The following is a 115,343-nucleotide window of genomic DNA, read 5'->3' as shown; positions in this document are numbered from 1 at the left end:
ATTTTGCCCCGTTTCATGTCCACTTCGGTAAAGACGACATCGGAGGCTGTCGCCTCGCCCAGGCCGACTTTTCCCGCAGTCACGATGGAAGCGCTGACTGGTCCGGTGGTGCCCTGCAACATTGCGTAATGACCGGTGTAGGAAAGATCATAATCCCTGGCCGCCGCGCTCACGATCAGGGAGGTCATGGCACCGGAATCGACGATGATTGCGGCAGGTTTTCCGTTTATCGTAATCCGGACGATGGGCGAACGGGTCGGATTGAGAACGGTCAGCGGTCCGATCCGGCCTATTTCGCACTTTTCCGGTCCGTTCTCGCAGCCGCTGAGGGTGAAGAGCATCGCGCAGAGCATGGAGGTGAGACCGGCGTTTCTGACGCGGCTGGTCCGGGCTGTGGCGGCAGTCGGAATCAATGTGGCCGGCAAAGAATCCGTCAGTCGCACCGGGATCATCGTGGTGGCTCGTTTGCAGGTTGCGGGGAGACTCTGAACGCTGACGGATGTTCCGTCGCAAACGGATTTATCGTGCCTTTTTCAAGGTAAATCATCGATTGTCCGAAAGAGAGCCAGAACACCACGCCGCGCAGAAAGTCAGCGCCCAGTTCTGCGTCTGCGGTTTCCATCGGTGCGACGGTCAGCCAGGCGGGGCTGAAATTTTCCGTTCCGATTGTAAGCCGATCGAACCGCTCGCGATGGGCTGTGACGGACCTGCCGTTGACGCCACGAATGATCTCCGCATGATTTTCAGCGGACATATTGCTTGTAATACCAAAGGCGTCGAGCCGCTCCGGTGTGATGGTGGACGTTGAGGAGGCGCTGCTCAGCATGGCCCTGATTTTGTGACCGTTGAGTCTGATTTCGACATTCGGCCTTCCGCCCAGGCTTATCGAGACCGGAATCTGATCGATTGTGGAATCCCAGCCGACGTCCTTCAGGGTGCATTTGCGGGGGCGGGCCAGTGTAATCTGGCCTTCCGGCAAATCGAACCACACCTCATAACGCCGGAGGAAATCCATGCCGAGTTCTCCCACGACCGGGGCCCCGTTAATACGGGCCATGGGAACGGAACGACGGAGATCCGCCATTTCGAAAAAAGAAAAATCCGATGCGTCGGCGCGTCCGACAACGAGAGTATCCGATTGCACCAGAGGCAGGGACGCGGCGCCTGTCGTGCCATCGACCTGCACTGAGGTGCCGGTTTCAATGAGGCCAAATTCTTTCACGGCCGCTTCGGACACTGCGGATCTGTCGGCTCCCGTGCTGATGGCCATCAGGGCAGGCTTGCCATTCAGTGTAACCGGGACGACAGGCGCGCCGAAGAGAGTCAGCACGGGTAATGTCGCCATTCTTTTCATTGTGCATTCACCGGGTTTATCCGGCGTTTGCACGACAGGTTTTTCCAGGAGAGGCTGGTTTCCGCAGGCACTTAATATGAACAGGGCGGCGACGGGTGCATAAAACAGAGCGTTTCTGCCCTGTTTTATGCCGGAGATCGTGATGTCCGGCGGCACTGTTCCGGCAGGCTCAGGAGTATGTCTTCGACTCTTTACCGACCCCACCATTTTTACCCGTATTGTCTGACCGCATAATGTCTTACCGGCTTATTTTTCCGGATCGAAGACTATTTTTAGCGGTAATCACATCGGGCGAAGGTTTTTTCGGGCGTATTCCGCTCTGCCCCCTGCCCTTCCCTTTATTACGGGTCTGTTCTGGTCCTGAATTCCGCATTCAGCGCCGTGGTCTCCTGGTATCGGAAATTTTTTTATCCGCGTGGAGTTGCAACCCGCGAAAACCCGGTTATAAGACGCCCCAACGACGACGCGGGAACGCGGATCGCTTAAAAAGCGGGTGTAGCTCAGTTGGTTAGAGCGCCGGCCTGTCACGCCGGAGGTCGCGGGTTCGAGCCCCGTCACTCGCGCCACTTTTCGGAATTAGTCCTGAAAACAGGGGCGCCATAACAGGGCTGCCGAACTGTTTTACCGTGGAAACATCCGGCTCTTCGATATTTTATTTGTATGTAACCGCTACCTGAAGTCTGCTTTGCAGGCGGGGCAGCGCAACATTCATTATACTGATCTTACAGCCCCGGGCTCTCAGGAGCGCCTGTCGTGTGCGGGATTGAAACCATACGATCCCGCGAAACAAACGGACTTTGGAAGTGTTGTTTTAATTCAGGATTCGGGAAGCGTTATGCAGATTCGCTTCCCTGCGTCTGTATGACGTCGCTGAACTGGGTTTCGAAGCGTGCCCGATCGACCTCATGGAAGCGCACGGTGACATCAATGCGCATCTCCTTATCATCACGCTGAATCACTTCGCCATGTTCGTAGAGCCAGGCGACCGCGCCGCCGGCATGAGCGGGCAGGCTGTAATGCGCCACGACCATGCTGTCGGTCATGTGGGCATCGATGGCCGACATCAGGGCGGGCAGGCCTTCGCCCGTGATGGCTGAGATCGCGACCGCATCGTCGCGATGGGGGACTTCTTCGATCCCGCCCAGAAGGTCGGCTTTATTGAGCACTTCGATGACACGGGACGGCCATTCGGCATCGAGCATACCGTCCTTCTCCATGTCTCCGAGGACGGCGAGCACATCCGCTCTCTGTGCGGCGGTGTCGGGGTGCGCGATATCGCGCACATGAAGAATGATGTCCGCTTCCGCGACTTCCTCGAGCGTGGCTCGGAAGGCGGCGATCAGTTCCGTTGGCAGGTCGCTGATGAAACCGACTGTGTCCGAGAGAATAACCTTCCGGCCCGACGGGAGTTCGATAGCCCGCATGGTGGGGTCGAGCGTGGCGAACAACTGGTCCTGCGCATAGACGGACGCGCCGGTCAGAGCGTTGAACAGGGTGGATTTTCCGGCATTTGTATAGCCGACGAGAGCCACGACGGGAAACGGAACCCGTTTGCGGGAGGTTCTGTGCAGTCCGCGCGTCCGGCGGACCTGCTCCAGTTCGCGTTTCAGACGGACGATGCGGTCGCCGATCATCCGGCGATCCGCTTCGATCTGCGTTTCGCCGGGGCCGCCGAGGAAGCCGAAACCGCCGCGCTGACGTTCGAGATGGGTCCAGAGGCGGACGAGGCGTGACCGCTGGTATTCCAGATGGGCGAGTTCGACCTGGAGCGAGCCTTCACGGGTCGCGGCCCGGGCGCCGAAAATATCGAGAATAAGCCCGGTCCGGTCGATGACTTTGCAACCCAGGGCTTTTTCGAGATTGCGCTGCTGGCCGGGCGACAGGCGGGAATCGACAACGACGACAGAGATATGCTTGTCGGCGACGGCCTCGCGCAAGGAATCGACCTGGCCTGCTCCGAGCAGTGTTGCCGGGCGGCGGGCGCGAAGAAGCAGGATGGCATTGAGAACAACGACCAGACCGATCGAAGAGGTCAGGCCGATCGCTTCCTCAAGCCGCGCCTCGGCGGCGCGAACGTCATGATCGCGGTCAGGTCGCTCCCAGGGGAGAATGACTGCGGCCCGCGTGGCGGGCAGTGTGGTTTCAGTAGATGTCGTCGGCAAGTGACTCGTCGCTCTCCGCCTGCAGAACCGTGCCATGCGTTCCCGCCGTGCCCGAACCGGCCGTACCGGCCGGCGCTTCGAACACATTGACCGGAACGAGAGGCATGACCGTGCTGATTGCATGTTTATAGACGAGCTGCGTATGCCCGTCTCGCCGGAGAAGGACTGTATCATCGTCGAACCAGCTGATGACACCCTGTAATTTCACACCATTGACAAGAAAAATCGTGACGGCTGCCTTGCCGCGCCTGATGTGGCCAAGGAACACGTCCTGAACATTCTGTGCTGGTGATTTTGCCACGATGCTACCCTGTTTCTTCTTCGTTATTTTAGTTTCGCTGTTTAGTGCCGCCGAAACCCCGGGCCTTACAGCATCAATACGCCAGCGCGGCACCGGCGCAAAGCCACCCGACCGCCATTATAGCAATTTCATGGCACTCCCACGACATTTGCATCAATACTGCGGAGGGGCCCGACCGACCGGGTGATGGTCAGTTCCCGGTTTTGCGGGCCGCGAACATCTCCCGATCCCGTGCAGCGGAGATATTTACCCGGTTCTGTCTTCGGCCGTGACTCCGAGCTGTTTAAGTTTGCGATGCAACGCGCTTCTTTCCATGCCGACAAAACCTGCTGTCCGGCTGATATTACCGCCGAAACGAAGAAGCTGAGCCTGAAGGTACTGCGTTTCGAACAGATCCCTCGCCTCGCGAAGAGGAAGGCCCATGACATCCGCATTCGAATCGAATTTGAGGAGCGCCGGCGCGCCTTCGCTGATTTGTGACGGCAGCATGTCTGCACGGATCGGCTCGTTGCTGGAGCCGGGCATCATGATCAGCAGCCGCTCCATGAGATTTCTCAGCTCACGGGAGTTGCCGGGCCAGTCATAGGCCTGGAGGGCGGCCATGGCATCGACGCTCAGCTCACGCACGGGAAGGCCGGCTGTTTCCGCGGCGCGTCTGAGGAAAAGTCTGGCGAGTTCAGGGATGTCTTCGCGCCGCTCTCTCAGGCTTGGCAGGCGGAGCGGGACGACAGCGAGACGATAATAAAGGTCTTCCCGGAACCGCCCTACTCCGATCTCGGCGTGCAGGTCACGGTTCGTGGTCGAGATGACGCGGACATCGACTTTAACCCGGGTTGCGCCGCCGATACGTTCGAAGCTCTGGTCCTGAAGCGCCCTGACGATCTTGCCCTGTGTTTCCACGGGCATGTCCGCCACTTCATCAAGCAGCAGCGTGCCGCCGTGCGCCCTTTCGAGCACGCCGATGCGGCGCGGCACGCCCTCGCTGCCTTCGAGGCCGAACAGTTCTTCCTCAAACCGGCTCGGGGCCAGAGTCGCGCAGTTCAGCGCGATGAAGGGGCCTTCCGAGCGACGCGACCGCGCATGGATCATGCGCGCAGCCACCTCTTTGCCGGCTCCGGGGGCTCCTGTGATCATTACCCGCGAGCCGGTTGGCGCGACACGGTCGATCTGTCCGCGCACGGCGGCGATGGGGGCGCTTTCCCCGAACAGCGTCGTTTCAGGCCCGGCGCGCAGCCTGAGCTCGGCGTTTTCACGCTCGAGCCGGGCGGCCTCTAGGGCCCGCCGGACGACGACGAGAAGGCGGTCGGACTGGAATGGTTTTTCGATGAAGTCATAGGCACCGTGCTGAAGCGCAGCCACAGCTGTTTCGATCGTGCCGTGCCCGGAAATCATGATCACGGGGACGGAGGCGTCCTCCGCCTGCATGACCTTGAGCACGCCCAGACCGTCGAGTTTCGACCCCTGGAGCCAGATATCCTGAATCACCAGGGAGGGTCTGCGGGCACGGAAAGCCGCGAGAGCCGCGTCCGAATCTCCTGCGACACGGGTTTCGTATCCTTCGTCGTGGAGGATTCCCTCCATCAGCATCCGGATATCCGGCTCGTCGTCGACGATCAGGATTTCATACGCCATCGTTTTCTTTCTGCGTTCTGTCTTTGACCGGCAAAATCAGAATGGCCACGGTTCCTTCTTTTCCGGGGCGGTCTCTGAGCTGAACTGTCCCCTCATGGTCTTCCATGATTTTCTTGACGATGGCCAGCCCCAGCCCTGTGCCCTTGGGTTTGTGCGTAACGTATGGCTCGGTCAGCCGGTCACGTTCTTCCTGGGGCAGGCCGACGCCATCATCGGCAATGACGACCTCCGCGAGATCATCGTGAACCAGGACCTGGACGCTGATCGTGCCGATCCGTCCTTCCGCCCCGGGTTCGGCGGTATTGTCGGTATTTTCTTGGTCTGGCGAAGGTCTCCGCCCGGTCATGGCAATGGCGTCGGCGGCGTTTTGCAGAAGGTTCGTCAGGGCCTGTCCTATCTGGCGCCGGTCGCATGCAACCACAGGGCCGGAAGGCGGCAATGCGATGTCGTACACAATTTCAGGATGGGCGCCATATTGCAGGACGAGGGCCTCCCGCACAATACGGGAGAGATCCTCCGGAGCGATTTTCGGCTGAGGCATGCGGGCGAAAGCCGAAAATTCGTCAACCATGCGACCGATATCCCCGACCTGCCTCACGATCGTATCAGCGCACTGGCGGAACGTCTCGGGGTCTGAGGTTATTTCACGCAGGAATCGACGTTTCAGGCGCTCGGCGGCGAGCTGGATCGGGGTTAACGGGTTTTTGATCTCGTGCGCGATTCTGCGGGCCACATCGGCCCAGGCGGCCTTGCGCTGGGCGGACTGGAGAGCCGTGATATCATCGAAGGTGACGACATATCCCTCGGTGACCGCGCCGCGCATCTCCGCTGCGGCCCGGACGAGCAGAACCCGGCGATTGCCGGGCGTGCCAATCTGCACCTCTCTCGTGAAGGCTCTCTCCGCACCGCCTCTGAGGGCCTCGAGAACCGGTCCGAATTCCGGAATAACTTCGGCAAGGGGTTCGCCTACGGCCTGGGTCAGATCTTTCTCCAGGAGGTCGCAGGCGGCCCGGTTGGGGAGTTCGATCCGGGCCAGGGCATCAAGCCCGATCACGCCGGCGGACACACCGGAGAGAACGGCTTCCGTGAAGCGACGACGCTCGTTGATCTGGCTGTTGGCGATCATGAGCTCGGAGCGCTGGCTGGACAGTTCGTCAGTCATGAGATTGAAGGCGCGGGACAGACTTCTGATCTCGTCGTCACGCCCGCCTTCCGGGACCCGGACGGCAAGGTCGCCCTCGCTGATCCGGCGGGATGCATCCATGAGCAGACCGAGCGGGCGGGCGATCTGGTTGGCGAGCGCCAGGCCCATCAGGGCAGCGGCGGCGAGGACGAGCAGGGCCACGAGCGCGAAGATCATCACGAAGGTGACCTGAATTTTCTCGCGGTTCCGGTTCAGACGTTTGTAATCCGCGACGACCTGTTCCGTCTTGTGCATATGGCCGACGATTTCGGGGTCAACCGGGCGCGTGATGACAAGCATCATTTCCGGGGTTTCGCCCAGGGCGACGACTGCTCTGACGTTTTTCTCGTCCGGACTGTCATAGATCGCGACATCATTGGTGCGCGCCATCATGGTGGCGGCGGGTGGCGGCAGGGGCTCCTGGTATCCGGACCGGCTGAGGAGCCCTCCGGCCGCGATCATGCGGTTCGTGAGCGGATCGTAGACGACGGCTTCGGTTAGGCCCCGCACGGTGGCCTGACTGTCGAGAAGCTGGCCGAGCGAATCCGGGTCATGGAGCAGATCGGTGCCGTTGACCTGAAGTTCGTTCTCGGCACCCACGAGATAGTTGGCGAGCGAGAATGCTTCCGTCCGGATGTTTTCATTGTGCTCGGTCAGATAGCCGCGTGAAGCCTGGAGCGCCTCGTTCAGGGCGGTATTGACCCTGTCCGAGAACCATATCTGGATGCCGTAATCGAAAAACAGGGTTGCGAAGACGCCGACGAGGATCGTCGGGGCGACGGCGACAACGCCGAAGAGCACGACGAGGCGGACGTGAAGCCTGGCGCCGGCCGGGCCGCCCTGCCGTTCGTTCACCAGACGCCGGACGCGCACCGTTGTCATGATTCCGAGCAGGGCCAGCGCCAGTCCGCTGAGCACGAAGACGGCATTCTGGATCACGGGGTGATGGGCCAGCGCGCCGCCCCCCGAGAGCACGACGAACATGGCGAAGACGAGCACCAGGGCGAGGGCCACCAGCGTTACAGCCACGCCTCGCTGATCGAACGCGCGTTGCAACAGAGCGATTCCGCCGCGTCCGCGGGCTGCCTCCCGGTCTGATGTGTCGCGCGGCCTCCCCATGGATTTCAGACGGTCTCCCGGCCGGCCGGCCCCTTCATCACGGGAATATCGAGGTCACGAATTTTTTTCCGCAATGTATTTCTGTTCAGTCCGAGCATGGCGGCGGCTTTAATCTGATTACCGCGCGTTGCCGCCAGTGTCATGCGGATAAGCGGACGTTCAACCTCTGCGATAACTTTGTCATAAATGTCATGCAGGGGGCCGCCCCCGTTTTCGTCCGTTGCGAGATAATGCCGGAGGTGCCGGGCCACTGCGTCGGACAGGGTTTCGTCATTGCCGGGGCCCTCGCCGGTCGGAGCGATCTGCTTTTTGTCCCGTCCGGTATCGGCCAGTTCTGAATTGATCAGGCTGGCTGTGATGGTTTCCTGGGGATAAAGCGCTGTGATCCGGCGCATGAGGTTCTCAAGTTCCCGTACATTCCCTGGCCAGCGCCAGCCCTGGAGGCGAGCCGCGGCATCATCGGTGAGGACTTTCGGGGCGTGGCCGTCTTCCGCGCACTGATCGAGAAAATGCTGAGCCAGGAGTGGGATATCTTCCAGGCGCTCCCGCAACGGCGGAATGCGGATCGGCACCACGTTGAGCCGGTAGAAGAGGTCTTCACGAAATGTTCCGGCCCTGATGGCCTGATGCAGATCGCGATGGGTGGCGGCTATGATTCTGACGTTGGCTTTGACGGAATGTTTGCCACCGGCTGTCGTAAACTCGCCGTCCTGAAGAACCCGGAGCAGGCGGGTCTGGGCTTCCAGCGGCATATCGCCGATTTCATCAAGGAAGAGGGTGCCGCCGGCGGCCTGTTCGAAGCGTCCCGAATTGCGGGCGGTTGCGCCACTGAAGGCGCCCCGTTCGTGGCCAAAGAGTTCGGCTTCGATAAATTCCTGCGGAATTGCCGCGACATTGACCGCGATGAACGGGCCTGTGCGGCGGCGTCCGTAATCATGGAGGGCGCGGGCGACGAGTTCCTTGCCTGTGCCGCTTTCGCCGTTGATCATCACTGTGAGATCGGAAGTCGTGAGCCGGGCGATGATGCGGTAGATATCCTGCATGGCCATCGAACGGCCGATCAGCGGCATGCGCTCGCCCGGTTCCCGGGTTTGCAGGGCAGGTCCGGTTACGGGCGCGGGAGCCGCGAGGGCGCGTTCGACGACGGCAAGCAGTTCGGTGAGGTCGAACGGTTTTGGAAGGTATTCGAAGGCACCGCGCTGGGTGGCTTTCACCGCCGTGACCAGGGTCGACTGGGCGCTCATGACCAGCACGCGCAGATCGGGACGGGCCCGGCGGATACGGGGGATCAGGTCCAGTCCGTTCTCATCGGGCATGACGACATCGGTGATGACGAGATCGCCCTCCCCGTCCTCCACCCATTGCCACAAAGCGGCGGCGCTGGCGGTTGTGCGGACCTGGTAGCCTGCCCGTCCGAGGGCCTGGCTCAGAACAGTCCGGATTGAACGATCGTCATCTGCGATCAGGATGGTCGGCAATGTCATGGGAGGGTATGGAATCCGGAAAAGTCGTGACTGGCTAATGGAACGGGCGGGAGGCCGGTGCTGTTTGCGTTATGGAAACCGGGGCGCGATTTCAGGCGACATGTCCGGTATCCTCGCTGACCACGGGCAGGTGCAGACTGATCTCGGTACAGCCCGGTCTGCTTTCGACTTCGATGATACCACCGTGATCGTTAATGATTTTACCGGCGAGGGCGAGGCCGAGGCCGGAGCCGGATGCCTTTGTGGTAAGAAAGGGTTCGAACAGATGGGGTCTGATGGTTTCTGAAATACCGGGGCCGGTGTCGCGGATCGTCACCAGCAGCGGGAGATGTCTGCGCTGGCCGGAACCGGAGCCTGCCAGTCTTATGCCCTGGCGATAGGCTGTCGTCAGCGTGATCGTGCCGGGCTGCTCCGAACCTTTGATGGCTTCGGCGGCATTTTTTACGAGATTGAGAAGAACCTGGACCAGTTCATCGCGGTTGCCCCAGACAGGCGGCAGTGAGGGGTCGTAGTCTTCGATGATGGGGATGCCGGTGGCGACACCATTTGCGGCCAGAGTGCGCACGTGTTCGAGGACACGGTGAATGTTCACCGGACGCCGGCCTACGGGCTTCTCGCTGAACATTTCCATACGCTCGACGAGTGCACGGATGCGGTCTGCTTCGTCCCGGATGAGCACGGCGAGTTCACGGTCCGGCTCATTGACCGATCCTTCGAGCAGCTGTGCCGCGCCGCGAATCCCCGAGAGCGGGTTTTTCACTTCATGCGCGAGAATAGCCGCCATGCCCGAGACACTGCGGGCGGCTGAACGGAACGCCAGTTGCCGGTCGAGCACCCGCGCGGCTGATGCATCCTGGAAAGCTAGCAGCACCTGTCCCGGGTGATCGGGGACGTCGCTGCCCTGAACACAGATTCCCTCGTGATGGAAACGGGGCGTGCTGAGGATAAGGCCGTGCTCCGTGACGGTTCCTCCCGTCTCCCTCACCTGCCGCAGGAGCAGGAAGAGAGGGTGATCCGATGGCACGAGACCGGTGAGGGTATCGTGACGGAGCTGGACGCGGGATCTTGAGAAAAAATCTTCGGCAGCACTGTTTACAAAAAGGATGGCGTCGTGCGCACCGATCAGCATGACAGGTGCTGGCAGACAATCCAGCAGCAGGAGACTGTCGGGAATGGGTTCCTGATAGTCCTCCCGGCCATGTTTCGCGGACTGAAGCCTTAGATTCGTGCGGAATTCCGAATCGGATGGCCTGGTGTCACTGCGACGGGGCATGGCGATCATGCCGCGCGGAGCGCGCCGGACGCAGTATCGTCTGAGTGCTGTGACGTGGCCATCGCGTCCGCGACACGCGAGCGGCGCGGCTCCCGGACGCCGCCGGATTCAATCTGTTCATCGTAAAACGTGTTGATGGCAGCGATAACTTCGCCGGGATCTTCCATACGGTTTACGGCCGCGCGGAAACCGGCGGAATCGCGCAGACCGGCGGAGTACCAGGAGATATGCTTCCGCGCGAGGCGAAGGCCCGGTCGCTCGCCGAAATGCTTCAGCATCATGCCGTAATGTTCGAGAACGATGCCGCGTTCGGTTTCAAGGTCGGGGTCCGCTGGCGTGTGGCCGCTGCGCAGGGCTTCCGCGACCTGTGCCGGGAACCAGGGGCGACCGTAGCAGCCCCGGCCGATCATGACGCCGTCGGCCCCGGAGAGAGCCAGGGCATTGCGGGCGTCGTCAATGGTCAGGATGTCGCCGTTGGCAATGACCGGAATTCTCACAGCTTCCTTCACCCGGCGAATGAAAGCCCAGTCCGCGATGCCATTATAGAACTGCTGGCGGGTACGGCCATGCACCGTCACCATTCTGATGCCGGCCTCTTCCGCGATCCGCGCCAGCGACGGCGCGTTGAGATGGTCGTGGTCCCAGCCCGTTCGCATTTTCAGCGTTACAGGGACAGGCACGGCACGGGCTGTGGTTTCCAGCAGACGGGCGGCGGCGCGTTCGTCGCGCATAAGGGCGGAGCCGGCCATCTGTCCGACAGCGACTTTCTTGACCGGGCAGCCGAAATTGATATCGACGATATTGGCGCCCTTATCGACGGCGATCCGGGCGGCTTCGGCCATGGCTTCCGGATCGCATCCGGCGAGCTGGATTGAATTGGGGCCCTCGCTGTCGGCGACTTCCGCCATGCGGAGGGTGGCCTCGTTCTCGCGGACCATCGCCCAGGAGGCGATCATTTCCGATACGACGAGACCGGCGCCCAGGCGGCGGCAGAGGCGACGGAACGGCACATCCGTCACACCGGCCATCGGTGCCAGAATAACAGGCGTGTCCAGGACGACACTCCCGAGATCAATCGGCAGGAGGCCCGGCGCCCTTGCTGCTGTGGTGTCTGAGATGCCCATGATTTGAGCAACATACTGCCCTCATCAGGGCAGTGCAATCGCGGAATGTCGTTCTTCGCACTCCGGTGGGGGCTTACAGAAAGGGCGGAACGCTGAGAATTGCCTGTCGCACGAGGTCTTCGCGGCTCATCGGCTCGCGCAGCCTTGAAATCAACGGATCGAGACGTCCGTCTGTGGCCAGCACGGCAATGCCATGGACGAGCCCCCAGGCGGCGGTGTAGCGGGCGGCATCCTGGCTGTCGTAACCGTCTGTTTCCTTCTGTCCGTCATGATCGGACACCTCAGGCGAACCTGCCAGCATTGCGAACAGGGCTGACGCCGCGTTCCGGTAGCGCGGAGAGGTTCTGTCGATGAGGTCGCTCCGGAACATGAGTTCGAACATATGAGGGTGCCTCAGGGCATAGAAAACATAGGCTTCGGCGATCAGGCGCGGGGTGCCTGCTGCTGAGATTATGGCTGCGCGGAGTTCATCCAGCCCGGTTGCCGCCAGTTCCGACAGGAGCCCGGCCAGATCGCCAAAATGATGCGCGGCGGCGGTGTGAGAAACGCCGGCGGCGCGAGTGACGGGTCGCAGGCCGAGCGCGGACACGCCGTCACGATCAAGAATGAAGCGGGCTGCAGAAAGCAGTGCGCCGGAGAGGTCGCCATGATGATAGCGTGTGGTCTGGCCTGTGGAGCGATCATTTCCGGCACGGGAAGGCTCGCCTGCACGTTTTCCCGGCTTCTTCATGGTATGGCGTGCATGGCGAAAGGTGATCCCGGATGTCTTTCCAGTGGAAAGATTTGTTTGACGGCTGCATTCGGGTCATGACATCTTTCCACTGTCAAGAACGGATAAAGACAATGCCCCCAGTTCTGCCCTCCCCTGATCCGGCTTCGGCTCGCCGTTCGAAGCTTCTCAGTCTGATGAATGATTTTGGCGGGCTGGTCGCGCTGTGGGTGATGGACAGTCTGTTCGGGCATCGTGTTGCGAGTGAACTGACGCTGCTGTTTGTCGCTGCCGATCTTGTTCGTCATGTGGTCCTGCGGCGCCCGATCCCCGTGCTCTGGTGGCTGGTGAACGGATTGATGAGTCTTTCCATTCTGGCGGAACTCACGTTCGGTCTGTCTGCTATTGAGCCCTGGGAGGGCACGGCGACGAACGCCCTGTTCGCGCTTATGTTTTTCGCCGGTGCTTTTATGCGGCCGCCCGTTATTCAACGTCTTGCCGAGTACGCACAGAAGGCACCCTTCCCGGAACGGCGCGATATAACGCTGTTTTTCAGGTATCTGACCCTTCTGTGGTCAGGTTTGTTCTGGGTGGTAACGCTGCTGGATGTGTGTCTTTCGACCACTCATTTTGCCGGGAAATATGGCGGGATTGTTTCGACCGGCGCGCCCGTTCTGGCGGTGGGGATCGGGATCCTGGTCAGCCGGCGCTGGGGCCGCAGTCTTTTCCGGTTTCTGAGCGGGAAAGGTGCTTTCGGGCCGGTCTGACAGATATTTCAGGAAAAATGGCCTCTCTTCATTCGTGGGCGTTCGAAGTCACCGACAGGAGTTCCTGGGCGGCGCTTCCGGGGGGATTTTCTTCATCGAACTCCTGATGGGGAAGCAGGACGGCCTGCGGATCGTCCTGCTGATGTGACCTCAGAAGTTCTTCCAGATTTTTGGCGACAACCGGATAGTCTTCCAGCAACCGCTTGAAACGTGTTGCTGAAATCACCAGCATGTGGCCGAATTGCAGGGCCCTTACTGTGCCTGGCATGGGCCGGTGGTCGGTGACTTCGACGGCGCCGATGACATCTCCGGCGCCGAAGCGGACATCGCGTTCGGCCACGTGCATTTCGGCAAGACCGGCGCTGACGAAGAAAACGGAATGCACCTTGTGCCCGCGTCGGAGAATGGCTTCACCGGGAGACGGGAAGCGCAGCGAGGTCGTCATGGCGAGATCGTGCAGGGCCGCAGCGGGAAGCCCCCTGAACACGGCGGCATGCCGCAGGCGATCTTCAATATTGTTCTTGAGGTTGAACGTCATGGGCCGGTCGAGACGCTGGCGACGCCGGTCCACGTCCCGGTGCAGTTCACGATAAAGTTCGTCGCTGATCAGGGATTCAGTGTGGAGGGAATCAAACTCCTGATTTTCGAGCCGCAGCACGATCTGGCGGAAAATCCGGTTTTCCAGGGCTTCGGAATAGCCCGGGTAGTGCAGGCGCAGAGTGGCAAGCGCCTCATCGAGCATTTTGCGCTGACGCGAGAGCGTTTCGGACACGATCTCGCTGACACGGGTGCCGAGCGTGGGCTCCATACGGTCGCGCAGGAACCGGGTGAGTGACAGGGACACCAGATGCGTCACCATCAGCATTTCGAACCGCTCGGCCATACAGACCATCAGCGGACGATCGTAATGGAAACGGTTGTGAATCTCCTGAGCGAGGCGGAAGCGGAGAGACGGGCGCAGGCGGCGTCTGATGGCCCGCACATAACCGAAACGGCCCTGCAGACGGGCGCCGTCCACCATGGCGTCGGACGTTCGCAGCAGGTTTTCCATGACGCGGCGGGACAGGCCCTGAATGCGGAACAGGTCCAGCAGGATCGAGCGCTCCTGGTTTGCGATCGTGATCAGCGCCAGCGTCACGCGCTGACGGTCACCCAGGGCCGTGTCGAACGTGTTGGCCGATTTTTCTTCATCGCTGCGCTCATCCAGGCCGTCGATCACGGATCGTGTGGCATCCGGTGAGAAACCAAGTTCCTCGCCGGTTTCCTTCGCACGGGCCGCCACCTTTTCCAGTGCGATACCGACCACCTGGTGGCGCATGGCCTGATCCATTGGCGAGAGCTGATCGAGCTTGAGAAACAGCACGACCGACCGCAGGGTCGTGCCGTTCACCAGCAGGGTGATGAGCACGAACCCTGTCGCGATGATACCGATGAAGTGCGCGATCGGCGTGGAGATATGCTGGTTTTCCGTGACGGCGAGGGCGAGGGCGAGCGTGATGGCGCCGCGCAGCCCGCCCCAGACCATCGTCACCTTGAAGGGGCCGGGCACGGGCGGCGCGAGGCGTGTCATGGCGAGGATCGGCAGCAGGCCGAACACTACGGAGGCACGCGCCACCAGCCCCGCCGCGCTGGCGATCAGGATCAGCACGATGTCCCAGCGGGTCATGCCGACCATCAGGCGGGGCACGAGCATGGAGGCGAGGACGAACACCAGGGAACCGGCCCAGAAGACGAGCTGCTGCCAGAGTTCGTTGAGGAAGTGCCATGTCTGGGGACGGAAGGTTGAAGGGCCATAGACCGACATGGTCAGGCCCGCGACCGCCGTGGCCACGACGCCGGAGACGCCGAGAATATCGTCACAGACAATATAGACGATGTAGGGCAGTGCGACCGTCAGGGTCGTTTCAGCCGCCGGCGCGTTGCCGAGCACGGTGATCATGTACAGCATCGCGCGCGCGCCCACGATCCCGACCACGATGGCGCCCGCGAAGGAAAGAACGAATTCCAGCGCGGCGCTGCCAATCTCGATCGGGTGGTGCGAGGTTACGGCACTCAGGAGGACGGCGAAGATCGAGATGGCCGCGGCGTCGTTCAGCAGGGCTTCGCCTTCGACAAGACGGGTCAGGCGGGATGAGGCGCCGATATCCCGGAAGATACCAGCGACGGCGGACGGATCAGTTGTGGCAACGATTGACCCGAGAAGCAGGCAGACGATCAGGGGCATCTGCGCGAACGGCATCAGGGCAAGGCCGATTGTTGCCGTGGAGACGACGACGGCGACGACGGCGAGCAGCAGGACTGTGGCCGTTTCTTCGGCCAGTCGTCGCACGTCGATCGCCATAGCGCCCTGGAAGACCAGGACCGGCAGGAACACCAGCAGGAAGACCTCACTGCTGACGGGGAAATCGAGCAGTGTTTCGGCAACGCCGTTAATCGCGGTGCCGGCCACGCCGGAGAGCGAATCGGTATAGGTGCTTCGCAGCACGAGATCCGCGCCGCCGCCGATGATAATGCCGACGACGGCGAGCAGAACCGTTTCGGAGACTTCGAGGCGTCGCGCCACGGGTTGCACCGCGCTCACGATCACCAGCAGCAGCGCCGTTGCGAGCAGCACGGCTGCCAGGCCCGTCACCTCCATTCATATCCTCCATCCGGGTCCGCCGTTGCGAGCCCGATTCGTTTATTTTGCAGGATATGTCTGTGACGACAGCCCATATCCGCGGGTACGATGATAGCCCTGCTCAGGGTACGCACCATTTCGGGCGCTGGTATGGCATTGTGCCATCGTTAAATGAATCCTGTCATAACTGACCCGTCGGACATGCCTTCCTCATACGTTTTTCTCCCGAGACACGAACGTGCATCGGGAGCGCCCGGTATCAGGGTTCATTGTGCCCTTCGAACGTACCCTCCCATGCCAGAGTTGCCAGCGGCGCGCGATCCGACGGAGCTTCCCGCGGCCTCATGCCTTCGGGCAGGAGATCCGCAGGCCCCTGTTTTCCGATGGCGATGGCGGCGTGAATTTTAAAATCAGCCGGCGCGGCAAGTCCTTTATGAGCGGCTTCCACGTCGAATCCGCTCATGGCATGGGTTGCCCAGCCGAGATGAGCGGCCTGAAGCTGCAGCAGCATGGCGGCGGCGCCTGCATCGAATTCGTGTGTCGTGGCCGGAACGGTTTTTCCGGATGGGGACAGCATGACGGTCCGCGAGGCGACGTAGATAAGCGCGGAGGCATTTCCGGCCCAGGACTGGTTGAACGGAACGAGCCAGGACAGGAAGCTGTTCCAGTTCGGGGTGCCTTTTCTGGCGCACAGAAAACGCCATGGCTGTGAATTATAGGCTGACGGCGCCCATCGCGCGGCTTCCATGATGGATTGCAGTTCTCCGGTGCTCATCGGCGCGTCCAGGAACGCACGCGGCGACCAGCGATCAAGGAACAGGGGGTGCGTTGACGGCAGAGAGAGGGAAGCGCGATCGGGGGCAGATGTCATGGCAGAATCCTGTTTCGGAAGCGCATTACTGAGGAGCCGGAGGCCCGGAGAGGCCATGTATCAGACTTCTTCGTCCCACAAACCATGACAGTATTGCCATCGGAACCGGGGAACGCGGGGATCAGCAAAGCCGTCTCATGTAACAGTCATACGACGGGACCGGATATTCTGTCATGAAATACGCAGCCATAAGCCGGTCATTACCCGAAAAACGACGGGCTTCCGGGTGGAAGCGGCGGCATAAAATCATCGCGCAACTTATATTTGCAAGTCTGCCGGACGGGGCCGCGCGGTCACCCGAATCGTTATTCACACCAGCGCACCCGGAACAGACATGTGCTGGCTTTTTCTCTTTATGATGTGACGGGATACCGGCTCAGGCAGCGGGAAGATAATCGACCCTCCGCCTGCACGCAGATTGCCGAATCAGTGGCTGGATGCGCCCGTGGTGTTTGTTATGCCCTGCTGAGCCGCGTTTGCGCCGCGGCTTACGTTATGGCCTATGGAACTGACATCTTTTCCGGCACCGGATACCGTGTTGCATGCTGCGAGCGCGAGCAGGGTAACACTGGCGACAGCCATCCGGAGAGTACGGCGTGCCGCCGGATTTCCGTCCCGAATCTGCCGGTGCGTTTCAATCGTATTCATGAGCACTATGCTCCTCATTGTTGTGCTTATAATCAACGAAAACGGTCCGGGAAGGTTGCCATGTCGCACAGTCTGGCGCCGGGAAACGCGGGCAGAGTCTGGTCTGGTGGTCTGATCGCGGCTGCGATAACCTGACGGAGCCTCAAATCTGCAATTCAGCCGAGCTTCGCGATGTCCGTTCCCCATGAGCCCCCCTCCCCTCAGACCGAAAACACGGAGCCGGAGGCGGCCTGCGTGCCGCCGGACGGGCGGCAGTCCGGAAGGGAGTCCGAAGCTTCTTCCGGGTTTACAAAACCTCATCTGACGCCTGAAGCGGAAGCGGCAAGGCTGAAACGGCAGGCGGATGAAGCCGGGGCCTTGCGCGCCAACCTGAGGCGGCGTAAGGCGCAGACTCGCGCGCGGGCAGGTCTGGAACCGCCTGTGCAGCCCTCTCATTCTCTCCCGGAGACCAGTTAATGCCGATCATGCCCGATACATGGATACGCGACAGGGCGACAAAGGATGGCATGATCGAACCGTTTGTTGAGAATCAGAAGCGTGACGGCGTTATCTCTTACGGTCTCTCATCTTATGGCTACGACGCGCGGGTCGCGGATGATTTTCGTATTTTTACTGACGTAAACAGTGCCATTGTCGATCCGAAGTCTTTTTCCGAAGAGAGCTTTGTTTCTCGCAAGGCGGATGTCTGCATCATTCCGCCGAACAGTTTCGTGCTGGCCCATACGATCGAATATTTTCGCATTCCACGCGATACGCTTGTCGTCTGCCTTGGCAAATCGACCTACGCGCGCTGCGGCATCATCGTGAATGTCACGCCTCTGGAGCCGGAATGGGAGGGACAGGTTACGATTGAGATCAGCAACACCACTCCCCTGCCCGCCCGTATTTATGCGAATGAAGGCATCTGTCAGTTTCTCTTCTTCCAGGGCGCGTCTCCCTGCGAGGTGAGTTATGCGGACCGGGCGGGAAAATATATGCACCAGCGTGGCGTTGCCACACCGAGGCTCTGAACGATGGATCGTTTTGTTATCCGGGGCGGTCGTCCCCTGCGCGGTGAAATCGTTATTGGCGGTGCCAAGAACGCGGGTCTGAAACTGATGGTGGCCGGGCTGCTGACGGCGGAGCGGCTGGTGCTGACGAATGTTCCGCGGATCGCGGATATTGCGACCATGCGTGATCTGCTGGTTCAGCATGGCATTGCGGTCGAAGATCTGAATGGCGACGGCACGTCCTATGCTGTCGGCGGCGCCATCACCAGCACGGAAGCCCCATACGATATTGTTTCCAAGATGCGGGCTTCGATCCTGGTGCTCGGTCCTCTGCTGGCCCGCTGCGGGGAGGCGCGTGTCTCGCTGCCTGGCGGTTGCGCGATCGGCACACGTCCTGTGGACATGCATCTTCGGGGCCTTGAGGCGCTTGGCGCGGAGATCCGGCTTGAGAACGGCTACATCAACGCGACGGCACCGAAGGGTCTGATCGGTGATCGGGTCATTCTGCCGTTTGCCTCTGTCGGAGCGACTGAAAATCTTCTGATGGCGGCGACGCTTGCCAAAGGGCGAACGGAGATCGTGAATGCGGCCCGTGAGCCGGAGATCGGTGATCTGGTCGAGTGTCTGAACCGGATGGGCGCGCGGATCAGAGGAAGCGGCACCGGAACGCTTGTCATCGACGGGGTGGAGGCGCTGCATGGCGCCGAGCACCGGATCATGCCGGACCGGATCGAATGCGGCACCTATGCCTGCGCCGCCGGCATCACCGGGGGCGATCTCAAGCTGCTTGGGGGCCGGGTTGACGATCTGGGGGCCGTCGTACGTGCCCTTGAAGAGACCGGGGTTGAAGTCACGCAGGAAGATTACGGGATGCGGGTCCGGCGGACCGGCGCGCTGCGTGGCATCGATATCATGACCGAGCCTTATCCGGGTTTTCCGACCGATATGCAGGCGCAGTTCATGGCGATGCTGGCTGTGGCCGAAGGGGCCTCGATGATCACGGAGACGATCTTCGAGAATCGCTTTATGCATGTGCCGGAGCTGAACCGGATGGGTGCCCGCATCAATGTTCACGGGTCTTCCGCCATTATCCGGGGCGTTCATGCACTTTCCGGCGCGCCGGTGATGGCGACGGATCTGCGGGCATCGTTCTCGCTCATTCTCGCCGGGCTGGCGGCGCACGGGGAAACGATTCTGAGCCGCGTTTATCATCTGGATCGTGGATATGAGGCTGTGGAGCGGAAGCTTGCGGCATGTGGTGCGAACATTGAGCGTGTAAAAGACTGACGGGGCGGCCCGCACCCGGAGATGCAGGACTGAGGAGGGTCCAGGGAATGTCTGACAACCGCAGGCTTGTGGACCCGGAACTGTTGCCTCTTCTGGACCGGCTCGGGTCCGCGGCTCTGGACGCGGATCTGCTTTCGGCGGCCCGCGCCGCGCGGCGGGATCTGCCCGGCATGGTGGACAAGCTTCCGGTTGTGACTGAAGCGCGCAGCATACCGGGCATGACGGGTGATCCGGATGTCAGGGTTCTGATCTCGCGTCCGGAAAATTTTGCCGGTGGTCCGCTCCCTGCGATCCTGCATATTCACGGCGGCGGGTTCGTGATGGGAACGCCCGATGCGGCTCTGGCACTTTTGCGAAACTGGGCAGCTGGGCTTGAGTGTGTCGTTATCTCCGTTGACTACCGGCTTGCTCCGGAAACGCCGTTTCCCGGCCCGCTTGACGACTGTTACGCCGCGCTGCTCTGGACTGTCGCGGAGGCTGACTCTCTGGGGATTGATGTCGGTCGTATCGGCGTTGCGGGCGAGAGTGCGGGCGGCGGGCTGGCAGCCGGGCTGGCTCTTCTCGCGAAACAGCGCTCCGGGCCGCATCTTGCTTTTCAGAATCTTCAATATCCGATGCTGGATGACAGAACGGGGCCGGACAGCCCGCGCAATCCTGTCACCGGCGATTACCTGTGGACGCGGGAGATGAACGATTTCGGCTGGCGTTCATTTCTGGGCATGTCACCCGGAGGACAGGGCGTCTCGCCATTTGCCGCGCCATTCCGCAGCGCGGATCTGAGCGGTCTGCCTCCGGCTTACATCGGCGTCGGAACGCTGGACCTTTTTCTGGATGAAGACATTGAGTATGCGCAGAGGATGATACGCGCGTCAGTTCCGGTTGAGCTGGAGGTATTCCCGGGCGCGTTTCATGCGTTTGAGTTACAACCGCGCGCGGAGGTTTCCCGGCGTTCCGCGCGGCGTCGCATGGATGCTCTGCGACGGGCGATGACTGCTGGCGAAAACCCGTGACAGAAAGGCTTATGACCGGGCCGATCACTCTGACAGGTCAGTCTGTCCGGCTTGAACTGCTTTCCGTCGCTCACTCTCCGGCCCTGGCAGAAGCTGTTTGCGATGGTGAACTCTGGAAACTCTGGTACACTTCCATCCCCTCCCCTGAGGAGATGACCGGTGAGATTGAGCGTCGCCTGAAACTGCGGGACGAAGGCTCCATGTTGCCGTTTGCTGTTGTCAGCCTGCCGACGAAGCGGATTGTCGGCATGACGTCGTTCATGAATATCGAAGCGGCGATACCCAGGATGGAGATAGGCTCGACATGGTATGCGCGCAGTGTTCAGAAATCCGCGCTCAACACAGAAGCAAAACTGCTTTTGCTTGAGCGTGCATTTGAGGTTACGGGCTGTCTGGCGGTGGAGTTGCGCACTCATGTCCTGAATCAGCAAAGCAGGCGCGCCATTGAACGGCTCGGCGCCCGGCTGGATGGTATTCTGCGGTTTCATCGGGTTTTACCGAACGGAACGATCCGCGATACCTGCGTTTACAGTATCACGGCTCCGGAGTGGCCGGCTATTAAAGTCCTGCTCCGCGGGAAGCTCGGACTGCCGTAAGCCGGCTCACCTGTAAGTGCGACCGGACAGTCAGTTATCCGATGTGGGGCTGATCCCTTTTTTCTTCTGAAACTGCTCGATTTCATTCCGAAGGTTGCCGACCGGGGCTGCGTTTATGGTGTCCTGATAGGAATCGCCATGCCATATCCAGTGATCCGTTCCATCGACAACGATGTCGTACATGCCCTGATGACTTGTCGGCAGAATGGAAATTGCGCCGCTGACCGAATCAAGGATTTTGATCCAGTCGTCGCCGGTATGGAGATAGACGTCTGTTGAGCAGCCGGCCGAGCCGCACAGCGCCGCCGACTGGAGCTGGACGAACAGGGCGATTTCACCTTTTTTCGTGGACAGCGGCGCCGAGCCGATCAGCACGACGGGTTCCTCATGATGGCGAAGGCTTGTCGCGATATCGTCCGCGTTGAGGACACGGGCCTGTTTATCAAGCTCCGTTCCCGGCTGCTGGGACAGGATAACCGGTCTGGCGCTGGCGGCAGAGGCACTATGCGTATGTTTTGATGTGTGATGCGTGGTCCGGGCGTGCGCTTTACTGATCAGGAGTGGGATCTGACTGCTCGCAGCGGCCAGACAGCCCGCCATAAATACTGTGCGCAGCGCCGCTGCGGACAGAGATTTTTCCGGAAAAAGACTGCGAACGGGATGCCGGTTTGTCTGCCGCTCACCGGCGGGCGAAGCAAATTGGCGCAAGGATCATCATCTCCGTTATGCATAAGCGTCTGGCGGGCCGTCGGGCGCGGGCTTGTCTCGGGCCACCATAACCACAATTTCACAAAGGGGCGATATGACTTTGCCAGTGAATCATGACGTTACACCGGGGCTCTACCGCCACTATAAAGGCGGTCTTTACACGGTCATAGCGACGGCGCGGCACAGCGAAACTGAAGAGCGGCTTGTTGTTTATCGCAGCGAGAGCCTTGGCTCTGTCTGGGTGCGACCGCTTGCGATGTGGAATGAAACCGTTGACGGGCGTCCCCGCTTTGCGCGTCTGCCGGACTGAGTTCCGGAGGGCGGGATAACGGCGTTTATGTTTTCACGCATGAAAAAAGCCCCGGAAATTCCGGGGCTTTTTTGAAACCTGACAGCCGGAAGACTACATTCAGATCATCGACTTTGAGCGCGCGAGCACGGTCGAACAGATCCTGGTCTGCGTTGCCGGGTCAAGCGGCGCGATTGTCGAGGTTTTACCGGAAACAACCATCTGGCCTGCCGTGCCGATGGCGTAATCCATGCTTCCGTTCTGATCCGACGGAACGGCATTTGTCTTCGCGTTCAGTGCGGTCTGCACTGAATCACCGTCATCGTGGGATACAAAATTGGCTTCAACACAGAAGTTGAGCAGGCCGGCGAGTGTTGCGGGCGTCACGGAGGCAATCTCAGCCCCGGTTGCCGGCGTAATTCCGGCGGCAGACGGGCGGCCCTCGGGTGACGGTACAGGCTGAGGCAGCATATCGTCGGCCAGAGCCGGCAGAGAAGCCGACGCAATACCGGCTGTGATGGCGAATGCGGCAAGGGCACGCGGAGAAACACGGATCATCGAAAGCTCCTGATTGCTTTGAATTCATGTTGCGCCAACCTTGCCGTAAGCGCAACGCACGCACGGCTCATAGGGCCATTCCGCAAAGGGGGATCAGGAGTTCACATTATCGGGAGCAGTCTGTGACCGTCTGCCTGAAGGCTGGAGCGGGTGAAGGGAATCGAACCCTCGTATGCAGCTTGGGAAGCTGCCGTTCTACCATTGAACTACACCCGCACTTCTCTCTCCTCCCTATAATCGGCCAGTCCCGCCGTGACAATCGCTGTTTACGCGCATACCGGAACCGGGGGATTCAGAGTGATGATCCGTGTCAGGGAGTCCAGGGGACTCTTGGCGACCGGGCGGTCTGTTCGATCCATCCGCCACCAAGCGCGCGATAGAAAGTGACCAGATTTTCATATCTCGCGACTTGGATGTTCACCCGCGCCTGCTGCGACTGGAGAAGCGAGCGCTGGGAATCCAGCGTATTGAGGTAGGAATCCGTGCCCGCCTGGTAGCGCATTTTCGCCAGACGATAAGAGTCGGCCGAAGCCTTCACCAGATCGTCCATCTGCCTGCCCTGATCAAGGTAGGCTGACCGGGCGACGAGCGTATCGGAGACCTCCCTGAATGCGGTCTGGATCGCTTTTTCATAGGCGGCGACTTTCTGCTCGCGGATTGCCTTCGTGACCTCAAGGTTTCCTCTGTTCTGCCCCCATGTGAAAATCGGGATACTGATATTGGGTTGCAGACCCCAGGTCGTTGCGGGGGCTGTAAACAGACGATGGAACAGAAGGCTGCTTACGCCATCAGTCGCGGTCAGTGTGATTTTCGGGAAAAACGCCGCGCGGGCCGCGCCGATATTCGCATTCGCGGAAAGGAGATCGTGCTCCGCAGAGATGATATCCGGTCGTCTGAACAGGAGGTCTGACGGCAGGCCCGCGGGGACATTGCCCATCAGGGTCTGCTCGCCCAGAGGCCGTGGCGGGGGCAGGTCCGCTGGGATCGGAGCGCCGATCAGGAGAGTGATGGCGTTTTCGTCCTGGGCCACGAGCCGGACCTGCTGGGCTTTAAGCTGCGCGGCCTGATAAACCTCTGTTTCGGCCTGTCGCAGGGTCAGCATATTTTCTTCGCCATGTTCGTAGCGCAGGCGGATCAGGCGCATGTTTTCCGACAGATTGTCCAGGTCATCGGTGGCGATATGAAGCAGGTCCCGGTCACCGAGCCAGGCGATATAGGCATTGGCGACCTGAGAAACGATGCTGATTCTTACTGCGCGTACATTTGCCACTTCTTTCAGCGCGGCTTCGGCTGAAGCCTGTGACAGACTGCGGATACGTCCGAACAGATCAATCTCATAAGATGAGAACCCGATACCGGCGCTGTAATAGCGGAATGTTGAAATACTTTCGCCTTGCCCGGGAGCGAAGCTGAAACCAGCGGTCTTTGACGGCGCCATGTAAATCGCGGCACCAGATGCCGAGATGGCAGGAAACAGAGAGGCATGCTGCACGTCGTATTGTGCGGCGGCCTGCGAGACCGAGGTAGCCGCCGTGCGCAGGTCACGGTTTTCTTTCATCGCTATTTCGATCAGCGCTCTGAGACGCGGGTCCGTGAAGAAATCCGACCATCCGAGATCTGAGGCGGGCGTTTGTAGTGATTTGCCTTCCGGCTTGATGTCTGTTGCCGGTTCTTTCGGAAAGGTTGCCGCTACCGGCGCTTTGGGCCGGTGGTAGGTCGGCACCATCGTGCAGGCGGAAAGCAGGGCAGCGGAAAGAGGGAGTGCCGCGATCTTCCGGGCTCTCCGATGGACCATGGAGAGGGCGTTCATCAGTGAGTCTCCGAAGACGTGGCCGCACTCGGCGCGGCATGTTCCTCCCGCTCGCCGAGCCGCTTTACGCGGAACAGCCGCAGGACGAGAACAAAGAACAGGGGAACGAAGTAGATCGCGAGGAAAGTGGCGGTGAGCATGCCGCCGACGACGGCGGTGCCGATCGCCTGACGTGCGGCCGAGCCGGCGCCGGATGCGATGGCGAGGGGAAACACGCCGAGCACGAACGCAATCGATGTCATCAGGATGGGGCGCAGCCGTTCCCGGCCAGCATTCAGAACGGCTTCTTCCAGTGACTGGCCATTTTCAAAATTGGCTTTGGCAAACTCCACGATCAGGATGGCGTTTTTCACCGCGAGACCGACGGTGGTAAGCAGCCCCACCTGAAAATAGACATCGTTATCCATGCTGCGCCACAGTGTTGAGGCGATGGCGCCGAGAACGCCGAGCGGGATTACGAGCAGCACGGCCACCGGAATGGCCCAGCTTTCATAAAGCGCGGCGAGACACAGAAGAATCACGATTGCCGACAGCGCATAGAGTGAACCGGTGGATGAACCGGCGGCCATCTGTTCAAAAGACAGCCCGGTCCATTCGTAACCGATGCCCGGCGGCAGGGTCGCCATGATGTCCTGCATGGCACTGATGGCGTCACCGGAACTGTATCCCGCGGCTGGCTGCCCGAGGATTTCAAAGGCATTCAGACCGTTATAATCCTCGACTTTCTGGGGGCCGACGATCCAGGTTCCGGAGGCAATGGTATTGAACGGCACCATCGTGTTCGTGGCATTCCGCAGATACCAGACGCTGAGATCTTCGGGCAGCATGCGGGATGCCGGTGTTCCCTGAATATAAACCTGCTTCACACGGTCATCGCGCATAAACTGATTTACATAGATTGAGCCCAGAGCCCCTTCGATGAGTGTGTTGATGTCCGTGATCGATACACCGAGTGCGTTGGCTTTCGCGCGATCGATATCGAGATGATACTGGGGTGCGTCTTCCATACCATTGGGCCGGACGGCCATGAGGCGTTTATCCTGAGCCGCTTTCATGAGGACCATATTGCGGGCTTCAAGAAGTTTGGCGTGGCCAAGATGTCCGCGGTCCTCAAGCTCCATATCGAAACCGGAGGCGTTACCGAGTTCAAGCACGGCCGGAGGATTGATTGCGAAGATCTGCGCTTCCGGGTCGCCCCAGAAATGCATCATGATGCGTGTCGCGATCGACTGTACATCCTGCCCGGCGGAGGTGCGCTCGTCCCAGTCTGCCAGCTTGATGAAGAAGGCACCCGAGTTCTGTCCCTGTCCGGCAAAATTGAAGCCATTCATGACGAAGACGGACTGGACGCTTTTACTTTCGGTTTTCAGGACGTAGTCCGAAACTTTCTGTGTCACCTTAGCGGTCTGTTCCATGGTCGCCCCGGGAGGCAGGGTGACCTGACCGAAGATAAGCCCCTGGTCCTCGTTCGGCAGGAAGCCGCCGGGAAGCCGCATGAACAGGAACACAGCAACACCGACAATGGCCACAAAACCAAGCAGCGCCAGGACGCGGTTGCCGACCATGAAATGCACGCCGGACAGGTATCCTTTTGTGATGCGTGTAAAACCACGGTTGAACAGGCCGGGAAGACCTTTCGTCTTCTCGTGCTGCCCGGGTTTGAGCATGCTGGCACACAGCGCGGGCGTCATGGTCATGGCGACCAGAACGGAGAGCCACATGGCCGCACAGATAGTGATCGAGAACTGCCGGTAGATCACGCCGGTCGAGCCGCTGAAGGCCGCCATTGGCAGAAAGACGGCCGTCAGCACGAGAACGATGCCGATCAGCGCGCCGGAAATCTCATCCATCGAGACGCGGGCGGCCTCTTTCGGGGAGAGATTTTTCTCTGTCATGACGCGTTCGACGTTTTCGACCACGACAATGGCGTCATCGACCAGAAGGCCGACAGCGAGCACCATGGCCAGCATGGTCAGCGTGTTGATCGAGAAGCCGAGAGCAGAAAGGATACCGAATGTGCCGAGCAGGACGACAGGCACCGCGATCGTCGGGATCAGGGTCGCGCGGAAGTTCTGAAGGAAGATCAGCATGACCAGGAAGACGAGGCCGATGGCTTCGGCCAGCGTAATGACGACTTCTTTGATCGACAGCACGATGAACGGCTCGGTATCGAGCGGGTAAACCGTTTTCAGTCCGGGCGGATAGAATTTCTCAAGCTGGGCGATTTCGGCGCGGACGGCGGCTTCCGTTGTCAGCTGGTTGGCGCCGGGCGTGAGCTTCAGCGCCATACCGACGGAGGGGCTGCCGTTATAAACGGCGTTATAGTTATAGCTCTGCGCGCCGAGTTCGACTTTCGCCACGTCACCGATCGTGACCTGCGAACCATTTTGCTGAACTTTCAGCAGAATTTTACGAAATTCTTCAGGGGAGGAGAGCCTGGCTGGCCCGACGATTGTCGCATCGAGCCGTGTGTCCGCTTTTGCCGGCAGGCCGCCGAGTTCACCGGAAGAGACCTGCAGGTTCTGGGTCTGAATCGCGGCCTGGACGTCTCCGACTGTCAGTGAATATTTGTACAGTTTCTGCGGATCGAGCCAGATCCGCATGGCGTATTCAGAGCCGAACAGCGTGTGATCGCCGACGCCGGAGACACGCGACAGGGGATCGGAGATGTTGGACGCGACGTAATCGGCGACATCCTGCGCGCTCATCGAATGATCGGTTGAGATAAGCGCAACCACCATCATGAAGTTTTTGACGGCCTTAGCGACCGTAATACCCTGTGTGGTCACTTCGGTCGGGAGTCTGGGCTCGGCCAGCTGCAGTTTATTCTGCACCTGAACCTGCGCGATGTCGGGATCGGTTCCCTGAGCGAAGGTCAGATCGATTTCCATCTGCCCGGACGCGTAAGACTGAGCCGAGATATATTCGAGGTGGTCCAGCCCGAACATCTGCTGAAGGATCGGTCGCACGACGGTATTGTTCACCGTCTCAGCGGAGGCGCCCGGATAGGTTACTGTGAGAGCGACCTGTGGCGGTGCGATTGAGGGATACTGCGCGATCGGCATGCGGAAGATGGCAACGCCACCCACGAGCATGATGATGAGCCCGATCACCCATGCGAAGACGGGCCGGTCAATGAAAAAACGTGACATACCGGTTTACTTTTTCTCTTCTGGAGAGCTGTCGCCGCCGAACGGAACCGGCTGCACCTTGTCGCCTGGGTGAACTTTCTGCAGACCGATGACGATGACCCGGTCACCGGCTTTCAGTCCGCTGCTGATGATCCAGTCCGCATCATGAGTGGCGGAGGTTGTGACCGGTCGCAGGATCACCTTGTTGTCAGCGTCCACGGCGAGCACCTGCGGGTCACCATGGGTGTTCCGGCTGACGGCCTGCTGGGGCACCAGGAGGGCGTTCGGGTCTATACCTTCATCGAGCGTTGCATGGACATACATGCCGGGCAGCAGAAGCTTTTTTGGATTTGGGAAGACCGCGCGCACAATGACGGTTGCTGTCGCTTCGTCGACGTTGACCTCGCTGAATTCCATCTTGCCGGACAGGTCGTAGACCGAGCCGTCTTCCATCTCGAGACTGACGGGGACTGTGTTATCGGCGCTTGTGTGGATGCGGCCCGAGGCCACTTCACGACGTAAGCGCAGCAGCGAAACGGCGGGCAGATTGACGTCGACATAAATCGGATCAAGCCGGGTGATGACGGCAAGATTGCCTGTCTGCCCGGATGTTGCCAGGGCGCCGACCGTGAGCAGTGAGCGGCCGATGCGCCCGGTGATCGGTGCGTCGACCTTTGTGTACCGCAGATTCACCGAGGCAGCCTCGACCTGACCTTTTGCGATCAGAATCTGCGCATCGGCCGAACGGGCGCTGGCCAGGGCATCGTCATATTCCTGTTTGCTGACGGCGTGTGCTTTGACCAGCGGGCCATAGCGTTCGAGTTTCGCCTGAGCCGTTGCCGCATTTGCCCTTGCCTGAGCCAGTTGTCCGCTGGCGCTGTCGTACACGGCCTGGTAAGCACTCGGATCAATCTGATAGAGTTGCTGTCCGGTGACGACATCGGCACCTTCAGTGAACAGGCGTTTCTGAATCACGCCGGTGACCTGCGGGCGCACCATGGCGATTTCGAACGCTTCGAGGCGACCGGGCAACCTCGTGCTGACATGAACAGGCTGGGCCTGAACGGTGATGACCTGCACCTGCTGAGGTGGCAGTGCCCCTGCCTGCTGTGTGGACTTCCGCCCGCAGCCGGTGAGGGCGAAAAGACTTACAGCCGAGAGAAAGGCGGCTGCGACTGGAAAACGGAAAGGCCTGTTCACGAATGCATCCTGCCGACCGAAAATAAGACATTGTGTGGAACGGTTACCAGATCTGCGTCACCGAGCAGGGGAAACGTCGGGGGACAGCGTTGGCTTACCTGGAAATAGAAACTATATAGTTTCGTAACTCCTGGTCAAGACGGGACGGACGTGATGTAACAGACAAAACCGCACGGAAGGTAAACGAAGTGCACGATGAGCATGAGCCACGCTGCTGCTCTTCACGGGGACCGGGACGCCCGCCCGAAATGGAGGAATGTGAGCGACGCGAACGGATCATGACCGCAGCGTGCAAAATTCTTCAGGCACACGGTTATCATGCCGCCTCCATGGATAAGGTCGCGCAGTGTTCGGGCATGTCCAAGCGAACGCTCTATCAGCTCTATCCGTCCAAACAGGACCTGTTTCTATCCCTGATCGGTTCACGGTTATTCTGTACGCCTTCTTTCAGTGAAAAATCGTCCACGCCGGAAGGCGGGCTGACCAGCCTTCTGCTTGGCATGACGAAATGGCTGTTAAGTCCTGATAAGATTGAATTGATTCGCGCTATTATCGCCGAAACACCGGAAGCAAAAGATATTTCAGATATTATGCTCAATCTGAAAAAAGGTGGTGATTCCAATGCGTTCAACCGCTGGCTTCGCCATTACTGCATCGAATCCGGTCATCCGGACGAAGACATTACCCTGCTCGGGCGTCATCTGTTCGGCATGACGATCGGGGAACTGATGCTCAACGCACTGACAGGCACGGGCGAAGACATGGCCCCTGAGATGATTGAGCGTTTTGTCGCCTCCGGAGCCAGGCTGTTCCTGGCAGGGCTCGCCGCTGAATGGGAGCGTCATGCCGCGAACGGGGGCTCCGGGCAGGCATGACCGGCCTGCCATGGAGGCTTTATCGTTCGTCGGCTATCTTTACTGTGTAATATCCTGCCCGGCAGGAGCGGCTTCTGCCTTCGCCAGTTCTGACGGGATATGCCGCATCCCGCGCTATCCCGAATGAGTATTGGTTTTGCGTCGTTTTTTTATCATTCTGACCGGAATCGTTGCGACGGTGACGGTTCTTGCCGGTGTCGCCTTTCTGATGGCCGGTCGTATCAATCTTGCCTCTTTCGCCACGCACCGGATCGCGACGGCAACGGGGCGCGCCGTAAAAATCGGTTCGCTTCATGTTTCGCCGGGGCGCTGGGCTACAATCGAACTTGATGATCTGCATCTCGGCAATGTGCCCGGAGGCAGCCGTCCCGATATGATTGCGCTGGGCCATCTGCATACGCAGGTCAGACTCATGTCGCTGCTTCACGGGCCGGTCGAAACACGCGACCTCGTTATTACGAAGTTTTCGGGCCTTTTTGAAAGAACGGCGGATCATACGCCCGACTGGCGTTTCGGGCCTGCCCGCCCCCGCCATGAAGAGAACGGGCCACCCGATCAGAGCTTGTTCCCCGGCCTGCGTCAGGCGACGATTCGTGACAGCGAGATCATCTACCGGACGTCCCGCGGACAGTCGTATCTTGTCGGGTTAAACGATGTGGTGTTTACGTCGGCCAGCGATGAGTCTCCGCTGCTGATGAATGTGACCGGGAGCTATAACGGAACGCCCGTCACGATCACCGCGAACATACAGCCGATTTCGATACTGCGGCAGGCGGGAAAGCCCTGCGGAATCGATATTCGTGCCCGTTCGGGCGATCTGACGCTGACTCTGCGGGGCACGAGCACGGATCTGCTCGATTTCGACGGTGTTGCGGCAGCGCTGACGCTCCGTACGCCGACTTCCGCGCCTTTGATGGAATTTGCCGGGGTTCCCGCCTCTGATTTTGCCTTAGCCGCGGAACTTGATGGTCACTTCACGCATCGGGGAAATGACTGGTCGCTGGACCATACGACCGGGCGGCTTGGCGACAATCCGGTTACGTCCGCGGATGTCGTTTTCACGGAAGGTGGCAAGGGAGCGCCGGACCGGATCAGCGGGAGCATGAATTTCGCCGCGCTTGATCTGAACCAGTTCACGGGAAAACAGCAAAAGAGCCAGGGGCAGCAGACCGATATTCCACTGATGATCCCGGCGCGACCGGACCCGCTGATCGACGTGCGGATCGGGGCTGGTCAGGTTCGATACAACGATCTGACGTTTTCGGACGTCTCGGTAGCCGTGGCGCAGAGCCCGGATCGAATTGACGTGAAATCACTTTCCTTTGGCTGGCTAGGCGCACAGTTGCATGCTTCAGGAGACTTGCGGGCGTCTCCGGACGGGACAAAAGCGCGGGCCTCGGTCAATGTCACGGAGGCTGATATTGACCGGTTCCGGCATCAGGCGGGACTGGCGGCGGTTCCGATCAGTGGTCGGCTGAGTTTCCGGGCAAATGCGGTTGCGGACAGGGTTCGCACACTGAATGAAGCTGTGCAGGTTGCCGATCTGACCGCCGCTGTCGGGATGGATCGCGGAGAGATCTCCCGCGAGGTTATTGCGATGGCATCCACGGATGTCAGTCTTCTGGTCCGTAAGGCAAAAGGCATGGCGCCTGTCACCTGCCTGCTCGGGGTTCTGACGCTGCATCATGGTTCGGGAACGGTTCTGCCGCTGCGTGTCAGTTCGACGGCCGGAACAGTGATTGGAGCGGCGATCTTTGATCTGAACCGGAAATGGTTTGATCTGGCATTTCAGAGCCAGGCAACGGGTTTTTTCGCGCTTGATGTTCCGGTGCGTGTGAGCGGCAGCTTCAGCCATCCTGGTCTCGGGCTTGCCGGGTGGTCGGCAAAAGGCCGGGATCTGCTGAAGAGCGCCCGGACGGCGACGACCCTGCCCCCGGAGATTGGCAATTTCACACCCGGAAAGGAGTGTCTCCGGATTGCGCTCTGAAGACGGAACGGGAGCCATACTATGGCGATGGTTGACGGAGACTGCGGTCATCCGCGATAACCTTCTTCTTCCCTGCTCTGGTCGCGGGGCCTCGCGATTTGTATGGCCGGCTTGCGGCGAGGATAAAGAAACGCGCTAAAGAGGCTCTGGCACGGATATGAAGTGCCATGGTTTCTACGGTCGATGACCCATGAGCGGGACGGCAGCGGGCGTTTTGTCCTGTTCGTTTCGCGCAGTGGATTAAGGACGGAACCGGGACCGCGATGACTGACAAGACAGAAAACCCTGCTCACACTTCTTCTGGCTGGCGCACCGCGACGCGACTGCTTCATGCGGGCGTTGAGCGCACACCGTATGGCGAAACCAGTGAGGCGCTCTTTCTCACCTCCGGTTTTGTTTATGACAATGCCGAACAGGCCGCGGCGACATTTACCGGCGATGCCGTGCATTACCAGTATTCTCGCTTTGGCAACCCGACGGTTGATGCGTTGCAGCGTCGTCTGGCGGATCTGGAAGGTGCGGAAGCCTGTATCGCGACGGCGACGGGAATGGGGGCTGTTTCGTCAGCCCTTCTTGCTCAGGTCAGGGCCGGTGACCGCGTTGTTGCTTCGCGCGCGCTGTTTGGCTCCTGCCACTGGATCATCGCCAGTCTGCTGCCGCAGTATGGTGTTGAAACGGTCTTTGTCGATGGCGGCGATCCGGATGCCTGGGGGGAAGCTCTCAGCAAGCCGACGGCTGCCGTGCTCATCGAGAGCCCTTCCAATCCGATGCTTGATGTTCTGGATATTGCGGCTGTCTCGGAGCGCGCCCACGCTGCCGGTGCGATCGTGATTGTCGATAATGCGTTTGCGTCGCCCGTGTATCAGAAGCCGCTCGAACTCGGGGCTGATGTTGTCGTTTATTCATGTACCAAGCACATAGATGGGCAGGGCCGGGTGCTTGGCGGAGCGATCCTCGGCAAGGCGGAATGGATCAACGAGGTCGTGTTGCCGTTCACGCGCAACACCGGGAATGCGCTGTCGCCGTTCAATGCGTGGGTCATGCTCAAGAGTCTTGAGACTTTGCCGCTGCGCGTGGATGCGATGACGCGGAATGCAGCTGCTGTTGCCGACTGGCTGGCTGAGGCGCCGGGCATTGTCAGCGTGCGCTATCCCGGGCGGGCTGACCATCCGCAGTATGAGATTGCAAAGCGGCAGATGAGCGGATCTGGTTCTCTGGTTGCTTTTGAAGTGGCTGGCGGTCGTAAAGGCGCATTTGCATTTCTGGATGCGTTGCAGGTGATCCTGATCTCCAATAATCTCGGGGACGCGCGTTCGCTTGCGACACATCCGGCGACGACCACGCATATGAAGATTGGTCCTGAAGAACGAGCCCGTCTGGGGATTTCGGATGGTGCGATCAGACTGTCCGTCGGGCTTGAGGACTCGGCCGATCTCATTGACGACCTCGCACGCGGGGTCGCGGCCCTGAAATCCGGGGGTTTCGCTGCCGGGTAGCCATCCGGTGCGATGCGCGTTTGCACCGACCTGTCCCTGAACTGTTCCGGTGTGTTATTTCAACGGCTATGTGCCAAGGTCAGGTCTTCGGGCCTGATCAGTGTTTAATTCCAGTCAGTTTACAGGGGGTAGAACCCGCAATGTCCTCCAGGCCGCCACTGCCGCCTAAGCTTTTCACAGACCCGGAAGCCGCGCTTTCCGAAGCGATTGCATCGCTTCCGGCTTATGAGGAGACGACGGAAGGCGTACGGGTGGTTGTCCGCTCGTTCTGGCTCGACGATCAGTCGCAGCCGGAGGAGCATAATTACTGCTGGGGTTACCGGATCAGAATCGAAAATCACAGCGACCGGACGGTGCAGCTGCTTGAGCGGTCATGGGAAATCATTGACGGACAGGGCCAGGTTGACAGGGTCCGTGGCGATGGCGTCATCGGCGAACAGCCGGTGATTGAAGCGGGATCCGGCTTTGAATATACCTCCGGGGCTTCTCTTGATACGCCGAGCGGCATTATGCGCGGATTGTATAAAATGATTGAGGAGGCCAGTGGCCGTCTTTTTGACGTGCGCATTCCGGCTTTCAGTCTCGACAGTCCTTATCATTCCGGACTTGTCCACTGAACGATCCGGCTTCATCCGGCACCGGATGTGACTGATGACGGCATGTCCGTTTTAACCTGTAAATAAAAAGAGACTTCATCTGATGAGCAATTCCTCCGGTCCGATGGACTCCCTGGCTCCGGTTTCGCGGCCATCACGGGAAGAGGCCGAAGAGGCTGTTCGTGTTCTGTTGCGGTGGGGCGGTGAAGATCCGGCGCGCGAGGGGCTTCTCGATACGCCGTCGCGGGTTACCCGGGCTTACGAGGAGTTTTTCGAAGGTTACAGTGTTAATCCGGAAGAGCTGCTCGCACGGACGTTTTCCGAGGTTGAAGATTACGACGAGATTGTTCTGCTTCGTGACATCCGCTTCGAGAGTCATTGTGAGCATCACATGGCGCCGATTATAGGCCGGGCGCACGTCGCCTATCTGCCGCGTCGCCGGGTTGTCGGGATTTCGAAACTGGCGCGTGTCGTCGATGCCTACGCGCGACGTTTTCAAATTCAGGAGCGTCTGACGGCGCAGATCGCCAATACGATTGACTCGATTCTTGAGCCTTACGGAACGGCTGTCATTCTGGAAGCCGGGCATCAGTGCATGACCACGCGCGGCGTACACCGTCCGGGCGTATCGATGGTAACGAGTCGTATGCTTGGTGTGTTCCGCGAAAATTCCGACACGCGGAGAGAACTGATGGCGATGCTCAATCGTCCGACGATTGGCGAACTGTCAGCCTGACCGCAGGCATCAGACTTCCGGGCGCTGAACGCGTCTGGAAGTCCCGGGTGCGGCGCTTATTTCTCGACGATCGTCCATGTCACCAGGAAATGATTCGGGGTGGGCGAACTTGGGGTCATGCCCACGGACGCGCTGATGTTTTTGCTTTTATAAAGATCGGTAATCGCTTTCTGGTCTGCCTGAACGGCCTCATTGGAGACTGGCGAACCCGGGCGCAGTTTTGTGACCGCCGTCAGTGCATCAGCCGAAATTTTCGAATTGCCCGAGAAAACAACGCCATCAACAACAGGCCCGCCAAGTGGCTGCTGCTCGGTGATGTTCCAGGTTACTTCCACTTTTTTACCGATGAACTTCATCCCGCCGCCGAAAGAGCCGCCGACATTTTTCGATTTGTAGAGTTGCTGGACTGCGTCCAGCCCTTTGCTGATCTGATTCTGCGTGACGGTATCACCAACGTGAAACGGCACGACGCTCATAATATCAGGTGTGGCAACCTGTTTATTTCCTTCGATATGGAGCGCGCTGAGTGTCAGAGGTTCATCCGCGCCGGGAGGCGCCGCAGCCTGCGCCACATTGGCCGGAGCTACGATAATCATTGCTGCCCCGGACATAATAAGGCCGAAACCGACAGCCAGGTGACGCAGGCTGAAACAGCGGGAACGCGGCGAAATCTGAAGCATGACGGGATGTACTCCGGTTGGACATTGTTGTCCCATGATGCACACGTGTCCGGCGCTGCCAAGGTTTCGTATTCGTTACAGGCGTGGTTCCCGGAGTCCGGACGTATCGCTGAGGTTTGATAAGCGTAAAACAGTCACACAGTGACTCCGGTCTGCGCTCACTAATTTTTAAGCCGGACTCAGGATACTCCTGAAATGTCCACGATGTCTCCCCTGCCCGCCCGCACCACCGATACTCCAGCCCCCGCGGAAAGTGGCGAGACACTTCAGCTGGCTGGCAGGCTGGGCGAAGCGGCACTTGTTTACCGCAAGGCATTAGCCGGAAATCCCGATGACGCACGCACGCTGAGTAATTACGGCGGTCTTTTATGTGCGCAGGGTGACTTTCAGGAATCCTATAATTTACTGGTACGCGCCGTCACACTGGCGCCCGATCTTGCGGACGCATGGAGCAACCTGGGCAATGTACTTCAGGAGCTTCAGCGTTATGATGATGCCGTCACCGCATATTCGAATTGTTTACGCCGTAATTCCTCGCATCCGCTCGCTTTAAGCAATCTGGGGGTTGCCCTTGACCGGCGGGGTGACCACGACGCGGCGCTGAAATTTCACAGGGTGGCCGTCCGCCTGGCGCCCGATAACCCTGAAAACAGGACGAACAACGCTATTTCATTGTTGTCCGGCGGGGATTATCGAAATGGTTTTGCAGAATATGAGTGGCGCTGGAAGACACGCACGACCCGTCATCACGGGATGACCGCGCCTTTATGGACGGGGGAGCCTCTCGCGGGGAAAACGCTTCTGATTCACACCGAAGGCGGATTTGGAGACATGATTCAGTTCTCCCGCTTCATTCCACTGGCGGCCTCCCGTAGCGGTCGGGTCATCGTGAGGATCAGGCGAGAACTGCTCAGCCTGCTTACGGCTTCTTTTCCGGATCAGGAGTTTGTCACTGAGGACACGCCTCCCCCGCCTCATGACCTGCAATGTCCTGTCCTCAGCCTGCCACTCGCGCTCGGGATTACCCTAGATACGATACCGGCTTCGAAAGGATTTCTGACTGCCGACCCGGAAAAAGTCGCATTCTGGGCAGGCCGGCTTTCAAAGGATGCGGAGGCAGACAGTGTCATTCCACGACCGCTTCGCATTGGTCTTGTCTGGGCCGGAGCGCCGCATGCTGAGATTCGTGAAGCAGAAATTGCGGATAAAAGACGTTCAGCAGATCTGAAGACGCTGGCGCCGCTGGCCGTCGCGGCGCCGGATGCCCTGTTTTACTCGCTTCAGATCGGTTCAAAGGCAGACCAGGCGAAGAATCCCCCTGCGGGAATGAAACTGATTGATCATACGGCTGATCTGCATGATTTCGGTGATACTGCCGCGTTGATCAGTAACCTTGATCTTGTAATTGCGGTGGATACGTCAACGGCGCATGTGGCGGCCGGGCTTGGAAAGCCGCTCTGGCTGCTGTCACGCTATGACCAGTGCTGGAGATGGCTTGCACGCCGCACAGATTCGCCGTGGTACAGTTCAGTGACGATTTATCAGCAGGATCGGCCGCTTGACTGGTCAGGTCCGGTCAGCCGGATCAGGTTTGCTCTCAGGTCTTTCGCTTCTGAGCACAGGCAGGTTCAATCCTGAAGGCGGCCAGGGCATCACTGCCGGTCTGATTCTAAATGTCGAGGAGTTCGACTGACTGCGCGTGTTCCTGAATGAATGCGTAGCGAAGTTCAGGCTTCCGGCCCATCAGGCTTTCGACCCGCTCACGGGTTTCCAGGCGATCTTCCGGTCTCGCGACCACACGAAGCAGGGTGCGCCGTGTGGGGTCCATGGTCGTATCCTTCAGGTCTTTAGGTGGCATTTCTCCCAGACCTTTGAAGCGCGACACTTCTACTTTTACGTTGGCCCGGAACTGCGTTCTGATCTTTCGTTCCCGATCGGCATCATTCATTGCGTAGACGGTCTTTGCGCCCTGCGTCAGCCGGTAAAGCGGAGGCTGGGCGAGATAGAGATGACCGCTGCGGATCAACTCCGGAAGCTCACGAAAGAAAAATGTCATCAGGAGGGACGCTATATGCGCCCCGTCCACATCAGCATCGGTCATGATGATGACGCGACCGTAGCGGAGCTTTGTCAGATCGAAACGGTCCCCGATCCCGCAGCCGAGAGCTTCGACCAGATCGCGAAGTTCCTGATTGGCCCGCAGTTTCTCGGTCGATGCGCTGGCGACATTCAGAATTTTACCTCTGAGTGGCAGAACAGCCTGTGTCTCCCGGTTTCGGGCCTGCTTGGCCGAGCCGCCGGCCGAATCGCCTTCGACCAGAAAGATTTCAGTCTCGGATGCTTTTTCCCGTGTGCAGTCGGTGAGTTTGCCAGGCAGGCGCAGTCTGCGCGTTGCGCTCTTACGTGGGGTTTCTTTCTGCTCCCGGCGGCGCACCCGATCTTCCGCGCGCTCTATCACAAAGGCCAGAAGGGCATCCGCTTGGGCGGGATTGCCGGACAGCCAGTGCTCGAAGCGATCCCTGAGTGCGGTTTCTACAAGTTTCGAGGCATCGGAACTGGTCAGTTTTTCCTTTGTCTGCCCCTGGAACTGCGGGTCGCAAATAAACAGGGACAACTGCGCCGCGACGGCCCCCAGAATATCTTCCGCCGTGACAATACCGGCCCGTTTATTTGACCGTTGTTCACCCCAGGCGCGCAGACCTTTCAGAAGTGCCGCGCGGCAGCCGGCCTCATGCGTGCCGCCTTGTGAGGTCGGAATCGTATTACAGAACGAGAGAAAGCTGGAATTACCGGATTCAAGGAAGGCAATGGCCCATTCGACCCGGCCGGTGGCATGACCACTCACCTCTGGCAGGTCGGCTTCTCCGGCCCATAGCGGCGTGAGGAGAGGTGCATCCGCGCCAAGTTCATCCGACAGGCTGTCGGCCAGGCCGCCCGGAAAATGGAGGACAGCCTCGCCCGGCGTTGAGTCTCCGGCACGAATGAGTGACGGGTCACATGCCCATTTGATGGTTACGCCCCGAAAAAGAAATGCTTTCGACCGGCAAAGACGGTAAAGACGCGCCGGCTGAAATACGTGGGTACCGAAAATTTCAGGATCCGGATGAAAACGGATCCGGGTGCCACGACGGTTTGGCGCGGCGCCTGCCCGCTCTACCGGGCCGAGCGGGATTCCCCGCGCGTAGTTCTGACGCCACAGCACGCGATCGCGGGCGACTTCAACTTCGAAAGCGGAGGTCAGAGCGTTCACGACGGATGAGCCTACGCCATGCAGGCCACCGGACGTGGCGTAGGATTTACCCGAAAATTTTCCGCCCGCGTGCAATGTCGTGAGAATGACTTCCAGCGCGGAGCGGTCGGGGAAACGGGGATGCGGATCAACGGGAATTCCGCGCCCGTTATCCCGAACTGTCAGCCAGTTGTCGCGCTCAAGGGTAACGTCGATTGTTGACGCGTGGCCAGCGACAGCCTCGTCCATCGAGTTATCGAGAATTTCAGCGGCCAGATGATGAAGGGCTGACTCATCCGTCCCCCCGATATACATTCCGGGACGGCGTCTGACAGGTTCAAGCCCCTCCAGAACCTCAATGGCGCTGGCATCGTAAGCGCCACTTTCAGGCAAAGCGGACGCGCCTTGCGGCTCTTTGCGTTCAGGCTGTTTCGGGGAGGCCCCGTCTGTCGAAAAGAGATCGCTCATGCCGGGTCTCTCTCCCGGCATGAGGAATTCGTCAAGAAGGGTTTTCCATACCTCTTGTCTTCAGCCATCCGGCGGCTCTTCAGGCGCGCTTTGTGCGGCTGCGCCGTCTGGCAGGGCTCGTTTTAGCCGACGGGGCTTCGCAGATCTCGAAAGTTGCCGGCTGCATGATGTCCTTTGCCTGAGCGTATTTCGAAAGATCGTGGTCGTCATCCAGAGCCGCGACTTCGTCAAACATACCAAGACGCTGAAGACAGAAAATCGTGCCCGACTGGATGCCGCGCTCAGACTGAACATTGGCAAGCTGCGTGATATAATCATCATGCTCGCGCTGAGCGCTTTTGCCGTAGGTGGTCTTGAAATACGTGTTCAGCCGCTGTTCGCCTGTCAGAAGACTGCTGCGAAATTTTGCGACAAAATCATTGTAGCGGTCCTGCGCCTTGCACGACAGGGCCGTTACCATAAGTTCGCTTTTCAGCCCCTGAATATCGAATGCTTCGCGAGCCGGTGAGCTTCCGCAACTCGCGGCGGAGGCCAGCGTGCTGCAGGACAGGCCAGCGAACAGGATGCCGGCAACAGCAAAACGAGAGAAAGCCGAGGACATGAAAAGTCTCTCCAAAAAAGGTTCTTGCAGGTCATATGCCTGCGCAGGTCGCGGTGGCGAGATTTTTTTTGAAACCTGTTTGTTAACCAGCTCCGCTATGGCTTGGATATGAAACATAAATCTCTGTCGCCGAACAGGGGACATGCCTGTCATGTCATGATCACGGCAGGTATTCCGGGGCCGTTTCCTGTCTTTCACGCCGAATCGAATTACCTGGCTGGCATTCATTCCCGCTGGCGGCCTTCCAACCGCAGGCATGTTGCTCTAGAGCCTGTGACATCCTGATTCGTGGCGACTCGTCACCGGATCAATGATTTGTTTACTCAACAGAATTGCGGAGCCTTTGCGTGCGATTGCGAGTTTTGGTCATGCCGGTTCTTACTGCCGGTCTTCTGACGGGGTGCAACCATGGTCCGCTGCAGACAGGTGTTGTCGGTGATCCGGATCCTTTCGGCAGCGTCAGAACATCTGCCGTCTGTCAGGTCTCAAAACCCCAGCCCGGACCGACAGGCGATCTGGTGAGCTCCATGACTGTCCGCAGTGATGATGGCCGGTGTCTGCTCAGTATCGCCCCTCCGGAAGGCGGCACCTATGCGTCTTTTGGCGTCTCGCCGGCGCCTGAGCACGGAAAGGCCTTTCTCTATATTCTGAATGGCAAGGTGCAGGTTTCTTACACACCTTCGATGGGTTACGCGGGGCCGGATACGTTTACGGCGACGCTCATTCATGGACCGGGACAGAAGCGTGATCGCCTGACAGTCAACGCAACCGTGGATGCAACCGGTGTTGTGATGCCGAAGCCTGCCGTCGCAGAGCCTGCAAAGCCGGCAGCGACCAAAAGCACTGCCACAACCACGCGTCGGCGGCATAAATAATCTTATTCCACGCATCGGCATACCGGGCAGTTCATGGCAACTGTCCGGAAAATATTGTTTGCTGTGTGACGAAGTGACTGATCTGAATTCCATCCCGCTGACCGGCGCTGTAACCGGCAGCAGGTGATGAGTCTGTCAGATCGAAAAGGAAATCGGCTCTGTGAGCGGTTTCCGCAAACCGGCGGCCTCGGCGCGACGGACCAGGTCATCGAGGGTCAGGTCACGTAGCCGGGCGACCAGTTCTTTTTCCTGTTCACACCAGAACGGATCGATAACTTTACTGAACAGATCGCCCGTGGGGCCATCATCGCCGTCGGAATCGATATTTACGACTGTTGAGACGATTTCTGCCACACTGATATCGCGACGGGGGCGCCCGAGATGATATCCGCCTCTCGGGCCGCGCACGCTTTCAAGCAGAGAAGACCGTGACAGAGTTTGCAGCAACGGTTCGATCCCGCGCCGGGCAAGCCCGGCGCGGCCGGCGATATCCGCTGCGCTGACCGTTCCGGTTCTTCCGGCATGGAACGCGACATCCAGCATAATAAGCACGGCGACAAGCGCGCGATCCCGGCGCAGCAGCATAATCGTTCCCCATATGCCGTTGGTGTCCCTTCCCTATACCTCAGGGAGGAGAATTAGTCACATATGCTTTTGAAAGAACGTAAATAACGTCGCCGGCAGCATTATCTACGGCAAAACTGCGTGCTAAGGTCACATGAAGACTTATCGTAACCATGTCTGTCGGGCATTATGCGGACCATATCTGCCAGAGCGGATCACGATTGCGACAGGATATTGTATGAACAGGAGAAAGCCGGATGACCTCAAAGACTGACTGTCCGGGCGGGGAATTCGGTTTCGCTCCGCCCCGGGGCCGGGTTTTCAGCTCGATCGTTGATGCTGTCGGGGGCACGCCGCTGGTGGGGCTGCCCCGGCTGACCGCAGAGGATCGCCTTCCGGCGCAGATTCTTCTCAAACTTGAGTTTTTCAATCCGCTCGGTTCCGTAAAGGACAGGATTGGAGCGGCGATGGTGATCGCTGCGGAAGAGGAAGGCCTTATTACGCCGGGGCGCAGTGTTCTGGTTGAGCCTACATCCGGCAATACCGGCATTTCACTGGCCTTTGTGGCGGCATCCCGGGGATACCGGCTGATTGTCACCATGCCCGAAGGTGCGTCGGTCGAACGCCGGAAAATGCTCAGACTTATGGATGCGCAGGTCGAGCTGACACCGGCGCGGCTCGGAATGGCGGGCGCGATTACGCGTGCCAGAGAAATTCTCAAAACCACGCCTGAGGCATGGATGCCGGGTCAGTTCGATAATCCTGCCAATCCTCTTGTTCATCAGAAAACCACGGCTGAAGAAATCTGGCAGGATACCGCTGGCGGTGTTGATATCGTTGTTGCCGGCGTCGGGACAGGAGGGACCGCGTCCGGCATCGCGCACGCGCTGAGGCCCCGGAAGAAAGGTCTTGAAGTCTGGGGTGTCGAGCCCGTTGAAAGTGCTGTTCTGAACGGAGATGAACCGGGACCGCACGGCATTCAGGGGATCGGTCCCGGCTTCTGTCCTCAGACACTGGATGTATCGGCTCTGGATGGTGTGCTGACGGTTTCTGAAAGGGAGGCGATCGCTGCATCCCGACGCTGCGCGCGGATTGATGGTATTCCGATTGGTATTTCATCGGGTGCAGCTCTGCATGCGGCCATTACTCTGGCCAGACTTCCTGAAAATAAAGGGAAAACCATCGTCGCAATCGCACCGTCTTTTGCGGAGCGCTATCTGTCGACATCCCTGTTCAACGGTCTTTGACGGTTTCCGAAGCGTTTTCAGACTAAAAAAAAAGAGCCGCTCCCTGATCATAAATGATGGGGGAGCGGCTCTTTATCTGAATACCGTGAAGAGAAATACCGCTGTTCCGGTGGAATCCGACCGCGGAACGTGTTGCTAACGGAAAACGATTTCCACCCGTCTGTTCTGAGGCTCGCGTGTATCCGGGCCGGTCACCACGAGCTGGTGCGCCTGACCATAGCCATTCACGCCAATGATCGTCCCCGCAACGCCGTCACGGACGAGTTCAGCCTTCACCGCATCTGCGCGCCGGAGAGAAAGCCCCATGTTATAACGCTCTCCTGTCTGTCCGGGGCGGGCTGCCGAATTGTCGGTATAGCCGGAGACTTCGATCCGTGTCAGAGCCGTGTGGGCCGAGGCCTGAGCGGCGACTGCCACGATTGAGCGGGCCCGTTCAGAAAGAGCGGCTTTATCCCAGTCAAAAAACACAAGATAAGTCCGGGCTGCCGCCGGTGACGGGGCGGAGACTTCAGGCGGAGCAGGCGGCGGCGGGGGCGGGGCAGGATTAAATTCGTAACGCAGGCCGAGCATCAGCGAGTGATTGAAATCGGTGACAGTATCCCGGTTACCCGATGAAAAACTGTATTGTTTGGCGACGTCTCGTCCACCGATCGTGCCCCACGCAGTAGAGCCGTGAGACTGTGGCCCCAGCATTGTCCAGAACCGGTATTCGGCGGTTGCGGAGAGTCCCACGACCCATGGGACAGGGAACGACAGACCGAAAATACCCTGATACGCGAAGTTACCGAACGTGCCGCCCACATGCTGGGAGAGCGTATTACCCGCCGCCGTAACCGACGTGTTCATGGCCGTCCAGCCATAACCGACGCCGGCTCCGAAATAGGGGAACAGCCAGCTCTTGCCGATATCGAGATCGAACAGGGCGTTCGCCATGACACCATAGGTCTGGCGACGGCCATCGGCGCGTGTCTGAACTGAATTCGTGACGAACCGCTCGTAATCCATATTGCGGTAATCGCCTTCGACCTCGACGCGGAAGCCATTTCCGAGTCCGTATCCGATCGAGCCGATTCCGGTCACGCCGGTACGCCATCTGTCCCGTCCGTCCGGGAACATTGAGCTGGAACGGACGCGCTGATCCTGGTTGAAGGTAGCGCCACCCTCCCCCGCCACATAGATCCCCTGAACAGGCTGAGCGAGAACCGGGCCGGACAGAACACATGCGATAAGCGGCGCTGACAGGGCGGACCCTGTAAGAAACCTGTAACGCAGCTTCATTATGTTCTCCTCATGCCCGGATTGTCGTACGCCCCTGCGCCAACATCCTGCAATGCGACCTCACACCATACCATCTGGGACTGTTTTGCCGAAAGCGGGGCTTTGCGCAACTCGGAACAACTGATCCGGGGTTCTGTCATCCCTCTCCGCTCCTGCTCAGCAAGCCATTTTCTCCTTGTTGTTGCGAGCCGGTCCGGACACTGGAAACATCCCTGCCCGGCCAGAGACTGCCTGTAAAAGCGTCTCTGGCCCAGGGAGTTCCTTCAGGAGAGATGCCGGACGGGAAACTGTGGCGTGTTTACAACGCATCGCGATTTTTTGTGACATGCTCTCCGCACTGTTCACAACAGACGGGCTTCGAAAGGCGGCGTGAAATCGGGCACGCGAAATTCCAGCACCCACAGATCCGGGTCACGCCCGACCTGTCGCTGAATGTAGCTGTCGGCATCGGCTTCGCTGACAGGTTCCGCGCCGCTGCCACGTATCCATGCCGGTGAACCGTCCGGAGCCCGCGTCTGAGCCAGCACGACGGCTTTTCCTGACGGTTCAAGAAGGATAGCAAGGATGCCTCCTGCGTCTTCGTCACCACGGCGCAATCTCATTGCCGGATATCCGGCCTGATTCGAATGGCGCAGCACGGCGCTCACCCACAGAGCGGTCTTGAGACGCGGTTCACTCACGGGTCATTCTGCTCCAAGCTCCACACTGTCATCTTCTGGTACCATGGCCAGAGCGGCCTGGTAAGCTGTCGGATTTTCAAGAACGGCGCGGGCAAGTTCAAGATCCATATCACCGCCCAGCGCGGCGGGGCATGATTTGCGGATTTCCAGGATGCGCGACACCGGCACCGGATAGCGCAACTGGCGTGACTGACTGACGGGGCCGGAATCGGCCGCATGCCCGGCATTCAGGGCCTCCAGCTGCCGCTGTGCATCGGCAGCGCCCCTGCTTGTACAGAGCTGGGGCATGACCCCCAGCCCCTGTAGGGGCCAGCCGCCCGGTGCGATGACCCGGCTCCACGTCACGAAGAGTTCGCCCCTGTCAGGAAGCTGAGCGACCGTCTGCACCAGCCCTTTGCCGAGTGTCGCACTGCCGATGATGACGGCACGATGATGATCAGCAAGAGCGGCGGCCAGAATTTCGGCCGCGCTCGCGGTTCTGCCGTCAACGAGAATGGCGACGGGCAGCCCACTGGTCATATCGCCGCCCTGCACGGCCCAGACATGGTTGGCCTGAGTATCACGCCCCCGTGTCACCACGGCGACACCGCGATCCATAAGGAGAGCGGCGGCTGTGACAGCCTGTTGCAGAACCCCGCCCCGGTTACCGCGAAGATCGAGAATCAATCCTTTGAGGCGGTGATCCTGAACGGCCTGATCGAGATACTGGCTCATCTCCTCAGCGGTCTCTGTGGAGAAAGAGGTGACCCTGAGAACAACCAGGGGGCCGCTCGTAAACGCGAATACGGTTTCCGGCGGAACCTGTTCACGCTGAAGAGAGACGGTTTGCACATGGCCACCGGGGGAGGAAGCCAGCTTCAGTGACACGGTGGACCCGGGCTCACCTTTTACCAGCCCGGCGACGTCGGCGGCGGAACAGCCGGCTACGGAGTGGCCATTCACGGCAATGATTTCTTCTCCGACATCAATGCCCGCGGGCCAGGCCGGTCCGTTTGTATTGACAGCGGTTACGACAATGATGCGCTGCTCTTTATTGTGACCTTTGCCTGAACGCGTTCTGACGGAGCGGGTGGCTTCACCGAAAGACAGCCCGGCATCACCGTCTGTCCCGCTTCTGGCTTCACGATCATGATCTGCGGGAAGCGGGGCGACGTAGCGTGAATACGGGTCGAGATGATTGAACAGTTCATCAAAGAAGCTCTGTGTCAGACCATCGAGCCCGGCAGTGCGGATAGTGTCCGAGTGCTCCCAGGCCGTGGCCAGAAAGGCTGTATCGACATCGGCCCAGCCCCGCACGTCTTCAGCCGGTGGCGTCGCGCGGGTTAAAAGGACTGTCTGTCCGATCATGAGCTGAATACCTGACGGTCCTTCCTGCACGCGAAATGACGGATCGAGTGAACTGACACCGCCCAGCCCCCACAGGCTGAATTGCCGGGGCGTGTAAGGTTGCAGGGTGCGCGGCCCCAGAAATTCCATGCCCGTTGCGATCACTGATCGCAGCAGGCTGGCGTCAATCTGAGGTCCCGTGATCGGGGGTTCTGTCTGACCGGCCTTTCCCGATGCCGCCGAAATGTCCTGTGCTGCTGTTCCGGCGGAAGACGCAGGCAGCAGAACAGCAGGAACCGGGGGATGACCTGTGGCTTTATCCGCGCCGGCTCCACCATCGTCACGGGAGGAAACATTCTGTCCGTAAGCCGCCCCTGCGAGCCAGAGAATCAGAATAACCGCCGGAGCAGCCATGTGCAGAGACCGGCTGAAGGTGGGGCTGGCTCGCACGCGGAGTTGAATCGTGTGTTCCGCGACGAAAAGAAGAGCGGCCCTGGTCATGGCTGTCTGTCTGCCAGCACAAAAACGCATCGGAACGTGGCGACATCCAGCGCGACCGGGCGCACGTACACAGCCGTTCCTTTTTTTGGAAAGACTAAACCCGGCGATGCCTGAGAAATCCTGCCACCATCGTGAAATTCTTTGTTCGTCCGGTTCGAATCGAATGTCATGTTTTTGCAGACTGCCACGTCAGACACCAGCAGACCGGTAAGCCCGGGTTCCGTCAATGTGACCAGAGTGCCGGACGGGGTCTCGCCGCTGACATGGCCTGCAAAAATCAGATGAGTCTGTCGTGACAGATAGCAGGCGAGCAGCCGGTCCTGTGCCTCGCGCGAGGCGCTGGCAGCCCGGGCCTCCCGCGCATCGAGATGTCGCGCGAGACAGTCGTATCGCGAAGCCTCATCAGGTGATCCGATTCCGGTTTCACCCATAAGAACACGATGACAGACCAGATCTGCATAGCGCCTGATCGGGCTTGTGACATGAGCGTAGACTTCAAGATCGAGAGCGAAATGTCCGGATGGCGCCGCGCTGTACAGTGCGTTTGGAAGCAGGGGCTTTTTTTGTCCGGCCCTGTCCGACGTTCCGGCTCTGAAAGCCAGACGAACCTGTTCCGGTCCGGCCGGCGTAGGATGAATACGGAAAAGACCAGACAGGCTTCTTGCTTTCATTTCGCGAGCGGCCGCGAAATTAGCCTGCACCATGAAATTTTCGATCAGCCGGTGACTTTCATACACTGGCATTGCGCCTGATATCAGCGTTTTTCCATCTGACGCGATTGTCGTCCGGAATTCGTTGCGTTCGACCAGAAGAATATCACGACTCTCACGCGCGGCAGATAACGCGGCGTGAGCGGCATAAAGCGTTTTGATCAGATCCGGCGGCAGATCATCGGGAGCTGCTTTATGGCCTTCGTGAATCTGCTGAAGCTGAGCGTAGGTCAGACGCGCCCGGCTTTTCATGACGCCGCGCCGTATCCTGAATGACTGCGGATGACCTGTTGCGTCGATAACTGTTTCGAACATAACGCACAGACGATCTGCACCCGGACGGAGCGAGCACAGATCATCGGAGAGCCGCTCCGGCAACATCGGAATAACGCGATCCGCGAAATAAACGGACAATCCGCGATCACGCGCCTCGCGATCCAGAGCCGATCCGGGCCGCACATAATGCGCCACGTCGGCGATAGCGACTCTCAGACGGAAACCGCCGGTGATACGCTCTGCCCATATGGCGTCGTCAAAATCGCGGGCGTCCGGTCCGTCAACGGTCAGGAACGGGATATGACGCAGATCTTCCCGTCCGGCTGAGACAGCCTCCGACCCGTCGATCGTTTCGCAGGCGGCAGCTTCGACCCGCACGTCCCCGGGAAAGGCTTCGGGCAGGTCATGGGTCGTGATACTCAGCAAACTGACTGTATCGGGCATATCGTTTCGCCCCAGTCTGCGTGTGACAAATGCCGCGGTTTTTGAAACTGGCACCGCAACGACGAAATCACCCGCCCTGGCGCCGGATATATCGTCCGGCGATACAGACCATGCCGTTCCGGGGCGAAAATTAAGAGGCTCAATAAAATAGCCTGATGGGGATGATTTCAGCATGCCGGTCAGCTTTAGCGCCGGCGCGTTGAACACACGCAGGGTTCGCCCCTCGAACCGTCCGGACCCCAGAGGCTTCAGCCGTGCGAGAACACGGGTACCGACAACAAGGGCTGGCCGCCCCGGAAGTTCCCGGGCCATGAATATAACCGGTGAATGGTGTTCTTCGCCGCTCTGACGGATGAATGTGACAGGTTCGTCCGGTCTGGCGATCGCATTGCCGCCCTGCCCGCTTCTCGTGACAACCACGACGCAGACGAGCGGCAGATCAGGAATGCCGCGAATTTTCCCTGCCAGCGCGGGGTCGCAGAACGCGCCGTCGAGCGCCAGAGCGTAAATAAGTTTACGCAGCGGCGCCTTTTGGGGCGCGGCAGGCCCCAGTGCCCGAAGCAGTTCGCCTGGCGAAAGGGGTTCTTCAGCGGCGCGGATTACATCGAGCAGCGCCTCCCGATCAGCTTCGGCTGACCGGTGCCTCTTCACAACCTGACGCGCCGCGTCTGCCGGATCTGGCCTCAGTCGGCGTCCGCTGAGGCTTTAGCCGTCGAACGACGCGGCGTTTTCGGCTTTGCCGTTTTTTTGGCGGCGGGCGTGGTTTTCTTTTTTACGGGCTTCGCTTTGGCTGTCTCGCCGTCGGCCTTCTTTGTTGCCGCAGCTTTCGCTTTCGCTTTCGGTTTCGCCGTCTTCTTCGCGGCGGTCTTTCCGCTTTTTGCTTTCAGCGGTTTTCCCTTTTCAGCCAGAAGGGTGAGAGCACCGTCGAGTGTTGTGTCGTCCATGCTCTCGCCGCGCGGGAGATTGGCGACCACCTGTCCATGCTGAACATACGGGCCGAAGCGGCCTTTACGCACAAGAACCGGCTCACCGTCCTTCGGATGGACTCCAAGCGTGCGGATCGAAGCCATTTTTTTGGCGAGCGCATCCACGGCGCGGTTCAGGCCAACGCTGAGAACATCGTCGTCTTTGTCGAGAGAACCGTAGATGCCGCCCATCTTCACGTAAGGGCCGAAACGTCCGAGGCCTGCTTCTATCGGCTCCCCGAATTCCGGATGGATACCGATAATACGTGGCAGGCTGAGGAGCCCGACGGCCTGGTCGAGTGTGATGGTTGCCCCGTCCAGGCCACGCGGCAGGGAGGCCCGCTTCGGTTTTGCCTTCTTGTCTTCAGGATCGGGCTCACCCTGCTGCACGTAGAGGCCCCAGGGGCCGCGCCGAAGGGTGATGTCTTCTCCGGTTTCCGGGTGCTGACCCAGAACGCGCATGCCATCCTTCAGGCCCTCGCCGCCGTCACCTTCGCCGCTGTCGATCGCAAGCCGACGGGTGTACTGACACTCGGGATAGTTTGAGCAGCCTATGAAAGCGCCGTAACGACCCAGCTTGAGGCCGAGACGCCCGGTGCCGCAGGCCGTGCAATGACGCGGATCGGTACCGTCCGCGTTCGGCGGAAAGAAGTGAGGACCGAGATCGCGATCGAGGGCGTCGATTACCTCGGTAATCGTCAGGTCTTTGGTCTGGGCAACCGCTGCGGAAAAGGCTTCCCAGAATGCGCTCATGACGGCGCGCCAGTCCACCCGGCCACCGGAGATGTCATCCAGCTGCTCTTCCAGACCCGCGGTAAACTGCGTATCTACATAGCGCTCGAAGAACGAGACGAGGAAAGCCGTCACCAGCCGGCCACGGTCTTCCGGAATGAAGCGGCGGCTTTCCAGCCGGACATAATTCCGGTCCCGCAACACGGTCAGCACGGAAGCATAGGTGGAAGGACGGCCGATGCCGATTTCCTCCATTTTCTTCACCAGCGACGCTTCAGAGTAACGCGGAGGCGGCTGTGTGAAGTGCTGCTCGGCCTTCACGTCTCCGCGCCCGAGCGGATCGCGCTCGTTCATCGGCGGCAGCATGCGGCTGTCGTCGTCCGCAGCCTTGTCTGACTCGTCCCGGCCTTCTGAATAGAGTTTCAGGAAGCCGTCGAAAGCGATGATTGAACCCGTGGCGCGCAGAACGGTTTTACCCGGCACATCCGCCACATCGACGGCGACCTGATCCAGTTCGGCGGACTGCATCTGGCTGGCCACGGCGCGCTTCCAGACCAGCTCATAGAGACGTCGCTGCTCGTCGGAGAGGTGGCGGCTTACGGAGGCAGGTGTACGGCTCACATCGGTCGGGCGGATCGCTTCATGCGCTTCCTGCGCGTTTTTGGCTTTTGTCGTGTAAACACGCGGCTGCGGCGGAACGTAGCCGGGACCGAAATCCTGGCCGATATGCCGTCTGATATCGGCGATGGCTTCGCCGGCCATCGTAACGCCGTCGGTTCGCATATAGGTGATCAGACCAACCGTATCGCCACCGAGGTCAATGCCCTCATACAGTTGCTGTGCCGTGCGCATCGTGTTCTGCGCGCCCATGCCGAGCTTGCGGGAAGCTTCCTGCTGAAGGGTAGAGGTTGTGAATGGCGGAGGCGGGTTGCGCCGGACTTTTTTACGCTCGACCGACCGGACGGCGAATGTTCCCGCGAGGACGGCGTCACGCGCGGCTTCGGCGTCGGCCTCTGTGGCGAGATCAAACTGGTCGAGTTTTTTCCCGTTCAGATACGTCAGTTTTGCGGTAAACGGCGCGCCTGCCGGAGTCATGAACGTCGCGCCGACGGTCCAGTATTCACGGCTTTTGAAGACTTCGATCTCGGCTTCGCGCTCACAGATCAGACGCAGCGCGACCGACTGCACACGGCCTGCGCTCTTCGAGCCGGGCAGTTTGCGCCACAGGACGGGCGAGAGTGTGAAGCCTACCAGATAATCGAGCGCACGGCGAGCGAGATAGGCCTCGATAAGCGGCATATCGAGATCGCGCGGGTGCGCCATTGCGGTTTTGATGGCGCTTTTTGTGATTTCATTGAAAGTAACGCGTCTGACTTCAACGCCTTTGAGGGCGTTCTTCTCGGACAGCATCGCTTTGACATGCCATGAGATGGCCTCGCCCTCGCGATCCGGATCAGTCGCAAGATACAGTGTCGAAGCGCCCTTGAGGGCTTTGGCGATCGCGGCGACCTGTTTGATGCCGCGCTCATCGGACTGCCAGCTCATGGCAAAATCTTCGTCCGGACGAACGGAGCCGTCTTTGGGCGGCAGATCGCGCACGTGCCCGAACGATGCCAGGACCGTGTAACCGCTCCCAAGATACTTGTTGATTGTCTTTGCCTTGGCAGGCGATTCAACCACGACGACGTCAGTCATGCTCTCTCCGAGCCGCCCTGAAACCCGGACTTACGTCATTCTGTTTCAGGCGGCACCAACAGGACAACGGCCCCTCCAGGGAGCGATTCCACCCGCCCGGCAAGCTCCAGTTCAGTCAGAACCGACAGGACCGCAGAAACGGAGAACTGACAGTGCCGGACCAGATCGTCAACCGTGACGGGCGTGTAGGACAGCAGCGACAGCACCCGGTCACGCACCGTGTCAAGTCCCGACAGTGTCTGCGTACCACGCTCGCCCCACGGGGCCTGACGTTCTGAAAAGCCGGAAAACAGCCAGTTATTGCCGGGAGACTCATGCCTCAGCCAGGGAAGAATATCAGCGATATTCTCCACGAGATGAGCATTTTTGCTCCGGAGCAGGTCGTTGCTGCCCCGGCAGCGCGGGTCAAGCGGCGAACCCGGGACAGCGAAGACAGCACGGCTGTAATCATCCGCCAGCCTGGCGGTAATCAGGCTGCCGGACTGTACCGCGGCCTCAACGACGACGGTGCCAAGCGATAATCCGGCGATCAGCCGGTTCCGGCGTGGAAAATGCCGGGCCTGTGGCACGGTTCCGAGTGGCGCCTCGGTGATAAGAGCCCCTTCCGCCGCGATGCGTGCCTGCAGGGCTGTGTTCTCCTGTGGGTAGACAACATCGATTCCACCGGCGATGGCGGCTACGGTTCCCCCCCGGTCCGGAAAAGCCCCATGCAGCGCACCGCGATGTGCGGCGCCGTCTATGCCGCGGGCCAGGCCAGATACGACGGTTATGCCCTCGCGGGACAATTCGGTCGCGAGGCTCTCGGTGAACCGCATACCGGCTGCTGATGCGTTTCGGGCACCGACGATTCCGACGCTGCGCGCGGTCAGGCAGGCCGGGTTGCCCAGCACAGTCAGAACCGGCGGCGAATCGGGCAGTTCAGCGAGAAGCGGGGGATATTCCGGGTCGTGGAGAGTGATAATTCTGCCGCCCAGCGCCAGAACACCTTCAATTTCTTTTGCGACGGATGCTTCACTGGCAATCTGTAACGGTCCTCGCCGTCCGCCACGGCGCGCCCGTTCGGGCAAGGCTGCGAGCGCCTGTTCCGCGGTTCCGTATTCCACCATGAGACGGCGCCACGTAACGGGTCCGACGTTTTCCGTGCGTGCAAGCCTGAGAAGAGCCGGCAGATCAGGATTCATGCGCAGACCCCGGACACCATGACCGTTTCACTGACCAATTCGGGGCTCGCGTCCGCTCAGCAGCCGGACAATATTTTCACGGTGTCTGAGAAAGATCACCAGCGCGATCAAAACCCCGGCCAGTGGCTTTGCGGAATCTGTAAAGGAGTGTCCGTACTGAAAAAACAGGATGAATGGCATCGCGGAGAATGCCAGCAGGGCGCCTGCCGACGAAATACGGGTGATTTTCGCACCGAGAAACCAGATCAGGCAGCAGGCGGCGCCGGCGAGCGGCGACATCGCGAAGACAACGCCGAGGCCGGTTGCGACTCCCTTTCCGCCCCTGAAGCCGAGCCAGACAGGAAAACAGTGTCCGATCACGGCGAAAATTGCCGCTGTTGCCGTCGCACGATCAGCGAGTTCCGGCGGGCACATGATCCAGGCGACCATGACAGCGACGATACCTTTCAGAGCATCCAGCGCCAGAGTTGCCGCAGCCAGATCTTTCCGGCCGGACCGGAGAACATTCGTCGCGCCGATATTGCCTGAACCGATCCTGCGGATATCGCCGCCACCTGACAGGGCGGTCAGCACCAGTCCGAACGGAATGCTGCCGAGCAGATAGGACAGGAGCACAACGGCGCCGATGAGTGTCGCCGGAGATTCGAAAAAATTCATGTATCGGCTCCGAATACACGAATACCGTTTTTCCAGGTGCCGAGCACTTTACCTTCGAGGGCACGACCGTCAAACGGCGTGTTCCGGGCATGTCCCGGCAATTCACTGGCGATGACACGCCAGGCGCGATCGGGGTCGAACAGACAGAGATCGGCGGGTGTCCCTGTTTCCAGCGTGCCGGCGGGACGCTGACGCGACGCCCCCGTCAGACCGAGCAGCGCGGCCGGTTTACTGGTCAGGAGCGCCAGCGCTTCGGAAAGAGACAGCGTGCCGTCGTGATACCGCGTGAGAGTGACCCCGAGCAGCGTGGCCAGTCCGGTTCCACCAGCGGCGGCCTGCGCGAACGGCAGGCGTTTGTCATCGGCGTCCCGTGGGGTGTGATCGGAGGCGACGGCATCGATCGTACCGTCCGCGAGCGCCGCACAGATAGCCAGGCGGTCGGCCTCGGCGCGGAGCGGGGGCGAGAACTTCGCGTAGGTACGGAAATCGCCAATCGCATTTTCATTCAGGTCGAAATACTGTGGCGCAGTATCGCAGGTGACGGAAAGCCCCCGCTCTCTGGCGCGGCGGATCAGTTCCACGCCTTCGCCTGTCGAGACGTGGCCGAAATGCAGGCGTCCACCGGTCATTTCGGCCAGCCTGATATCACGGGCAATCATGATGGCTTCGGCGGCTGTCGGGATGCCGGGCAAACCGAGGCGGAGTGCCAGTTCGCCATCCGTTGCGCAGCCGGAACCGGCGAGGCTGGGTTCCTCCGGATGCTGCACGACCATAGCACCGAAGCCCCTGGCATAGGTGAGTGCAAGCTTCATCAGCCGTGCGGTGCTGACGGCCCGGGCGCCATCGGTAAAAGCGACGGCTCCGGCTTCGCTCAGAAGTCCGATTTCCGCCAGTTCCTCGCCACGGCAACCTTTGGTCAGCGCGCCGTACGGCAGGATTGAGACATAACCCTGCTCCTCGCCACGGGACCTGAGCAGGCGCACCATGGCGGGATCGTCGATGGCCGGTGTGCCGGTGGGCAGGACAGCGACTGTCGTGATGCCGCCGGCAAAAGCCGCGCGGGAGGCGGATTTGACCGTTTCCCGGTATTCGTGCCCGGGTTCGCCGATCTCGACGCGCATATCGACGAGTCCGGGGCACAATACCGCGCCACCGCCGTTTATGACGGTAGCGCCTTCCGGCGTTCCCTCGGTTCCCGCGTGATCGATCCCGGCGATCAGCCCGTCACGGACAAGGAGCCGGCCGGGCTGATCGAGTGCGCTCGCCGGATCGATCAGTCTGACATTTTCAAAGACGAGGGCGGGTAAGCGCGTGCTCATGAGCGGGCTCCGCGTGCGAGGAGGTCCAGCACGGCCATACGGACGGCAACTCCCATTTCGACCTGCTCACGAATAACGCTCTGGTCGGAATCGGCGATCTGGCTGTCAATTTCCACACCACGATTCATCGGGCCGGGATGCATGACGAGCGCCCCGGGTTTCGCCAGTTCGAGCCTGCGCCGGTCGAGGCCGTAGAACCGGAAATATTCGCGGGCGCTGGGCACCTGTCCGCCCGACATCCGCTCACGCTGGAGCCGCAGCATCATGACGACGTCGGCATCTCGCAGACCTTCCTCCATCGTGTGATGGACTTCGACGCCCAGGGCCGACATCGCGCCCGGAACCAGCGTCGGAGGGCCGACGACGCGCACGCGGCAGGCCATGGCGGAGAGCAGATGGATGTTTGAGCGGGCGACGCGCGAGTGAACCACATCACCGCAGATCGCTACGGTCAGGCCTTCGATCCGCCCGAGATGACGACGGATGGTCAGCGCGTCGAGCAGGGCCTGGGTGGGATGTTCGTGGGTGCCGTCCCCCGCGTTGATCACGGAGGCATCGACTTTCTGAGCCAGCAGCGCCGGGGCGCCGGACTGGGAATGACGCACGACGAGCAGGTCGGTCCGCATGGCGTTCAGCGTTGCCGCTGTGTCAAGCAGGGTCTCGCCCTTGTTCACGGAGGACTGCGCGACGGTCATGTTGACCACGTCGGCGCCAAGACGTTTGCCTGCCAGTTCGAAGGAGGTCCGGGTCCGGGTGCTGTCTTCGAAGAAGAGGTTGATGAGCGTACGACCGCGCAGGCGGTCACGGGGCGTTTTCCGCGAGCCGTTCATCAGCACATAAGTGTCGGCGAGATCGAGAATCGGAGTGATCTGGCTGGGGTGCATACCCTGCACGCCCAGGAGGTGGCGGCCTGATGTGCCGAAAAAACGGGAGTCTCCGGCCCGGCCCTCAGCCATTCCGGAGGGCTCCGATCCTGGAGAGAACTTCATCACGGCCTAGAGCGGCGACGGTGGCGTCGATCCCCGGCGAGGTTGTCGTGCCGGTCAGCGCGGCGCGGAGAGGCTGAGCGACCTGGCCGAGCTTGTGGCCGTGCGTTTCGGCGAACTGGCGGAGAGCCGCGTCGATCTGTCCGGTGCTGAACGGATCCACGACGGCCAGGGCACGAGCCAGTTCACCCAGCATGGCCCGGGCTTCCGGTGTCAGATGCTTCTGCGCTTTCGCATCGAAGATCAGCGGAACCTGACGCCCGAGGAAGGCTGCGCTGTCGGCCAGTTCGACGAGTGTCCGGGCGCGCTCTTTCAGGCCGGGCATGAGTTTCAGGACGCGCTCGCGCGTGACGGGGCCGGTATCGACCCCTTCCCTGCCCGTCAGCCGCTCCATGACATCGTTCGTGAGGCGCTCATCATCGGCCTCGCGCAGATAGACGGCGTTGACATGCGTGAGCTTGGTATAGTCCATCCGGGACGGCGAGCGTCCGACCCCGTCCAGATCGAACAGTTTTATCTGCTCTTCGCGGGACAGGATTTCGGCATCGCCATGTCCCCAGCCGAGACGCAGCAGATAGTTGCAGAGCGCCTCCGGCAGATAGCCTTCGTCACGAAACTCAACGACCGACTGTGCGCCATGCCGTTTGGAGAGTTTGGCACCGTCCGGGCCATGGATCAGCGGCAGATGGGCAAAACGGGGCTGATCCCAGCCCATTGCGCGGTAGATCATGAGCTGACGGAAGGTATTTGTCAGGTGATCGTCACCACGGATGACGTGGGTGATGTCCATGTCATGATCGTCGACGACAACGGCGTGCTGATAGGTGGGTGTGCCATCCGAGCGCAGAATGATCATGTCATCGAGCTCGGCATTGGCGACACGCACTTCGCCCTGCACGAGATCCTCGATAACGGTTTCACCTGCGTGATCGGCTTTGATGCGGACAGCATAGGGTGTGCCGGGAGGCGCTTCGGACGGGTCACGATCACGCCACATACCGTTGTAGCGGGGCGGACGGCCTTCAGCCATGGCCTGCTCACGCATCTGCTTCAGCTCTTCCGGCGTGCAGAAGCATTTATAGGCTTTACCGGCTTCGAGCAGCTGGAGCGCGACTTCTTTATGCCGCTCCATCCGGGTGGACTGAAAGACGGGCTCGGCGTCCGCCGTGATGCCCATCCATTTCAGGCCGGCGAAGATGACATCCACGGCTTTTTGCGTGGAGCGTTCACGATCGGTGTCCTCGATCCTGAGCAGGAACTGACCGCCGTGGTGGCGGGCATAGAGGAAATTGAAGAGGGCGGCCCGGGCGTTGCCTATATGCAGCAGGCCGGTGGGCGATGGGGCAAAGCGCGTGCGGACGGTCATGGACCGGGTGCATATCACGCGGCAACGGGTGGTGCCATGGCTTCTGTGCAAACCCGTATGGCGATCATGGCAGCCACGGGATCATGCGGGCTTTCCGGGCGGCCCTTTCAATACGAGTTCACCGGTGACTTTCGGGCGCCCGGCTGTAACGGTCCCGACCCATCGGCCGGCTTTGGTCAGCGTGACGGTAAAATCGAATTTTTCCGCATCGCCTTCGAAAGCAGCGTGATCAAATTCTTCCTGGTAGCCCGCGTATTCGAGTTTGGCATCGAACTGCTGTGTCCAGAACCAGGGCAGCTGATCGAAAACCTGCGGCTGTTTCATGATTGAGCGGGCCACCTGGCGGCCCTGAACTTCCGCAGTGCGCCAGTGTTCGATGCGGGTCCGGCCACCATTGTGAGGAAAGCGGGCCGCGTCGCCCGCGACATAAATTCCCGGAGCCGCCAGCATATGATCATCGACGTTGATGCCTCCGTCTTTTTCACGCAAAGCACCGGTAAATTCTGTGGCAGGTATAACGCCGACGCCCATAATGACCAGATCGGCAGGGACATGAGTGCCATCGTCAAGAGTGACGCCGTCGGCCTGCCCTTGCCCTGTGACGGCGCGAACGCGACGACCGGTAAGAAGGGTGACGCCTTTTTCGACATGCAGCTTCATCAGGCGTCGGGCTGCTTCTTCGCCGAAGATCTGTGCGAAAGGCACGTCTGAGGGGGCAATGACCGTTACATCCAGACCGCGCATCCGCAGGGCCGCCGCAGCTTCCATTGCGATAAAACTGCCGCCGCACACAACAACGCGCCCACTGCCGTTTTCAATACGGGCCATGATCGCCTCAGCATCTTTCTCATGACGCAGGGTGAACACACCATCGAGACTGGCGCCGGGTATATCCGGTCGTTTCGCGACACTGCCCGGAGACAGCAGAAGGTGATCAGCTTCCATGGTCCGGCCGTCTGTCAGAGTCAGCTTTTTCGATCCGGGTTCCATGCTTTTTGCGGTGCCGCTGACACGCTCTATGCGGTGTGCCCGCCAGTAATCTTCCGGTCGGAGTGCCGGGGGTTTTCCTGTTTTTGTTTTCCCGGCCAGGACGGTTTTGCTGAGCGCTGGCCGGTCATAGGGAGAGGTTGTATCCTCATCCACGATGGTGACGGAGCCATTGAAACCGAACTCGCGCAGGGAAACGGCGGCCGCTGTCCCGGCCGCACCGCCACCGACGATGATGACTCGTTCATTTTCATGCGATGATGGCGCGGGGCGCACCGGCAGCGGATCCGCGCCAATGAAAATCTCGCTTTCCTGTATTTTCACCGGATATTGTGGCAGGGGATCAAGAGCGAGAGGTTCGATAAGGCTGCCGTCATGGAGTGAAAACTCGGCTTTATGCCACGGACACGCGATGCGCCCGTTACAGACCGCGCTTTTTTCCAGCGGAGCGCCTTTATGCGGACATTCGGCACTGAACGCCCGCACATGCTCCTGTGATGTTCTGATCAGGAGGATCGGTTTTTCGCCTACCATGACGCGCGCGGGCGTGTCGGAAGAAAGTTCCGCGTCTGGCATGACACCATGCCATTCCGTCGCGGCTTTCGCCGGGTCGGTCATTGCCAGTCTCCTTTGCAGGACATCAGGGAGTTTTCCTTATCCGGGCAGGCCGTTTCCGGCGTTGATGCCGACAACCTGGCCTGTCATGTAGCTGGATTCGGTCGAAGCCAGCATGACGAAGACCGGCGCGATTTCGGCAGGCTGCCCCGGGCGCCCGAGCGGAACGGAATCGCCGAATTTCTCGACATTTGCCATGGACTGGCCACCGCTGACCTGCAGCGCTGTCCAGAACGGCCCGGGGGCTACGGCATTGACACGGATTCCCCGGGGAATGAGCTGTTTTGCCAGACCTTTGGCGTAGTCAGCGATCCCGGCCTTTGTCATTGAATAATCGAGGATATTCGGCGACGGATTATAGGCATTTGTCGAACTGGTGAAGACCATGGCCGAGCCGGGTGGCATCAGCGGAACGGCGGCTTTTGTCAGCCAGAACAGGGCATAGAGATTGGTTTTCAGGGTCCAGTCGAAATCTTCCGTCGTCAGCTCGAGCACATCGTCATAGGCATGCTGACGTCCGGCGCAGTTAACAAAGATATCGAGACCGCCAAGCTTATCGGCAGCCTGCTTTACGAGTTTTTTGCAGAAAGACTCATGACGGATATCGCCAGGCAGTGCGACGAATTTCCGTCCTGCCTGCTGCACGAGTTCACCGACCTCACGGGCGTCGCTTTCCTCAGCCGGAAGATAGTTGATCGCGACATCGGCACCTTCTCTGGCGTAGGCGATCGCGGTGGCGCGTCCGAGTCCGGAATCTCCGCCTGTGATCAGAGCTTTACGCCCTGCCAGCCTGCCGCTTCCGCGATAGGTTGTTTCGCCATGGTCGGGACGCGGGATCATTTTCGAAGCGAGGCCGGGCCAGGGCTGCGGCTGCGCCTGGAACGGCGAATGCACGTAAAGCTCACGCGGATCTTTCAGCGGTCCGGCACCGCCCGGATGTCCTTCCGGAGCTGCGGCACTATTCTGTGCGGCTGCCCTGTTACCGGCGACCAGCGGAACACCGGCAACGGCGGCAGCGCCCGCGACTTTGAACAGAGTACGACGGGCGCTGTCATGCGTTTCGTTGTCATCGCTCATGCAATGTCCTTTCCGGTTCCGGTGGCCGCGTCTCGGGCAAAGCATGCGACACCCGTTCGACAGCCTCGGGGACCGCCGATGTTTTCATGGCTCTGCCTTTGGAAATATTACGCGGCATTGCCGCGGACGTTCCCTCGGACGAGCACGGGCTGCTGCATGTGAGATGGAATGACGATGCAATCCGGGCGTTATTTCCCGAAGGATGCGCGAACACGGTCCGGTTGCCGGAGCTGCATGTCCCGCAGAAAAATACTCTGCACCGGACAGCAACAATTCGGAGTCAGCACCGAAAGGCCGGAGTTGATATCTACGGTCAGGGTTGATCTGGAAATCGCGCGGACCCGATGGAAGCGGGTCTCGCGGATTTTACTCAGACCGATTATTTAGCGGACTGATTTGCGATCGCTGCTCCGGGAGCAAAATGCCGGAGCGCCGTAAAGACTGCGACCACGGTGATATTCACGGCGAGGGCAATGAGGCCGGTTGAAACGAGTTCGGAATAGCCGGAGAAAGTCAGGGTGTGGACTGGCCTGAGACCATCCATCCAGCATATTCCGAGGCCGGTGACCATGCCCGCCGCCCACCCGGCTGTCATTCCGATGACAGAATAACTGATCCGAAAGAGGCCAAGAACGAGCGCCGGGAATGTTTGCAGAATAATGACGCTGCCCAGCAATTGCAGGTCAATGGCGAACTGCGCGTTGAGAAACAGGACGCAGAGCAATGCCCCGAGCTTTACGACAAAAGCCGCGACACGACTGCCTGTGACGGTGTCACAGCGTTTCGGCAGGACATTGTGTGTCAGCAGATTGGCTGCGCCGATGGCCATGACCGCAGCCGGAACCAGCGCGCCGATGGCGATTGCGGCAAAAGCGAAGCCGGCAAACCAGTCCGGAAAGAGCTTAAGGAACAGTAGCGGAACGACCAGCGAGCTTATCTGCGTGTCGATTCCCGCCACGTGCGCCATCATCCCGAGCATGGCGATCAGGCCCAGCACGATTGTGTAAATCGGCAGATAGACAGCGTTCTGACGCACCGTATTTTCTGATTTCGCAGCCAGAATGCCCGTCAGTGTGTGCGGGTAAAGGAAAGCTGCCAGTGCCGAGGACAGGGCCAGCGTGGCGTAAGGCACAAGCTGGCCGGGTTTCAGAACATGCGTATCGTCGGGTGGCGGCAGAATAGTATTCATCAGACTGAACATATGCCCGTAGCCACCAAGTTTAAGAGGAACGAGGGTGACGGCTGCAATGACCGCAATATAAATCATCACATCCTTAATAAAGGCCGTGAATGCCGGTGCATGAAGGCCGCCCAGCCAGGTGTAGGCCGCCAGCGACACGAACGCGATTACCAGTGGAATATCGCCGGGCAGACCGAGGGCCTGCACGACGGTGCGGATGCCAATGAGCTGGAGAGCAATATAAGGCATGACGGCAACCAGGCCGGAAATGGCGACAGCCAGTTCCAGGGTGCGGCTGCCGAAGCGGGCGCGGATGATATCGGCGGCCGTCGCATGGCCGCCGTCGCGGGCTATTTTCCAGAGACGCGGCATGACGACGAAGATAAACGGATAGACGATGATCGTGTATGGAAGCGCAAAGAACCCATACGCACCGACAGCGTAAACCAGAGCCGGAACAGCGATCACGGTATAGGCTGTGTAGAAATCGCCGCCGACCAGGAACCATGTGATCCAGGGGCCGAACTGACGACCGCCCAGCCCCCAGTCTTCATTGCCATGAGCGTCCTGCCCATGCCCGCCGGACGAACCGGGAGCAGGAGATTTCTTTTTTCCGCCTGAAAGCAGGCCTCGCCAGTGCGAGACGGTACTTCCGAGGATGATTGTGATGCCGAAAAATGCGATAAAAACAACAAGGGCAAGCGTGTCCGCAGCCGGAACTCCGTTCATGCCCGCGCTCCCTTTTTCCAGGCGAGCCAGATCAGCACAGACGTTACAGGCACCCAGGCAAACTGATACCAGTAGAAAAAAGGAAATCCGAACAGAACCGGCCCCTGCAGGTTATAGAAGGGCACCCAGAGCAGGCCCGCAAACGGGGCCAGCAGCAATATGTTAAAGATTTTCATGAAGCGACCGCTTGTTCTTTTGTTTTGGCCCTTCAGACACTGCAGAAGTGTCATACATGAAGTCAATAGATTTGCCGGAGAGATGATCCGATGCCATTTTCACCTGCGTACCGGCCAGCGACAGACCATACGAAGCTTGGCGATATATTTTACGATGTCGTGGAACCGGCGACATTTCCCGAGCATATTCTGCGCTACAGGAACCGGAGAGCGGCGGCGACTGTCGGCCTCGACACGCTGACGGACACGGAATGGGTTGACCATTTTGGCCGGTTCTCGCCGTTGCCGGGTTCTCTGCCGCATCCGCTGGCGCTGCGATATCACGGCCATCAGTTTCGTCAGTACAATCCGGATCTTGGCGACGGGCGCGGCTTTCTCTTTGCACAGTTGCGTGACAGCGACGGGCGGCTGCTTGACCTCGGTACGAAAGGCAGCGGCCGCACACCGTGGTCACGCGGCGGCGACGGACGGCTGACTCTGAAAGGCGGTGTGCGTGAGATTCTGGCGGCTTCCATGCTGGAAGGGCTTGGGGTCGAAACGTCCCGCGCTTTCAGTCTGATCGAGACCGGCGAAAATCTGGAGCGGCATGACGAACCGTCGCCAACCCGTTCGGCCGTTCTTGTAAGACTGAGTCATTCCCACATCCGGATCGGCACCTTTCAGCGGCTGGCGGCTCTGGGTGACACGGCGGAGATCCCGAAGCTGGTGACCTATGTGCTGGAGACTTACTATCCGGACATCACGGTCGGAGCGGAAGACAACGCCGCGCTGCTTCTCTTTGAGGCGGTCTGTGCAAAGGTTGCGCGGGTCGGGGCGCAATGGATGGCTGCTGGATTTGTGCATGGGGTTCTGAATACCGATAACATTGCCATCACCGGAGAGAGCTTCGATTACGGTCCGTGGCGGTTTCTGCCGCGATTCGAACCGGATTTCGTAGCGGCTTATTTCGATCACAGCGGTTTGTATTCTTACGGCCGGCAGCCGCAGGCTCTGCTGTGGTCTCTTGCGCGGCTGGCCGAATGTCTTCTGGAGACAGCCCCTCATGCTTCTCTGAGCGAAATTCTTGCCGCCTTTCCTGCTCTGTATGAATCAGAACTCGACGTGGCCTGGTGCCGCAGGCTGGGGGTTGCTGCGCGGAGCACGGATGATGATCGCGCTCTGCGTCATGCGGTCACGCTGTTCATGGAAGAGTCCGGAATACCCTTTCCTGCCCTCCCGTTTGACTGGTATGGTGGCACTGTCAGTGCCGGACGGGCCATGGCTTCTCCGCAGGCTGCGTTTTATTCCCGGCCTGATTTTCAGCCTGTTCGTGCGTTGCTTGATGCCCGGGAGCCTGCTCCGGGTGTTACTGTTAGTCACATATATTTCAATTCTGAAATACCTTGTGACATGCTGATCGGAACGGTTGAGACGTTGTGGTCTGCGCTGAGCACCGACAACGACTGGACAGCTCTTGACGCCGTTCTGGATCGCATCGGCGTTATGTCGGATGCCCTTCGGACCGGAGGCCCTCCGGCCGGCTGACTGTTATTACAATATCGAAAGGACTCCTTTTGGAAGTGTCATCAGGTTCCCCTGCTCGTGTCTCAAAAAATATTACAAACGCCGTCGACGCAGCAGAAATTTCACCTCACGCCCATCGGACTCTCTGGATCGCAGCCACCGTGGCCGCAATATGCGGCGGCCTCTATGGATACGATACCGGCATCATTTCCGGCGCTCTTCTGCTTATGACGAAGGAGTTTCACCTCGATACCGGAATGCAGGCCACTGTTGCTTCCGCAATTCTGATCGGCGCGACACTCGGCGCGGTTGTGACGGGATGGTTCTCGGAAAAATTCGGACGACGCACGACCGTTATCGTCGTGACCGCTATTTTTGTTGTTGGCGCCATTGCCTGTTCGCTGGCACCCGATGTGACTTTGCTTGTCGCCGCGCGTGTCTTTCTGGGCATTGCTGTCGGTGGCGCGACCCAAGTTGTCCCGACTTACATCTCCGAACTCGCGCCCCATGACAGACGCGGACAGCTTGTCACAATGTTCAATGTCGCCATTGGCATCGGTATTTTTCTGGCCAATGTCGTGGGCTTTGCGATGCGTGACGCATGGGGCTGGCGCCCCATGGTTTCGATCGCCGCGTTGCCGGCTGCGTTTGTCTTTATCTCAATGTTTTTTCTGCCTAAAAGCCCTCGCTGGACGGCGGAAAACGAAGGCATAGGATCGGCGATTGAGCAGCTCAGCCGTGTCCGGTCGAGCCGGAAGCAGATTCGTCGTGAAATCCATGAGATTCATGAGAATACCAGCGGAATTGATGATGATGAGCGTGGCTGGAAAGGGCTTGCCCTTCCCTGGGTGCGTCCGGCTCTGATTGCCGCGCTCGGGATTGCGTTTTTTACGCAGGCCGGTGGTCTTGAAATGATGATCTACTATACGCCGACATTCCTGTCGGATGCGGGCTTTGGTGCCTCTTCGGCACTGCTGGCGAGCCTTGGCGTGTCGATCGTTTATTGTATCATGACACTGCTGGGCTGCCTTTTTGTTGACCGGATCGGGCGCCGGCGGCTGGTTCTGATCATGGGGCCCGGGTCGGTCATAAGTCTGATCGGGCTTGGCATCATGTTTGCCATCCACCCTGATAAGGGCTCTGTCGGGAGTTACGCGACAGTCGCGTTCCTGCTGCTGTTCATGCTCTTTAACTCCGGCGGCATTCAGGTCGTGGGCTGGCTGATCGGCGCGGAAATGTTCCCGCTCCCTATGCGCGGAGCGGCAACCAGTCTTCATGCCGCCGTGCTGTGGGGAAGTGATTACCTGGTCACGCGAACCGCGCTGCCCCTGGTCACGCTGATTTCGCTGGGAGGCACGATGTGGGTCTATGCGGGGGTGAATCTTGCCTGCGTGCTGTTCGTCCTGTTTTTCGTCCCTGAGACAGCCGGGGCCACACTGGAAGATATTGAGACCTCCCTTCGGGACGACACGTTCCGTCCGCATCTCGGCGAGAACCCTTCAATCGCGTATAAAGCGGCGAACTGACGCTGTTTCAGAGACCGGAGCCGTCAGGGTCAGATCGGGTCTGACGGCTGTTCTTCCGGTTCCCGGCGATCCCTTCGGCAGCTTTATCCGTCAATGTTCAAATTTTTTTCGCATTTCGACATATAATTATGACCGGCCATCATCCTGCCTTTCTGAACGGACAGGGAACGGGGTATGGTCGTGCTGTGCGCGGAGATCGTGCGCAGTATTTTGAGTGCAACCTATGAAGTCAGGACCGGTTACTTGGCGCGTCTCAGTCGTCTCACCACGCCCGATCTGTCGTCCCCCGCGCTGAAGACGTCTCTTCGGCGCCGCGGAGACGAAGTGGGAGGTATCGTGCTCTGGGTGCTGGCGCTTGCTCTGGCGGCAACCTTCTGGAGCTACGATCCGCTTGATCCGTCATCCAATGTTGCGACATCCCGTCAGGCAACCAATCTTCTGGGATGGCCCGGTGCCTGGCTGGCTGATGCACTGATTCAGGCGTTCGGTATTGCCACGGCTGTCCCGGTCATCGCTCTGGGCGCCTGGGGCTGGCGAATTTTTCGTCATCGCGGGCTGAGTGTCATCTGGCTGCGCGCGATCGCACTGATGTGTCTTTTACCCGTCTGTGGTGCGCTCGTCGCAGCAATTCCTCTGCTTATCACAGCGATTCACGCGCCTGCTTGGCCTGCTGATTCCGGCATTGGCGGCGGGATCGGATCGACGACGGCCACTGCGGCGCTGGCTGCCGGCACATCCGCGATCGGCCCGGCTGGCGGTGTTATTATCTGGCTGCTCGGGCTGGTGCTTGCTATTCTCCTGGGGGCTCTGGCTTTCGGGCTGGATCGACGGGAATGGCAGGCAATCGGCAGAGCTGTTGCGACAGCTTCTCTTTTTCTCGGACGGCAGCCTGGCCGGCTGGCGCAATCGATCATTGCCCGGCAGAGGCGGGGTCTGGCGCAGGGGACCATTGCCGGTTCGGGTGCAGATGCACGATCCGGAGAAGCGGTGTTTACCGAAGTCTCTGCGCGTGGACAGCAGCACTGGTCGCCACGCAAACCTGACACTGCGCAGACAACAATAACACGGACTGCGCCCGCTTCTCTCCGTCCCGCCCCCTCTCAGCCGGCTCCGGCTCCGGCGACGGCTGCGACGTCACAGCGTTCCGATCTGTCGCCCGCCCTGATCACCGGCCGGGAATTGTCTGGCGCTGATAACAATGCGGCAGGCCAGGAACTCTCTGTGATTTCCGCGCCTCCTGCCGGGTCTCTTCCGGCGAACCGGCCACGGGGACGCATGCCGGTTTCGACCCCGGCAACTGCTGAAAAAGACGCGCCGCCGATCTCGCTGCCAGGACCTGCAACGGAAAATTCCGTATCCGTTCCACAACAGATCTCCGCAGAAGCCTCGCGCTTCTCTGAAACGCCTGCTTCAGCAGAACCTGCGCGCCACAGTCCGCAACCGTCTCGTCCGCCTGCGCCTCCGCGCGAGATACCTGATGACCACCAGGCGACCGAGGACGGGCAGAGGAAATCTCTTCTGTCCCGCCTGTTCGGTGGACGTCAGGAAGCTGAATCCGGGGCTGCATCGGCAAAGCCATCCGAACGGGCCTCCCCGCCCTCCACGAACGGCACCGGGTGGTCACTTCCCCCTGTTTCCCTGTTGCGTCCTGTGCCGGAATCACGGGCGGAGGCCGGGCCGAGCCGGGAGGTGCTGGAGGCGAATGCGCGCCTGCTGGAGACCGTGCTGGCGGATTTTGGCGTACAGGGCACCATTGTCGATCTGCACCCTGGCCCGGTCGTGACATTGTATGAGCTTGAGCCGGCGCCGGGGATCCGGTCTGCCCGAGTGATCGGTCTGGCTGATGACGTCGCGCGCTCTCTTTCGGTCCTCAGCGTACGTATCGCGACCGTTCCCGGACGCAATGTGATCGGTATTGAGGTTCCGAATGCCGTGCGTGAGACGGTTTATCTGTCGGAGCTGTTCAACCGGCCTGAATGGACCGGTACGACCGGTCGTCTGGAGCTTGCGCTCGGCAAGGATATTGCCGGCGAACCGGTGTTCAGCGACCTGGCGAAAATGCCGCACCTTCTGGTAGCCGGCACGACCGGGTCGGGTAAGTCGGTGGGGATCAACTCGATGATCCTGTCGCTGCTGTTTCGTCATTCTCCGGATGAATGCCGGCTCATCATGATCGATCCGAAGGTTCTGGAACTTTCGATTTATGACGGCATTCCTCATCTGTTGACGCCGGTCGTCACAGAGCCGCCCAAGGCTGTCGCGGCGCTGAAATGGGTCGTGCGTGAGATGGACCGCCGTTACCGCGCGATGTCACATCTTCAGGTGCGTAATATCGCCGGTTATAATGAGCGGGCGGCGCAGGTGAGAGACCGTGGCGAAGAGGTGACCCGGCGCGTTCAGACCGGGTATGATCCGGAAACCGGCAATCCGATTTTTGAAGAACAGTCTCTGACGCTTGAGGCGCTGCCGTTTATCGTCGTTGTAATCGACGAAATGGCCGACCTGATGATGACGGCGGGCAAGGAAATCGATGCGGCCGTGCAAAGGCTGGCTCAGAAAGCGCGCGCGGCGGGTATCCATGTGATCATGGCGACGCAGCGTCCGTCTGTGGACGTGATTACCGGCACCATCAAGGCGAACTTTCCGACCCGTATTTCCTTCCAGGTAATCAGCAAATTCGACAGCCGGACCATTCTTGGTGAACAGGGAGCAGAGCAGCTTCTTGGCCAGGGCGACATGCTTTTCATGCAGGGGGGCGGTCGTGTCACCCGTGTTCATGGTCCGTTTGTCGCGGACAGCGAAGTTGAGGCGGTCGTCCACTTCCTGCAGGAACAGGGTGAGCCGATCTACGACGAGGATGTCATTTCGGAGCGTGAGGAAGATACGGCAAGCGGTCCGTTTGATGCCGGCACCGCATCTGATGGTGATTCCAGCCTGTATGATAAGGCGGTTGCCGTCGTTATCCGGGAAGGCAAGGCCTCGACATCGTTTGTTCAGAGACATCTGTCGATCGGCTACAATCGTGCCGCCAAACTGATCGAGCAGATGGAGAAGAATGGTATCGTCAGCGGCGCAGACCATGTAGGACGGCGCAAGGTTCTGATTGGCCGGGGTGCTGATGACTAGACATCTTTATGCGTAAACACCGCAAAGTGACAAAGACCGTGCCGGGCAATGCGCCGCCCTCTCCGGCGCCGGCTCCCGTGCTCCCCCTGCCCTTCGATATTTTATTTCAGAATAATCAGGTGGTCATCATTAACAAGCCATTCGGTCTGGCGGTACATACCGGCCCCCGAAAAGGCCCGAGCGTGGAAGACTGGTTCCCGCAGCTCAGTCGGCGCAAAGACGGGCCGTGGCTTGCTCACAGGCTGGATGCGGATACGAGTGGCTGCCTTGCCATTGCGTTACGCAAGCAGGCTCTGATCTCGATGCAGGACTGTTTCGCGTCCGGCGCGGTGAAAAAAATTTACTGGGTGGTCGTCAGAGGCGTGGCACCGGAACATGGTGTTATCGATCGGCCCGTGATGCGGGTCTCCGGCCCGGACGGCTGGAAGATGATCGTCAGTCCCGACGGGCAGCAGGCCAGAACGAGCTGGAGACGTCTTGGCACCGATGGAAATGTATCGTGGCTGGAACTGACGCTGCATACCGGTCGCACGCACCAGGCGAGGATTCACTGTGCTGAGCTGGGAATGCCGGTCATCGGCGATACGGTGTACGGAACTGAAAATACCCGACAGCGGCTTCATCTTCTGAGCCGTGAGCTCGATATTCCTCTTACCGTCCCCGTTTCGGCCGTGGCGCCTCCTCCGGAGCATATGCGGAACGCACTCATGCGATGCGGCTGTGTACCGGATCAGGCCCCCGTAATTCCGTCCTGAAGCCGATGCCCGCGCCCGGATATCGCTATGCCGGGCATTATGCTTTATCTGGCAATAGTGGCGAAAGATTCACTTTAAAGTATCAGTCTCGCACAGAAGCTATCTCAATAACTTCGTGGAAGGTCGCATTCCCATATGTGATCAGAGAGGGCATCGGGCGAATGCGCTCGAAATCTGCGTGAAATGTCCGATTCAATGCTCGCTCAAGCACACCGGAACCGGTTTTCTGCGCGATGGCCAGGTCATGATGCAGATAGAAATTGCGATAGATCGAAAGCAGCGCGTCTTCGATTACAGGACTGCCTGCCACTGATCCGAAAAACTCATTATGGACTCCGTTTTCATCGTTAAGCATGAAAACGTGAGAATGGCGCTGCGATAATCTGCTGAAGAAAATATCTTCCGACCGGATACGACTGTCGGTGCCCAGCCACCAGCCACCCAGCTGCTGGATTGCGTGCATGCGAAAAATATTGGAGGCCTCGGAAGCGTTTCGTGCTGAAAAAAAGAGCATCCGGGCATCAACACCGCAGACGGAATAAAGCCATTCGGGCGCTTCTTCCTCATTGAAAATTCTGATTTCCAGGCCGGTGAAATTCCGATGATATTCGAAATTACGTTCAACGCCGGCGGATGCTTCCCGGCTTCTGTACATATAAATTTTGCGTGGAATTTGCGCTGTCGAAATCCGGCTGTCCGCAATGCCGTTTTCCATTTTTGCGTGATACAGCCGGTTCATCACTTCCAGACAAAGCCGGTCACACTCCGAGCCGGTATCGAACTCTTCGTAGCAGTTCTTTATGATCCGTGCGGCCTTTATAAGGTCGCCCTGGATCCAGGCCGCCTGGATACCGGTCACGTAATTATAAAAAGGAATGGAAAGCGCCCGTAAAGTTTTCAGTTCTGCTTCGGCCGGAGACTGGCCAGCCATCATGCCGCACAGAAGCCGGAGTACCAGCAGTACATGCGGCCCGGGCGCCTGATCCGGATACTCTGAGTGAAGATCATACGCTGTTCTGTAAACATGCGAGGCTTCTGCAACGCATTTGTCGTCATGAAGAATTCTGGCCAGAGCGAAGGCCGTCCCCACAGTGTTACAGCCATGCTCGCTAAAATAAGCGATCGCTCTCTGGTTATTTGCGAGATCGGAGGACGTGAGTTGCGGGGCGGTCACCGTGTCAGACATCATGAGGTCTCCGTCATCCGGGGTCGAAGGGAACTGGTTTTTTATACGCATCGAAAATCGACGACAATAAATCCCGTTTTTTTCGCCGGTTCATATTTTATGTGTCTGTCCGGACAGCATTCTGCGTGCTTTTTCAGGGAACTTGCCATCGGCGCAAAAACCTTTTCCACTTTGCCTGACGGGCTGGCCGGAGACTGTTTGCAACCGGAACGGGAGCGCTCGCATTATTATGCTTTGGGGGCCTTTCAGACGTTCCCTTAACAAGCAGCTTTAAAGCGGTCATCGTGCAGCGGTTCGAAGACTATTCCGCCTTCGACAAGGCAACCAGCCGCACAGGGGGTGTGTTATGAAAGCCGAAACAACCGTTCTTGTGCGCGGAGCGGGGGTTACTGGCCTTGTAACCGCCGTCACGCTTGCAGAGCGGGGAGCCAGAGTGACGCTGGCGGAATCCGGGTCCCGCGTCGGCTCGGGCGCATCATGGATGGCCGGGGGCATGCTGGCGCCGTGGTGCGAAGCGGAGAGCGCGCCGCCAGAGGTTACCGAGCACTCAACCGGTTCTCTGTCATGGTGGAGCAGGCATGTTCCGGATGTGGTGTCGAATGGCAGCCTCGTGCTGGCTCCCCCACGCGATACGGCTGAAATTTCCCGTTTTGGCCGCCGGACGAGTCATTTCAAAGAGATTGGCAGTGAGGAAATAGCAACGCTTGAGCCTGATCTTGCCGGTCGATTTTCCAGAGCATTATTTTTCCGGGAAGAAGGGCATCTTGATCCGAGAAAGGCGCTTCCTGCTCTTTCAGAGCGGCTGATCAGTCTTGGTGGCCGGCTGTTGACGGATCAGGCCGGCGTGCCGGCACAATCCACATTTGACCGGATAGTCGATTGCACCGGATTGCGGGCACGGGAAAACCTGACGACTTTACGTGGCGTCCGGGGAGAAATGATTTTGCTGCGCTGTCGGGATGTCACGCTTCATCGACCGGTGCGGCTGCTGCATCCCCGTATTCCGATCTATATTGTGCCTAGGGCTCATCATCTTTTTATGGTCGGCGCCACGATGGTCGAAAGTGAGCACGCGGGACCGATGACGCTAAGATCGATGAGCGAACTGCTCAATGCGGCATGGGTGCTACATCCTGGCTTCGCCGAAGCCGAGATTGTGGAAATGGGAACCGGCCTGCGCCCGTCTTATCCGGACAATATGCCGCTTGTGACACAGGATAAGCAGACGGTTTTTGTAAACGGGGTCTACCGGCACGGATATCTGCTTTCTCCCTGGCTTGCCGAACAGGTGGCCGACATTATCTGCGGCTGATTGCGCTCGTGTGTTCTGCGTTTCAGGGGTTGCGCTTGCGTGGACGATAAGACGGTACAAAATCTGATATGCGACGACGGAGAGACCGACATGAAAATTCTGATAAACGATGAGGCGTATACGGTAACCGCCGGTACACTTGCCGCACTTGTCGCCGAACTTGGTTTTTCAGACGCCCGGATCGCCACCGCGATAAACGGTGAATTCGTCCCGGGGCCGGCTCGTGAACATCATATCCTCGTCGAGGGTATGCGCGTTGAAATCGTTGCGCCGATGCAGGGTGGATAGTCCGATGCTTTTTTACGGTACACGTCTTTCTTCGCCGTTGATGCTGGGAACGGCTCAGTATCCCTCTCCTGAGATTCTTGCCGCGGCAGTCCGGGAGGCGGAAGCAGGCGTTATTACTGTCTCTCTCCGTCGCGAAGCTGCGGGACAGCGCGCCGGGCAGGCTTTCTGGTCCCTGATCCGCGAACTCGGTGTCCCCGTTCTGCCCAACACAGCCGGGTGTCACACGGTAAAGGAAGCGGTCACGACGGCTCACATGGCGCGTGAAGTTTTTGAAACGGACTGGATCAAGCTTGAGGTTATCGGAGAATCGGACACGCTGCAGCCGGATGTTTTCGGCCTGGTTGAGGCTGCCCGTATTCTGTCTTCGGAAGGATTCAGGGTTTTTCCGTATACGACCGAGGATCTGGTGGTTGCGGAGCGTCTGCTGGCGGCCGGGTGCGAGGTGCTGATGCCCTGGGGGGCTCCGATTGGGTCCGGCAAGGGGCTGAACAATGTCTTCGGGCTGAGAGCGTTACGGGCTCATTTTCCCGGCACCCCCCTGGTGGTCGATGCCGGAATCGGGTTGCCGTCTCACGCGGCTCAGGCGCTCGAACTCGGTTATGACGCGGTACTGATCAATACCGCGGTTGCAAAAGCCGGAAACCCGGTGGCTATGGCCCGTGCATTCCGTCTTGCAGTTGAGGCGGGGAATCTCGCTTACGGCGCTGATCCGATGGAAGCACGGGACATGGCTGCTCCCTCTACCCCTCTGCTCGGAAGGCCCATGCTCGGATGACACATTCTCCGCTTCCTCAACGCATTTATCCGATCGTCGATCGCGCTTCCTGGGTCTCGCGACTGGGTAAAGCCGGAGCGCGGTTTATCCAGCTTCGTATCAAGGACCTGTCCGGCGATGGTTTGAAAAGCGAAATTAAAGATGCGCTTGCCGCGGCATCTGATTCTGATGTGACACTGGTCATCAACGATTTCTGGGAAATGGCCATCGATCTGGGCGCGACTTACGTTCATCTCGGTCAGGAAGATCTCGATACCGCCGACAGAGATAAGCTCCGTGAAGCGGGAATCAGAATCGGAATCAGCACGCATAGTGTTCCGGAACTGACCCGTGCCCTGGAACTGGCACCGGATTATGTCGCACTGGGACCGATCTGGCCGACACGCCTCAAAAAGATGGCATTTGGCCCCCAGGGGACGCACAGGCTTACGGAGTGGCGGGAACGGATAGGAGATCTGCCGCTCGTTGCGATCGGCGGGATAACGCTGGCCCGTGCGCCTGAGTGCATCGCCGCAGGAGCAGACTGCGTTGCGGCTGTTTCGGATTTCATTTTTTCCGAAGACCCGGAATCTCAGATATCTTTGTGGATCAAGGCGATAGCATCTTCATCCTGATCAGAGCGCCGCAGAATTGACGATATTTTGTCGAAATTTAAGTCTTCCTCAGTAGCCACAAATGATCATGGGACCATGAGATGGGACCAGAGATTGTGCGGCAGCTCCTTCGGGTGAGTGACAGAATGAGAAGGTGTGTCGTCGCGATCAGCGCTGTTGGCTGCGTATTTTGTACGGCTCCCGCCGAAGCAGACCCGCCTTCATTTAACAGCAAGGACCTCGCCATTCTCGGTCAGACACTTCATTTCATTGATCCTCCCCCCGGAGGCACGGTCAGGATCGCAGTCGTATATAATTCCGCAATAGCCGGATCACAGGAGGAAGCAAAAGGGATTGTCGAAGAGTTTCCGTCTGACGCGACCGTATCCGGATTTTCACTAAAGCCTTTTGCCGTAAACCTCGACCAGATCGAAACAGCAGCTTTCAACGCCGTCATCTCTACTGATGGAACCGGTACAGCACAATTAAAACAGGCCCTGAATACCCATCACGCTGCCTGTGTAACGAACCATCTGGAACAGGTCGCTGCCGGTTTTTGCCAGATTTACATGACGTCTCAACCAAGCGTTGATATCCGGCTTAATCAGTCTGCTTCAGACGCGGCCGATGTTCACTTTGCGACTGCGTTCAGAATCATGGTGCGCACTTTGTAACTGACTACGGATACATTCTTCCCGCCTGGATTACTCTGTCAGATACCGTGCATCCCACCTCCTGCTGCTCTCTGACGCACCGTGCCATATCGGCGATAATCTGACTGATTTTCCCGGCAAAACGCGGATTAAGACCATACCCTCCGCCCGGCCTGGCACACATATAAAGAGCGCGGCTCATCTCCAGCTGGATTACACTCACGTTTTCTTCCGGGCATCCGTAATGACTGGTAATGAAACCACCGGCAAACGGATGGTTGCGCGCCACGCTGAAGCTGAGCGCCAGCAGGCTTTTCCCGAGGGCCTGCACGAAAACCGGCTTGCTGGAAGAACCAAACCGGTCTCCGATCACGATATCTGCTTTCGTCCCGTCTATTCCCGGCGGCATAGAATGCATATCGAGGACCAGGCAGAATCCATACTCCGCGCGCATTTCATCGATAAGTTTTTTGAGCATCGCGTGGTAGGGATGCCAGAACAGCCGAAGCCGTGCGGCCGTCTCGTCCATGGAGAGTTTTCTGCCATAAACCTGCCGACCACCTGAAACGACCCCCGGGACACTGCCCAGGCCGGCACGTCCCCGTTCGCTCGGTGAAAACAGGGATTCATCGCCGTTTTCTATCATGCGCGGGTCAAGGTCGAGCGAAGCCCGGTTCACGTCGCAAACGACGCGCGGAAACGTCGCGCATAGCAATGTGGCACCGTATTGGGGAGCGGTTGCAATCAGCGTATCGACATGAAAATCTTCACCACTTCGGAGGGCATCAAGAGGCAGACGGGAGCGTGCAAGAAATTCTGCCGTATAATTCCGACCGGAATGCGGGGAACACACGATGAGAGGAATCGGGACCCCGGGCGATCGAACGACGACAAAGGAATCTGATCCGGACGCACTGCCCGTGCCTGTCAGCTTCTTTTCATGATCGGCTGGTTTTGCGAAAGCACGGGCTTCCTCATCATTTCCGGCTTCTGACCAGGATTTCATATGCGGTTGCCCGGCAGAATCGTGCATGTCATCGCATCAAAATACACGTTTTATATCCGTCGGGGTTGCACTCTTTAAAAAGGAAAGTTAGAAGCCGCCTACCGAACAGATGGGCGCATAGCTCAGCGGTAGAGCACTACCTTGACATGGTAGGGGTCACAGGTTCAATCCCTGTTGTGCCCACCATCTGTTCGGTTATTTCCTGAAAATTTTTGCATTCTCGTAACTTGCCCGACATTTTTGTCCGGTATGCAACCTCTTCTGTCTTGCAGGTTTTGCCTGTGCACTCAGTTTTCTTTCGGTAAGATGAAAAGCTTCGACGGGGTGTCCGCCCCCGACACGAGATCAGACAGCCTGACCTGCGTTTGTCTGCCCTGAGCATCGACAACGATCCAGCCGAGCATTGAAAGAGACTTTTCGTCAAAAGCCATTACGAGCGTCCCTTCTCCCGGTGAGGTTGTCCTGACAGCAGAAATTTGAATGACGCCGTTTTCCTTTCGGAAGCTGGTGACTGTTACGTCACCGCTCAGGGAAATATGCGCGCCCAGCAAAAGTCCCAGAGGCGTTCGTTCAATCGGGATTTCTGTTATCTGATCCAGTTGTGAGTCACGAAATATGACTTTGCCGTCATTTGCGACGAGAAGTAGCGGACTGGGTTTATCGTATTGAAAACGCATACGGCCCGGCCTCGACAACCATACGTCACCGGTTGTCTTCTGACCGTCCGCAGCGGTTTGCTCGAAGCGACCACGCATGGTCACAACAGAGTTCATTTTATCCTGCACACGATCAATCCACCCCTGATCGACAGGCGAAAATTGCGACGTAGCAGCGTATGAGGTCCGAATTTCCGCATTGCCCGTCAGAAGAAAAACCCCTGTCACAATCAGCGATGCATAAACGGGAAAGCGTAAAAGCATCCAGGTTCTCCTTACAGATGAAAGCGAGTTTCCTGCACGAGAGGCTGCAAAATGGCAGGCTGGCGCAGTTTTTTAATGGCTTGAGCGGAGCGATTAATTTCTCGTATCGAGACCCCATGAACGGAAAGCGACCACAGCTTTCCGTTCATGAAAGAAGATATGACTTCTCTGAAGTTGCCGGGATGTCTTAACGGCCCGTCATGATACGATCCACCAGTTCTTTAACTGTTGGGATAAAGTTGTTGGAATAAAAAGGATCTTTGGCAAATCGCCATGCATTCGTTCCACCGAACATCAGATTATGATCTGCCACGCTTTCCTGATCCGGACCGTGGGCGTGAGCAATGGTCTGCAATGTTTTTTGGATGCAGTACGATCTTGGATCGGCCTTGTGGCCATTGCTGAATTCCGGCGGACGCTGGCTCCAGTTCGAAAAACGACATTCCGACAGGCATCCCATGCAGGCGACCTGGTCGGTCAGAATTTCGCGCGCGCGTTCAGGTGTTACGAAGATCAGAGTCGAATCCGGAGTTCTCATCGCTTCGGTATAACCTTCAGCCTCCCATGCCTGCGCATGCAGCAGATCAGATTCTGTCACGAACACTTCGCGCTTGCGAGCTCCGACGCCATAAGCGGCAGCGTGTTCACCAACCGGTTCGGATGAGAACGCAATCTGTCGTTCTGAACGCTCCCGGAGTTCCCCCAGAAAACTGTTATTCACAGCCGAGGAATAAAAGCCCGTTGGCGAAAAACGGTTAAGAAAGATGTCGCCTTTCTCAAGTGTTTTCAGACGCTGTTTCCAGGCTTCCGGTATCGGACTTTCTTTTGTCAGCAGAGGACGGGTGCCAAACTGAAAGACAACAGGACCGAGTTCAGGGTTATCGATCCAGTCCTGCCATTCCTCAAGCCACCAGACACCTCCCGCCATGATAATTGGCGTGTTTCCAAGGCCGAAGCTGTTCATCAGCTTTCGCAGAGCAACGACACGGGGATATGGATCTTCGGGTTTCAGCGGGTTTTCAGTATTTGAAAGTCCATTATGGCCGCCGGCACGCCACGGATCTTCGTAAACCACGCCCCCGAGAAGGCTGGCTGTCTTATGATAGGCCCGCTTCCAAAGAGCGTTAAATGCACGTGCTGATGAGACAATCGGGTAATAATGGACACCGAATTTCGTAGCGATATCAGACAAGCGATAAGGCATCCCGGCGCCGCAGGTAAGACCGTTAATCAGCCCTTTCGCGCCTTCGAGCACACCACTGATCACGCGTTCCGCGCCGCCCATTTCCCAGAGAATATTGGCATGGACACGCCCGCGACCTGACGCAGTTTCGTGGGCGATCCGCGCCTGAGCGATTCCGCCGCGTATAGCGTAATCAATCAGTTCTTCATGCCGCTCACGGCGGGTTTTGCCCCGATAGATCTGGGGAACAATATTCCCGTTATCGTCGTAGCTATCCGCATTAACAATTGAAATAGTTCCGGCTCCGCCTGCGGCGGCCCAGGCGCCGGCTGACTGGCCGGTAGAAACACCAACGCCTTTCCCGCCTTCAACCAGCGGAAGGATTTCTGCGCCGCTCAGTCTTACTGCGTTAATCGCCTTCATGCCTGTCCTGTCGTCGTCCGTGTTCCTGTGAACTCCGGAGCCTCTTAACGCGGGGCCGGAGCTTACGCCATACACAAACGGGCGTTGCGACCCTTTGCCGCAACGCCCGTTCACTGACCGTGTCTTCAGTCAGTCTCAGTCTTCGCGGCGTGGCGCGCGGGCTGGCCGTTCGCCTACTTCGGAGGTTATGTCGGCACCGGTTGCCTGATCTACAACCCTCATGGACAATTTGACCTTACCCCGGTCGTCAAAGCCTATGACTTTCACCTTCACAGTGTCTCCCTGCTTGACCACATCGGTCGTGCGGGCAACCCGGCCCTGCCCGAGTTCGGAGATGTGAACGAGGCCGTCTTTGGCACCGAGAAAATTCACGAAGGCACCGAAATCGGCTGTCTTTACGACCTTGCCGTCATAAATACGGCCAATCTCCGGTTCTGCAACAATACCATTGATCCGGTCGATCGCCTTCTTCGCCTGTTCATCGGAAGAGGCAGCGATCGTGATGGTGCCATCATCACCGATATCGACCTTCGCGCCCGAATACTCGACGATTTCACGAATAACCTTGCCGCCGGAACCGATCACATCACGGATTTTTTCCCTTGGCACGCTCATTGTCGTGATTTTCGGCGCGGTTGACGAGACATCATGCCGGCCTTCCGTCAGAGCTTTAGACATCTCTCCCAGAATGTGCAGACGGCCACCGCGAGCCTGCTCAAGAGCGATTTCCATAATTTCCGGCGTGATGGACGTAATCTTAATGTCCATCTGCAGCGCCGTTACACCCTTTTCGGTGCCGGCCACCTTGAAATCCATATCGCCGAGATGATCTTCGTCACCAAGAATATCCGAGAGAACCGCGAAACCGCGATCTTCCTTGATCAGGCCCATCGCGATACCGGCAACGGGGCGCTTTAGCGGCACGCCGGCATCCATCAGCGCCAGCGAGGTGCCGCAGACAGTTGCCATTGAGGAGGAGCCGTTGCTCTCGGTGATCTCGGAGACAACCCGCATGGTGTAAGGGAACTCGGTCTTTGTCGGCAACAGCGGACGCAGGGCGCGCCACGCAAGTTTCCCGTGACCGATTTCGCGCCGTCCTGGAGATCCTACACGACCGCACTCACCAACCGAGAACGGAGGAAAGTTGTAGTGCAGCATGAAGTTGGTGCGGTATTCGCCTTCGAGGGCATCGATGACCTGCTCGTCCTGCCCGGTACCCAGCGTGGCCACGACCAATGCCTGGGTTTCACCACGGGTGAACAGAGCTGAACCATGCGCGCGCGGAAGAATGCCGACTTCGGAGACGATCGGGCGAACGGTGACCAGATCACGGCCGTCAATACGAAGCCCGGTGTCGAGAACAGATCCGCGAACGATATCGGCTTCGAGATCTTTCAGCATCGGTTTGGCTGCGTCTGCATCCAGTCCGGCGTCGGTCAGCTTATCCAGAATGACTTTTTTAGCCGCCGCGACTTTTTCGTAACGCGCCTGCTTGGCCTTTTCCTTATAGGCTGTCGTCAGTGCCTTGCGACCAAGCGTATCGACTTTCTTGCGAAGCGCGATGGTTTCTTTCGATGGGGCTTCCAGATCCCACGGCGCTTTGGCCGCATGTTCTGCAAGAGCGATAATCGCCTCGATGACCGGCTGAAATGCTTTATGCCCGAAGGTCACAGCGCCGAGCATAGTGGTTTCTGAAAGCTCGCTGGCCTCGGATTCAACCATCAGAACGCCCTCGGTCGTTCCGGCGACTGCCAGTTCCAGGTCGCTTTCTTTTGTCTCTTCGATCGTCGGATTCAGGACGTATTCGCCGTCCACATAACCCACACGACAGGCGCCGACAGGACCGAAGAAAGGTATTCCGGACAATGTGAGAGCAGCCGAACAGCCGATCAGAGCGGGGATCGCCGGATCGTTCTCCATATCGTGGCTGAGAACTGTCGCGATAACCTGAACTTCGTTGCGGAAGCCCTCGGGAAACAGCGGACGCAGCGGACGGTCAATGAGGCGGGAGTTAAGAGTTTCCGCCTCTGAGGGACGCCCCTCGCGCTTAAAGAACCCGCCGGGGATCTTGCCGGCGGCGTAGGCTTTTTCCTGATAGTTAACAGTCAGCGGGAAGAAATCCTGACCGGCTTTCACGCTCTTTGCGCCAACAGCGGTACACAGAACGACTGTGTCCCCATATGTGACGACAACGGCGCCATCTGCCTGGCGGGCAATCTTGCCGGTCTCCAGAACCAGCTTGCGACCGCCCCACTCAATCTCTTTACGAAAATAATTGAACATTCTGCATCAGACCTTTCGGGCCGATACCGCGCCTCGCGTCCCGGAAACCAAAGTCACGGATATGACTCCTGTTTCCGTCTGACAGGGGCCGGTTGCAGACAGCGTCTCGGACGGCATGGTGACTGGCGAAAACGCCAGGGCGCCATGTGGCCTGAAACGCCGTGGCTGGCCGGTAGGCCCCACGATAAGCCGGTTCGGCTCCTGATTTCGCCGGTTCAGATACCGGACAACAAAAAAACCCGGGACACCTGCTTGGACAGGCATCCCGGGGTATCCCTTACAGGATTACGGGCAATGGGGAAACAGCAGAGATGCCACAGATTGACAGGCTCTGTTTCCCCGACAGTCCCGCGTGATCAGCGACGCAGCCCCAGACGGCCAATCAGCGTCTCGTAGCGGGTCTGGCTCTTGCGTTTCAGATAGTCGAGCAGACCACGACGGTTGCCAACCATGACCAGCAGACCACGACGCGAATGGAAATCCTTCGCATGGGTTTTAAGGTGTTCGGTCAGGTTATTGATCCGCTCGGTCAGGATCGCGACCTGAACTTCCGGTGATCCGGTATCGGTCGGGGTCGTACGGTATTCCTGAATGACTTCTGTACGGCGTTCTGCGGTAATCGACATCGGTGTCTCCCGAAAAATAAGGTTTAAAGCAGTCGAACGGGCTGCAGCCAGCCATCTTCGAGGCGGCACAGACCGAGCACACGCTCACCGTCCATCGCACGAACAATGCCGTCGGCGCCGGTTTCCGGGATACGTCCCATGAGATCCAGCAGGCCGAGAGCCTGTCCATGCAGCAGGAGAACCGTTTCGTCCGGGGTCAGGGCCAGCGCCGGGATGTCGGCCAGCGCGGTCGCGACCGGACGCAGCAGCTCCGGTGAAGCAGGCGCTTCTTCGGCGCTCGCGACGATTTTGTCCAGCGAAATCGCATCTTCTTCAGTGAACGGCCCGACTCTCAGACGGCGCAATGCGGCAATATGACCGACCGTACCACAGGCGAGCGCAACGTCCCGCGCCAGGGAACGCATATATACGCCCTTGCCGGATTCAACTTCGAAAATGGCGTGATCGGCATCGGGTCGCCCGATCAGTTCGAACCGGTCCACGCGAGCCGGACGGGGTGGCAACTCAGGCGGACGGCCATCACGCGCCATGTCATAGGCCCGCTCACCGGCCACTTTAAGAGCGGAGAAAACCGGAGGCACCTGCATGATGTCGCCGGTCAGGCCGATTGTCGCCGCACGCAGTTCATCATCCGTGGGGCGCACATCGGAGATTGCTGTAACCGTACCATCCGCGTCGTCGCTGTCCCTCGCCTCACCCAGACGAAGAGTGAAGTGATACCGTTTGGTTCCGTCCATAATGTAAGGAACCGTTTTTGTTGCGGCACCCATTGCGATCGGCAGGAGGCCGGTTGCAAGTGGATCAAGAGTACCGCCGTGGCCGACTTTCTGAGCATCGAAAGCACGCTTCACGATACTGACGACGGCTGTCGAGGTGACCCCGGACGGCTTGTCGATCACAAGCCAGCCATTCAGGGCGCGTCCTTTACGGATGCGGTTGCGTGCCATCTGTCTCAGTCCCGGCTGTGTAGGGCGACTTTTGACTGACGCCCCGGAAGGCGGGGGTCTAGCCGAGGCACCCGTTGGCGACAATGCACATTTTTCAGACGCAGCCCGGGATCAGATCGTCACGGGAACTGTAAAGCAGGCAATCGCATGGGTATGCAGAATCCGGCAGGCCGCCGCTGCGGCCTGGGGAGCGAAGCCGGTCAGTCGTGCCCGATAAAGTGAATTCGCAGCAGGCGAGACCCGCGTCACGACGGCGCCAAGCTGCCCGGAAGACCCGCCGATAAGGGACTGAGCCTGGCTGAGTACTGTACGGGCTTCGGCTCCGCTGGAGAAAGCGCCAACCTGAACGGCCCAGGGACGCCCTGAAGCCCCGCCATCGCCATAACCGCGGGTTGCGACGGCAGGAGTGGCTATAATACGGTTCGCTGAAGACGATGGCTCAACATAACTCGCAAGCTCAGCGGGAAGAGGCCTTCCGACAGAGGCCACTGCAACAGGAGGTTGCAGCCGCTGCAATGTTGCCAGCGGTGGCGCTGCCGGCTGAGGGGCGGAGAGCGGATTGGCGTGAGGCGCATCCTGATCCATCAGGCAGTTTGACGGATCATAGGCCACGTCGGCATCGCGGAGACAGCCATCCGCAGTCCGCGTGACAGCATCGGGGTCAGATGCAGCAGACACAACAGGAGAAGCCTGGGCTACGCGGATGGCGGCACTGCCGGTTTCACTGACTCCGGAGCCGGGCGCGGCATCACCGAGATTGGGCGAGATCGAAGCCACGTAGTTAACGGTTTCATCGGGCAGAGATTCGCCTGTCTGCAGGTACTGTTCGACACGGCCGGGGCCGGCATTATACGCGGCGAGGAAGCCCGGAGAGCCAAACCTTTCATAAAGCTGGCGGATATAACCGGTTCCGGCCACGATGTTATCGTGGGGGTCGTAAGGATCGCCGCCCAGGCCATACAGCCCGGCCAGTTCAGCCCATGTCGCGGGCATGAGTTGCATCAGGCCCATGGCGCCTGAGCCCGATTTGGTCAGCTGTCCGTTTATATATTCTTTCCCTCCAGATTCCTGGGTCATGACGGCCCTGATCCATTGTTCCGGAACTGAGAATCGGCCTGCGGCCTCGCGGATATAGGGTCCCCAAGGATCGCCTGCCGATCCGGGAGCACGATAGTTACCCTGCCCCCACTCAGACGGATTACCTCCGGCATGCGGGGTCGTACTGCAAGCGGTCAGCATTGCGAGCAGACACACCGTAAAGGCGTGCAACAGGCAGCCCGGAACCCTGCTCATTACATAGTCCTTTGACAAAAATCTGCGTCCGAAACATGACGGATTTTTATGGCATTGGAAAATTAAGGCAGAAATAAGGTTCGGCCATGCATGAGAGCCTGGCCTGTTGCCCTGCCGCTGCTTCTGTTTGACACGGACGGCACAAGCTGGCATTGGGCCACGCCTCATCTGGATGCGTGTTCCGCACGGTGTCCAGGCTCGCCGGGGAAGATTTCATCCCCAAAACCATGATCACGATTGACAGGTTCACCATGGCCCAGCCTGAACTCGGTTCAAAACGCATCTGTGTATCTTGCGGAGCGCGTTTTTACGACCTTAACAAGGAACCGGCTGTTTGCCCGAAATGCGGAGCTGAGCAGCCGGCTGAAGTTCCCCGGCTTAAGAGAGCGGGTGACAGCATTCCGGCATTGCCTGTGAAGGCTGCCCCGAAACCAGACAAAGACGGCGATGATATCGACGTCGATACCGACGATGATGATGACGATGCCGACGTCCTGGAAGATACGGCTGATCTCGATGATGATGCCGATGACATCAGCACCGACATCGATGTGAACACGGACAAGGACGAGCACGACTCGTAAAATAACAGGAAGCACCGACTGTCGGATGTACATCTGTGTGCATACGACAGTCGGTTCGGATCAGATCTGTACCATTGATGCCGGGGACATAATCTGCCTGCTTACGGCAAAGAACAGCGCGTTACCGCCCTGTTGTGTTCCGGCCTGTCTGATCTGTGGCAAAAAACGGCTCCGGTCGTCGAGCCTGTCTTTATACTCATTAGCTGAAATCCATGCAGGCATAGCTGCACAGTCTTGCTTCGGAAAGACAGGCAGAATTGTCACGGATTGTGACAATCACTGATTTTCGATATCTTTTCCCCGATACTTTCCTGCTCAGGTCGCCATGTCCCGCATTACCATGTTGCGTGATCGCATTAAAAACGGACGGCCCTCCCGGCATTTACCTGCTGTCGGATTATTTCAGGCGGCAGGAAACCGGGCGCTGATTGAATTCTCCCCTCTGCGGGAAGGAACTTTCGCAGCAAACGGTCTGTTGAGTGACGGCAGCGAAAGTCTGTTCCGATATCAGACCACATCGACTGCACCTGTTTTTCGCTACAGTTTTAACGATGTCATGTTCGATCCTGAACTGACCATGTTCAGTTCGCACGGCGCTCCGATCCGGGATGTGCTCTATACTCAGCCCCCGGCAGTGCTGGATCTTTTTTGCGCGCACGAGGACAGACCGATCGAAAGCTGCGATCAGACAGCCTGGGCCGGCTTTGATCACTGGAATACCAATTTCTATCATTGGGTGGCCCATACGCTGCCGGCCATTCGTCACTTCCTGAAAGCAGCCGGTCCTGATGACGTGTTTCTGCTTCCTGCCCTTACCCCGTGGCAGACAGAAAGCATTGAGCTTATGGGATTGGCCAGGAAGCACTGGAAGATAACGCATGCAGGCACGCGTTATCGTTTTCCTCGTGTCATTTACACAGATTTCATACGCGGCAGGACTGATTTTACAGCTTCAGAAACGGCCGTTGAGACCAGCCATATGCTCAGGCATGCTGCTGGTTGTGTCTCCCGACCGGGTTCGCGTCTTCTGTTCATTGAACGGGGAGAGGCAGCGAACCGTAAAATTCCGAATGAAGCTGAACTGGCATCTGGTCTGAAACAGATCGGGTTTGAATGCATCCGGCCCGAGACGCTGAGTGTTCGGGAGCAGATACGCCTGTTTTCAGAAGCGCGCATGGTGATCGGCTTTCTGGGAGCGGGAATGACGAACATCTCCTGGTGTCCACCTGCCTCGGTTGTTTACGAGCTTGTCCCGAGCCATCACCAGAACCCCTGCTTCCTGCCAATTGCTGTTCGCAATCGCCTTTACTACTGGGCGGATCTGATCGAGACCGGCGTGACACAGGAGGATCACACGAGTCAGGCAGTATTGCCTGTCAATGCAGGGCGCATTGTAGCGCACGCGCAGGAATTACTGGATTTTTCCCGAACAGTCTGCGGCTGAGCGCGACTTATGACCGAGGCGGTCGGGTTTCTGCGGGCAGATACCATTACAGGCAGACCATTCCCGGTATCTGCTCTGCTGACCACCTCTCGATTTCCACGCCTACAGAATCAAGATCAGAGAAAATATCCAGCTTTTCAACGCTTACGCGTACGACACAGACACGTCGGTCCTTCAGAATTTCAATGGCAATCCGCTCCGCCAGCGTCTCAACCAGCTTTGTATGCTGAGCCGTTGCCAGTTTGCGCACAATCAGCACGGCATCCTCATAGGAGACCGTTCGACTCAGTTCATCCGCGCCTTCGACCAGATCTCGTTCTTCAGAAACCCCGAACGAAACATTAATCCGGACGCGCTGCGTCACACCCTGCTCATGCGGGAAAATACCGATCTGAGCATCAACGAGCATGTCCTTCAGAAACAGCCGCCGTAGCGGCAGGTCGCCGGGCCATGGTGCAAGAATCGTCATCTCAGTCATTCTTCCGTCAAATGTCCCGCATCCGGCAGGGAGCAGTGCCACTGGAGATGCTGGCCACCATCCAGGGCCAGCATCTGCCCGGTAACGGACGGCAGCGCCAGAAGTGCCAGAGCCGCCTGCGCGACTTCTTCAGGGGACGTGCCGTGACCAAGGGGCACAGATTCACATTGTCGTCGGAACTGTTCGGCTGTCTGGCGAGGACTTGGGAGAGCGGGACCTGGTCCGATCGCATTGACCCGAATTCGCCGGGGCGCGAGAGCCAGGGCCATCGTCTGCGTCAGTGTCCACAGTGCCGATTTCGAGACCGTGTAGCTTACAAAATGTGGTGTCAATGACCAGACCCGCTCATCAAGCATATTAAGCACCATGGCCTCGCTTCCTTTTGGAAGCGCTCTGGCGAAGTCCTGGATCAGAACGAAAGGAGCTCGCAGATTAGGTTCAATGTGCTCTTGCCAGCTTTGCCTGGTGACCGTATCCCATTCATCTCTTTCGAAGGTCGATGCGTTGTTGACGAGAACACCCAGTGGCCCCAGAGCGGCCATCGCCTGCGGCACGAGCCCCCTCACCTGCTCTTCATCAGCAAAATCTGCCTGCAACAGACAGCCCTGAACACCGAGAGTCCTGATCTCCGCAAGCAGAGAACTGGCGGCTTCTTCATCGGAGCGATAATGGATAGCGATGGAAAAGCCGGTTTCCGCGAGGCTTCGGGCGATTGCCCGTCCCAGTCTCCGGCTTGCCCCGGTGACCAGGGCTGCTCGCGGAATCCTCATGCTGAGTCCGTTCATCGGGAGCAGGGTGTCCTGAAATCAGTTTTTCGCTTCACATCGGGCGCCTTGCGCTCACAGCGGCAGCCAGGGTTCCGTCATCAAGAACATCAAGAGTGCCCCCCATCGGAACTCCCTGCGCAACACGACTGACCCGGACATCATAAGGATGCAGCTTCTCCTGAAGCCAGTACATTGTTGTAGCGCCATCTACAGTTGCTCCCAGAGCAAGAATGACTTCTCTGACAGAACCGGCGCGCAGACGTTCAAAAAGCGGTTCCACGTTCAGATCCGCCGGGCCGATACCCCGCAATGCGGACAGCACGCCTCCGAGCACCATATAAAGGCCATGATGAGCGCCGGCGCGTTCCAGGGCCCAGAGATCGTTGACACTTTCGACGACGCAGATCAGGTCATTTGCCCGCGTGGGATCGCGACAGATGTGGCAGGGATCTTCGACGTCGAGATTGCCGCAGGACGTGCATGTCCGCACGGACATGGCGGCGCTTTCCATGGCGCGGGCAAGGGGAAGCAGCTTTCCCCGCGGATCTCGCAGCAGAGCGAGTGTAACCCGACGTGCTGATCGCGGCCCGAGCCCCGGAAGACGCGCAATGAGTCCGATTAAATGATCTATTTCAGGAACTGGCGTCATTCAGATAGCCGGGAATTGATGATGTTATGCGTCAGAAAGGTAGCTTGAGACCCGGCGGCAGGTTCAGGCCACCCGTAACTTTCTGCATTTCTTCGGCGGCGGTTTTATCGAGTTTTACACGCGCATCGGCACAGGCCGCCACGATCAGATCCTGTAACATTTCCATTTCCGTTGGATCTGCCAGTTTGGGATCAATCCTGATCGCTCGCATATCTCCCTTGCCGCTCAATGTGACGGTCACCATTCCGGCTCCCGCTGAGCCTTCGATCTGGATGTTGCCCAGACTGGCCTGCATTTCTTCCATTTTGGCCTGCATCTGGGAAGCCTGTTTCATCAGGCCGGCAAGATTTTTCATGCTTTATTCCTTACTGTCACAATGCGGAACGGAGAGTCCCCCGAAGTCTTATTCGTCTTCCGGATCAGGCACGTCGTGATCAAGCACTAGCCCGGACGGATCATCAACTTCAACGGGGAGACCGTAATGGTCATCAAAAGATGAGTCTTTTATGTCACCCAGTTCCGCACCCGGAAATGCCTTCAGAATTGCTTTTACGAGCGGATGATTTTCTGACCGGCGTTTATGAAGCTGGATGATATCGGCGCTCTGCTCCGCCAGAGTGAGCTCACCCGGAGCATCGACCTCTCTGACAATCCACTCACCAGCGAAACGCGCGCGAAGAAAATCCTGCAGACGACGGGGCAGATCCTTTGGGGCCTCGTTGTCAGTTCGCACCTCGATCAGAGGCGGAGCGAATGTCACCAGATGGACAGAATAACGCAGATGACCATGCAAGGAGGCCTCCCGGCTGTTATCCTTTACAAACGCCACCAGTTCCCGCCAGGATTTCGGTTCTTTCTCCGGAGGATCTTCAACAGTCATCCGGTCCGTTACCGGCGCGCGCTGCGCGCTTCCGGCCCGGCCTGCGTTTATGGCATGAGGCAATCTGTCCCCGGGATCACTCACCGAAACAGGCTCACCCGGAGACGCATGAGTTCTCCGCTCACTTACATCCTGGACGCCGGACGACAGCGCCAACGGTGACGGCAAGGCCACCGGAGCCCTCGTATCCTGAGCGGATTCTCCATGCTCCAGACGCTTCAGGATTTCCGGTGGAGAAGGGAGAGTCGATGCATAACAGAGACGCACGAGCACCATCTCGGCTGCCTCACGTCTGAGTGGCGCATCATCGATTTCACTGATTCCCTTAAGCAGCATCTGCCAGAGACGGGAAAGTGCCGAGAGCGACAGCGATGATGCAAAAGCGCCGCCTCTGATGCGCTCTGACTCGGGCAGATCAAGAGCATCCTGCAGATTTTGCACGGTTTTCAGACGGGTAACGGTATGCGTCAGTTCAGCAAGATCCCGCAGCATCAGGCCCGGGTCGCCTCCCCGGTCATAAACGGAGTCAGACAAGGCTATGGCCGCTGAAATGTCACCGCGCATCACAGCATCGAAAAGATCAAATACGATGCTCCGGTCAGAAAGACCCAGCATTGCAGCAACAAGAGAAGCCGAAATGACTTCCCCGCTCTCATTGCTGCTTCCGCTCTGAGCGATCGCCTGATCGAGAAGCGAAAGACCATCGCGCACCGAGCCGTCGGCGGCACGGGCAATCAGCTTCAGTGCTTCCGTCTCGACAGTGACTTTTTCGCGATCAGCAATTTTAGTGAAAAACGATACCAGTTCGGACTGTGCGATCCGACGCAGGTCAAACCTCTGGCAGCGCGAGAGCACTGTGACAGGAACTTTGCGCAATTCGGTCGTCGCGAAGATGAATGTGACCTGCGGCGGTGGCTCCTCAAGGGTTTTCAGCAGAGCATTAAATGCATTGCGGGAAAGCATGTGAACTTCATCCACAATGAAGACTTTCATGCGCCCCTGAATCGGCCTGAAATGACAGGCTTCTATGATTCCGCGCACATCATCGACACCGGTGCGCGAGGCTGCATCCATCTCCAGAACATCGGGGTGACGATCGGCAAGGATTGCGACACAATTCGGACAGACACCGCACGGATGGGCTGTTGCCTGTCCTTTTCCATCAGCACCTGTGCAGTTCAGGCCACGAGCAATGATACGTGCCGTGGTGGTTTTACCGACTCCGCGCACACCGGTAAGCATAAAGGCGTGTGCGACGCGGCCAGTGGCAAATGCGTTTTGTAATGTGCGAACAAGCGCATCCTGACCAATAAGTTCGTCCAGGGTAGCAGGACGATATTTGCGCGCGAGAACTCTGTAGCCTGCATCGGATGTTGCAGACTGTTTTTTCGTCAGCGGAGCATGCTCTTCATCGGCAGGCTCTGTTCTGTCGATTGCATCGGATAAAATTATCGATTGTTCATCACCAAAGAGGCCAGGTCCGCCACCATCTGGCAATGGCAGGTCATCAGCCGGGCTCTCATGATCAGACATATTTTCGGCGAATCCAAAGGAACCGGTCTATGGCTCAGGGAAAACAATACATCCCTTCAGGACAGACCTGTCGTTTCCCAAAACGTGAGAGACCCGCCACGACCCGCGCGAAACTTACTGCGGCTGCTTCCTTCCGGACCTGACCGGGTTGGCAAGGTGCACGTCCGCAACGGATCTCCCGCGATTGTGGTAACACATAACTCTCACCAGGACAAAGCCTCTGGCAAGCTGCCTGCTATAGATATCCCGCCCCCGTGCAACGCACGCAAAAAGAAATCGAAGGCCCGTATCAGCGTGGCATCAGTATCCGTCTTCATTAAAAAGAACGGCAACGAAGAAAACTCTGTTACAACCGGTCTTTTTAAGACGATGTAAAATCAGATTATGAGAAATTTCTGCCCTGCGCGCCCGGGCTGAGTTAATCTCTCTCAATGGTGCATTGCAGCGGGTGCTGATTCTGGCGCGCCAGATCCATCACCAGCGTCACTTTGCTTTCAGCAACCTCATAGGTAAATACGCCACACACACCCACGCCCTTCTTGTGAACATGAAGCATGATATTTGTCGCCTCATCACGTGTCTTATTAAAGAACCGCTCCAGTACATGAACAACAAATTCCATAGGCGTATAATCATCATTTAGCATGAGGACTTTATACATAGATGGCTTGCGGGTTTTTGTCTTCGGCCTTACCAGAACGCTAACATCTGATTCATTGTTATTGTTTTTAGAATCGTCGCTCATGCTGACCTGACCGGCATGCCCCCCCCTATGGCGGCCAACCAGCCAGACGGGATCACCGGAGCAATTTTTTCTTGTTGGCGGTATCATTTTTCTCTCTGTAAACTACAGCAATCTCTGTGAAAACAGAAATATCAGCTTCGTGCGTCTACCCTGTGCATTTATGGGCATACGCCCAGCGCATTAAAATGATGTTCCTGCCAGCCGAACAGAAGTCTGATCATATTATATTTTGTTAGCAAATTTTTGCTAGACGATCGAATCGGGACTGCTAAGCTTCTGAATCGACTGACCGGGGGAACTGCTGTAATCTCTGGTCACACACTATGATGTACATTTAGAGTCGGCCATTCACTGGTCGGGAGACGTTCCTGGCGATTCGGCAGAGCGGAAAATGGGAGAGACACGCGTGACAGCTCGTCGGAATATCAGAGTGTCTTATCTTGCTTTCGCAACTCTCCTGGTATCGGCAACAGCTCCGCACAAAGCGGCACACGCTCAGTACGTCGGAAATATCAGCGCATTTGTTTCGGATGCCAGGACCGGTGCGGTGCTCGCGCAAGTCAATCCTGACCTGCAGCGCTATCCCGCCAGCCTGACTAAGCTGATGACCCTTTATATGACATTCAAGGCGCTTCGTTCAGGCACGCTGACGCTTGATCAGGCGGTTCCTGTATCTATCCACTCAGCCACCCGCGAACCATCAAAACTGGGCCTTGTTCCCGGCTCCTATCTCACAGTTGAACAGGGTATCCTTGGGCTGGTAACAAAATCAGCCAACGATGCAGCCTGCGCTCTTGGAGAACTGATAGGCGGGAGCGAACCGCAATTTGCTGCAATGATGACTGCTGAAGCGCATAATCTCGGAATGTCGCGAACGACATTTCAGAATGCATCAGGCCTTCCTAACCCCGGCCAGGTTACAACGGCACGGGATCTTGCGACACTTGCTCAGCATCTGATTTCCGATTTTCCTGAAGATTATCACTATTTCTCAGTCGGTATTTTTTATTTTCACGGACACGAAATTCCCAATCATAACCCGATGTTGCGTTATTACCCGGGCGCGGACGGAATGAAGACAGGTTATACAGCGCAGGCGGGCCTCAATCTCGTCACATCTGCGATGAGAGATAATGTGCGCCTTGTCGGTGTTGTCATGGGCGCATCATCTAATATCGAGCGCACACGCACGATGGCGTCGCTGATGGATCAGGGATTTGCGGACGAAGGCGTTGCCCCCGTTGAACGAAGCGCTCCCATGGCTAAACCATTCATTCTGGCACGATCAGGACGCAAAACGCTGACTTTGTTCGCATCTTCCCGGGATACACGTCGATCTCCTGTCCAGGTCGCCGAGGCCCCGATTCGTCGTTCACAAAAACCCAGAACAAAATCGGGTATTGTACATTATGTACTCGCCAGGTCGCCCCTGACAAAACACGACAAATCGACCCGCCTGCACGCCTCTGCAAGCACGAAACAGCGTTCAAAAACTTAATTTCATTGAATCAGGAATAAACAACGCCTGCTCCGATGGAATTAAGCCTGTAAACCAACCGAGTCCGCTAACACAGAGAGCATAAGCTTTTACCAGCCTCATTTTTCAAATATTACTTTTATCCATACTGGCGGATGGGGTGGGATTCGAACCCACGGTACGCTTACACGCACGCTGGTTTTCAAGACCAGTGCCTTCAACCACTCGGCCACCCATCCTGCATCAACAAGAACTCTCATTCTTGGTGCGAGTGCTCTCTAACGTATTTTACGTCGCACGTCCATCAGAGAGCAGCAATCTACAATGTATAATATTTTTCATTTCAGAATGCAGTCTATTGCTTATTATTTAATATAGATATTGGAATTTCCACACAAAAAAGAAAAATGTATTCTGCATAATAAATATCATCTCACATTTCATGCTGCAAAAAATTATACTAACCATGATACAAGGTTGATATAACCAATTATACTCACAAGAAACCCGAGAAAAATATCCAATCAATGAAATGACTATTTTAACAGGCAACAACCCCTGACTAATGACGCGAAAAAATATCAGGTTAAATGAGTTATTAATTTACTTCACTAACAAGGATAACCTGCTGAAAACCGACACGATACCCGGCTTTTTCTCCCGCGTTACTTAATCGGAAAGGTTACGAAAATTTTTCAGGGGATCTCCGTCTTATGGCTGGCTTTTCTGGCCAAAGCACCCAAATATACTAAGGTCAAAGGTCCTCTGCGGCGTGACCGGATACGCCAACCTAAGAAAGGAGTATCTTAATCATGTTGTCACGCAATCTTGAGCAGACATTGCACCGGGCGCTGACTCTCGCAGGTGAGCGGCACCACGAATATGCTACCCTTGAACATCTTTTGATCGCCCTGATTGATGATGCCGATGCGGTAACTGTGTTTCGCGCCTGTGGCGTGGATCTTGATAAACTTCGCAACGACCTGACGGAATTCCTCGATAAAGATCTTGCTGGTCTGACGTCAGAAAGGCCGACCGAGCCGAAGCCAACTGCTGCCTTTCAGCGCGTTATCCAGCGTGCTGCGATTCATGTTCAGTCCACCGGGCGGGACGAGGTAACCGGGGCCAATGTGCTTGTTGCGCTGTTTGCTGAACGGGAAAGTCACGCGGTGTATTTTCTGCAGCTTCAGGATATGACACGCCTTGATGCCGTAAACTTTATCTCACATGGGATTGCGAAAGCACCCGACCGGAGTGTCCGACGCACAGTCAGCGGTTCTCCTGCGTCTTCTGAAAAAGAAGAATCTGAGCGTGAGGAAAAAGGAAGAGGGCCGCAAAAAGCCAGTGAAGCGCTGTCAACATATTGCGTTGATCTGAACAAAAAAGCCGCTGACGGGAAGATCGACTCACTGATCGGTCGCGATTCCGAGGTCGAGCGGACTATCCAGATTCTTTGTCGTCGAACGAAAAATAATCCGCTCTATGTTGGAGATCCCGGCGTTGGCAAGACGGCTATTGCCGAAGGTCTTGCTAAACGGATTGTGGAGGGTGATGTCCCGGAGGTGCTTCTGAATTCAACGATTTATTCGCTGGATATGGGGACACTGCTTGCGGGTACGCGTTACAGAGGTGACTTCGAAGAACGTCTGAAGGCTGTCGTATCGGAGCTTGATCAGAATCCAGGAGGGATCCTTTTTATCGACGAAATTCATACTGTTATTGGTGCAGGAGCTACATCTGGTGGAGCTATGGACGCTTCTAACCTCCTGAAGCCGGCTCTGGCCGCAGGAACGCTGCGCTGCATCGGATCAACGACCTACAAGGAATTTCGTCAGCACTTCGAAAAAGATCGGGCACTGGTGCGCCGATTCCAGAAAATCGATGTTGAAGAACCGTCTGCTGACGACGCAGTCAAAATTCTTCGTGGTCTTAAAACAAATTACGAAAAGCATCACAAAGTTCGCTATACTGATGACGCTCTCCGCGGAGCCGTGGAGCTTTCTGTTAAATATGTTCACGATCGCAAGCTTCCTGATAAAGCCATTGATATTATCGATGAAGCCGGTGCATCACGCATGCTTCTTCCGGAAAGCAAACGTCGAAAAACAGTCACTTTGCGCGACATTGAAGATGTAATTGCAAAGATTGCCCGCATTCCGGCCAAGACCGTTTCCGCCGACGATAAGGAAGTTCTCAGAACGCTGGAACGTGACCTTAAGAATATGGTTTTCGGTCAGAATAAAGCCATCGAAGCCTTGTCTGATGCGATTAAGCTTTCTCGTGCCGGCCTGCGCGATGCGGAGAAACCGATCGGGAGTTACCTGTTCTCCGGTCCTACCGGGGTTGGTAAAACAGAAGTGGCCCGTCAACTGGCGAACACTCTGGGTATCGAACTGATCCGTTTCGATATGTCTGAATACATGGAACGTCATTCCGTCTCACGGCTTTTAGGCGCTCCTCCCGGCTATGTCGGATTTGACCAGGGAGGGCTGCTTACTGATGCGGTTGATCAGCATCCACATGCCGTTCTGCTGCTTGATGAAATCGAAAAAGCACATCCGGATCTGTTCAATGTTCTGCTTCAGGTTATGGATCATGGTCAGCTCACTGACCACAACGGGAAAATGGTCGATTTCAGGAACGTAATCCTGATCATGACTACAAATGCGGGAGCGGCTGATCTTAGTAAGGAGGCTATCGGCTTTGGTCGTGATTCGCGTGAAGGCGAAGATGAAGAAGCCATTAAAAGGCTTTTCACGCCCGAATTCCGCAACCGGCTCGATGCAATCATACCGTTCAGTAATCTCCTTCCCGAAACTGTCGGGCGTGTTGTCGAGAAATTTATTCTGCAGCTTGAAGCGCAGCTTGCCGATCGGAATGTCATTATTGAGATGTCTTCAGCAGCTAAAGAATGGCTGGCCGAACGCGGTTATGATCGTCTCTACGGAGCAAGACCGCTTGGGCGCGTGATCCAGGAGGCAATCAAGAAGCCACTTTCGGAAGAACTGCTGTTTGGCAAACTGGCCAAAGGCGGAGCTGTTAAAATTTCTGTTAAAGATGGCAAACTCAATTTTGAATTTCTCGAAACAGCACCAGCAACATCGAACGCTGATGATGGAGAAAAAAACGAACGCAACGAGGAAAAAGAAGAGAGTGCCGATCCAGGCAACCTACCTACATAAGCAGGGAAATTACATAGCGGCGCTCACAAAGAGCGCCACTATGTAAGCCGCAATTTTTCTAAGCTAAGAAGCATGTATTATTCTTTTTTAAATACTTTTAGAGATTTAGTTTCTCAGGACAGAGTCCAGAGGTGCAGATATTTTTCGCTGTCAAATATAAAAAATATTGGTTTCCAACATCTGTATTAACCTTGCACCACGAATGTAAAACCGGCAAAATCTAACGCTGTAATTTTACGGATGGGGAAGATCATGGAAGGTGACACAGTGCGCGGTGGAGTTGTGCTTCACGATGAAGCAGACTTCGTCGGCCTGAGAGCAGCGGGCAGACTGGCCGCGATGACACTGGATATGATTACAAGTCACGTGAAAGCCGGCGTAACAACAGGCGAACTTGATGATCTCATTCACAGGTTTATGATTGATCATGATTCTGTACCTGCGACCCTTAATTACAGAGGTTATCCGAAGTCATCCTGCATTTCGTTAAACCATGTTGTTTGCCATGGAATACCCGGAGAAAGGGTATTAAACGATGGCGATATTTTAAATATTGACGTTACCTGCATATTGAATGGCTGGTTTGGTGACAGCAGTCGTATGTATGTTGTTGGCAACACCTTGATAAAAGCTAAAAAACTTATCGACGTCACATATGATTCCATGATGGCCGGCATCTCTGCCGTCAAACCCGGAGCGACGCTCGGGGATATTGGTTATGCCATTCAAAAACTTGCCGAGTCTCACAGATTTTCTGTTGTCCGGGATTTCTGCGGACATGGCATTGGACGCACATTCCATGCTCCCCCCAATATTCTGCACTATGGTCGCCCAGGTGAGGGAATGAAATTGAAAGCCGGAATGGTTTTTACCATTGAACCTATGATTAATATCGGGAAGCCCGATGTTAAAATTCTTGATGATGGCTGGACAGCAGTGACACGTGACCGATCGCTCACAGCACAATTCGAACATATGCTCGGCGTTACTGAGACGGGATATGAGATATTCACACTATCTCCCGGAGGTTATACCCGACCACCCTATCCCGATCATCAGGAGTGATACTCTTTTCAGAATAATCCTTATGAAAATTCGGGCATAAGGAGGATCTGTCCGGATGTAATTTCTCCCCGGCTTCTTTCTTCAATACCGTTTTCTTCTACGAGGTTTCTGTCAGGATTCCATTATGAAACATTCGACAGGCGCCATATCAGCTCTGATTAAATGAACAGCTTCTGATCCGACATGAAGTTTATGTTCTTGGCGGATTACACTTGACCAGATTCCATAACTGCTTTCAGGAAGATAAACCGGGCCAGGCATCGTTGTGAGCGTTAGTGTCTCTTCGTCTGGCTTCAGATTCAGAACATGTCTTGGTGCTATGACCAGAAGCTGTGTGTTTTTGTATACTCTGCGAAATATAATAAGATGTCCGTTACTGGCGTCTACCGGTTCATACGACCCACGAGCGAAGAGGTCCGGATAACTGGCGCGGCATCGCAGAAGCGCATAGATGAGAGCGAACTTGACTGATCCGTCACGCCATTGGCCTGTAGCTTTCTCGAAATCATGCTTGTTTCGTAGCAATTCCGTGCGTACGGCATAATCAACACTTCTGCGATTATCCGGATCAACCAGACTGAAATCCCAGAGTTCGCATCCCTGATAAAGATCGGGCATTCCGGGCGTTGTCAAACGCAGCAATGTTTGCGAGAGACTGTTTAATGCGGCAGCGGGTGCTATATATTTCAGAAATGCTGTCATTTCAGATATAAATACTGGCGAAAGTTCCGGGTTCAGTAATGTCGCAAGATAATTCTGACATGCAGTCTCATAAGCATCGTCGGGATCGAGCCAGGATGTGTGGCGCTTTCCTTCACGTAAAGCTTTTGTAAACCATGCTGAAAGGCGACCGGCCAGAGTTTCGGGACTGCCATCAAGTGGCCAGATACCCAGTAAAGTTTGATAGAGCATCAGAGCGTCGATACGGTCAGGACCGGACCGCCCGACAAGACTCTCCAGCCAATATTGAACAAGTATATACCATTGCCCAGCCGCTTCACTGATGACAGCTATTCTCATGCGACTGTCTTCACCCCGTTTATGGTCGTGGGTCGCAGTAGTAATCATGGTATCAGGATAATTCAGCAATCGTCGGGCACACGACGCATGAAAAAATGAGACTGATGAAGCAAGTGTACCCGGGTTACTACCAACTTCATTGCGCGAAATCAGGCGCACATATCGATAGAATGCCGTATCTTCGACAGACTTTGCTGCCAGTGGTGCCGTCAGATGCTCAAACGCCCGCTGAGCCGCCCGGATGGCAGGACACGGCACAGCTTCAGGCGGAGATCTGAGTATGGTTACAATGCGCCTGAGAAGGCTGTGCAGCGAGGCTCGGAGTTTTGGCAGGCTTTGCGTTACAGCCTCATCCAGTGCTATCTGATCGGCATAATGATCACAGATCATATCATCCGCGTAGTATGTCCGATATCGCCCAAAATAACGAAGGACGACACGCATTACCTCCGCGATGGCTGCTTCGGTATTGTCGCAGATAGCACTTCCATTATCCTCTAGATTGCTTGTCTTCAGGGCTTCGGCGATACGCGAAATAAGCTTGGCGAATTCCGTCGGGAATAAAGAAGAAAGAATCTCATCACGGGCATTTAGCTCGATATCGGTAAGGGTTGAGTTTTCACTGGCACATGCTTCCCAAAGCGCATCAAGTTTCTTTCTGCCATTTTCATCATGGAGCACAGCAGAAACCTGATCCATAAATTCGTAGCCTGTCGTGCCGTTTACACGCCACGTCGGTGAGAGATGTTCCATCTCTCCCAGAATTTTCTCGACATAAATGACACTATGATCAGATACGTCCGACGGACGTAAATAAGCGACACGCGCAAAGCGATCATGAAGTCTGTCGCAATATACTGCGGGTGCAGTCAGGCCATCAATATGATCGACCCTGACTCCATCAATAAGACCTTCTGCAAACAGCGAGACGATATAAGCATGTGTGGCATCGAAAACGGCTACACGTTCAACTGCGATGGCTCCGAGTTCCGTATTATCAAAAAAACGTCTCCAGTTCAGAGTTTCATTTGCCAGCCTCCACCATGTAGCTACCCAGTTTTGTTTCCCGATCAGATGATGAAGTTTCTCGCGGCCGGAAACCGTTTCTGGATTATGGAATAATATGATCTCAGATATAGCTTTCCGGCCATTTTCTGTACGACTCCAGGCGGAAAGCATCATAAGTGTGCAGGCCATATCTGCATCCGGTTCCGCGCGCTCTGCTACCGCACAAAATGCGGCACACAAAGATGGCGGTGCGGCAACCCGTTTAAGTAATGCTCCGTAATAAGCAGGGCATACAGTGAATCTGTGGTGATGGTGGCAGATAAAAAAACAGCCTGTTTCGCAATCAAATTTTAACTGTAAGCCCCCCTCTGACAGGGCCTGTTCATAAGGGCGATCCAGAAACGGCAGAATGATTTTTCCGGTCATCTCTCCCACGGAACTATCCCAGTTAATATCGAAAAATCTGGCGTAAGAACTCGCCTGCCCCCAGGCGAGCACGTCTTCCCACCAGACATTTCCCTCCCCGCCAACCGCCATATGGTTGGGCACAATATCAAGAATCAATCCCATTCCGTGATTACGCAACACAGCTACCAGATGACGAAGTGAGCTTTCTCCACCCAGTGCCGGGTCGACGCATCCGTAATCGAGAATGTCATAGCCGTGAGCAGATCCGGGACGGCTGCGAAACAGAGGAGACGCATAAAGATGGCTAATACCAAGCGCTGAAAAATAAGGGATCAGATGGGCAGCATCATCGAGCGTAAAGCCCTGCCGGAATTGAAGCCTCACCGTTGCCCGAATAGAAATATCTGTCTGCGATCTATGCGTCGTATGGCATTCAGCGCTCATCGTTCAGGTCTTTCCGACCGCAATGCAGCCAGCCGTTTTAAAACTGCTCGCCGTGATAAAAGTGATTTACTAACGTTTGGGTAACGTCTGCACCAGTTTGGGTGTACCGCAATCGTGCCGGGAATATTCGGTTGCTCCGACAATCCCAGAAGGTCTTCAACCGGAATAATTGCGACAGGACAATCAGTGCCGCCGACAAAGCGGATTACCTTATCGACAATCTCTTCTGCTCCCGCTTCGGAGATTTCCGGAATCCGGTTGCTTTGTCGCCTGCCCTCTTGATCCGCTTTTTCACCAGACGGCTTCGCGTAATCACCTGAACTTCCGTCCCCTACCCTTTTCGCTTCCGGTGTCAGCGCCTCCCATAAAGCCTGACGATCACGCTCTCTCGTCTTCTTTGCTTTATTGAGTTCCGCATCTGAATGGATCAGTCCAAGCTTTTCGCGCCATGAAATATCATTACCCTGCCACCAGCCTGCGATAGTAGGAAGATCATGTGTGGTCGTCATAGCCACGGATGTTTTCGACCAGTGTTCCGGCGGGAGAAACGCACCATTTACGTCGCGCTGGAAGGGAAGAACATTCATCCCAAGCACATCGTGCTGCGTGGCTGCCCGCCGAAATCCAGGTCTGACCGTGCCCAGATCCTCTCCGATAACTACGGCGGCGGCTCTGTTAGCCTCAAGAGCCACAAGTCGGAGGAGATCATCGCGAGGGTAAGTAAGGTAGGCACCATCCCTGGGGTGTGCGCCTGCGGGGATGACCCAAAGCCTTTCAAGGGCCATCACATGATCGATACGCAGGCCACCGCCATAAGAAAAACCTGATCTTAGCATTCCGATGAAGGTCTGATATCCGGTGGTTCTTAGCGCGCCAGGCGAGTAAGTCGTCAGCCCCCAGTTCTGGCCGTCCTGACTCAGCGCATCCGGGGGCGCTCCGATTGACAACCCGATAAGATGATCTGCCTGACCTGCCCAGCATTCGCTCCCCGCCGGATCGACGCCGACGGCCAGGTCTCCGATCAGACCTATTTTCATATTCTCCTTTTTTGCCGCAGCTTTCGCCTTCGAAAGACTTCTCGCTGCAAGCCATTGAAGGAATTTGTGAAAATCCACCTCACGCGACATATCATCAGCAAAACGCCTGACCTCAGGAGTAGCGGGGCTGCGGATTGGTGGTGGCCATACTCTCCAGTCGCCACCCGCCAATCCGCGTCGAAGCTCTCTGGCATGTAACGCCTCGAAAACGGCATGCTGATGCAATGGTTCTCCACCCGACCGGACAAAATCAGAAAAGTCTTTCAGTTTTCCTTCCGTGACGTGATGATCATAAAGAGCCCGAAACAATTTCAGACGACATCCGGCTGAAGCTGACCAGTTGACGAAATCTTCTGCTTCCAACCGGTCAATCACATTTTGCGAGAGCTGAGCATGTTGCATCGCTGCCCTGATTATAGCAGCATCGAAAACAGCATCCGGATCAGCAAGAAAAATATTAAGGAAAAGCCTGCTGGAGGGGGAATAAGGGCTGTATTGTTCAGGCCTCGCCGCAAACATAGCATGAACAGGACTAAGCATCAGTACGTCTGCTCCTGCGCGGCCAGCGAGGTGCGCCATTTCAGCAACTGCGCCGAAATGGCCCATCCCCCGGTCACCGCGTTGTCTCAGGCTATAAATCTGAGCTGACAGCCCCCAGCAACGAGAGATTTTATGACTTGCAGGTCCCGAAGATGGCACTGGAGCAACCGCAAGAACTGTCTCCTGATCTTCAATAATAAGTTTGTGATAACCAACGACCTGGACAGGAGGCAATAGAAATCCACCTCTGTGCGACAGAGTCAAATCCCCCTCTGTTGTCTCACCATTCTCAAGTATAAGTATGAATTTTATAGTTTTCTCTGCAACATTACCGAAATTTTTTATCTTGTTTTCTATTGGAACCGGTGTCGCCGAATTTTCATCCGTAACAATCATAGGAGGCAGAAATGCAAGAGAACAAGTCTCCTGGGAGGTTTTGAGAACAGTCAAAATTTCTCGTAAACTTTCCTGAGAAACACGTCTTGGTATTCCCTGAGCATCTGTCCATCTCGACTTCAGCCCGAAGGACGCCGCACGTCTGGAAAGAGCTTCGTCAGACATTCGTTGCCTCCTGTAACCAGACAGTTATGCTCCGGGGTGACAAACGGCCAGAATCGTTTGAAGCAGGGCGTGCATAGATCAGATTTTCATTTGAAATTTCAGCAAATAATAAAAACGATGTTCCGAAATTCACGGCTATTGTAAGTCGGGCTCCATTACTCATAATCCAGTGAGCTGCCACACCCATCTTCAGTCCGCTGCTCTTCTCCGAAAGAATAACAACACCAGAACTACGAGCACCATTTAGCCTGGGTATAATAAAATTATGACGAATCTTAAGTAATTCTTTGGTTAAATTCAGCCACTCTGCATGTTCAGCCACATTCACTTGTGATATATCCGGACGTGACCTTTCAAATGTGTCTTGCTCATTTGGATCTGGAATCAGTTTACGTCTTTCAGGCTCATGGAAATAACTGAAAGATGCAAATTCATTTCTCCTTCCCTCCCTGACAATTTTCCCCAGTTCGCCTGTATGGCTGGTGAAAAAGAAAAAAGGCGTGCGACATCCCCACTCCTCTCCGAAAAATAAAAGCGGAATCTGGGGTGACAGAAGCATCAAGGCATAAGCGGCCTTTAAAGCATCAGGATCTGCGAGAACAGTAAGCCGCTCTCCCATGGCGCGATTTCCGGCCTGATCGTGGTTCTGAAGAAAAAAAATGAATTTCTCTGCAGAAAGATCGCTGCTTTGAGAACCACGTGATTTTCCAGTCACAGGGGACATCTGGCCCTGAAAACAAAAACCGTCCCGAAGAACCTTTGCCAGGGACGTGAGCGGTGACTCAGAAAAATTACCGTAATATCCTTCATGTTCTCCGGTGAGAATGACATGCAGTGCATTATGTGCATCATCATTCCACTGAGCCGTAAACCCCTTCCTCAATAATCCTGCGTCATTATTTTCGTTCTCAAGAATTAAATGAACAAATCGCCCATCTTCTACAGTCTCTTCTACAATTTGACGCAGTTTTAAAAGCCAGTTTCGTTCAGATATAGCCTGTACAGCGTCCAGACGAAGCCCATCAAACCGGAATTCCATAATCCAGTAAAGCGCATTATCGATAAAATAGTCACACACTTCCTGACGCGTAAAATTGATCGAAGAACCCCACGCGGTCTGTTTATTTTTTTTGAAAAAAGATTGTGCATAAAGCGGGATATAATTCCCGTCGGGTCCAAAATGATTATAGACCACATCAAGAAATATCATAAGACCAAGACTGTGCGCCTGATCAATGAGATATTTGAGTTCGTCTGGCGTGCCATAAGAGGATTCAGGGGCAAATGGGAATACGCCGTCATAGCCCCAGTTTCTCGCGCCAGGAAATTCAGACAAGGGCATCAGTTCAATGGCGGTGATGCCCAGTTCCGCAAGTCGGGGCAAATCTTCCGCAAGCTTCATGTACCCGCCGCATAATCCGACATGAACTTCATAGATGACCGCCTGTTCCCATGGGCGCCCCTGCCATTGGGCGTTTTTCCATTTATAAGAAGCAGGATCCACAACAAGACTGGGCCCATGCACATCCTCAGGCTGGGCACAGGACGCAGGATCAGGCACCGCGACATCGGACGAAATGCGATAACGATAACGAACCCCGTCTCCGCTAAATGTTTCGCACCGAAACCAGCCACTGTCTTCAGCATCCATGACCACCGCCACATGTCCTTCACGTTCAAGGATCACGGCCGAACACGACGGGGCCCATAAACGAAATCTCGTATGCTGAGGTCCGATTAATATCGCACCCTGCCGCCGGGGATATCGGAAGATTTCTGACATACGGTCGCTTCTCCCATATACTGATTATGTAATGGCTTCACCTGTATCGAGTTGCAGCAAAACTACAGAATGCGCCGGCACCATGAGCCTGCTTTGTCCGTCGGCAGCAGGCATTATCACCTGTTCTTCCTCATGCTCGTCTTCCGCACTATTAGCCAACACCAGCCAGTGTTCGCCCGGACCGGGGAGAATGCATTCTCTGTCCAGGTTTCCTGGATTTAACAACAGATAAGTGACATCAAGTATTTTCACGTTTTCTGAAGCACGCCTTACTCCCAGAAAACTATGCTCTTCGCTATCCCAGTTTTCAACGGACATTGGGTTGCCATCCGCATTGAACCAGGCGATATCGGGCAATCCGGGACGCGGTTCATGACGTCCATGCATATAACGCGATACGCGCAGAGACGAATGCGTTTTTCGAAGCATTATGAGTCGCTTCGTGAAATCGTACATCTTTCGACCTCGCGTTTTTTCCAGAAGAGACCAGTCTAACCAGGATGTTTCATTATCCTGACAATAAGTATTATTATTTCCTTTTTGCGTCTGCCCGAATTCATCCCCGGCTAAAATCATTGGCGTGCCGTGGGAAAACAGCAATGTCGCCATCATTGAACGACGGATCAGGTCTCGTTTCGCAATAATGTCAGCGTCATCAGACGGGCCTTCCATTCCTTGGTTACTGCTATAATTTTCCTCCGCTCCGTCACGACTGTCTTCACCATTGGCCTCATTATGGCGTTCTGTGTAACTCACGACATCCATCAGCGTGAAACCATCATGAGCGGTTATGAAATTGACGCTCGTAGAGGGACGTCTGCCCTGTTTATCGAAGAGATCTCCCGACCCCGCGAGCCGGGCAGCCATATCGCCCTGCAGCTTTGTGTCGCCACGCCAGAAACGACGCGCTGTATCACGAAATCTGTCGTTCCACTCCATAAAACCGGGAGGAAAATTTCCGACCTGATAACCACCCGGACCAGGGTCCCATGGTTCCGCGATCAGTTTACGAGTCGAAAGAACAGGATCCTGCCGGATCGCATCAAGAAACCCTGATCGTTGATCATAGCCATAATCTTCACGCGCCAGGATAACTGCGAGATCAAATCTGAATCCGTCAATATTAAATTCTGTTGTCCAGTAACGCAAAGAGTCAAGCACCATCTGCATCACGCGCGGATGGGACAGGTTTAATGTATTTCCGCAACCCGTGTCATTGATGTAATGACGCTCTGCTTCCGAAACCAGTCTGTAATAACTGGCGTTATCCAAACCACGATAACAGAGGGTTGGCCCGAGTTCATTGCCTTCGCAGGTATGATTATAGACAACATCCATAATCACCTCGATCCCTGCCGAATGTAGCCGCCTTATCGCCACCCGGAAATCTTCAATATTTCCACGCCCGATGTATGAAAGTTGAGGAGAAAAAAAAGAGAGCGTGTTATACCCCCAGAAATTCGTCACTCCCCGTTCAATAAGAAACCGATCTGTAACGAACGACTGTACCGGCAGAAGCTCCAGCGTGGTGATGCCAAGTTTCGTGAGATATTCGATAAAACGAGGATCGGATAAAGCGCGGAATGTTCCCCTCTGAAGCTTTGGGATATCCTCTCTCAGCATCGAAAGACCGCGCAGATGCGCTTCCAGCACGATCATCTCATCCCGTAGGACATCCGGTCCTGTATCTCCGGGCCAGTGATTCCGCATTTGTGTTACACAACATTTTGGCATTGCCGAAGCACTGTCACGTCTGTCGAAAGATAAATCAGAACGTGCCGAATTGACCCGATATCCAAACAACGCATCGGTCCAGTGCAAGTCACTGGTCAGTTCCCGCGCATATGGATCAATCAGTAGTTTATGCGGGTTGAAACGGTGACCTTTTAATGGCTCATATGGCCCAAACGCACGAAAACCATAAAGTAAGCCGGGTTCTGCATTCGGAAGATAACCATGCCAGATTTCATCAGTATATTCCGGAAGACGAAGACGACTGATCTCTTTACGACCAGCCTCATCAAAAAGGCAAAGATCAATTCTTGTAGCATTAGCTGAAAAGACTGCAAAATTTACGCCATAACCATCATAAGTTGATCCCATAGGCCACGGTTTACCAGGCAACAGAATGGACGGTATCGGGTGCATTAAAACTCCGGAAAAACAGGGGACAAGACCAGGACGGCAAGTGGGGGTAAGGTTATTTCACAAGACCAGGTATATCCATGTGACGGTTGCTCCACAGCGTTCACGCCACCGCCATTTCCGGCATTACTTCCGCCATATATTTTTCCATCAGTATTGATGAGTTCGTGCCACCTTCCTCCGGAAGGCACGCCAACTTTGTAATGATATCTGACCACCGGAGTCATATTCCACACAACAACAACCGGCACACCATTTTCTGCAAAACGCAGCCAGGCTAACACTGAGTTATTGACATCATCACCGATCACCCAGGAAAATCCTTTGGGGTCACAATCCAGTTCATGCAATGCCGGACAAACGCGCAGCAGATGATTAAGATCCCTGACCAGAATCTGCATTCCAGCTTTAAGTGGATCTTCTAAAGCCTTCCAGTCAATCTCCGCGTCATGATTCCACTCGCGCTGTTGTGCAATTTCTGAGCCCATAAAGAGAAGTTTCTTGCCTGGATGGCACCACATAAAAGCAAGATAAGACCGCAGGCCGGCATGCTTCTGCCAGTGATCGCCAGGCATGCGGGCAATCAAAGAACCCTTTCCGTGCGTTACTTCATCGTGTGACAGGCTAAGCACGAAATGTTCCGAAAAAGCATAATGCACTCCGAACAGCACTTCAGAAAGATGGTGTCCCCGCCAGACAGGGTCACGCTGGATGAAGGTCAGTGTATCGTGCATCCATCCCATATTCCATTTAAACGAGAAGCCAAGTCCACCTTCGGCCGTCGTGCGTGTCACGCCCGGCCAGGAAGTGGATTCCTCAGCAATAACAAGCGCGTCCGGGACTTCTCTTCTGACTGCATCATTAAGTTCCCTGATGAAATCAGCAGCTTCAAGATTTTCTCGTCCGCCGTAAATATTGGGAATCCAGTTACCATCATTACGACTGTAATCCCGGTAAAGCATGGATGCGACGGCATCCACGCGCAGACCGTCAACGTGATATTGCTCCAGCCACATCAGAGCACTTGAGATCAAAAATGAACGGACTTCATGACGTCCGAAATTATAGATCAACGTATTCCAGTCCCGATGCACACCTTCACGAGGGTCCTGATGTTCAAACAGTGCCGTACCATCGAAACATGCCAACCCATGAACATCATTCGGGAAATGAGCAGGAACCCAGTCAAGAATAACACCCAGCCTTTCCCTGTGACATGCATCGATAAACTCCGCGAATTCAGCAGGAGTGCCATGCCTGGCTGACGGAGCGAACAGGCCCAGTGACTGATATCCCCAGGACCCTCCAAACGGATACTCCATGATGGGAAGGAGTTCGATATGGGTGAACCCATTTTCAATTGCGTAAGGAATCAGTTCTTGTATCAGATCGCTCCAGGTCGCCACGCGGTCAGGATCGCCTGCCGGGCGACGCCATGACGGCACATGCACTTCGTAAATCGAAATCGGTGCAGACGGAGAATGTCGCGCCGACCTTGATCTCATCCATTCGTCATCTTTCCACTCGAATGTTGTACCGCTGGCCACAACAGATGCCGTTGCCGGCGGTCTTTCAGAAAATTTTGCAAAAGGATCGGCTTTCTGAGGAAGAATCAGGCCATCTTTTTGCATAATTTCAAATTTATATCGTTCGCCGGCGCCAATATGCGGGATGAAGATTTCCCAGATACCTGCCGTATGTCGCAGTCGCATCGGATGTCGTCGGCTATCCCATATATTAAAGTCGCCAATAACCGACACCCTGTGCGCATTGGGGGCCCATACGGCAAACCTGACCCCTGCGACACCATGAATAACCATAGGGTGAGCACCCAGCATTCTGTCCGGATGACAGGTTTTCCCCTGCTGAAATGAGCGCAGATCATCTTCATTAAGCAGAGGGCCAAAAGAATAAGGATCCTCTGCTTCCTCAACAGCATCCGCCCATACGATGCGAAAATGGTAGCGCGCTCCAGCGGGAATAATGCCGATATACATACCGGTATCATCGACGGGTCTCATTGCTCGCTCAACCGGCGCCGACCGGGGGCGTTGCAAAACCAGCCTGACTTTTGCGGCATCAGGACAGAACGCTCTGACGACGTCAACTTTACCTGCATTATGCCGCCCCAGAACAGCAAACGGATCGGCACAACGCCCGGCAAGAAGGTCTTCAGTCTGATCCGGAACGATATAGAGCGACTCATCCTGTTTACGCGTCACCAGCCTGCTCCCGGACTCATTCTGCAATCAAGGCGTTCAGTTCATATGGCCTGTCATGACTTCATCATCAGCCCTGGCCTCGTTACTCCAGGCTTTCTTGCAATTTGTCTTTTGGGGCTGGCCTGTTTCACGATTTTTCGTCCACCACTTGTTGCGGGTGTCAGACGAATGACTTTACGATCTTCCTGATCCACTATTTCAACACCGGACAATTTTGCAAAAAGCCTTACATACTGCACCGCCTTCCCGCGCCATGATACATCGGTGAACGCACCGTTTCTCTGCAGACGCAGCCATGATTCCCGGTCATTTCTGAATAAATTGCGAGCTCGTTCTGTTGCTGATACGAGCGAAACGGGATCGTCAGGTGAAAACAAAAACCCGGTCGCAACGCCATGGCTGACAGCTGCCTCATTGGCATCAACAATAGTATCAGCAAGACCACCCACCCGTGATACAATCGGCACAGCGCCGTAGCGCAACGCACAAAGCTGCGTCAGTCCGCACGGTTCAAATCTTGAAGGCACAAGCAGAGCATCGACAGAAGCCTGCATGCGATGCCCGAGTTCCTCGCTATATCCAAGATGGCATGCAAAACGCCGGGGATACTTTCTCTGAAGAGAGGAAAGAGCGCGGTGAATCGCATTTTCTCCTTCACCGACCACGATAACCTGCGTATCAGAGCGCAGGAGGGATTCCATGATTTCCGGAAGAAGATCGATCCCTTTCTGTCGTGTCAGACGACTGACAATACCAACAAGAAAAGAATTTCTGTCCTGGGGAAGGCCGAATTCGGACTGAAAATTCAATTTATTCGAAAGACGGGCTATTACATCTCCAACCATATAAGGAAACCGCACAACGGGGTCCCGGGCAGGATTCCAGACAGATGTATCGATACCATTGAGAATGCCACTCAGACGATCAACGCGTGAGCGAAGAAGCCCGTCGAAGCCCATGCCCCATTCCGCACTCTGGATTTCCAGCGCATAGGTTGGAGAGACCGTTGTAATCCAGTCGCAAAAAAACAGTCCGGCCTTCAGAAAACTGATGCGGCCATAAAACTCGCAGCCATCGACAGACAGTGCTTCCGGTGGCAGACCGAACTGCTCCAGATCCTCCGCCGGAAAACTGCCCTGAAAAGCCAGATTGTGAATTGTCTGTACAACACGGGGACAATGTGGCATCCCGTTTTCAATGCAGGATTTTTCACCATCGTAATGCAGATACGCCGCAGTCAGACCAGCCTGCCAGTCATGAGTCTGTATGATATCAGGATGATAGTTTTTGATGAGGCCCTGACCGATGAAAGCGGCCGCACGCGCAAGAGCAGCGAAGCGAACACCATTATCCGCCCAGTCGCCTCCGTCCGGACCCAGATAGGGATTTCCGGATCTGTCATATAATTCGGGAATATCCAGCACAAGGAGAGTGTTTTCTTCAATCACACATGCCCAGACAAGCGCATCGTATCCGAGAATATCGGGGAGCCGTATTGCCGCTCTGTTCACCTGGCTCACCGCTGCAATGACTGATGGATATCCCGGAAGCAGTGTGCGTACCTCGACCCCGTAATTCAACAAAGCACCAGGAAACGATGCGACGACATCTCCGAGACCACCCGTTTTAACAAACGGAAACATCTCGGACGCAACCGAGAGGACATGAATCGGACGAGCTAGCATCGACGCTGCAGAGGCCATCGTTTTATTGTCCTGTCAGCTATTCGCATTCTGGCTTCAGACGGTCATTAAGTTGCCTTCCTTGACTGAACGACTCAGCATAACAGGACAGACATAGCTCACGATTAAGTGATGTCTGTCCTGTCGGGTTTTGGTCAGCAATTTCAATTTTACAGAGCAGCCTCTGTCATTTTTTGTTTGTTCCTGATTTATAATTTCGCAGTCCTGATATGCCAATATAAAAAATTTCTATGCTACGCTCTTCCGACAGTCTGAAAATCAGGCTCTTTTACGTCCGTTCCTCTTCCCGCCTTCGTAGACAAGGCTCCCCGCCAGCATATGAGCGGTATGAACAAGAGCAAAATGGCTGAAAGCCTGTGGGAAATTTCCAAGCTGCCGGTGCATGATCGGGTCGTACTCTTCGGCCAGAAGACCGAGATCGTTGGCGCATGCCACCAGTCGCCCAAACATTTGCTGCGCTTCCTCCCGGCGACCGTCCATCACCCATGCATCACAAAGCCAGAAGCTGCACGCAAGAAAGGATGCTTCCTCACCTGCCAGCCCGTCGGCACTCTCACCATCGGGTGGATAGCGATACACGAAACCATTTCGCAACAGGTCGCGCTCTACTCTGGCAACGGTTCCCCGGACACGCGGATCATTTGCCGGCAGAAAACCTAATTGCGCGATGTGGAGTAATGACGCATCGACCTTATCCGCACCGTAATACTGTACAAAGCTGTTACTGTTCTGGTCAAAGCCTCTTTCGCAGACTTCCGCATGAATTTCGTCGCGCGTTGTTTTCCATAGATCGACTTCGCCGGCGAGATTGAAGTCGGCAGCGCTTGCAATCATACGATCGAACGCGAACCAACACATCATTTTTGAATAGACAAAATGACGTGTTCCGCCACGTACTTCCCATAATCCGGAATCAGGCTCGCGCCATAAACCAAGCAGTCTCTGAGCAATTGAACGCTGTAGCGGCCAGACAGTGTCGAGACCAAGAAGACCATCCCGTCGAGCAGCATCAAAACCACCGATGACAGAACCATAGACATCAAGCTGGATCTGGTCGTGGGCACCATTCCCGATCCGGACCGGCAGGCTGTTTTCGTAACCGCAGAGATGAGGCAGTTCGATCTCTGTCAGACGACGTTCCCCATGCAACCCGTACATGATCTGAAGACCGTCGACCGCTCCGGCTGTCGCGCGCATTAGCCACTGATGCCAGGCGCTGGCCTCTTCTTCATACCCTGATATCGCAAGTGCATGAATCGTCCATGCGGCATCACGTAGCCAGCAATAACGATAGTCCCAGTTTCTTGTTCCGCCGGGCATTTCGGGAAGAGATGTCGTCGGTGCGGCAACGATACCTCCGGTCGGCTGATAGGTCAGGGATTTTAAGATCAGCAGGGAGCGGCGAACGATGCCGTCCCACGGTCCTTCATAAAGACAATGAGAACTCCACTCCCGGCCTTTTGCGATTGTGTGACGCAACAGCGCATAGGGATCACGCGGCAAAGGGGGAGACAGGTGAGAAGGAAACCATTCGAGCGTTGCGAACCCGCTTTGCCCGGCCGAAACTTCAAATTCACCTTCGGTGGAGAAATCCACATTTGTAAGATCGGCACTACTGCTTAATCTTACAGCATCAGGTCCGGCAAAGGCGTAAAGCGCGCCTTCGTGGCGCTGCATCCATGGGATACGCTCCCCGTAGCCGAACCGAAGTCTGAGATTTGACCTGAATTCAACTGATCCACGTTCACCGCGAACAATACGAACCAGCTCGTGGAGATCACTGCTTCCCGGAGGCGGCATGAAATCGAGAACGATCGCCCGTCCCGATCCTGTTTCCCAGGCTGTTTCCAGGACCATCGTATCCGGCAGGTAGCGACGCGATACTTTTGCATCGGGATCGACAGGACGAAGGGACCATTCTCCGTTTTCGGGCGTCCCAAGCAGAGACGCGAAAATCGCCTCTGCATCAAAACGCGGCATACAAAGCCATTCGATGGTTCCGCCGCGATGGATAAGACCCGCGCAGCGAGCCGAACTGACAAGAGCGTAGTCTTCGATCAGACGATCCATTCGCCATTCCGTTTCTACGAGGTTATTGCGATGAACGCGCTTAAAATAAGGCTGCTCTGATCTCCATTATTCCCGCGATGCTAATGCGTGCTGAGGCTGTAAGTTGCCTACAGGTGCTTCAGACTATGTATCGGATCATTTCACTTCGATGATTGCTTTTTACTTATAAAATCTGGATGCTGGTCAGAATGCGTCACTACTGTGGCGAAAAAAACTGACCGGACCGATAAAGGCCAGAAGAAGCTTATCGTATTCCATGGCCAGAAGGCGGAATGTTTTACGACCAAACGGTCGCCTCAGAGCAGGAGACTGCACCGCATAAGGATGGAGCGCGATATCCGGGAGAGACCGGGACATTTCCAGCATTGCGCGCCGGATATGATATCCGGCTGTCACCACAATCAGACTGTGGATGCCATTATGGCGGACCCAGGAGGTTGTCTCGATCGCATTTCCGGCCGTCGATGTTGCGCGATATCCAAGTGTGACACGATTTGCGAGGTCCGGTTGCAATGCAGGCATCAAACCCGCCAGTGTAACGTGCGGATCCACGCCGGAAATGAGCAAAAGATGACCGGAACCATGGCTTAGCAGCCAGAGTGACGCTTCAACCCGTCCGTTGCCACCAGTAAGTGCTACAATTCCATCTGATGGCGGAGGCAGCGGTGGTGATCGCATGGCATCGAAGACGAACCACACAAATCCTGCAAGCCACAGGCCTGCCAGACAACCGGTTGCGAGGATAAAAACAAGCAGTCGTCCGGCACCATGGCGATGCTCTGTCATGGCAGGCGACGCAACCAGACCCGAACGATAACCTGGGCCGTCAGCCAGCCGGTCATCATCGCAATCAGCGGGATACACGCGAGGCCGGTCATGAGACCGGCAGGAACGTCTCCGTTCCCAAAAGAAGTAAAAATTTGCGAAACTGTGGCTATGCCGCCCGCTTCAGGCGTCATCACGGTTTGCGGGCCGGAAAGAGGCGCCATGAATCGTGCGATAATCACAATCGGAGGCAATGCCAGCGTGGTCCCGGCCATTCCTCCCACCAGAGAAAGCCAGGCGACGCGTCTGCCAAACCGACTTGCCACATAGCCATCTGCCGCGCCCAGGCCATGCAAAATCATAATACTTTCACGGCGTGCACCCAGACCCATGCGGGTTGCCATCCCGATCACCGCCGCACTGATTCCGCCGACGAGTGCGATAGCCAGAGCCGCGCAGCCAAGAAGACTTCTCGCAACGACAAGCAGCCTTTTCCGCCAGTCATCGTTCTGTTCGATCAGCGTTCCCGGGGCAAGGGAAGTCAGGCGGGAGGAAAATGTTTTGGGAAGGCTTGTATCGGGCGCAAGATGAATTTCGATAACACCCGGAAGCGCAAGGGCAGCCGCACCTTCTGTCCCGAGCCACGGCTTCAGAAGCCGGTCCAGTTCCTGCGCGTCCAGCCGATGGATCGCCGAACATTCCGGCTCCGTCCGAAGGGCGTCTATCACAGCATCAATCCGCGACAGCTGATTATTCGACAGAGATGAAGCCGGTTTCTCCGGGTCCGGTACCTGCACTGTAACGAGATTCTCGGCGCCGCCGGCCCATCGGGCGGACAGAGACTGCGCTCCGAACGCGCCGGCCCAGGTAAGAGCAGCCAGAAGACTCATTGCAGTGACCATGGCCACAATGCTGCGGTCCGGAAGTGCACGGGCAAGGGCGAGGCCGTCACGTACCCGCCATCGGGGTTTACTCATCGCTCTTCAGCCGACCATGTTCAAGGCGCAGAGCCGGCGCCGGAAACCGGTGGACCAGCGCATCATTATGCGTAGCAACGATAACTGTCGCGCCCATAGCCGAAATTTCACGAAGCATGCTGATGACCCGGATAGCCTGGCTGTCTTCGAGAGCGTTGGTCGGCTCATCGGCAAGTATCAGTGCAGGTCGAGTAATCACCGCGCGGGCAACGGCAGTGCGCTGCTGTTCTCCCCCTGACAGTTCCGCCGGGCGTGCATCCCGACGTGCCGTCAGACCGACCCAGTTCAGAATCGCATCCACCTCTGACGCCACGGCATCTTCAGGCTGTTTCTGCAGCCTTAACGGCAAGGCAACATTATCAGCAACAGACAGTGTTGGCATAAGGCGAAAATCCTGATGCACCATGCCGATTCGCTGCCGGAGACGTGCAAGAACCGAGCGTTTCGTCCCTGAGACGACATCGGTACCGAGCAATTCGAACTGACCTGATGCAGGCAGGGATTCAAGATGAAGCAACCGGAGAAGCGACGATTTCCCGGCACCTGATGGCCCCAGAAGCCAGCGGAATTCACCCTGCGCGACTGAAAAGCTGACCGCTGCCAGCGGCGGAAGGTCTTCACTCTGCCTGCCGCGCATCTGCCGGCCATGACGCCATGTGACGTTGCGAAGTCGAATCATAACGACGCACGCTGAACCAGTCGGGTTAAAACAGGGTCACGAATGAACACTATCCAGCATACCGCACTGGCAATGATGGTGTCGACGCTCTTTTGCTGCAGTCTTTCCCGATTGCTCTATCGCGTTTAGAAATCAGGAACCAATCAGAGACATACTGTTAACAAAGATTGCGTAAGTCATGGGGGACTGGCCCCCTGTGGCCCAGATGAGGAAGCCGGATGCTAATCGTTTGTCCGTCCTGTGGCATTAAATACAATGTGCCCGCGTCGTACCTGAAAAAGGATCGCGTGCTCAAATGCGCGAACTGCGGCACCAACTGGGTTGTTCCGGCCATCAGCGCCACGACTGAGCAGGCTCCGTCTGCGAAAGAGGCTGCCACTTCGCCGGCCCTGGAGGCAACAAAGGCGACGACATCGAATATCGAAACCGACGGATCCGGTGAACTGGGAAAGGCCTCCCCCGAAGAAAAATCTAACGCTGCTGCCGGTGGTAATGCCGCCAATCCGAATGACGGCTGCGAGAGCATATCTGAGGCAGGCCCCGTTCCCGGTGTCACTGACGCCGCCGAAAGCACGCCGTCTCACGTCCTGAACGCAAACATTACAGGGAAAGCTTTCTCCGGCTCAGAAAGCATCGGAACAGGGCAGAAACCGAAAAGTCAGGAAAAATCCCGGCCTGTCCCTGCCGAGGTAACGCATGTCGAACCGTTCCCCGAAAAATCTTCGGAAGATTCAGCCCGGGACGTATCAGGCGCCCCGGAAACTGCGAATGAGCGTGCAAAGCATGCGGTTCCGGGAATATCAGCGCTGCCGGCCGTCGGGATAGAGAATAATGTCGACGCACCGGAAAATCCCCCTTCCTCCTCGCCGGCTCTTCAGCCGGATTCTGAAGGGGAGTCTGAACACTCACATTTCAGTTTTCTGGATGAAGCGCTTGCCAGGGACGCGAGCGAAAACAGAACACCTCAGTCGCCTCAGATGTCCGTCTGGGACGAAGCTGAACTTGAGGATCAGATTGCTCATTCATCCTGGGAGCAGCAGCATCCCGGACAGCACGCAAGTCTTGCGGATGAGCCCCGGAATCTGGATGAAATGGAGCCGGAGGATCTCCATGCCCTTATGCAACGCGGCGCCAGCCAGTCCGAGCAGATACAGCACGATTACTCGGGCCCCGGACATGACGAAACCGATGCGGGACAAGGGCAGGCTTCGCAGGGAAATCCGAATCAGGAGTCTTTCGATGACGTCGTAACCCGGCTCCGGGCAGCGCGAACAGGTGTAGCAGACGGCAGCAGCGCGCCGGAGACGGAAACTCCGGCACCTGCACGCGCGCATCATGAACCGTCTGCCCCCTGGGTTCCGGCATGGGAACGCGAGCAGCCCGCTGAAACGGCCGAGGCTGAGCATAATGAAGATGAAGAACTGCCCGTCTGGGCAAGAACAGCGCCTGAAAGCGAATTAGCAACCGCGCAGACTGATCAGTCCGAAAGCGCACCCGTTGAAACACATGAGGCTGAGACCCGCCATGTAGCCCCGACCGTGGATATAGCGGCACGGCTGCGCAATGACATTCTGCAAAGAGACTCACCTGCTCCACAAAGCAGGAAGCCAGCCTCCTTACTGGAACAGCCTGAGTTCTGGAAAAAAGCCTGGATTGCCAGTGGTGTATGCGCGGTCGTCGGTGTGGCCGTCTGCTGGCACTGGTTTGGTGCTCTGCGAACAGTCTGGCCTGTTCTCAATCTGCTCTGATAAAGTAATCCGGGGCGCCGGATAAACCCGGCACCCTGAAAGATCCATCACATGGAGCGCGCAGCAATCGCTGAAAGCGTTGCACCCAGTGCAGCAACTGCCATCAGTAAAATTCCATCGAAAATCAGTCCTGAGGGCGTAAGCAAGTGCGACCCCACGACGACCTGATGGGGAATTGCATCCGCCATATGCGACATAACGTCACGCGCCTGAGCATCAACGCTGCTGGCACCTGATGACACAGCACCTACAATATAGGGCAACGCAGCCCATCCGATTCCCAGGATAAGTAGCAGAGGAGCCAGCAGTTCAGCGATCTGCTGGGCCAGATAAAAAAGGAAATACAGCGTCGACCAGATCCCCAGCCGGATCACCGATGTCAGACGTGACCCCGCAGATCGTTCTCCGCCAAATTCGGCAGGATAACGTGACCGAAAACTATCGTCGTTCGGGTTCATGCGGTGTCGTCTCTCTCTGCTGCCCGGTGGATTAATGTCTTTGATCCTCACTGGCACGGCATACAGGTCGCCGCGCCATTGTTAGCCGACGTAACGCCGGCAAGGTGGAAAGGCAAATCCGGCGTTTATCAACAGCCGACGGGGCGTCTTATTTTTGATAAACCTTCCCGTAAGAGGCCGCGCCAAGACCGGGGCAACTGCATGGTGCTCCGACGGGCGACGCCAGTGGCAACTGGCAGGTGTAAATACCGGCCTTACAGGTACCACCGAGAGGTGTATTCGGCGGGTAAGAACCCGGGGCCACAGGGGTTCCGGCCTGGCCGGTGCATGCTGACAATCCGAGGGCGATAAGGGCCGCCAGAACTTTTCCGGGAGAACGGGTTAATGGCAAATGCGATATTTTCACAGTGACAATTTCCTGCGTTAATTGAGACGATCAGATGACTCAGCCACGAGCCATCACGCGACCATGACGATTATTATACGTCAGAAGAATGTCGAAGATGCAGCCTTATCCGGCAATCGCATTGCCGGCAGCCCGCCCGCTGGCCCACGCCCAGTGAAAATTATAACCACCCAGCCAGCCGGTAACATCAACCGCTTCGCCGACGGCATAAAGCCCGGGCACTTCTGTTATCTCCATTGACCGGGACGACAACGCACGGGTGTCGATCCCTCCGGTCGTGACTTCAGCTTTGGCATATCCCTCACTGCGATCAGGCGTGACACTCCATGCTTTCAGCGCGGCACTGGCGCTTCGCAGGAGTTTATCCGACCATTCTCCCGCCGCCTTCTCGCCAAGCAATCCCGGACCCAGCGCTTCCGCCAGACGTCGGGGCAACCATTCCGAAAGAATAGCGACGGCATGTGCCCGCGATCGGGTTGTCCGCGCCGTTTTCAGAAGCGTGAAGGCATCTTTTCCTGGTAACAGATCTGTCGAAAGTGACTGTCCATCACGCCAGTAAGATGAAATTTGCAGGATCGCCGGACCTGATAATCCACGATGGGTGAACAACATGGACTCATCAAAAGTAGCTTTGCCGCAGGTGACCCGCACAGGTAGCGAAACACCGGCTAACGCCTTCACCCGATCAGACACGTCGTCAGGCAGTTGTAGTGGTACGAGGCCAGGCGCCGTCGACACGACAGGAACACCAAATTGTCCTGCCAGCCGGTATGCGAGACCGGTTGCCCCCAGTTTCGGAATCGAAAGACCACCGCAGGCCAGCACCATCGCGGGCGCTTCAAAAACGCCACTGTCCGTCTTAACGACGAACTGGCCGTTATGACGGACATCCTGAATGGTTTCACTCAGACGAAGTGAAACATTCCCGGCGGCGCATTCATCCAGCAACATTGCCAGGACAGAGCGAGCCGAGCCATCGCAAAAAAGCTGACCGAGCGTCTTTTCATGCCAGGCAATCCGGTGCTTTGCGATCATGTCGAGAAAATCAACTGGCGTAAATCTGGCCAGCGCCGAGCGAACGAAATGTGGATTAGATGAGATAAATCGT

General features: G+C 57.1%; 92 protein-coding genes, 4 tRNA genes, 1 other RNA gene and 1 riboswitch (2 of these 98 cut by a window edge). Of the genes, 32 read left to right on the top strand and 65 right to left on the bottom strand.

All coding sequences use genetic code 11. From position 1 onward, the window contains the following. Both GOB90_RS00730 and GOB90_RS00725 read right to left on the bottom strand, forming a co-directional pair. Positions 1-452 carry the start of an aspartyl protease family protein gene (locus GOB90_RS00730; protein WP_146885384.1) on the bottom strand. Its footprint begins 604 nt before the window's first position, so only the first 452 of its 1,056 coding nucleotides appear in the window; the start codon lies at positions 450-452; its stop codon lies beyond the left edge, outside the window. Beyond that, positions 449-1,345 (bottom strand): retropepsin-like aspartic protease, encoded by an 897-nt coding sequence (locus GOB90_RS00725; protein ID WP_173571860.1) that lies wholly within the window; start codon positions 1,343-1,345, stop codon positions 449-451. Before GOB90_RS00725 ends, GOB90_RS00730 begins: the two co-directional genes overlap by 4 nt. 498 nt (positions 1,346-1,843) lie before the next feature. Here GOB90_RS00725 and GOB90_RS00720 point away from each other — a divergent pair. Further along, positions 1,844-1,920, top strand: a tRNA-Asp gene (locus GOB90_RS00720). A 267-nt stretch (positions 1,921-2,187) separates the two neighbouring features. On the opposite strand, the gene hflX is transcribed toward GOB90_RS00720, so the two are convergent. The 8 genes from hflX to GOB90_RS00680 all read right to left on the bottom strand — a co-directional run bounded on the left by hflX (position 2,188) and on the right by GOB90_RS00680 (position 12,362). Further along, entirely contained in the window at positions 2,188-3,516 is a 1,329-nt protein-coding gene (gene hflX, locus GOB90_RS00715; protein ID WP_242011705.1) for a GTPase HflX, read from the bottom strand. Next, positions 3,497-3,817, bottom strand: a complete 321-nt coding sequence (gene hfq / locus GOB90_RS00710; protein WP_146885377.1) for an RNA chaperone Hfq — start codon at positions 3,815-3,817, stop codon at positions 3,497-3,499. Before hfq ends, hflX begins: the two co-directional genes overlap by 20 nt. 246 nt (positions 3,818-4,063) lie before the next feature. Next, the gene (gene ntrX, locus GOB90_RS00705; protein WP_146885375.1) at positions 4,064-5,449 is read right to left on the bottom strand and encodes a nitrogen assimilation response regulator NtrX; all 1,386 of its coding nucleotides are present in this window, start codon (positions 5,447-5,449) and stop codon (positions 4,064-4,066) included. Further along, positions 5,439-7,751 (bottom strand): sensor histidine kinase NtrY-like, encoded by a 2,313-nt coding sequence (locus tag GOB90_RS00700; protein ID WP_173571859.1) that lies wholly within the window; start codon positions 7,749-7,751, stop codon positions 5,439-5,441. The genes ntrX and GOB90_RS00700 overlap by 11 nt, the downstream gene beginning before the upstream one ends. Positions 7,752-7,756: 5 nt before the next feature. Beyond that, positions 7,757-9,235, bottom strand: a complete 1,479-nt coding sequence (gene ntrC / locus GOB90_RS00695) for a nitrogen regulation protein NR(I) (protein WP_146885373.1) — start codon at positions 9,233-9,235, stop codon at positions 7,757-7,759. Positions 9,236-9,326: 91 nt separating this feature from the next. Further along, positions 9,327-10,364: a two-component system sensor histidine kinase NtrB gene (locus GOB90_RS00690; protein WP_242011713.1), complete on the bottom strand. Its 1,038-nt coding sequence runs from the start codon at positions 10,362-10,364 to the stop codon at positions 9,327-9,329. A 149-nt stretch (positions 10,365-10,513) separates the two neighbouring features. Further along, positions 10,514-11,632 (bottom strand): tRNA dihydrouridine synthase DusB, encoded by a 1,119-nt coding sequence (gene dusB / locus GOB90_RS00685; RefSeq protein WP_146885371.1) that lies wholly within the window; start codon positions 11,630-11,632, stop codon positions 10,514-10,516. Between the two features lie 73 nt (positions 11,633-11,705). After that, positions 11,706-12,362: a TetR/AcrR family transcriptional regulator gene (locus tag GOB90_RS00680; RefSeq protein ID WP_146885369.1), complete on the bottom strand. Its 657-nt coding sequence runs from the start codon at positions 12,360-12,362 to the stop codon at positions 11,706-11,708. Positions 12,363-12,475: 113 nt separating this feature from the next. Between GOB90_RS00680 and GOB90_RS00675 the strand changes: the two genes are divergently transcribed. Beyond that, positions 12,476-13,108, top strand: coding sequence for a hypothetical protein (locus GOB90_RS00675; protein WP_146885367.1), 633 nt, complete (start codon positions 12,476-12,478; stop codon positions 13,106-13,108). A gap of 28 nt (positions 13,109-13,136) precedes the next feature. Here the strand turns inward: GOB90_RS00675 and GOB90_RS00670 are convergent, their stop codons facing one another. From GOB90_RS00670 to GOB90_RS00660, 3 genes are all read right to left on the bottom strand, one after another. Beyond that, a complete protein-coding gene (locus tag GOB90_RS00670; protein ID WP_146885365.1) occupies positions 13,137-15,746 on the bottom strand; it encodes a cation:proton antiporter in 2,610 nt (869 codons plus the stop codon). Between the two features lie 241 nt (positions 15,747-15,987). Further along, entirely contained in the window at positions 15,988-16,599 is a 612-nt protein-coding gene (locus GOB90_RS00665) for a nitroreductase family protein (protein WP_146885362.1), read from the bottom strand. Between the two features lie 426 nt (positions 16,600-17,025). Further along, the gene (locus GOB90_RS00660; protein WP_242011704.1) at positions 17,026-17,247 is read right to left on the bottom strand and encodes an entericidin; all 222 of its coding nucleotides are present in this window, start codon (positions 17,245-17,247) and stop codon (positions 17,026-17,028) included. A gap of 171 nt (positions 17,248-17,418) precedes the next feature. Between GOB90_RS00660 and GOB90_RS00655 the strand changes: the two genes are divergently transcribed. The 5 genes from GOB90_RS00655 to GOB90_RS00635 are packed head-to-tail and all read left to right on the top strand — an operon-like array spanning position 17,419 to position 21,129. Beyond that, entirely contained in the window at positions 17,419-17,703 is a 285-nt protein-coding gene (locus tag GOB90_RS00655; protein ID WP_194300812.1) for a hypothetical protein, read from the top strand. Beyond that, positions 17,703-18,257 carry a dCTP deaminase gene (gene dcd / locus GOB90_RS00650; RefSeq protein ID WP_146885360.1) on the top strand — a complete coding sequence of 185 codons (555 nt, stop codon included), beginning with the start codon at positions 17,703-17,705 and terminating at the stop codon, positions 18,255-18,257. The genes GOB90_RS00655 and dcd overlap by 1 nt, the downstream gene beginning before the upstream one ends. A gap of 3 nt (positions 18,258-18,260) precedes the next feature. Continuing rightward, positions 18,261-19,523 (top strand): UDP-N-acetylglucosamine 1-carboxyvinyltransferase, encoded by a 1,263-nt coding sequence (gene murA, locus GOB90_RS00645; protein WP_146885358.1) that lies wholly within the window; start codon positions 18,261-18,263, stop codon positions 19,521-19,523. Between the two features lie 47 nt (positions 19,524-19,570). After that, a complete protein-coding gene (locus GOB90_RS00640) occupies positions 19,571-20,533 on the top strand; it encodes an alpha/beta hydrolase (protein WP_146885356.1) in 963 nt (320 codons plus the stop codon). A gap of 11 nt (positions 20,534-20,544) precedes the next feature. Next, positions 20,545-21,129, top strand: coding sequence for a GNAT family N-acetyltransferase (locus tag GOB90_RS00635; protein ID WP_173571858.1), 585 nt, complete (start codon positions 20,545-20,547; stop codon positions 21,127-21,129). Positions 21,130-21,159: 30 nt separating this feature from the next. Here the strand turns inward: GOB90_RS00635 and GOB90_RS00630 are convergent, their stop codons facing one another. Next, positions 21,160-21,729: a hypothetical protein gene (locus tag GOB90_RS00630; RefSeq protein WP_146885456.1), complete on the bottom strand. Its 570-nt coding sequence runs from the start codon at positions 21,727-21,729 to the stop codon at positions 21,160-21,162. 214 nt (positions 21,730-21,943) lie between these two features. Between GOB90_RS00630 and GOB90_RS00625 the strand changes: the two genes are divergently transcribed. After that, a complete protein-coding gene (locus GOB90_RS00625; RefSeq protein WP_338077369.1) occupies positions 21,944-22,147 on the top strand; it encodes a DUF1653 domain-containing protein in 204 nt (67 codons plus the stop codon). A gap of 99 nt (positions 22,148-22,246) precedes the next feature. Here the strand turns inward: GOB90_RS00625 and GOB90_RS00620 are convergent, their stop codons facing one another. The 5 genes from GOB90_RS00620 to GOB90_RS00600 all read right to left on the bottom strand — a co-directional run bounded on the left by GOB90_RS00620 (position 22,247) and on the right by GOB90_RS00600 (position 28,825). After that, the gene (locus tag GOB90_RS00620; RefSeq protein WP_146885350.1) at positions 22,247-22,684 is read right to left on the bottom strand and encodes an alcohol dehydrogenase; all 438 of its coding nucleotides are present in this window, start codon (positions 22,682-22,684) and stop codon (positions 22,247-22,249) included. Positions 22,685-22,826: 142 nt separating this feature from the next. After that, a tRNA-Gly gene (locus GOB90_RS00615) sits at positions 22,827-22,900 on the bottom strand. Between the two features lie 94 nt (positions 22,901-22,994). Beyond that, the gene (locus GOB90_RS00610) at positions 22,995-24,494 is read right to left on the bottom strand and encodes an efflux transporter outer membrane subunit (protein ID WP_146885348.1); all 1,500 of its coding nucleotides are present in this window, start codon (positions 24,492-24,494) and stop codon (positions 22,995-22,997) included. Then, positions 24,494-27,646 (bottom strand): efflux RND transporter permease subunit, encoded by a 3,153-nt coding sequence (locus GOB90_RS00605; protein WP_146885346.1) that lies wholly within the window; start codon positions 27,644-27,646, stop codon positions 24,494-24,496. Before GOB90_RS00605 ends, GOB90_RS00610 begins: the two co-directional genes overlap by 1 nt. Before the next feature lie 6 nt (positions 27,647-27,652). Next, positions 27,653-28,825: an efflux RND transporter periplasmic adaptor subunit gene (locus tag GOB90_RS00600; protein ID WP_146885343.1), complete on the bottom strand. Its 1,173-nt coding sequence runs from the start codon at positions 28,823-28,825 to the stop codon at positions 27,653-27,655. A 188-nt stretch (positions 28,826-29,013) separates the two neighbouring features. Here GOB90_RS00600 and GOB90_RS00595 point away from each other — a divergent pair, with 188 nt between their 5' ends. The 5 genes from GOB90_RS00595 to folE all read left to right on the top strand — a co-directional run bounded on the left by GOB90_RS00595 (position 29,014) and on the right by folE (position 34,515). Next, the gene (locus tag GOB90_RS00595) at positions 29,014-29,700 is read left to right on the top strand and encodes a TetR/AcrR family transcriptional regulator (RefSeq protein WP_338077368.1); all 687 of its coding nucleotides are present in this window, start codon (positions 29,014-29,016) and stop codon (positions 29,698-29,700) included. Between the two features lie 136 nt (positions 29,701-29,836). Continuing rightward, the gene (locus tag GOB90_RS00590) at positions 29,837-31,687 is read left to right on the top strand and encodes an AsmA family protein (protein ID WP_146885341.1); all 1,851 of its coding nucleotides are present in this window, start codon (positions 29,837-29,839) and stop codon (positions 31,685-31,687) included. A gap of 80 nt (positions 31,688-31,767) precedes the next feature. Then, positions 31,768-31,847: riboswitch (SAM riboswitch) on the top strand. A 103-nt stretch (positions 31,848-31,950) separates the two neighbouring features. Next, a complete protein-coding gene (metZ, locus tag GOB90_RS00585; RefSeq protein ID WP_146885339.1) occupies positions 31,951-33,183 on the top strand; it encodes an O-succinylhomoserine sulfhydrylase in 1,233 nt (410 codons plus the stop codon). 140 nt (positions 33,184-33,323) lie between these two features. Next, on the top strand, positions 33,324-33,800 hold the full coding sequence (gene apaG, locus GOB90_RS00580; RefSeq protein ID WP_146885337.1) for a Co2+/Mg2+ efflux protein ApaG: 477 nt from the start codon (positions 33,324-33,326) through the stop codon (positions 33,798-33,800). 82 nt (positions 33,801-33,882) lie between these two features. Further along, complete coding sequence (gene folE / locus GOB90_RS00575) at positions 33,883-34,515, top strand: GTP cyclohydrolase I FolE (protein WP_173571857.1); 633 nt, start codon at positions 33,883-33,885, stop codon at positions 34,513-34,515. Between the two features lie 56 nt (positions 34,516-34,571). On the opposite strand, the gene GOB90_RS00570 is transcribed toward folE, so the two are convergent. Further along, a complete protein-coding gene (locus GOB90_RS00570) occupies positions 34,572-35,195 on the bottom strand; it encodes a POTRA domain-containing protein (RefSeq protein ID WP_173571856.1) in 624 nt (207 codons plus the stop codon). Positions 35,196-35,390: 195 nt separating this feature from the next. Here GOB90_RS00570 and GOB90_RS00565 point away from each other — a divergent pair, with 195 nt between their 5' ends. Then, positions 35,391-36,833, top strand: coding sequence for a tetratricopeptide repeat protein (locus GOB90_RS00565; protein WP_146885332.1), 1,443 nt, complete (start codon positions 35,391-35,393; stop codon positions 36,831-36,833). Between the two features lie 31 nt (positions 36,834-36,864). On the opposite strand, the gene parE is transcribed toward GOB90_RS00565, so the two are convergent. Continuing rightward, complete coding sequence (gene parE / locus GOB90_RS00560) at positions 36,865-38,892, bottom strand: DNA topoisomerase IV subunit B (protein ID WP_146885330.1); 2,028 nt, start codon at positions 38,890-38,892, stop codon at positions 36,865-36,867. Between the two features lie 79 nt (positions 38,893-38,971). Beyond that, positions 38,972-39,493: a hypothetical protein gene (locus GOB90_RS00555; protein ID WP_146885328.1), complete on the bottom strand. Its 522-nt coding sequence runs from the start codon at positions 39,491-39,493 to the stop codon at positions 38,972-38,974. Positions 39,494-39,861: 368 nt separating this feature from the next. Between GOB90_RS00555 and GOB90_RS00550 the strand changes: the two genes are divergently transcribed. Further along, the gene (locus GOB90_RS00550; RefSeq protein ID WP_194300804.1) at positions 39,862-40,368 is read left to right on the top strand and encodes a hypothetical protein; all 507 of its coding nucleotides are present in this window, start codon (positions 39,862-39,864) and stop codon (positions 40,366-40,368) included. A gap of 135 nt (positions 40,369-40,503) precedes the next feature. Here the strand turns inward: GOB90_RS00550 and GOB90_RS00545 are convergent, their stop codons facing one another. After that, positions 40,504-40,953 (bottom strand): RrF2 family transcriptional regulator, encoded by a 450-nt coding sequence (locus GOB90_RS00545; protein ID WP_146885325.1) that lies wholly within the window; start codon positions 40,951-40,953, stop codon positions 40,504-40,506. A gap of 236 nt (positions 40,954-41,189) precedes the next feature. Between GOB90_RS00545 and cysK the strand changes: the two genes are divergently transcribed. Further along, positions 41,190-42,179, top strand: coding sequence for a cysteine synthase A (gene cysK, locus GOB90_RS00540; RefSeq protein WP_146885322.1), 990 nt, complete (start codon positions 41,190-41,192; stop codon positions 42,177-42,179). A 135-nt stretch (positions 42,180-42,314) separates the two neighbouring features. On the opposite strand, the gene GOB90_RS00535 is transcribed toward cysK, so the two are convergent. The 14 genes from GOB90_RS00535 to GOB90_RS00470 all read right to left on the bottom strand — a co-directional run bounded on the left by GOB90_RS00535 (position 42,315) and on the right by GOB90_RS00470 (position 61,059). Next, positions 42,315-43,457 (bottom strand): OmpA family protein, encoded by a 1,143-nt coding sequence (locus tag GOB90_RS00535; RefSeq protein ID WP_146885320.1) that lies wholly within the window; start codon positions 43,455-43,457, stop codon positions 42,315-42,317. Positions 43,458-43,798: 341 nt separating this feature from the next. Beyond that, complete coding sequence (locus GOB90_RS00530; RefSeq protein ID WP_146885318.1) at positions 43,799-44,137, bottom strand: DUF1491 family protein; 339 nt, start codon at positions 44,135-44,137, stop codon at positions 43,799-43,801. A 3-nt stretch (positions 44,138-44,140) separates the two neighbouring features. Next, complete coding sequence (locus GOB90_RS00525; protein ID WP_242011703.1) at positions 44,141-45,964, bottom strand: S41 family peptidase; 1,824 nt, start codon at positions 45,962-45,964, stop codon at positions 44,141-44,143. Then, positions 45,961-48,045, bottom strand: a complete 2,085-nt coding sequence (locus tag GOB90_RS00520) for an RNB domain-containing ribonuclease (protein ID WP_146885315.1) — start codon at positions 48,043-48,045, stop codon at positions 45,961-45,963. Before GOB90_RS00520 ends, GOB90_RS00525 begins: the two co-directional genes overlap by 4 nt. A gap of 32 nt (positions 48,046-48,077) precedes the next feature. Continuing rightward, positions 48,078-50,786, bottom strand: a complete 2,709-nt coding sequence (topA, locus tag GOB90_RS00515) for a type I DNA topoisomerase (RefSeq protein ID WP_146885313.1) — start codon at positions 50,784-50,786, stop codon at positions 48,078-48,080. A gap of 35 nt (positions 50,787-50,821) precedes the next feature. After that, the gene (gene dprA / locus GOB90_RS00510; RefSeq protein WP_146885311.1) at positions 50,822-51,967 is read right to left on the bottom strand and encodes a DNA-processing protein DprA; all 1,146 of its coding nucleotides are present in this window, start codon (positions 51,965-51,967) and stop codon (positions 50,822-50,824) included. 27 nt (positions 51,968-51,994) lie between these two features. Then, positions 51,995-52,624 carry a glycerol-3-phosphate 1-O-acyltransferase PlsY gene (plsY, locus tag GOB90_RS00505; RefSeq protein WP_146885308.1) on the bottom strand — a complete coding sequence of 210 codons (630 nt, stop codon included), beginning with the start codon at positions 52,622-52,624 and terminating at the stop codon, positions 51,995-51,997. Continuing rightward, positions 52,621-53,943, bottom strand: coding sequence for a dihydroorotase (locus GOB90_RS00500; protein ID WP_146885306.1), 1,323 nt, complete (start codon positions 53,941-53,943; stop codon positions 52,621-52,623). Before GOB90_RS00500 ends, plsY begins: the two co-directional genes overlap by 4 nt. Beyond that, positions 53,940-54,899: an aspartate carbamoyltransferase catalytic subunit gene (locus GOB90_RS00495; protein ID WP_146885304.1), complete on the bottom strand. Its 960-nt coding sequence runs from the start codon at positions 54,897-54,899 to the stop codon at positions 53,940-53,942. The genes GOB90_RS00500 and GOB90_RS00495 overlap by 4 nt, the downstream gene beginning before the upstream one ends. Continuing rightward, the gene (gene gltX, locus GOB90_RS00490) at positions 54,892-56,295 is read right to left on the bottom strand and encodes a glutamate--tRNA ligase (protein ID WP_146885301.1); all 1,404 of its coding nucleotides are present in this window, start codon (positions 56,293-56,295) and stop codon (positions 54,892-54,894) included. Before gltX ends, GOB90_RS00495 begins: the two co-directional genes overlap by 8 nt. Positions 56,296-56,376: 81 nt before the next feature. Then, a complete protein-coding gene (locus tag GOB90_RS00485) occupies positions 56,377-57,900 on the bottom strand; it encodes an FAD-dependent oxidoreductase (protein ID WP_146885299.1) in 1,524 nt (507 codons plus the stop codon). A 36-nt stretch (positions 57,901-57,936) separates the two neighbouring features. After that, entirely contained in the window at positions 57,937-58,974 is a 1,038-nt protein-coding gene (locus GOB90_RS00480; RefSeq protein WP_173571855.1) for an SDR family oxidoreductase, read from the bottom strand. 379 nt (positions 58,975-59,353) lie between these two features. Beyond that, a complete protein-coding gene (locus GOB90_RS00475) occupies positions 59,354-60,883 on the bottom strand; it encodes a sodium:solute symporter family protein (protein WP_146885297.1) in 1,530 nt (509 codons plus the stop codon). Next, positions 60,880-61,059, bottom strand: a complete 180-nt coding sequence (locus tag GOB90_RS00470) for a DUF3311 domain-containing protein (protein ID WP_146885295.1) — start codon at positions 61,057-61,059, stop codon at positions 60,880-60,882. The genes GOB90_RS00475 and GOB90_RS00470 overlap by 4 nt, the downstream gene beginning before the upstream one ends. 90 nt (positions 61,060-61,149) lie before the next feature. Between GOB90_RS00470 and GOB90_RS00465 the strand changes: the two genes are divergently transcribed. From GOB90_RS00465 to GOB90_RS00450, 4 genes are all read left to right on the top strand, one after another. Then, positions 61,150-62,583, top strand: a complete 1,434-nt coding sequence (locus GOB90_RS00465; RefSeq protein ID WP_146885293.1) for a protein adenylyltransferase SelO — start codon at positions 61,150-61,152, stop codon at positions 62,581-62,583. Positions 62,584-62,654: 71 nt separating this feature from the next. Then, positions 62,655-64,088 carry a sugar porter family MFS transporter gene (locus GOB90_RS00460; protein WP_173571873.1) on the top strand — a complete coding sequence of 478 codons (1,434 nt, stop codon included), beginning with the start codon at positions 62,655-62,657 and terminating at the stop codon, positions 64,086-64,088. Positions 64,089-64,262: 174 nt separating this feature from the next. After that, positions 64,263-67,214: a DNA translocase FtsK gene (locus GOB90_RS00455; RefSeq protein ID WP_146885289.1), complete on the top strand. Its 2,952-nt coding sequence runs from the start codon at positions 64,263-64,265 to the stop codon at positions 67,212-67,214. 8 nt (positions 67,215-67,222) lie between these two features. Continuing rightward, entirely contained in the window at positions 67,223-67,969 is a 747-nt protein-coding gene (locus GOB90_RS00450; RefSeq protein WP_146885287.1) for an RluA family pseudouridine synthase, read from the top strand. An 82-nt stretch (positions 67,970-68,051) separates the two neighbouring features. On the opposite strand, the gene GOB90_RS00445 is transcribed toward GOB90_RS00450, so the two are convergent. Continuing rightward, complete coding sequence (locus tag GOB90_RS00445) at positions 68,052-69,158, bottom strand: hypothetical protein (RefSeq protein WP_242011702.1); 1,107 nt, start codon at positions 69,156-69,158, stop codon at positions 68,052-68,054. A gap of 343 nt (positions 69,159-69,501) precedes the next feature. On the opposite strand from GOB90_RS00445, the gene thiO reads away from it, so the two are divergent. The 5 genes from thiO to GOB90_RS00420 all read left to right on the top strand — a co-directional run bounded on the left by thiO (position 69,502) and on the right by GOB90_RS00420 (position 72,797). Continuing rightward, entirely contained in the window at positions 69,502-70,467 is a 966-nt protein-coding gene (thiO, locus tag GOB90_RS00440; protein ID WP_146885285.1) for a glycine oxidase ThiO, read from the top strand. Positions 70,468-70,557: 90 nt separating this feature from the next. Then, entirely contained in the window at positions 70,558-70,755 is a 198-nt protein-coding gene (gene thiS / locus GOB90_RS00435) for a sulfur carrier protein ThiS (protein ID WP_146885283.1), read from the top strand. A 4-nt stretch (positions 70,756-70,759) separates the two neighbouring features. Beyond that, positions 70,760-71,530 (top strand): thiazole synthase, encoded by a 771-nt coding sequence (locus GOB90_RS00430; RefSeq protein ID WP_146885281.1) that lies wholly within the window; start codon positions 70,760-70,762, stop codon positions 71,528-71,530. Beyond that, positions 71,527-72,144 carry a thiamine phosphate synthase gene (locus GOB90_RS00425; protein ID WP_146885278.1) on the top strand — a complete coding sequence of 206 codons (618 nt, stop codon included), beginning with the start codon at positions 71,527-71,529 and terminating at the stop codon, positions 72,142-72,144. The genes GOB90_RS00430 and GOB90_RS00425 overlap by 4 nt, the downstream gene beginning before the upstream one ends. Positions 72,145-72,269: 125 nt before the next feature. Next, positions 72,270-72,797, top strand: coding sequence for a hypothetical protein (locus tag GOB90_RS00420; RefSeq protein WP_146885276.1), 528 nt, complete (start codon positions 72,270-72,272; stop codon positions 72,795-72,797). A gap of 4 nt (positions 72,798-72,801) precedes the next feature. On the opposite strand, the gene GOB90_RS00415 is transcribed toward GOB90_RS00420, so the two are convergent. Next, positions 72,802-73,782, bottom strand: a complete 981-nt coding sequence (locus tag GOB90_RS00415) for an N-formylglutamate amidohydrolase (protein WP_173571854.1) — start codon at positions 73,780-73,782, stop codon at positions 72,802-72,804. 111 nt (positions 73,783-73,893) lie between these two features. Between GOB90_RS00415 and GOB90_RS00410 the strand changes: the two genes are divergently transcribed. Continuing rightward, a tRNA-Val gene (locus GOB90_RS00410) sits at positions 73,894-73,968 on the top strand. Positions 73,969-74,069: 101 nt separating this feature from the next. Here GOB90_RS00410 and GOB90_RS00405 read toward each other — a convergent pair. The 6 genes from GOB90_RS00405 to GOB90_RS00380 all read right to left on the bottom strand — a co-directional run bounded on the left by GOB90_RS00405 (position 74,070) and on the right by GOB90_RS00380 (position 81,457). Beyond that, the gene (locus GOB90_RS00405; protein ID WP_146885271.1) at positions 74,070-74,702 is read right to left on the bottom strand and encodes a LolA family protein; all 633 of its coding nucleotides are present in this window, start codon (positions 74,700-74,702) and stop codon (positions 74,070-74,072) included. A gap of 187 nt (positions 74,703-74,889) precedes the next feature. Beyond that, on the bottom strand, positions 74,890-76,308 hold the full coding sequence (locus GOB90_RS00400) for an NAD(P)H-dependent flavin oxidoreductase (RefSeq protein ID WP_146885268.1): 1,419 nt from the start codon (positions 76,306-76,308) through the stop codon (positions 74,890-74,892). A gap of 135 nt (positions 76,309-76,443) precedes the next feature. Further along, positions 76,444-78,591, bottom strand: coding sequence for a polyribonucleotide nucleotidyltransferase (gene pnp, locus GOB90_RS00395; RefSeq protein ID WP_146885266.1), 2,148 nt, complete (start codon positions 78,589-78,591; stop codon positions 76,444-76,446). Positions 78,592-78,947: 356 nt separating this feature from the next. Beyond that, positions 78,948-79,217, bottom strand: a complete 270-nt coding sequence (rpsO, locus tag GOB90_RS00390; RefSeq protein WP_146885263.1) for a 30S ribosomal protein S15 — start codon at positions 79,215-79,217, stop codon at positions 78,948-78,950. Positions 79,218-79,240: 23 nt separating this feature from the next. Further along, positions 79,241-80,164: a tRNA pseudouridine(55) synthase TruB gene (gene truB / locus GOB90_RS00385; protein WP_146885260.1), complete on the bottom strand. Its 924-nt coding sequence runs from the start codon at positions 80,162-80,164 to the stop codon at positions 79,241-79,243. A gap of 111 nt (positions 80,165-80,275) precedes the next feature. Further along, a complete protein-coding gene (locus tag GOB90_RS00380) occupies positions 80,276-81,457 on the bottom strand; it encodes a lytic transglycosylase domain-containing protein (RefSeq protein ID WP_146885258.1) in 1,182 nt (393 codons plus the stop codon). Positions 81,458-81,708: 251 nt separating this feature from the next. Between GOB90_RS00380 and GOB90_RS00375 the strand changes: the two genes are divergently transcribed. Beyond that, positions 81,709-82,041 (top strand): TIGR02300 family protein, encoded by a 333-nt coding sequence (locus GOB90_RS00375; protein ID WP_146885445.1) that lies wholly within the window; start codon positions 81,709-81,711, stop codon positions 82,039-82,041. 325 nt (positions 82,042-82,366) lie between these two features. Further along, positions 82,367-83,485 carry a glycosyltransferase family 61 protein gene (locus GOB90_RS00370; RefSeq protein WP_242011701.1) on the top strand — a complete coding sequence of 373 codons (1,119 nt, stop codon included), beginning with the start codon at positions 82,367-82,369 and terminating at the stop codon, positions 83,483-83,485. 46 nt (positions 83,486-83,531) lie between these two features. Here GOB90_RS00370 and GOB90_RS00365 read toward each other — a convergent pair whose 3' ends face one another. The 7 genes from GOB90_RS00365 to clpS all read right to left on the bottom strand — a co-directional run bounded on the left by GOB90_RS00365 (position 83,532) and on the right by clpS (position 88,537). Continuing rightward, the gene (locus GOB90_RS00365) at positions 83,532-83,954 is read right to left on the bottom strand and encodes a dihydroneopterin aldolase (RefSeq protein ID WP_146885440.1); all 423 of its coding nucleotides are present in this window, start codon (positions 83,952-83,954) and stop codon (positions 83,532-83,534) included. Between the two features lie 5 nt (positions 83,955-83,959). Next, positions 83,960-84,733 (bottom strand): SDR family oxidoreductase, encoded by a 774-nt coding sequence (locus GOB90_RS00360; RefSeq protein WP_242011700.1) that lies wholly within the window; start codon positions 84,731-84,733, stop codon positions 83,960-83,962. Between the two features lie 49 nt (positions 84,734-84,782). Then, entirely contained in the window at positions 84,783-85,379 is a 597-nt protein-coding gene (gene recR / locus GOB90_RS00355; protein ID WP_146885254.1) for a recombination mediator RecR, read from the bottom strand. 31 nt (positions 85,380-85,410) lie between these two features. Then, positions 85,411-85,734, bottom strand: coding sequence for a YbaB/EbfC family nucleoid-associated protein (locus tag GOB90_RS00350; RefSeq protein ID WP_146885252.1), 324 nt, complete (start codon positions 85,732-85,734; stop codon positions 85,411-85,413). Positions 85,735-85,782: 48 nt separating this feature from the next. Further along, positions 85,783-87,792: a DNA polymerase III subunit gamma/tau gene (locus GOB90_RS00345; protein WP_146885249.1), complete on the bottom strand. Its 2,010-nt coding sequence runs from the start codon at positions 87,790-87,792 to the stop codon at positions 85,783-85,785. 84 nt (positions 87,793-87,876) lie between these two features. After that, an RNA gene (gene ffs / locus GOB90_RS00340) (signal recognition particle sRNA small type) lies at positions 87,877-87,971 on the bottom strand. A 239-nt stretch (positions 87,972-88,210) separates the two neighbouring features. Next, on the bottom strand, positions 88,211-88,537 hold the full coding sequence (gene clpS / locus GOB90_RS00335) for an ATP-dependent Clp protease adapter ClpS (RefSeq protein WP_146885247.1): 327 nt from the start codon (positions 88,535-88,537) through the stop codon (positions 88,211-88,213). A 391-nt stretch (positions 88,538-88,928) separates the two neighbouring features. Here clpS and GOB90_RS00330 point away from each other — a divergent pair, with 391 nt between their 5' ends. Continuing rightward, complete coding sequence (locus GOB90_RS00330) at positions 88,929-90,035, top strand: D-alanyl-D-alanine carboxypeptidase family protein (protein ID WP_146885245.1); 1,107 nt, start codon at positions 88,929-88,931, stop codon at positions 90,033-90,035. A 128-nt stretch (positions 90,036-90,163) separates the two neighbouring features. Here the strand turns inward: GOB90_RS00330 and GOB90_RS00325 are convergent. Further along, a tRNA-Ser gene (locus GOB90_RS00325) sits at positions 90,164-90,253 on the bottom strand. Positions 90,254-90,826: 573 nt separating this feature from the next. On the opposite strand from GOB90_RS00325, the gene clpA reads away from it, so the two are divergent. Continuing rightward, positions 90,827-93,196: an ATP-dependent Clp protease ATP-binding subunit ClpA gene (gene clpA / locus GOB90_RS00320; RefSeq protein WP_146885243.1), complete on the top strand. Its 2,370-nt coding sequence runs from the start codon at positions 90,827-90,829 to the stop codon at positions 93,194-93,196. Positions 93,197-93,448: 252 nt separating this feature from the next. Continuing rightward, positions 93,449-94,261, top strand: coding sequence for a type I methionyl aminopeptidase (map, locus tag GOB90_RS00315; RefSeq protein ID WP_146885241.1), 813 nt, complete (start codon positions 93,449-93,451; stop codon positions 94,259-94,261). A 111-nt stretch (positions 94,262-94,372) separates the two neighbouring features. Here the strand turns inward: map and treY are convergent, their stop codons facing one another. From treY to GOB90_RS00265, 10 genes are all read right to left on the bottom strand, one after another. Then, positions 94,373-97,141, bottom strand: coding sequence for a malto-oligosyltrehalose synthase (gene treY / locus GOB90_RS00310; RefSeq protein ID WP_146885239.1), 2,769 nt, complete (start codon positions 97,139-97,141; stop codon positions 94,373-94,375). Continuing rightward, entirely contained in the window at positions 97,138-99,279 is a 2,142-nt protein-coding gene (malQ, locus tag GOB90_RS00305; protein WP_146885237.1) for a 4-alpha-glucanotransferase, read from the bottom strand. Before malQ ends, treY begins: the two co-directional genes overlap by 4 nt. Further along, positions 99,272-101,062, bottom strand: a complete 1,791-nt coding sequence (treZ, locus tag GOB90_RS00300; RefSeq protein WP_146885235.1) for a malto-oligosyltrehalose trehalohydrolase — start codon at positions 101,060-101,062, stop codon at positions 99,272-99,274. Before treZ ends, malQ begins: the two co-directional genes overlap by 8 nt. A 24-nt stretch (positions 101,063-101,086) precedes the next feature. Next, on the bottom strand, positions 101,087-103,210 hold the full coding sequence (gene glgX, locus GOB90_RS00295) for a glycogen debranching protein GlgX (RefSeq protein WP_146885233.1): 2,124 nt from the start codon (positions 103,208-103,210) through the stop codon (positions 101,087-101,089). Continuing rightward, the gene (gene glgB / locus GOB90_RS00290) at positions 103,210-105,429 is read right to left on the bottom strand and encodes a 1,4-alpha-glucan branching protein GlgB (RefSeq protein WP_146885231.1); all 2,220 of its coding nucleotides are present in this window, start codon (positions 105,427-105,429) and stop codon (positions 103,210-103,212) included. The genes glgX and glgB overlap by 1 nt, the downstream gene beginning before the upstream one ends. A 53-nt stretch (positions 105,430-105,482) precedes the next feature. Further along, on the bottom strand, positions 105,483-107,132 hold the full coding sequence (glgA, locus tag GOB90_RS00285; protein WP_146885228.1) for a glycogen synthase GlgA: 1,650 nt from the start codon (positions 107,130-107,132) through the stop codon (positions 105,483-105,485). Positions 107,133-107,390: 258 nt separating this feature from the next. Beyond that, positions 107,391-109,202: a glycoside hydrolase family 15 protein gene (locus GOB90_RS00280; RefSeq protein WP_146885226.1), complete on the bottom strand. Its 1,812-nt coding sequence runs from the start codon at positions 109,200-109,202 to the stop codon at positions 107,391-107,393. A gap of 183 nt (positions 109,203-109,385) precedes the next feature. Beyond that, on the bottom strand, positions 109,386-109,988 hold the full coding sequence (locus tag GOB90_RS00275) for a YdcF family protein (RefSeq protein ID WP_146885224.1): 603 nt from the start codon (positions 109,986-109,988) through the stop codon (positions 109,386-109,388). Further along, positions 109,985-110,944, bottom strand: coding sequence for a cell division protein FtsX (locus GOB90_RS00270; protein ID WP_146885221.1), 960 nt, complete (start codon positions 110,942-110,944; stop codon positions 109,985-109,987). The genes GOB90_RS00275 and GOB90_RS00270 overlap by 4 nt, the downstream gene beginning before the upstream one ends. Continuing rightward, complete coding sequence (locus tag GOB90_RS00265; protein ID WP_146885219.1) at positions 110,937-111,623, bottom strand: cell division ATP-binding protein FtsE; 687 nt, start codon at positions 111,621-111,623, stop codon at positions 110,937-110,939. The genes GOB90_RS00270 and GOB90_RS00265 overlap by 8 nt, the downstream gene beginning before the upstream one ends. Positions 111,624-111,841: 218 nt before the next feature. Between GOB90_RS00265 and GOB90_RS00260 the strand changes: the two genes are divergently transcribed. Further along, on the top strand, positions 111,842-113,371 hold the full coding sequence (locus tag GOB90_RS00260; RefSeq protein ID WP_146885216.1) for a zinc-ribbon domain-containing protein: 1,530 nt from the start codon (positions 111,842-111,844) through the stop codon (positions 113,369-113,371). A gap of 47 nt (positions 113,372-113,418) precedes the next feature. Here the strand turns inward: GOB90_RS00260 and GOB90_RS00255 are convergent, their stop codons facing one another. Both GOB90_RS00255 and GOB90_RS00250 read right to left on the bottom strand, forming a co-directional pair. Then, the gene (locus GOB90_RS00255; RefSeq protein ID WP_146885213.1) at positions 113,419-113,829 is read right to left on the bottom strand and encodes a hypothetical protein; all 411 of its coding nucleotides are present in this window, start codon (positions 113,827-113,829) and stop codon (positions 113,419-113,421) included. Positions 113,830-114,340: 511 nt separating this feature from the next. Then, a protein-coding gene (locus GOB90_RS00250) for a BaiN/RdsA family NAD(P)/FAD-dependent oxidoreductase (protein ID WP_146885211.1) crosses the window boundary here: on the bottom strand, positions 114,341-115,343 show its 3' portion. 194 nt of this gene lie beyond the right edge of the window; 1,003 of the gene's 1,197 nt are visible here — the last part of the coding sequence; its start codon lies beyond the right edge, outside the window — the gene reads right to left on this strand; the stop codon is at positions 114,341-114,343.

This window comes from Acetobacter oeni (assembly GCF_011516825.1).
GTDB lineage: Bacteria > Pseudomonadota > Alphaproteobacteria > Acetobacterales > Acetobacteraceae > Acetobacter > Acetobacter oeni.
Note: the sequence above shows the minus strand (reverse complement) of the source record. Positions and strands in the feature narration are given on the sequence as shown.

Bases quoted from the DNA above. Each gene is read 5' to 3' on its own strand.
- GOB90_RS00725 (WP_173571860.1), bottom strand. From the start codon at position 1,345: ATGGCGACATTACCCGTGCTGACTCTCTTCGGCGCGCCTGTCGTCCCG.
- ntrX (WP_146885375.1), bottom strand. From the start codon at position 5,449: ATGGCGTATGAAATCCTGATCGTCGACGACGAGCCGGATATCCGGATG.
- GOB90_RS00700 (WP_173571859.1), bottom strand. From the start codon at position 7,751: ATGGGGAGGCCGCGCGACACATCAGACCGGGAGGCAGCCCGCGGACGC.
- ntrC (WP_146885373.1), bottom strand. From the start codon at position 9,235: ATGACATTGCCGACCATCCTGATCGCAGATGACGATCGTTCAATCCGG.
- GOB90_RS00690 (WP_242011713.1), bottom strand. From the start codon at position 10,364: ATGCTGATCGGTGCGCACGACGCCATCCTTTTTGTAAACAGTGCTGCC.
- dusB (WP_146885371.1), bottom strand. From the start codon at position 11,632: ATGGGCATCTCAGACACCACAGCAGCAAGGGCGCCGGGCCTCCTGCCG.
- GOB90_RS00680 (WP_146885369.1), bottom strand. From the start codon at position 12,362: ATGAAGAAGCCGGGAAAACGTGCAGGCGAGCCTTCCCGTGCCGGAAAT.
- GOB90_RS00675 (WP_146885367.1), top strand. From the start codon at position 12,476: ATGCCCCCAGTTCTGCCCTCCCCTGATCCGGCTTCGGCTCGCCGTTCG.
- GOB90_RS00670 (WP_146885365.1), bottom strand. From the start codon at position 15,746: ATGGAGGTGACGGGCCTGGCAGCCGTGCTGCTCGCAACGGCGCTGCTG.
- GOB90_RS00665 (WP_146885362.1), bottom strand. From the start codon at position 16,599: ATGACATCTGCCCCCGATCGCGCTTCCCTCTCTCTGCCGTCAACGCAC.
- GOB90_RS00660 (WP_242011704.1), bottom strand. From the start codon at position 17,247: ATGAATACGATTGAAACGCACCGGCAGATTCGGGACGGAAATCCGGCG.
- GOB90_RS00655 (WP_194300812.1), top strand. From the start codon at position 17,419: ATGTCCGTTCCCCATGAGCCCCCCTCCCCTCAGACCGAAAACACGGAG.
- dcd (WP_146885360.1), top strand. From the start codon at position 17,703: ATGCCGATCATGCCCGATACATGGATACGCGACAGGGCGACAAAGGAT.
- murA (WP_146885358.1), top strand. From the start codon at position 18,261: ATGGATCGTTTTGTTATCCGGGGCGGTCGTCCCCTGCGCGGTGAAATC.
- GOB90_RS00640 (WP_146885356.1), top strand. From the start codon at position 19,571: ATGTCTGACAACCGCAGGCTTGTGGACCCGGAACTGTTGCCTCTTCTG.
- GOB90_RS00635 (WP_173571858.1), top strand. From the start codon at position 20,545: ATGACCGGGCCGATCACTCTGACAGGTCAGTCTGTCCGGCTTGAACTG.
- GOB90_RS00630 (WP_146885456.1), bottom strand. From the start codon at position 21,729: ATGGCGGGCTGTCTGGCCGCTGCGAGCAGTCAGATCCCACTCCTGATC.
- GOB90_RS00620 (WP_146885350.1), bottom strand. From the start codon at position 22,684: ATGATCCGTGTTTCTCCGCGTGCCCTTGCCGCATTCGCCATCACAGCC.
- GOB90_RS00610 (WP_146885348.1), bottom strand. From the start codon at position 24,494: ATGAACGCCCTCTCCATGGTCCATCGGAGAGCCCGGAAGATCGCGGCA.
- GOB90_RS00605 (WP_146885346.1), bottom strand. From the start codon at position 27,646: ATGTCACGTTTTTTCATTGACCGGCCCGTCTTCGCATGGGTGATCGGG.
- metZ (WP_146885339.1), top strand. From the start codon at position 31,951: ATGACTGACAAGACAGAAAACCCTGCTCACACTTCTTCTGGCTGGCGC.
- apaG (WP_146885337.1), top strand. From the start codon at position 33,324: ATGTCCTCCAGGCCGCCACTGCCGCCTAAGCTTTTCACAGACCCGGAA.
- folE (WP_173571857.1), top strand. From the start codon at position 33,883: ATGAGCAATTCCTCCGGTCCGATGGACTCCCTGGCTCCGGTTTCGCGG.
- GOB90_RS00570 (WP_173571856.1), bottom strand. From the start codon at position 35,195: ATGCTTCAGATTTCGCCGCGTTCCCGCTGTTTCAGCCTGCGTCACCTG.
- GOB90_RS00565 (WP_146885332.1), top strand. From the start codon at position 35,391: ATGTCCACGATGTCTCCCCTGCCCGCCCGCACCACCGATACTCCAGCC.
- parE (WP_146885330.1), bottom strand. From the start codon at position 38,892: ATGAGCGATCTCTTTTCGACAGACGGGGCCTCCCCGAAACAGCCTGAA.
- GOB90_RS00555 (WP_146885328.1), bottom strand. From the start codon at position 39,493: ATGTCCTCGGCTTTCTCTCGTTTTGCTGTTGCCGGCATCCTGTTCGCT.
- GOB90_RS00550 (WP_194300804.1), top strand. From the start codon at position 39,862: ATGCCGGTTCTTACTGCCGGTCTTCTGACGGGGTGCAACCATGGTCCG.
- GOB90_RS00545 (WP_146885325.1), bottom strand. From the start codon at position 40,953: ATGCTGCTGCGCCGGGATCGCGCGCTTGTCGCCGTGCTTATTATGCTG.
- cysK (WP_146885322.1), top strand. From the start codon at position 41,190: ATGACCTCAAAGACTGACTGTCCGGGCGGGGAATTCGGTTTCGCTCCG.
- GOB90_RS00535 (WP_146885320.1), bottom strand. From the start codon at position 43,457: ATGAAGCTGCGTTACAGGTTTCTTACAGGGTCCGCCCTGTCAGCGCCG.
- GOB90_RS00525 (WP_242011703.1), bottom strand. From the start codon at position 45,964: ATGACCAGGGCCGCTCTTCTTTTCGTCGCGGAACACACGATTCAACTC.
- topA (WP_146885313.1), bottom strand. From the start codon at position 50,786: ATGACTGACGTCGTCGTGGTTGAATCGCCTGCCAAGGCAAAGACAATC.
- dprA (WP_146885311.1), bottom strand. From the start codon at position 51,967: ATGAATCCTGATCTGCCGGCTCTTCTCAGGCTTGCACGCACGGAAAAC.
- plsY (WP_146885308.1), bottom strand. From the start codon at position 52,624: ATGAATTTTTTCGAATCTCCGGCGACACTCATCGGCGCCGTTGTGCTC.
- GOB90_RS00500 (WP_146885306.1), bottom strand. From the start codon at position 53,943: ATGAGCACGCGCTTACCCGCCCTCGTCTTTGAAAATGTCAGACTGATC.
- GOB90_RS00495 (WP_146885304.1), bottom strand. From the start codon at position 54,899: ATGGCTGAGGGCCGGGCCGGAGACTCCCGTTTTTTCGGCACATCAGGC.
- gltX (WP_146885301.1), bottom strand. From the start codon at position 56,295: ATGACCGTCCGCACGCGCTTTGCCCCATCGCCCACCGGCCTGCTGCAT.
- GOB90_RS00485 (WP_146885299.1), bottom strand. From the start codon at position 57,900: ATGACCGACCCGGCGAAAGCCGCGACGGAATGGCATGGTGTCATGCCA.
- GOB90_RS00480 (WP_173571855.1), bottom strand. From the start codon at position 58,974: ATGAGCGATGACAACGAAACGCATGACAGCGCCCGTCGTACTCTGTTC.
- GOB90_RS00475 (WP_146885297.1), bottom strand. From the start codon at position 60,883: ATGAACGGAGTTCCGGCTGCGGACACGCTTGCCCTTGTTGTTTTTATC.
- GOB90_RS00470 (WP_146885295.1), bottom strand. From the start codon at position 61,059: ATGAAAATCTTTAACATATTGCTGCTGGCCCCGTTTGCGGGCCTGCTC.
- GOB90_RS00465 (WP_146885293.1), top strand. From the start codon at position 61,150: ATGCCATTTTCACCTGCGTACCGGCCAGCGACAGACCATACGAAGCTT.
- GOB90_RS00455 (WP_146885289.1), top strand. From the start codon at position 64,263: ATGGTCGTGCTGTGCGCGGAGATCGTGCGCAGTATTTTGAGTGCAACC.
- GOB90_RS00450 (WP_146885287.1), top strand. From the start codon at position 67,223: ATGCGTAAACACCGCAAAGTGACAAAGACCGTGCCGGGCAATGCGCCG.
- GOB90_RS00445 (WP_242011702.1), bottom strand. From the start codon at position 69,158: ATGATGTCTGACACGGTGACCGCCCCGCAACTCACGTCCTCCGATCTC.
- thiO (WP_146885285.1), top strand. From the start codon at position 69,502: ATGAAAGCCGAAACAACCGTTCTTGTGCGCGGAGCGGGGGTTACTGGC.
- thiS (WP_146885283.1), top strand. From the start codon at position 70,558: ATGAAAATTCTGATAAACGATGAGGCGTATACGGTAACCGCCGGTACA.
- GOB90_RS00430 (WP_146885281.1), top strand. From the start codon at position 70,760: ATGCTTTTTTACGGTACACGTCTTTCTTCGCCGTTGATGCTGGGAACG.
- GOB90_RS00425 (WP_146885278.1), top strand. From the start codon at position 71,527: ATGACACATTCTCCGCTTCCTCAACGCATTTATCCGATCGTCGATCGC.
- GOB90_RS00420 (WP_146885276.1), top strand. From the start codon at position 72,270: ATGAGAAGGTGTGTCGTCGCGATCAGCGCTGTTGGCTGCGTATTTTGT.
- GOB90_RS00415 (WP_173571854.1), bottom strand. From the start codon at position 73,782: ATGAAATCCTGGTCAGAAGCCGGAAATGATGAGGAAGCCCGTGCTTTC.
- GOB90_RS00405 (WP_146885271.1), bottom strand. From the start codon at position 74,702: ATGCTTTTACGCTTTCCCGTTTATGCATCGCTGATTGTGACAGGGGTT.
- GOB90_RS00400 (WP_146885268.1), bottom strand. From the start codon at position 76,308: ATGAAGGCGATTAACGCAGTAAGACTGAGCGGCGCAGAAATCCTTCCG.
- pnp (WP_146885266.1), bottom strand. From the start codon at position 78,591: ATGTTCAATTATTTTCGTAAAGAGATTGAGTGGGGCGGTCGCAAGCTG.
- rpsO (WP_146885263.1), bottom strand. From the start codon at position 79,217: ATGTCGATTACCGCAGAACGCCGTACAGAAGTCATTCAGGAATACCGT.
- truB (WP_146885260.1), bottom strand. From the start codon at position 80,164: ATGGCACGCAACCGCATCCGTAAAGGACGCGCCCTGAATGGCTGGCTT.
- GOB90_RS00380 (WP_146885258.1), bottom strand. From the start codon at position 81,457: ATGAGCAGGGTTCCGGGCTGCCTGTTGCACGCCTTTACGGTGTGTCTG.
- GOB90_RS00375 (WP_146885445.1), top strand. From the start codon at position 81,709: ATGGCCCAGCCTGAACTCGGTTCAAAACGCATCTGTGTATCTTGCGGA.
- GOB90_RS00370 (WP_242011701.1), top strand. From the start codon at position 82,367: ATGTCCCGCATTACCATGTTGCGTGATCGCATTAAAAACGGACGGCCC.
- GOB90_RS00365 (WP_146885440.1), bottom strand. From the start codon at position 83,954: ATGACGATTCTTGCACCATGGCCCGGCGACCTGCCGCTACGGCGGCTG.
- GOB90_RS00360 (WP_242011700.1), bottom strand. From the start codon at position 84,733: ATGAGGATTCCGCGAGCAGCCCTGGTCACCGGGGCAAGCCGGAGACTG.
- recR (WP_146885254.1), bottom strand. From the start codon at position 85,379: ATGACGCCAGTTCCTGAAATAGATCATTTAATCGGACTCATTGCGCGT.
- GOB90_RS00350 (WP_146885252.1), bottom strand. From the start codon at position 85,734: ATGAAAAATCTTGCCGGCCTGATGAAACAGGCTTCCCAGATGCAGGCC.
- GOB90_RS00345 (WP_146885249.1), bottom strand. From the start codon at position 87,792: ATGTCTGATCATGAGAGCCCGGCTGATGACCTGCCATTGCCAGATGGT.
- clpS (WP_146885247.1), bottom strand. From the start codon at position 88,537: ATGAGCGACGATTCTAAAAACAATAACAATGAATCAGATGTTAGCGTT.
- GOB90_RS00330 (WP_146885245.1), top strand. From the start codon at position 88,929: ATGGGAGAGACACGCGTGACAGCTCGTCGGAATATCAGAGTGTCTTAT.
- clpA (WP_146885243.1), top strand. From the start codon at position 90,827: ATGTTGTCACGCAATCTTGAGCAGACATTGCACCGGGCGCTGACTCTC.
- map (WP_146885241.1), top strand. From the start codon at position 93,449: ATGGAAGGTGACACAGTGCGCGGTGGAGTTGTGCTTCACGATGAAGCA.
- treY (WP_146885239.1), bottom strand. From the start codon at position 97,141: ATGAGCGCTGAATGCCATACGACGCATAGATCGCAGACAGATATTTCT.
- malQ (WP_146885237.1), bottom strand. From the start codon at position 99,279: ATGTCTGACGAAGCTCTTTCCAGACGTGCGGCGTCCTTCGGGCTGAAG.
- treZ (WP_146885235.1), bottom strand. From the start codon at position 101,062: ATGTCAGAAATCTTCCGATATCCCCGGCGGCAGGGTGCGATATTAATC.
- glgX (WP_146885233.1), bottom strand. From the start codon at position 103,210: ATGCACCCGATACCGTCCATTCTGTTGCCTGGTAAACCGTGGCCTATG.
- glgA (WP_146885228.1), bottom strand. From the start codon at position 107,132: ATGGCCTCTGCAGCGTCGATGCTAGCTCGTCCGATTCATGTCCTCTCG.
- GOB90_RS00280 (WP_146885226.1), bottom strand. From the start codon at position 109,202: ATGGATCGTCTGATCGAAGACTACGCTCTTGTCAGTTCGGCTCGCTGC.
- GOB90_RS00275 (WP_146885224.1), bottom strand. From the start codon at position 109,988: ATGACAGAGCATCGCCATGGTGCCGGACGACTGCTTGTTTTTATCCTC.
- GOB90_RS00270 (WP_146885221.1), bottom strand. From the start codon at position 110,944: ATGAGTAAACCCCGATGGCGGGTACGTGACGGCCTCGCCCTTGCCCGT.
- GOB90_RS00265 (WP_146885219.1), bottom strand. From the start codon at position 111,623: ATGATTCGACTTCGCAACGTCACATGGCGTCATGGCCGGCAGATGCGC.
- GOB90_RS00260 (WP_146885216.1), top strand. From the start codon at position 111,842: ATGCTAATCGTTTGTCCGTCCTGTGGCATTAAATACAATGTGCCCGCG.
- GOB90_RS00255 (WP_146885213.1), bottom strand. From the start codon at position 113,829: ATGAACCCGAACGACGATAGTTTTCGGTCACGTTATCCTGCCGAATTT.